This is a genomic window from Nocardioides albertanoniae (assembly GCF_006716315.1).
Lineage (GTDB): Bacteria > Actinomycetota > Actinomycetes > Propionibacteriales > Nocardioidaceae > Nocardioides > Nocardioides albertanoniae.
Genome location: NZ_VFOV01000001.1, coordinates 1 through 113,787, shown reverse-complemented (window position 1 = coordinate 113,787; position 113,787 = coordinate 1). Strand labels below are relative to the sequence as shown.

Here is a 113,787-nt window from a genome sequence, read left to right as displayed (position 1 = left end):
CCAGTTGGCCACGCGGCGTACGTGGGTTTCCCGCTCAATTCTAGAACGCGTTCTGTTTCATGGGTGGCGTCGCGAGGTGATATCGAACACAGCCCGGAGAACATCCGGGTCTCCCCGGAGCTCGCCCGCCGTTGCCGCCTGGTCGGGGCTGATCGTTCCAGCGGCGAACCCGACGACAACGTCCGGGGGAGCGATCAGGAGGGTCTCGGGCTGGTCGTCGGGGCGCACGAACACGTGCGGGCCGTCTTCGTCGATCCGTAAGACCATCCTCAAGCCGTCGGTCTCGATGCCGAGCTCGACCGGGGGTTCTGCAGTCGCGCCCCGGAGCAGAGCAGGAAGGGCAAGGGTCAGCCACCGGGGCTGAAACACGTCGTCGCCGCGCCCCGTTGCCAGCAATGGGGTCCCCCAGCGTCCGAGCGCCTCCATCGGCTCCCGCAGCCCCTCGCCCCACGGGGTGAGCGCGTAGACGACGCCAGCGCCCTCGAGCCGACGATCCCTTCCGCGCCGTCGGCCTCATCGACGCACGTCAGGTGTCCGAGCGGACGCCGGTTTCTGGGGAGCGGGAAGGAATCGCTGGGGCTCTGAGTCTTGGGGGTACGTTCGCGCGGTTGTGCATCGTTGGGTGCTGTTGTTGCGTGGGACTGTTTGCCGCCGACCCGTACGCGGAGGGTGTTTCACGCCGGCACCCGGAGTAAAGGACGGCCTACGGCCGCCGGCTTCGCCGGTCGCCTCCGGCGATCCTTGACACCGGGCACCGGCGAGAATTTTGGCTGTCTATCGGGTCGGCGGCAGGGGTCTGGTACGGCACATTTGAGTTGGGTGCCGGGCTGGGGATGGGCGGCGGTCGGCCGCGCCAGGGGAACGGTCACCGGGCGCTGTACAAGACGATGACGCTTTGTGAATCGTTCACAAGGAGCTCGGTCCGGTCCGGCAGCAGGACCTCCCCACTCGCGCGGACACTGCCCCACCCGGGCGCGGGTTCACCACCCACCGGAGCATGGGGAACCCACGCCCGAGTCGGAGATCTACCTACGGGTGGGGAGAACGCAGCGAGATTGACCAGTGACCGTGGCTAGGGGCGCCGGGTGAACCTGATCGTGCCGTCGGGCAACCGTTCATGTGTGTACGCGGGTGCGTGCGCCAGGCGGTGGTGATGAGGGCAGAGCAGTACGCCGTCTTTGAGGTCGGTCTTCCCGCCGAGTGACCATGGTTCGAGGTGGTGGGCGTCGCACCACTCCGGTGGCATGTCGCAGCCTTCGGCTTGGCAGCATTTCTGCTGCAACCGGAGTGCCTTGCGTTGGGTCGGTTGGAAGAACCTGCTCGAACGACCTGCGTCGAGGACCTGCCCGTCGGTGCCGAGCACCCAGGGGATGATCGTGGCGTTGCAGGCCATCTTGCGGGCCTCGGTGGCACTGATCGTGGTCCCGTTTGTCTCGTCGAACCCCAAGATCGCCGTGCCGAGCTCCTTGCGGAGGTCGTCGAGCGAGATGACCACGTTGATGGTGGTTGCGTCGCCGCCGTGGCGGGGCTGGGTATCAGGGTCGATGGTCTCGAGCAGGCGTGCGAAGCCCTGTCCCATGAGTCGCTCCCACGGGGGCAACGGGGTGTCCTTCTCGACGAGCTGTTGCTTCCTGGGCTGGGCCCAGGCTTCGACGTGGGTCTTGAACCTCATCCCCATCGCCACCGGCAGAACACCGTCGAACCCAATAGTGCCGTCGTGGTTGTCCCAGATGCGGAGCGCGGTCTTCTGCTGAGCACGTTCTTCCTCGGCCAACAGTGCCTTGGCTTCGGCGTCTTCGAACCGGGCCGGGTCGATCTCGACCAGGATCCGGCGTCCGACGATCCGGAGCTCGTTCGCGGTCAGGCGGGTGGCGTAGTCGACCAGCAGTTTCTCCGCCAGCAGTAGATCCTCGGCACTCGCGACGGGGTTGGTCTCGATCGCGTCCAACGCCTTGGTGATCACCCGTGCCTTGTCTCGGGAGACCGAACCGTCAGTGAGGCCGGCTGCGAGCAGCTCGTGCTTGGACACAGCAGCCGCGAGCCTTATCTGGGTGCGGGCTACCGATTTGTCGACAAGGAGATTTGCCCGAACCCAGGCGGAGGCGTCTCGGTCGCCGGTCTCCTCGGCAATATCGCCAGCGGTGGCGAGCACCCGCAGCTCGAGCGCAGCCTGCTGCGCCTTCAAGATCTCGAGCCGCGCGAGGACATCCTTCTTCTGACTCGTACGCCAATAGCCAGGGTCCATCGCGAGCAGGTCACCCAGAGCGGTTTCGATGCCAGCAAGAGCGGTCGCAACCGGGTCACGGGGGCTGGTGCCCCAGTGGTCGACATGATTCTCGACGCTCATCGCTGACCCCCTCTCAAGGTGCCCTTCGGGTACCCCTGATTTTACTCTCTACCAACGAGTAAGGCCAGATATTTCCGCAGGTCAAACCCTATTTTGCGGCAGCGAACCAACGGTCATACCTCCCGGCCACACCCTGGCCGCCGCCCCGATAGTCAGCCAAATCTTTTCTCGATCTGACCCGGAGTCCAGGACCACCGAAGGTGGCCGGCGTAGCCGGCGGCCGAAGGCCGTCCTTGACGCCGGGCCAGATCGAGAAGACCCTCCAAGAAAGGGTCGGCGGCACACACCAGCCCCATGAAGAAACGACCCGGCAGGGAGACCCGACAACCTCGTGACCCAACCACATAGCCACCCCACAGGTTCGACGTACGTCAGGCACAGAGAGCCAGGCGAGCGTGAGAGCCATGACCGAGCTCCTAGACCCACACACACCGACCCGGACCCCAGAGCCAGCCCCACCCAAGACCCGCCGGACCCCACAGCGAATATCCCTGATCGTCCTGCTCGCTCTGACAGCCGCGGCATACCTGTGGACATTGTCCGAGTCCGGCTACGCCAACCAGTATTACTCCGCAGCCGCCCAAGCCGGCGGCGAGAGCTGGAAGGCGTGGTTCTTCGGGGCGCTCGACGCGGGCGGCTCGATCACGGTCGACAAGCCGCCGGCGTCGTTGTGGGTGATGGGCCTGGCTGTACGCATCTTCGGACTGTCGTCGTGGAGCATCCTGGTGCCGCAGGCGCTGATGGGTGTGGGCACGGTCGGCCTGACGTACGGGATCGTCAGGAAGGTCGCGCCGTGGCAGGCGGCGATCGCGGCGGGGGCGTTCACGGCGCTGACGCCGGCGGCGGCGCTGATGTTCCGGTTCAACAACCCCGACGCGCTGCTGCTCCTGCTGCTGGTCGGAGCGGCATTCTCGACGCTGAAGGCGATCGAGACGGGTAGGGCCCGGTGGATGGTGCTGGCCGGGGCGCTGCTCGGCTTCGGGTTCCTCACCAAGATGCTGCAGGCGTTCCTGATCGTCCCGGCGATCGCGGTGGTCTACCTGATCGCGGGCAGGGGCACGCTCCCGAGGCGCATCGTGCACGGCGTCGCCTGCTTCGCCGCGATGGTCGTCTCGGCCGGCTGGTACATCGCGATCGTCGAGCTCGTCCCCGCCTCCGCGAGGCCCTACATCGACGGCTCGACGGGCAACTCGCTCCTCGAGCTGACGCTCGGCTACAACGGCATCGGGCGGCTCAACGGCGGTGACTTCGGTGGCCTCGGCAACGCCGGGTTCTCGAGCGCAGCCGGCGCCCTCCGCCTCTTCCAGGGCGTCTCCGGCGGCATGGTCTCGTGGCTGCTGCCGGCCGCGCTCGTCCTGCTCGCCGCCGGCCTGGTCGCGCTGCGCAGGGCACCGCGCACCGACCTCACCCGTGCCGCGCTGCTGCTCAGCGGCGTCACGATGCTCGTGACCGGCCTGGTCTTCTCGTTCATGGCGGGCATCTACCACGACTACTACGTGGTCGCGCTCGCTCCGTGGGTCGCGATCACCGCGGTCGTCGGCACCGTCGTCGTCTGGCGCCACCGCGACCACCTCGCCGCCCGCATCGCTCTCGCGATCGCCATGGCCGCCAGCGCCATCTGGGCGTGGGTGCTCCTCGGGCAGTCCGACCAGCAGCCGTACGACACGCTGCGCTGGCCCGTGCTGATCATCGGTCTCGGCGCCGCTGCCGGGTTCGTCTTCGCAGACCGGCTCACCCGTCGCGCCGCGGTCGCGCTGCTCGCGACGGCTGCCGTCGCCGCTGGTGTCGGGCCGGCGGCGTACGCCATCTCGACGATCGGCACCCCGCACACGGGATCGATCGTCACCGCTGGGCCCTACGAGGGCGATGGCATGGGCGCACCCGGCGGTCGCCGGGTGCGGATGGCCGGCGGTGGTCCGGGCGGTCAGACCCAGAACGGCGCCCCGCCGGCGGGCCAGATGCCCGACGGTCAGATGCCTGGCGGTCAGATGCCTGGCGGTCAGACGCCCGGCGGCACGAACGGCCAGACCCAGCAGATGCCTGGCGGACAGACGGGCGGCATGCGAGCTGGTGGTCCCGCCGGCGGCCCGATGGGTGGCGGCCAGGTCGACGAGGAGCTCGCCGACGCGGTGAGTACGAACGCCGGCAACTACACCTGGGTGGCGGCGTCGATCGGGTCGCAGACCGCAGCGGGTCTCCAGCTGGAGACCGGTGAGGCGGTGATGGCGATCGGTGGGTTCAACGGCACCTCCAACAGCATCTCGCTCGAGCAGTTCAAGGCGTACGTCGCCGACGGTCAGATCCACTACTTCATCTCCGGCGGCGGGATGGGCGGCATGCGCGGGGGCCCCGGTGGCAGCGGCAACGAGACCTCCAGCGCCTCCGAGATCACCGCGTGGGTGGAGGACAACTTCACCGAGACCACGATCGGAAGCTCGACGGTCTACGACCTGAGCGAGGGTGCCTCATGACCGCCGATCTCGTCTCGACAGCACCGAAGGCCGAGGAGAATCCGCAGGTCAGAACAACGATCGACCTGGTCGTCCCGGTCTACAACGAGGAGCACGGCCTGGAAGCCTCCGTACGCCACCTCGACGGCTATCTCCGCCGGCTCCCCTACCCGGTGACGATCACGATCGCCGACAACGCCAGCACGGACGACACCTGGCGCATCGCCGAACGGCTGGCCTCGGAGATCCCGCGGGTGAGGGCGATCCATCTCGACGAGAAGGGTCGTGGCCGTGCGCTCAGAGCGGCGTGGTCGACCTCGCAGGCGGACGTGGTCGGCTACATGGACGTCGACCTCTCCACCGACCTGCGTGCGCTGCCACCACTGCTCGCCCCGCTGCTCTCGGGTCATTCCGACCTCGCCATCGGCACCCGGCTCGCCCACGGCAGCCGGATCCGGCGCGGCGCCAAGCGCGACCTGCTGTCGAAGGGCTACAACCTGCTGCTCCGGGGCATCCTCTCCGCGGGCTTCACCGACGCCCAGTGCGGCTTCAAGGCGATCCGGCGAGACGTGGCCGAGCAGCTGCTGCCGCTGGTCGAGGACGACAGCTGGTTCTTCGACACCGAGCTGCTCGTGCTCGCCTCCGAGGCCGGCCTGCGCATCCACGAGGTGCCCGTCGACTGGGTCGACGACCCCGACTCGCGCGTCGACATCGCCGCCACGGTCAAGGAGGACCTACGCGGCATCGCCCGGCTCCTCACCGGGGTGGCCTCGGGGCGGATCGATCTGCGCCAGGTGGCCTCGGCCCGGTCCGCCACCGGAGCCGCGGCGGCACCCGAGCGGGCCCTCCCCGAGCAGCTGGTGAGGTTCGCCGCGGTCGGGGTGATCAGCACCCTGGCGTACGTCGTGCTCTACTCCGTGCTCCGCGTCTCGGTCGATGCCCAGGCGGCGAACCTGATCAGCCTGCTGGTGACCGCGGTGGCCAACACCGCCGCCAACCGCCGGCTGACCTTCGGGATCACCGCGCGGCAGGGCGCCGTCAGACATCACGTCGCCGGGCTGACGGCCTTCGGGATCGGGCTCGCCCTGACCTCCGGGTCGCTCGGCCTGCTGCACTGGGCCGCTCCGTACGCCTCCCACATGGCGGAGCTGAGCGTGCTCGTGCTCGCCAACGCGACCGCGACGCTGCTGCGGTTCGTCATCCTCCGGTGGGTGATGCGCCCTCGCGACGGGCAGTGACGTCGAAGTCCTGGGTGCCGATGACGCGGAGGAGCCGGAGCTTCTCGGCGGCATCGGTGCCCTCGGCCGGGAAGTGGGCGAGCAGCATCACGTCGGCGCTCTCGGTGAGGAGCACCTCGCAGCGCACCGTGATCGCGCCGACCTCGGGATGGATGAACGTCTTCACGTCGGCCCGCCGTACGGCCACCTCGTGGCGCTCCCACAAGCCACGGAACTCCTCGCTCGCGTCGAGCAGGTCCGCCACCAGCGAGGTGATGTCCGGGTCCCCCGCACGCCGGGCGTACGTCGCCCGCAGATCCATCACGTGACCGGCCGACATTCGCGCCCAGTCTTCCGGCGGCGCGGGCCGCACGTCCGGCTGCGCGAACCAGCGCCAGATCAGGTTGCGGCCGCGGCCGGGCTGCTCGGGCAGCGGCGGCATCAGCGCGGCGGCGAGCGGGTTGCACCAGGCGATCTCTCCGATGTCGGTGCAGATCAGCACGGGGATGTCGGTCAGTCGCTGGGCGAGCGCGATCAGGCCGGGGCGTACGAAGCTGCCCGCGTGACGTTGCGGCGGGGTCATCCCGGCGAGGTAGAAGAGGTGGTCGCGCTGGTCGAGATCGCACTGCAGAGCCCGCGCGATCGCGGAGAGCACCGTCTCCGACGGCGCCGAGCCGCGGGCCTGCTCCAGCCGGGTGTAGTGGTCGGTCGAGACCCCGGCGAGCGAGGCGGCCTCCTCCCGGCGAAGCCCGGGCGTACGCCGCCGCAACCCGTCGGGGAGGCCGACGTCGGAGGGCCGGAGCAGCTCCCGGCGACGGCGCAGGAAGTCGGCGAGCTCGCGGCGGTTGGTCACCGTTCCATCATCCGTCGACCGCCGCGGGTTATCCAGGGAGAGCCTCTCCCTGGATGCGCTGTGCCTGCCGAGACTCCCAGGAGCGGCGCACCCTGGAGGGCATGACGACTCTCGACAACCTCAGATTCAGCAGCCGGCAGCTCGGCCGGACCGGCCCCACGGTCACCTCGCCCGCGCTGGGTGGCATGAGCCTCTCCGGCGCCTACGGTGCCGTCGACGACGAGGAGGGCGTGCGTGTCATCCACGCCTACCTCGACGCCGGCGGCACCCTGATCGACACCGGCGACTTCTACGGCGCCGGCCACAACGAGATGCTGATCGCCCGCGCCCTGCGCGAGCGCAACCGCGACGACGTGGTGCTCTCGGTGAAGTTCGGAGCCCTGCTGACCCCGGTGGGCCTGCCCGCGGGCTTCGACGGCCGCCCGGAGGCGGTGAAGTCGGCCCTGACCTACTCCCTCCAGCGTCTCGGCACCGACCACGTCGACATCTACCGCCCCGCGCGCCTGGACCCGCAGGTGCCGATCGAGGAGACCGTCGGCGCGGTCAAGGAGATGGTGGAGGCGGGCTACGTACGCCACGTCGGGCTGAGCGAGGTCGGCGCGGACACGATCCGGCGAGCCGCCGCGGTCACCCCGATCAGCGACCTGCAGGTCGAATACTCCCTGCTCAGCCGCGAGATCGAGACCAATGGCATCCTGGAGGCCTGCGACGAGCTGGGCATCGGCATCACGGCCTACAGCGTGCTCGGCCGCGGCCTGATCGGCGGCAGCGGCACCGTGGGCGGCTCGCTCGGGCGCATGCCTCGCTTCCAGGGCGACAACCTCGACCACAACCGAGCCCTGGTCGAGTCGCTGCAGCAGATCGCTGACGAGAAGGGCGTCACCCTGGCCCAGCTCGCGATCGCCTGGGTCGCGGCCCGCGGCGAGCACATCGTGCCCGTGATCGGCTCGCGCCGGGTCAGCCAGGTCGAGTCGATGGCCGGCGCGAACTCCGTCACGATCGATGAGGCCGACCTCGCCCGGATCGACGCCGCGGTGCCTGCCGGCTCCGTGCGTGGCGACCGCTACCCCACCCAGTTCATGGACCAGATCGACACAGAGCGCTGAGGCTCCGCCTAGGCCGCCTGGACGACGCGGGTCCAGCTCTCCTCGCGCAGGAGGTCGAGCAGCGTCGTCTCGGCGGGGCCCGGCGTGGGTCGCAGCACCGCGATCACCGGCTGTGACACGGCGGGAGACACCGGGCGGGCCAGATGGGCGTGCTCGCCCGCGACCGCCGAGGCCGGCACCAGCGCGGCCCCGAGCCCGGAGGCGGCCCACCGTACGGCCGTGGTCGTCTGGGAGACCCGGGCCGCGGTGGTCGGCGCGATCTCGGCCCGCGCGAGGCGGTCACGCAGCACCGCGTCGAGCGCGCTCCCGCTGTCGAACCTGACCCACGGGTCCAGGGCGAGCGACGACAACGACACCCGGCTCTCGGCGAGCGCTGGGTGTCCTTCGCCGAGCACGACGACGAGCCCCTCCTCGCCGAGATGGTGGGCTCGCTCGGGCGTCCGGTCGCACTTGGCCATCAGCGCCAGGTCGAGCACGCCGCGGCGGCACAGCCGGTCGAGCTCGGCCGAGCTCGGCTCCTCGAAGACGGTGATCTCCAGGCGCGGATGTCTGCGGCGCAGCGCAGCGATGGCCCGCGGCAGCTGCCACGCGCCGAAGCCCATCTGCACGGCGACGACCATCTCGCCGGCCACCTCCTCGGCACCGGCCATGGCCGTCGCTCGTGCCCGCCGCGCGGCACCGACCGCGATCTCCGCCTCCCGCAGGAACGCGCGACCGACCGTCGTCGGCACCAGGCCGGACGGCGCCCGCGCGAAGAGCTGCACGCCGAGCTCCCGCTCCAGTGCTCGGATCTGCTGCGACATCGACGGCTGGGCGACATGCATCCGCCGAGCGGCCGCGGTCACCGACCCTTCCTCCGCGACGGCCAGGGCGTACTCGTACTGGCGAAGGCTCATCGCACCCATCCACATCGGTCGTGCCACATCGGTCGTCGTCGGTCCGCAGGGCAAACGCGGACGCCAACCCGTTTACTCCCAGCGACTATAGGAATCGCCTATCCGGTCGGCTCGAAATTGGTCTTTGATCGAGCGTTTCCCCTGGTCATACCGTTAAAGACATGAACTCGACCGCAGACAACGACAAGCACGACCAGCACGACCAGCGGGATCTGGCGGGTAGGCGCGCCGTCGTCACCGGCGGCACCCGTGGCATCGGCGAGGCAGTGGTCCGCCGCCTCCTGGAGGCGGGCGCCGACGTGCTGGCGACCGCTCGCACCGAGCCGGCCACGGTGCCCGACGGCGCCGGCTTCGTGGCCGCCGACGTCACCACACGGGAAGGTGCCGAGGCCATCGCCGCGGCCGCACAGGAGCGGTTCGGCGGCGCCGACATCGTCGTCCACAACGCGGGCGGCGGCACGCCGTCCGAGAGCACGGTCGCCACTCCCGCCGCGGAGTGGCAGAGCGCGCTCGATCTCAACTTCATCTCGGCCGTACGTCTCGACGCACTGCTGGCGCCCGCGATGCGGGAGGCGGGATCCGGGGCGATCGTGCACGTGTCGTCGGCCGCGGTCCTCACCCCGGTCGGGATGTTCCTGCCCTACACCGCGGCCAAGGCCGCGCTGGAGAACTACAGCCGAGGGCTGGCCATCGACCTGGCCCCCTCGGGAGTGCGTGTCAACGTCGTCTCGCCCGGACGGACGGCGACCCCGGGCGGTGAGGCGACCAGGCGGGAGTGGGCGGCGATCGCGGCCGGCTCGGACACGCCGCCGGCCGAGACCAACGCCGACGACGTGCCGCCGCTGGGCCGCGAGGGCCGGCCGGACGACATCGCGGACGCCGTGCACTTCCTGGTCTCCGGGCGGGCCGCCTGGCTGACGGGACGGAACCTGATCGTCGACGGTGGCGAGTTCCCGATGGGGTGACGCCCCGGGGTCTCCGACCCGAGTCAGGCGCTGGGGTCGATCGCCCGCCAGCGCAACGGGTCCTCGCCTGACTCCTCGACGACGTGCGCCGCCAGGCCGACCGTACGGCCGATCTGGAAGAGCACCTCGGCGGCATCGTCGGGCAGGCCGCAGACGGTGACGAGCGCGGCGAGGGCACCGTCGATGTTGGGTCGGTGACCGGTCCTGGCGGCGATCTCCTCGAGGCGTGCCACCGTCGGAGTCGAGCCGTCGACGAGTGCCAGGCGAGCGAGGATCGCGTCGGCTCGGGGGTCACCTCCGGGGTGTCGCCAGTGGCCGAAGCCGGGCACCCGTCGGCTCGGGTCGGACGGCGGGCCGTCCCGCAGCACGGTGAGCGCCGAGCCGCCGATGCCACCGTGGAGCTGCCCGGAGAGCGCCGCGTAGCCGGCGACCAGGCAGTCGTACGCCGAGGCCCGTGCCGAGGCCGCGACCCGGGCCGCGACCACCGAGGCCGCCATGCCGTGGTCGACGAGCGAGACCAGAGCGGTGCTGACGGCTGCGACCTCCTCAGGGCTGCCCTGGCGGCCGGCGATCGCGACGAAGGTCGCCTCAGCGACCGATCCAACTGGTCCAACTGGCCCGACCGGCCCGGCCGGCCCACCGAGGGCGACCGGGGCAGCATCGAGCAGACCCTTGGCGACGCCGGCCGTCCCGGCGGCGTCGACCCGATCGCCGCCGGAGCCCGCCCACTGCGCCAGCGCCGGGAGCCGGCGCGCGAGCGGGAGCGGTGCCAGGTGCGCCGGCACGTCGACGGCCACCTCGGCGACCGGCCCGAGCACGAGGTCGACGACCTCCTCGAAGGGCTCGTCGGCGAGATCGGCCAGCGGCACGCCGCGCAGGAACAGCTCGCCCTCGCGCACCTCGCTCACGCTCGAGCGCACCGAACGCATCCGCAGCACCCCGAGCGGCGACCCAGGGTGGTGGCGCGTGCTGACCAGGGCGTCGATCTCGGCGCGGTCGAACAGGCTCTCGCTGCCCTCGCGGCGCCGCGAGAGCAGGTTGCGGCTGACGTAGGTGTAGAGCGTCGTGCGCTTCACCCCGAGGCGCTGGGCGGCCTCGCGGGCCGCGATCCACTCGGTCACGACGCCACTCTCGCGTACGCCGCGCCCCGGCGCCATGTCGACTCGATCGACGTGGCGACCGCTTCTGGCCCGCGGGCACAGTGCGTTCACACCGTCCTCACCGATCCGAACCCCGCTCGCCTCACCACAGGAGCGCCCATGCTGCCGTTGAACGATCTGACCGGCCCGAACGACATCGAGGAGAGCTACCGCTTCCACGCGGTCGAGATGTCCACCTCGCCCTGCTTCCAGGCCTGGGCCACGGGCGTCGCCGGCGATCCGGAGGTGCTCGAGGTGCTGCGTGGCCTCCCTGCGGGGAAGCGGCAGGCCAACCTCGTCTTCGCGGCCGCCCGCTGGCACGGTCTGCGGCCTGGGCCCTACGCGACCCTGCGGGATCTGCTGCTCGGCCCGCAGTGGCCTGCGGTGCGCGAGACGATCCTGGCGCGGCGTACGCAGACCAACGAGGTGGCCAGGCTGACCGCGCTGACCCCCGCCCTGGCGTCGCTCGGCGACGAGCCGCTCGCGCTCGTCGAGCTCGGGGCCAGCGCGGGTCTCTGTCTCTACCCGGATCGCTACGACTACGTCTGGGAGGGAGCGGGCGCACTGCGCGGGTCGGGCGGCCCGACCCTGCAGACCTCGGCGACCGGAGCGGTGCCGATCCCGGCCCGCCCGCCGCGCATCACCGCCCGCGTCGGGGTCGACCTCGACCCGCTCGACGTCACCGACGAGGACGACATGGCCTGGCTCCTCACCCTGATCTGGCCCGAGCACGCCGAGCGCCGCGACCGTCTGGCCGCGGCGATCGAGGTGACCCGGACCGACCCGCCGCGGCTTCTTGCCGGAGACATGCTCGACCGCTTCGACGAGGCGCTCGACATCGCCGCGGCCTCCGGCGGCGTGCCGGTGGTGCACCACAGCGCCGCCGTGGCCTATCTCGACGAACCCGACCGCCACCGGCTCGAGGAGCGGCTGCGTACGTCGGCCTCTGAAGGTCGCTGCCACTGGATCAGCCTCGAGGGAACCCGCGTGATCCCCTCGCTCGCGGCCACGGCGCCGAGCGTGCCGGACGCGGGTCATCGGCTGTGTCTGGCGGTCGACGGTCAGGCGGTCGGCTGGGTCCAGGGGCACGGTGCGGCGCTCAGCTGGATCTGACGCACCTGGATCCGACCGAGGACCTGTGAGGACGTGAGGCGGACCACAGGTCTTGGACCGATACAACTGGACAGACCTGGTGTCCACCTCGTGATCTGCCCTACCGTTACCGACCGGTAACCAGCACGGTGGGGTTCCGGTCGATGCCGGTCATGATTCGGTCACACGCTGATCGGCAGACCGGGATCCCGCCATGCTGGAGACTGAGAACACCGTTTAGCAGACGAAGGAGTCGAGGATGCTCATCGGAGTGACCCGAGAGTCGAAGCCTGGGGAGACCCGGGTGGCGGCAACGCCGGAGACGGTCAAGAAGCTGACCGGCCTGGGGTATGACGTCGTCATCGAGGGTGGGGCCGGCGAGGCATCCAGCTTCAAGGACGAGGCCTACACCGAGGCCGGTGCACGGCTCGGCAGCTCCGCCGACGCGTGGGGCGCCGACCTGGTCTTCCGGGTCAACGCACCCTCGGTCGGCGAGGTCGAGCAGCTGAAGAGCGGAGCGACCCTGGTCGCGCCGCTGGCGCCCGCGCAGAGCGACGAGCTCCTCGGCGCCCTGGCCGCGCGCAAGGTGGACGCCTTCGCGATGGACGCGGTGCCGCGTATCTCGCGCGCCCAGTCGATGGACATCCTCTCCAGCCAGGCCAACATCGCCGGCTACCGCGCCGTCGTCGAGGCCGCCCACCACTTCGGCCGCTTCTTCACCGGCCAGGTCACCGCCGCGGGCAAGGTGCCGCCGGCGAAGGTGCTCGTCGCCGGTGCCGGTGTCGCCGGCCTGGCCGCGATCGGCGCCGCGAGCTCGCTCGGCGCGATCGTGCGTGCCACCGACCCCCGCCCGGAGGTCGCCGACCAGGTCAAGTCGCTCGGCGGCGAATACCTCAAGGTCGAGGTCGAGGTCGAGAAGTCGACCGACGGCTACGCCAAGGCGACCTCGGAGGACTACGACAAGCGCGCCGCGGAGATCTACTCCGAGCAGGCCGAAGAGGTCGACATCATCGTCACGACCGCACTGATCCCGGGCCGTCCGGCGCCGAAGCTGATCACCGCCGCCGACGTGGCGAGCATGAAGCCCGGCTCGGTCATCGTCGACATGGCTGCCGCGATGGGCGGCAACGTCGAGGGCACCGTCAAGGACGAGGTCGTCACGACCCCCAACGGCGTCACGATCATCGGCTACACCGACCTCCCCGCGCGCCTGCCCGCGCAGTCGAGCCAGCTCTACGGCACCAACCTGGTCAACCTGATGAAGCTGGTCACGCCCGAGAAGGACGGCGTGCTCGCCCTCGATCTCGACGACCAGGTGCAGCGTGGCCTGACCGTCGTGCACGACGGCGACGTGCTCTGGCCGCCCCCGGCCGTACAGGTCTCGGCGGCCCCTGCCGCGGCGGCGCCCGCCGCCGAGGTCGTGGAGAAGGAGGAGAAGAAGCCGCTCTCCGCCGGTGCGAAGCTCGCGCTGGTCGGCGTCGGTGCGCTCGCGCTCTTCCTGCTCAACGCGGTCGCTCCGGCCGAGATCACCCAGCACTTCACCGTGCTGACGCTCTCCACGGTGATCGGCTTCTACGTGATCGGCCACGTCCACCACGCGCTGCACACGCCGCTCATGTCGGTGACCAACGCGATCTCCGGCATCGTCGTGGTCGGCGCCCTGCTTCAGCTCACGGTCGCTGACGACGTGGTCATGGTGCTCGCGGGCATCGCCACGCTGCTGGCGAGCATCAACATCTTCGGTGGCTTCGCCGTGACCCGCCGCATGCTCTCGATGTTCCGGAAGGCCTGATCATGGACATTCTCTCCATCTCCGGTGCGGCCTACCTCGTCGCCGCGCTCCTCTTCATCCTGTCGCTGGCAGGTCTGTCCAAGCACGAGACCGCCTCGCAGGGCTGGCTCTACGGAGTCTCCGGCATGGTGCTGGCGCTGGTCGCCACCGTCATCCAGGTGGCCGACGGTGCCACCTCGGTCGCCGTGATCGTGCTCGTCGCCGCGGTCGTCGTCGGTGCCGTGATCGGGCTCTGGCGAGCCAAGGTCGTCGAGATGACCGGCATGCCCGAGCTGATCGCGCTGCTGCACTCCTTCGTGGGTCTGGCCGCCGTGCTCATCGGCTGGAACGGCCACCTCGAAGCCGCCGCTGGCCACATTCACGGCGGCGCGATCCACTCGGCCGAGGTCTTCATCGGCGTCTTCATCGGTGCGGTGACGTTCACCGGCTCGATCGTCGCCTTCCTCAAGCTCTCCGCGCGGATCAAGTCGGCCCCGCTGATGCTGCCCGGCAAGAACTTCATCAACATCGGCGCCCTGGTCGTCTTCGTGGTCCTGACGGTCGTCTACGTCATCAACCCGACGCTGCCGCTGCTGATCGCGGTCACCGCCGTCGCGCTGGCTCTCGGCTGGCACCTGGTCGCCTCCATCGGCGGCGGCGACATGCCGGTCGTGGTCTCGATGCTCAACAGCTACTCCGGCTGGGCCGCTGCCGCCTCGGGCTTCCTGCTGGGCAACGACCTGCTGATCGTCACCGGTGCCCTGGTCGGCTCCTCGGGTGCGTACCTCTCCTACATCATGTGCCAGGCGATGAACCGCTCGTTCATCTCGGTCATCGCCGGTGGCTTCGGTGTCGAGGCCGGCCCGTCCGGTGACGTCGACTACGGCGAGCACCGCGAGATCAACGCCGAGGACACCGCCGAGCTGCTCGCCGGCGCCTCGTCCGTGGTCATCACCCCCGGCTACGGCATGGCCGTCGCCCAGGCGCAGTACCCGGTCGCCGAGCTCACCCGCATCCTGCGGGACAAGGGCGTCGACGTACGTTTCGGCATCCACCCGGTCGCGGGCCGTCTGCCGGGCCACATGAACGTGCTGCTGGCCGAGGCCAAGGTGCCCTACGACATCGTCCTCGAGATGGACGAGATCAACGACGACCTGGCCGAGACCGACGTCGTCCTGGTCATCGGCGCCAACGACACCGTCAACCCGGCCGCCGCCGAGGACCCGAGCTCGCCGATCGCCGGCATGCCCGTCCTGCGGGTCTGGGAGTCGAAGAACGTCGTCGTCTTCAAGCGGTCGATGGCCGCGGGCTACGCGGGTGTGCAGAACCCGCTCTTCTTCCGCGACAACTCCCAGATGCTCTTCGGTGACGCGAAGGCCAAGGTCGACGAGATCGTCGGCGCGCTCGCTCGAGTGCGTGCGTGATCCTGGGATTACTCACCTGACCAGCGGAAACGTGACGTACGTCTCCGCGTAGCGGATTCTGCTCGGCTCGGGCACGGCACACAGAATGAGTGTCGTGTCCGAGCCGATTGCAGACTCCCTCGAGTCGATCCGAGTCCCCCATACCCGGGTGGAGGACATGCTCGGCTACGTCACGAGCGTGGTCGTCACCTCACTGGGGCTCTACCTGATCAAGTCCGTCGGCGCGGTGACCGGCGGCACCGCCGGGCTCAGCCTGCTGGTGTCCTACTGGACCGGGCTGCCGTTCGAGGTGCTGTTCGTGCTGGTGAACCTGCCGTTCTTCGCCCTCTCGCTCTCCAAGAAGGGCATGGGGTTCACCGTCAGGTCGCTGATCTGCGTCGTCGCGACCTCGGCCCTGACCCGGGTGCACCACGACCTGCTCGACATCAAGGATCTCGACACGGTCTACGGCGTGCTCGCCGGCAACCTGCTGGTCGGGCTCGGGCTGCTGGTCATCTTCCGCCACGGCGCCTCGATGGGCGGGTTCAACGTGCTCGCGCTGATCCTCCAGGAGCGCCTGAACCTGCGCGCCGGCTACGTGCAGATGGGCCTCGACGTCAGCGTCATCCTGCTCGCCCTGCTCGCCGTCTCCCCGCTCACCGTGCTGCTCTCGGCCACCGGCGCGGTGGTCCTCAACATCTTCCTGGCCTTCAACCACCGGCCGGGCCGCTACCTCGCCTGAGACGAGGGTCAGCGGTAGAGGCGTACGGACGTCTTGTCGTTGACGTAGATCCCGTCCTTCGCCGTGCTGACGCGCACGTCCTCGGGGTAGTAGTCGTCGGCCATCGAGTCGACATCTGTGAGATCGAGGGTCCAGGCGGCGTCGTCGCTGTCCCAGGCGCGGTAGCCGATCGTGGAGCCGTCGACAGTGTAGGCGCCCTCGTCGAGGGCTTGGGCGACGTGGTCGTGGTCCGTGTCGATCACCGCGCCGTCGGCATCGAAGAGAGTGCCCGAGGACTCGTGGAAGTTGACCGGCCGGCCGTCGAGCGAGATCACGTCCATGGTGAGGTAGGCACCGCTCGTGGCGAGGTCGATGTCGCCGACCTTCCCCTCGGGTCCGAAGATCGGGAACGGCCCCGACAGCGGCTTCTTCTCGCCGGTCTCCTCGTCGTACTCCGAGGTCGGCACGACCACAAAACGGTCGTCCGCGGCCCGGAGGACCTCGCCACCGGTCGACTCGGACCAGAGCTTCTCGCCGCTCTCCGGCGCGTACGCCAGGAGTGAACCGGAGTCGACGAGGAGCATCTCGTCGGAGGAGTAGAGCTGGGTCCGGCCGTACTCGTCGAGGCCGCTGTCGTAGCTCGCGGGCAGTGTCGTGCGCCACGCCTCCTTGCCGTCGAGGCCGTAGCGGACGACGTCGTCCCCGTCGAGGGCGTAGATCGCTGAGGTGCTCAGCGTGAAGTCGCTGCCCGGGATCGTCCAGCTCTCCTCGTCCGTCTTCGGGTCGAGCCTGGTCATGCCGTCGTCGTCGGAGACGAGATAGCTGCCGTCCTCCTCGATGGAGTAGAGATCGACGCCCTCCGGGGCCTCCCAGGTCGCCTCGCCGTCGAAGTCGAAGAGGATGGTGCCGCTGTCGCTGGTGGATCCGCTGCTGCTCGCCTGTGCGACATACCAGCTGGCCTCGATCAGCTGCTCCTTCTCGTGGACGATGACGATGTTGTACGGGTGCTTCTCGTCCCGCCACTCCTCCTTGCCGTTCTTGTCGAGGGCGACGATGCCGTCGGCCTCGCCGCTGAGGCTGACCAGGGACCCGCCGTTCGGAAGGTCCTGGGCGTACGCCACCTCCTGGTCCGAGCTCCACGACCAGACCTGCTTCGGCTCCGAGGTCACCGGCGCGAAGCCGGTGGCGTCACCGTCGCCTCGCAGCTCGGTGTAGACGAGGTAGCCCGCCACGGCGAGGATCAGGGCGAGGACCAGACCGCCGACCACCCAGGCGGTGGTGTGATCCGGTCGTGCGGCAGGAGAAGGGCTCGCTGGGTGCATGTAGACATGATTGCCACTGTTTGCGTCCGTTAGGACAACATCACGTTGCATTGCACTTATATGACCCAGATGGTCACCGCGCGTCGTGGTGGCGTCGATGGTGCAGAGTGGACGTATGACTGCTGCGAAGCGCGCGCCCCAGCCCGGAGCCGAGGATCTCACCGAGCACCTGCGCGACCGGTGGTCGGTGAGCGTCTTCGACCAGGAGCACGAGCTCGCCGACTCCGAGATCAGGCTGCTGCTCGAGGCGGCGCGGTGGGCACCCAGCGCAGGCAACAGCCAGCCGTGGTCGTTCCTGGTGCTGCCTCGTGGCTCGGCCGGCCACGAGACGTTCGCGAGCCACCTCTCCCGTGGCAACTCCGGCTGGGTGCCGAGGGCGTCGGCCGTGTTCGTCGCGATCGCCCAGGTCGGAGTGGGGCCCGACGGCGACGGCCTGACCTACTCGGACTACGCCTATTACGACCTCGGTCAGGCGGCCGCGCACCTGACCGTCCAGGCCGCCTCGCTCGGGCTGTCATCCCATCAGTTCGCCGGGTTCGACCACGACGCGGTGGCAGCGGCCTTCGGCGTACCGGACTGGTGGCGGGTCATGATCGGGATCGCGGTCGGGCGCCACGGCGACCCCGCGCAGGTCGATCCGCGCGACGCCGAGCGCGAGGAGCGCGATCGCGTCCGGCGTCCGCTCGAGGAGACGGCCTTCACCGACAAGTGGGGCACGCCCTGGTCATGATCGGCTCGTCGTGATCCGCCAGACGTACGGCCCGGGCCCGTCGGAAGAGCCCGAAAAGGTTCTACCCGGCGGGGCATCGGTCTAAGGTTCCCCAGTGAAGAGTGGCAAGGGCGCGGGGCGTCTCCGGCGCGCAGCAGCAGGGCTGTTCGTGCTGGTGCTGACGGGTGGCGGGCTCGTGATGGCGGCGGCGCCAGTCGCCGCGGCGCCCAACGACGGTGTCGCCGAGTCGTCGCGCACTCGCTACGTGCTCGACGAGTCGGCCGGCGTGGTCAAGGTGAAGGCCGAGATCACGGTCACCAACCAGCAGCCGAGCTCGGGGTCGACCTACTACTTCCTGACCGGTCATTCGATCCCGATCCCCGCCGACGCGAAGAGGCTCGAGGCGACCAGCAACGGCGCCGAGCTCGACGCGACCACCGAGCGGGTCAAGGGCACCGGCATCGACGTCGCCACGGTGTCGTTCGCCAACCTCTACTACGGCAAGTCGCGCACCATCACCTGGACCTACGAGCTGCAGGGCGCCCCGATCCGGGCGAAGACGAACAACATCCGGATCGGCAAGGGCTACGCCGTCTTCCCCGTGCTCGGTGTCGGTGACGACCACTCGGTGACGGTCGAGGTCGTGCTGCCGTCGTCGATGGACTTCTCCAGCTCGGCGCCGGGGTTCAAGGCGAAGAAGTCCAAAGGCAAGAAGACCACGTGGAAGGCGACCGGAGGGTTCCTGGAGGGCGGCGTCTCCGCGCGTGACCCGAAGGTCTACGACGAGGAGAAGATGGCCGTCGGCGACACCCAGGTCTCGCTGCAGAGCTTCCCGGGAGACCGCGACTGGCTCGACTTCGCCGAGAAGGAGGTCACCAAGGGCCTTCCCGCGCTCGAGAAGCTGATCGGGAAGTCGTGGCCCGGCGGCCTCGACACGATCCGCGAAGACGTCTCCTCCGAGGCGCTCGGCTACGCCTGGTTCGACGAGAACGCCAAGGAGATCGTCGTCTCCGAAGACCTCGACGCGGCGATCCTCTACCACGAGATGACCCACGCCTGGATCAACCCGAAGACCGTCTCCGGTCGCTGGCTCAGCGAGGGCCTGACCGAGGTGGTCGCCCAGCGGGCGACCAAGGTGACCGGGTCCACCGGGCAGAGCTATCCCAAGGTCAAGCGCGGCAGCGAGGACGCCTTCGCCCTGCTGAGCTGGGACGCTGCCGGACGCGACGTCACCGCGGAGGTCGACGCCTACGGCTACCCCGCGGCCTACACCGCCGTCTTCAAGATGGTCGCCGGACTCTCCGACAAGGAGTTCACCGCCGTCGTCAACGCCGCCTACGAGGGCCGCACCGTCTACGACCGCCCCGGCGACGACGTGCTCCAGGGCACCACCGACTGGCACACCTTCCTCGACCTCGTGCAGCGCTACGACACCGACGCGTCACCGGAGAAGGCCCTGCGCACCTGGGTGCTCACGCCCAAGGCCGAGAAGGAGCTCGCGCGCAGGGCCGAGGCGCGCAAGTCGTACGCCGCGGTCGACCGCGCCGACGGCGACTGGGTGCCGCCCGAGGGGCTGCGCAAGGCGATGGCCTCGTGGAGGTTCGACGACGCGGCGACCGTCACCGGTCTGATCGAGGACGCGGGCGCCGGCGCCACCGAGCTCCAGGCGGCGGCGAAGAAGGCCGGCCTGCCGGCCTCCGCGGCGGCCAAGGAGGCCTACGAGGGCGCCGACATCGCCGACGAGTATGCGTCGCTGGCGACCTGGCTGCCCCAGGCCGCGCAGGTCACCGAGGAGGTCGGTGAGGCCACCTCGAATGTCGACGGCACCCAGAACCCCGTCACCGAGCTCGGCGAGCTGGTGCTGCTCCTCGACGTCGGCGCCGGCAGCGCCCGCGCCGACCTGGACGCCGGGCATCTCGAGGACGCCTCCGCCACCGCTGCCCGGGTGCAGGACCGGGCCGGGTGGGCGTTCGGCACGGGGCTGTTCGTGCTGATGCTGCTCGCCGGTGCGGCGTACGCCGGGTTCCGGGTGCTCCGGAGCCCGTGGGGGCAGCAGCGGGTCGCCGAGGAGCGGCAGCGGATGGCCGACCGGAAGACCTTCCGCGCACAGGTCGAGCAGACGAAGCGGGCCGGGGCGCCGTGGGACCGGGCCGCGCCGCCGGGACCGCCCGCGCCGCCACCGGGACCGCCGCCGCAGCCGCGGCCGCAGGACCCGCGGTCAGTCGGTGGCGAGCTCTTCGGCGTACAACGCCGCCCCGACCGCCCCCGCGGTGTTGAGCAGCTTCGCCGGGATGATCTCCGTGTCCAGCTCGAGAAGCGGGAGGAACTCCGACGCTTCCTTCGAGACACCCCCGCCGACGAGGAATAGGTCGGGCGAGAAGAGCATCTCCAGGTGGCGGTAGTACTTCTGCAGCCGCTTGGCCCAGTGCTTCCAGGAGAGGTCGTCGCGCTTGCGGGCGATGTTGGAGGCCCGCGACTCGGCGTCGTGGCCGTCGAGCTCGAGGTGGCCGAGCTCGGAGTTGGGCACGAGCACGCCGTCGTTGAGCAGGGCCGTGCCGATGCCGGTGCCCAGGGTCGTCATGATCACCAGCCCGCGCCGCCCCTTCGCGGCGCCGTAACGCACCTCGGCCAGGCCGGCCGCGTCGGCGTCGTTGACCACGTGCACGTCGCGCCCGGTGGCCTCGGTGAAGACGGCGTCGGCGTCGGTGCCGATCCACGACTTGTCGATGTTGGCGGCCGAGTGCACCACGCCGTGGCGTACGACTCCGGGCACCGTCACCCCGACCTTCCCGTCGTAGTCGGGGAACTGCGCGAGCAGGTCGACGAAGATCTCCGCGATCGCTGTCGGGGTGGATCTCTCCGGGGTCGAGATGCGTGCGCGTTCCTCGGCGAACTCGCCGGTTGCGAGGTCGATCGGGGCACCCTTGATGCCCGTGCCGCCGAAGTCGATGCCGAAGGGCAGGCTCGTCGTCATGCCTCCATCCTTGCGCACTCGCTCGGCGCGACGGCACCACTTCGTACCGATTTATCTGGGACGAGTGTCTTTACAACGTGCGATGTGACGCGCCACACTTGACATATCGACTCGATCTGTCAAAGGGGTAACGATGGAGATCGCGAACAGCACGGTGCCGGAGGGTTCGACCGAACGGTGGCGCGACAAGAAGCGTTCGCTGTGGCTGCTGGGCCTGGTGGTGCCGATCCTCGGGTTCATCGCGATCGGCGGCTGGCACCTCACCGACATCGGCGTCTTCCTGTGGACGGGCCCGATCATCATCCTGGTCGTCGTGCCGCTGATCGACCTGTTCACCGGGCTCGACAAGTCCAACCCGCCCGAGGACATGATCGAGGCGCTGGAGAACGACAGGTACTACCGCTGGATCGTCTACTCCTACCTCCCGCTGCAGTACACGGTCTTCATCGCCGGCATGGCCGTCGTCGCCAACGGCGCGCTCGACGGCCACACCATGGGCATCGTCGACCGGGTCGGGCTGGCGATCTCGGTCGGCTGCATCGGCGGGATCGGCATCAACACCGCGCACGAGCTCGGCCACAAGCGTGAGGACGTCGAGCGGTGGCTGTCCAAGATCGCGCTCGCGCAGAGCTTCTACGGTCACTTCTACATCGAGCACAACCGTGGCCACCACGTGCGCGTCGCGACGCCGGAGGACCCCGCCTCGGCCAAGCTCGGCGAGTCGTTCTACGCGTTCTGGCCGCGCACGGTCTCCGGGTCGCTGCGCAGCGCGTGGCGCCTGGAGAAGAAGAGGTACGCCCGCCACGACAAGCATCCCTTCCGCATCGGCAACGACGTCTTCAACGCCTGGCTGATGTCGGCGGTGCTGTGGGGCGCGATGATCGTCTGGCTCGGGCCGAGCGTGATCCCGTTCCTGCTGATCCAGGCCGTGGTCGGCTTCTCGCTGCTCGAGGTGATCAACTACATGGAGCACTACGGGATGCTGCGGCAGAAGCGCGGTCGCCGCTACGAGCGGGTCGACCCGAGCCACTCCTGGAACTCCAACAACATCGCGACCAACGTGCTGCTCTACCACCTGCAGCGCCACAGCGACCACCACGCCCACCCGGTGCGCCGCTATCAGACCCTGCGCGACTACCAGGAGTCGCCGGTGCTGCCGACCGGCTACGCCGGGATGATCCTGCTCGCCGTGGTGCCGCCGGTCTGGCGCCGGGTGATGGACCCGCGCGTGCTGGCGCACTTCGACGGAGACCTCTCCCGGGCCAACATCCTCCCGCGCAAGCGGGAGCGGATCCTGGCGAAGTATCCGCCGCCGGTCTCCGACCGGCCCGAGCTGGGCGACGACACTGTCGCGCAGGTCTCCTCGGTGGAGGTGCTCGCCGCCCGCTGCCCGGGCTGTGGCTACACCTACCGTGTCGAGGAGGGCAACGAGGCCGAGGGGTTCGCCGCCGGGACGGCATGGGCCGACGTACCCGACGACTGGTGCTGCCCCGACTGCGGTGTGCGCGAGAAGGTCGACTTCGTGCCGCTGGCCCAGGACTCGGTCTCCTAGCGGGCGGCCCGATGCGGGTGCGCGATGACGTCGCAGACCCCTAGACTTTACCGTCATGGCGGCCGGCGCACCTGATACCACTCGTCAGCGGATCTTGAACGCTGCCGTCGAGATGACCACCGAGGCGGGGTGGGCGAGCGTGACGATGTCGCGCATCGCCGAGCGGTGCGGCATCAGCCGGCAGACCGTCTACAACGACATCGGCGCCAAGCCGGCGCTGGCGAAGGCGCTGATCCTGCGCGAGCTGGAGCAGTTCCTCGCGGTGGTGAGTGCGGCCTTCGACCAGGAGGACGACTTCGTCGCGGCGATCCGCGAGGCGACGTACGGCGTGCTCGACCGCGCCCAGGACAACAAGCTGTTGCACGCGGTGGTCTCCGCCACCCACGGTGCCGACACCGAGCTGCTGCCGTTCCTCTCCAGCCACAGCGAGGGGCTGCTGGGCCACTCGACAGAGATCATCCACAAGCACATCACCAGGTTCGACCACGGCCTGACCCAGCCTCAGGCCGACGCGGCGATCGAGATGATGGTGCGCGTCGTGCTCAGCCATGTCATGCAGCCCACCAGGTCGCCCGACGAGACGGCCGACGACATGGCGTGGTTGATGTCGCGGATCCTGGCCGTCTGAGCCCGCGGTATGGAACGGGGCTACTGGTGAGTTGGGTGGTGACCAGGCCTCGCCTAACCTTCCTGCGGGGAGGTATCGGGATGAGAAAGGTCTCACTGAAGGTGGCCGCGGCGGTCGTGCCGCTGCTGGCGGTGACCCTGAGCGCCTGCGCGGGCGAGCCGTCGAAGCCGGGCTCCGCGAGCAGCAGCCCGAGCCGGAGCGCCGACGGCGGTGGTGAGGCGCCGCAGGAGTCACCCGTCGCCGACCCGTCGCACGCCGTCGACATGCCAGGCAAGCGCAAGGGCACGCTCCACTCCACCGACCTGCTGATCCTCTCCGAAGACACCTTGCCCGCCGCCGACGTCAAGAAGATCGGCGGGCTCGACGGCGTCTCCGGGGTCGAGCAGATCTCGATGGCCCAGGTCAGCGTCGAGGGGCGGCTGCTGAAGGTGGTCGCCGTCGACCCGTCGACCTACCGCAACTTCGCACCCTTCCAGAGCGCCGACTCCGACGAGGTGTGGGAGCGCATCGCCGGCGGCGAGGTCGCGATCGACCCCGAGCGTCAGGACGAGATCCCGGCCGACAAGAAGGGGTTCGTCACCCTGGGCTCCAGCAAGGACGCCACCTCGGTCCACGTCGGCGCCTACGCGCCCCAGCCGCCGGGCCTCGCCTCGGCCGTCGTCAACGACAAGTGGGGCAAGGAGATGGGCATGGAGAAGGGCAACGCGCTCCTCGTCTCCACCGCGGCCATCGCCCCCAACCGGGTCGTCAAGCCGATCCAGAAGATCGTCGGCTCCGAGGCGTCCGTGCAGCGCCTCGACGTCGTCGCGCGCGCCGGCCTAGACCCCAACGCGCCGCAGCAGGCCAACGTCGTCGGCACCGTCGCCGAGGCCGTCGGCAACTACACCTACCGGGCCAACGGCGACGGCACCATCACCCCCGCCTCGAGCTGGGTGAGCTCCCATATCGTGACTGCCCAGGTGCCGATCCTCGGCTCGGTGACCTGCAACAAGGTGATGATCCCGCAGCTGCGCGCGGCGCTCCAGGAGGTCGTCGACCGTGGCCTCGCCAAGACGATCGACCCGAAGCAGTACGCCGGCTGCTACTACCCCCGCTTCATCGCCAACAGCACCCAGCTCTCCAACCACGCCTTCGGCACCGCCCTCGACATGAACACCGCCGGCAACCAGCGCGGCACCGTCGGCGAGATGGACCGCACCGTCGTCGCCATCTTCGAGCGCTGGGGCTTCACCTGGGGCGGCAACTGGAAGTGGACCGACCCCATGCACTTCGAGATGAACCGCATCGTCAAACCCGGCTGATCCGGGTGCAGCTGCACGTTTCATGCATTTGCGGGGAAGTGGTGGACCGGGGCGGTCTGTGGGCGTCAGGACCCCGCACATGCGTGATTCCGTGCAGGTCTATGTCTGGAGGTCGCACCGGTACCACGTGCCTGACTTGCCGCCGAGGTCGGCCGGGCGGGCAGGTCCTACCGGGACGAAACCGGACCTGACCAGCACTTTCTGGGACGCCACGTTGTCCTGGGAAGTGGCCGCGCGCAATGTGCGAAGACCGTGTGTCGCTCTCGCCATGCGGCACAGCTTCCGGACGTTCTCGGTCGCGACGCCGCGGCCGGCGACCCGTTCCGCGACCCGGTAGCCGAGTCTGGCGGTGCCGTCCTCCAGGTCGTACAGGTTGAACCTGCCGAGCACCGAACCGTCTTCGTCGACGAGCAGGTAGAAGGCGCAGATGCCGGCCTCCTGCTCGGCCAGCGCGGCGTTGTAGCGGTCGGTGAATCGGTCGAAGAAGTCGTCGCCACGGTCGGAGATCGAAGCAGCGAAGTAGGTGCGGTCAGCCCGTTCGAAGGCCAGGACCGCCGAGGCATGGTCGACATGCATCCGCTTCAGCTCGGGCATCGCCCGACCTTAGACGGGGGCGCACGCTGAGGTCACCAGAGTTTCCGCCGGCAGCAGGCCACTTACCGTCCACAGGCTCGCTTCGAACCTCAGATATCCACTGGCTGCCCGTTTGAGCGCGACGTCGTGGCGCGAGGCGCACAAGGTAGCTGTATGACTGAGGATCCGGATTCCGTCCCGTTCGATCCGACACGGCCGTTCACCCGAGCGGCGGCCGCTGCGCGGGGGAACATCAGGGACCTGCGTACGCCTTCCTACCAGCGCTTGTTGCACGGCATCTACGTCGCCGCGCCGGTCGAGACGACGCCGGCTCTCATCGCCGAGGCGGCGTTGCTGCCGTTCGGCGAGAAGGCGTGGGCGAGTCACGCGACCGCCGCGAGGGTGCTGGGCCTGCCGATCCCACCGCTTCCGGGCGAGCACGTGACCGTTGTCGAGCGGCGCCGGCGCCGCAGTCGCAGGGAGGTGGCCTGCCACCTGACCAAGAAAGGCTGGGTCAAGGAAGTGTCAGGTGTGCGAGTCTCCGCACCGCAGCAGGTCTTCGTCGAGCTGGCCACGCAGCTCACGCTGGTCGACCTGGTGATCGTCGGCGACCACCTGGTGCGCAAGGGGCTCGTCGATCTGGAGACACTGCGGAAGTTCTGCGCCGACGCCTCCGGCCCCGGTGCCGCGCTCGCGCGTACGGCTGCGGGCTACGTCCGCAACGGTGTGGACTCGCCGATGGAGACCCGTCTTCGGCTGCTGATCGTCCTGGCCGGACTTCCCGAGCCCGAGGTCAACCTGCTGGTGGGCGACGAGATCGAGCGGCGAAAGTACGACCTCTCCTACCGCAGGTCCAGAACGATCCTCGAGTACGACGGCCGCCAGCACGTCGAGCGCGTCGAGCAGTGGGAGGCGGACCTCGAGCGGCGTGAAGCGATCGACGACGACCAGTGGCGCATCATGGTCTTCGTAGCGAAGGACATCTACAAGTCACCTGGCAGGACCCTGGAGCGGATCCACCGAGCTCTGCGGCTTCGCGGCGAGCCCGGCGTACCGTCGACGCTCTCCGACGCCTGGCGCGCCCACTTTCCCGGCTGGTCATGACCTGAGGGCAAGAACCGTGCACGTGCAGTGATCTCGCGCAGGATCCTGCCCAATGTGGTGCAACTTCGCCGCACGTGCGGGGTTGTTGTGAGGCCTCTTGGGGCCCCGCCTCTACGCTGGGGCACGTGACGATCCTTGATGACGCCCGCCCGGGCATGGACGACAGCATCCGGCCTCAGGACGACCTGTTCGGGTTCGTCAACGGCACCTGGCTCCGGGAGGTGGAGATTCCGTCCGACCGGTCGAGCTGGGGGCCGTTCGTGATGCTGGCCGACAAGGCCGAGCAGCAGGTGCGCGCGATCATCGAGGAGCTCGCGTCCTCGGGTGGGGCGCCGGGCAGCGACGCCCAGAAGATCGGCGACCTCTTCGCGAGCTTCATGGACGTCGAGGGGGTCAAGGCCCGCGGCGTACGCCCTCTTGACGGGCTGCGGGCGGCGGTCGACGGGCTCCGCGACACCGACGACCTGGCGGCCTTCCTCGGCGAGATCGAGCGGATCGGTGGCCATGGGCTGTTCGGTGGTTACATCGACAACGACGACAAGCAGTCCGACCGCTACATCTTCAACCTGCTCCAGGGCGGGCTCGGGCTGCCTGACAAGGACTACTACTTCGACGAGAAGTTCGCCGAGGTGCTGGGCAAGTACGCCGACTACCTGACCAAGCTCTACGAGCTCGCCGAGCACCCCGACCCGCGCGCGGCCGCCGAGACTGTCATCCGGATCGACACCCGCCTGGCCGAGGGCCACTGGGCGCGCGAGGAGACCCGCGACAAGCAGAAGACCTACAACCTGCTGAGCCTCGCCGAGCTGCGCGAGCTGGCCCCCAACTTCGACTGGGACGCCTACGTACGCAACCTGTCCGGCTCCAAGCTGGCCACCGAGGCCGTGCTCGGTGAGGTGGTCGTGCGGCAGCCGTCGTTCTTCACGCACCTCTCCACGGTGCTGGGCGAGGTCGACATCGACGACTGGAAGCTGTGGCTCTACTTCCACGTCCTGCGCTGGGCGGCGCCCTACCTGACCGACGACTTCGTCGAGACCAACTTCGACTTCTACGGCCGCACCCTCAACGGCACCCCCGAGCTGCGCGAACGCTGGAAGCGTGGTGTCTCGATCGTGGAGGGCGCGATCGGTGAGGCCGTCGGCAAGGAGTACGCCGCGCGCCACTTCCCGCCCGAGGCGAAAGCGGAGATGGTCGACCTGGTCCGCAACCTCCTGGAGGCCTACCGCAAGTCGATCTCCGAGCTCGACTGGATGGGTGAGGAGACCAAGGAGCGGGCCTACGAGAAGCTCGACAAGTTCACGCCGAAGATCGGCTACCCCGACGAGTGGCGTGACTACTCGGCGTTGCAGATCAGCAAGGACGACCTGATCGGCAACGTCTCGGCAGCCTCGATCTTCGAGACCGACCGGCAGCTCGACAAGCTCGGTGGACCGGTCGACCGCGACGAGTGGTTCATGCTGCCGCAGACGGTCAACGCCTACTACAACCCGGGCACCAACGAGATCTGCTTCCCGGCCGGCATCCTGCAGCGCCCGTTCTTCGCGCTCGACGCCCACCCGGCGGAGAACTACGGCGGCATCGGCGCCGTGATCGGCCACGAGGTCGGTCACGGGTTCGACGACCAGGGTGCGCAGTTCGACGGCGACGGCAACATGCACGACTGGTGGACGCCGCAGGACAAGGCGGCCTTCGAGGTGAAGACGAAGGCGCTGATCGAGCAGTACTCCCAGCTGTCTCCGCGCGACCTGCCGGGCGAGCTCGTCAACGGCGCGCTGACCGTCGGCGAGAACATCGGCGACCTGGGCGGCCTGACGATCGCCCACACCGCCTACATGCTCGCGACCGGCGGTTCGGCCGGGGTCGGCGACCGGCAGCGGCTCTTCCTCAACTGGGCCTACGTGTGGCGTACGGTGCGGCGCAAGGAGCAGGCGCAGCAGTTCCTCACGATCGACCCGCACAGCCCGCCGGAGTTCCGCGCCAACATCGCGCGCAACCTCGACGAGTTCCACGAGGTTTTCGGCACGGCTCCGGGTGACGGACTCTGGCTCGATCAGGAGGATCGCGTGCGCATCTGGTGACATACCCGGGGGCGCGTTTGGTTAATCTTTGATAACGGCGTAACGGAGTTACGCGGGATGCGCGCTTCATAGACCTGCAATGCAGGAAATTGTTCCCTCGCAGATGCGATTCCGGTGGAAGGATCCCGTCCAATCCCGGTCCCCACATCTCGAGGAGAAACCCCCATGCGCAGATTCGTCCGAGTGGCAGGGGCGACCACCGCCGCCGCCGTTGCTGGAACCGCTTTCTTGACCGCTTTCGGGAACCCTGCTGGAGCAGCGTCGCCGGAGAGCATCACGCCGACGTCCCTCTCCGCGCAGAAGGTCGTCAAGGACAAGTCGATCGCCGAGAAGGCCGTCAGCGCATTGACGAGCAAGCCGTCGACGTGGAAGGTCGGCGCCGACCAGGAGCTGGAGCCGGTCGTCACGCTCAAGGACGCCAACGGCGCCACGCACGTCCGGATGAACCGGACGTACAAGGGCCTCGAGGTCGTCGGCGGCGACCTGGTCTCCCACCAGAGCAAGGCCGGCAACGTCACCTCGGTCTCGCAGGGTCTGAGCAAGATGCTCGACCTCTCGGTGAAGCCGGCCGTCACCAACACCGCGGCCACCCAGGCCGCGCTGGTGGTCGACAAGGTCACCGACACGATCTCCGACCTGAAGGCCGACAAGCGCAAGGCCGCCGAGCTCGTCATCGACGCCACCGACGCCACCCCGGCGCTGACCTGGCGCGTCCACACGACCGGCGTCCAGGCCGACGGCACCCCCTCGAGGCTGTCGACCTACGTCGACGCCGCCACCGGCAAGGTGCTGCGCCGCGTCGAGGGCATCCACACGATCGACGGTGAGGGCCAGACCCTCTACTCGGGCACGGTCCCGCTGCAGGTGACGCAGAACGGATCGTCGTACGAGCTGCGCGACGAGACCCGTGGCGGCACCTACACGACCGACATGAACAACGCCGAGGACAGCGTGCTGTGCACGATCCTGAGCGTCGGGTGCATGGCGGGCGACGTGGTCACCAGCCCGACCACCACCTTCGGCAACGGCACCAACGACGACCGGGCGACCGCCGCTGCCGACGCGCAGTTCGGCACCAACGTCACCTGGGACTACTACAAGAACGTCCACGGCCGCGACGGCATCTTCGGTGACGGCTCGGGCTCCTACAACCGCGTCCACTACGGCAACGACTACGTCAACGCCTTCTGGGACGGCGAGAAGATGACGTACGGCGATGGTGACGGTGTCGGCTACGGCCCGCTCGTCTCGCTCGACGTCGCTGGCCACGAGATGACCCACGGCGTCACCGAGCACACCTCGGGCCTGGAGTACTCCGGTGAGTCCGGTGGCCTCAACGAGTCGACCTCGGACATCTTCGGCACGTCGGTCGAGTTCTACGCCGACAACTCCGAGGACCCGGGCGACTACCTGATCGGTGAGGCGTTCATCCTCGACGGCGGCGACCCGCTGCGCCGGATGGACAACCCGTCCTTCGACGGCAACTCGGTCAACTGCTGGGACTCCTCGACCGGTGACCTCGACGTCCACTACTCCAGCGGCGTCGGCAACCACTTCTTCTACCTGCTCTCCGAGGGCTCGGGTTCGAAGACGATCGGTGGCGTCGAGCACAACAGCACCACCTGCGACGACTCCACCATCGAGGGCATCGGTCGTGACAAGGCCGAGCAGATCTGGTTCCGGGCCAACTCCACCTACTTCACCTCGACCACCGACTACGCCGGTGCTCGTGACGCGACGGTGCAGGCGGCCTCCGACCTCTACGGTGCCTCCAGCCCCGAGGTCACGGCCGTCGAGGCGGCGTGGTCCGCGGTCTCGGTGGGCTGACCATCCAGGCATAACTGAACACCCCCACCCGGCGGCGCCCTCACCCACAGTGAGGGCGTCGTCGGTCGTATCTGGTAACTAAAGTACGAATTCGCGCGTGTGGTTATGCGCGCATGGTCGTTGGACGCATACTGGTGAGGTCGAGCCGGTTCTGCGGGTCCCCGTGGGGGAGGACCAACAGCGCCGGCTCGGCACCTTTTATCTCGTGCCCTCCGGTGCTCGTCGCACCCACGACCGGCAGCTGCTCGAGGATCTCTCCGACTGGCCGCGGCTGGGGCTGGGCAATCCTGTGGGTGGTGCCTGATAGACCTGTGGGCATGACTGATCCGGCTGTCGACGTACGTTCTCGTGCCGAGGCGCATCTGCGCGCTCTGGTGGGGCGCTCGGATGCGGCTCTGCGCGAGGACCAGTGGTCGGCGATCTCGGCTCTGGCCGTGGATCGTCGTCGGGCGCTGGTCGTGCAGAAGACCGGGTGGGGCAAGTCGGCGGTCTACTTCGTGGCGACGCTGCTGCTGCGTGAGGCGGGGCTCGGGCCGACGGTGATCGTCTCGCCGCTGCTCGCGCTGATGCGCAACCAGATCGCGGCCGCGCAGCGGGCCGGCATCCGCGCGGTCACGATCAACTCGACCAACCCCGAAGACTGGGCGGCGACAGAGGAAGCCATCCATGCAGGTCAGGTGGACGTTCTGCTGGTCTCCCCGGAGCGGCTCAACAACCCGAAGTTCCGCGACGCGGTGCTGCCGCGGCTCGCCGCCGAGTGCGGTCTGCTGGTCGTCGACGAGGCCCACTGCATCTCCGACTGGGGTCACGACTTCCGGCCCGACTATCGCCGCATCCGTACGCTGCTGGCCGATCTGCCTGCGGGCATCCCGGTGCTCGCGACGACCGCCACCGCCAACGAGCGGGTCACCGCCGACGTCGCCGAGCAGATGGGCGAGGGGGTTCTGGTGCTGCGCGGCTCCTTGGACCGGGAGTCGTTGCGGCTCGGTGTGGTCTCGCTGAAGACGCCCGAGCAGCGGCTCGCCTGGCTCTCCGACCACCTCTCCGAGCAGCCCGGATCGGGCATCGTCTACTGCCTCACCGTGGCCGCCACCGAGGAGATCGCCGACTATCTGCGCTCGCGCGGGCACGACGTGGCCGCTTACTCCGGGCGCACGGAGGCAGCCGAACGGTCCGACCTCGAGGAGTCGCTGGCCGCGGGGAAGATCAAGGCGCTGGTGGCGACCTCGGCGCTCGGCATGGGCTTCGACGCGACGCTCGGGTTCGTGGTCAACATGGGGGCGCCGTCGTCGCCGGTCTCCTACTACCAGCAGGTCGGCCGCGCCGGCCGTGGCACCTCGGACGCGTCCGTGGTGCTGCTCCCCGGCATCGAGGACCGCGACATCTGGGCCTACTTCGCCTCCTTGGCCTTCCCCCGCGAGGAGCAGGTGCGGCAGACCCTCGACGTGCTCGCCTCCTCCGACCGACCGCTGTCCACGCAGGCGCTGGAGACCTACGTCGACCTGTCTCGTTCACGCCTGGAGCAGATGCTCAAGGTGCTCGATGTCGACGGTGCCGCGCGCCGCGTCGGCGGCGGCTGGGAGTCGACCGGGGTGCCCTGGGTCTACGACGCGGAGCGTTATGCGCGGGTCGCCGAGGCCCGGCGCCGCGAGCAGGAGGCCATGCTCGCCTACCTCGCGACCACCGAGTGCCGGATGCGGTTCCTGCGCGAGCAGCTCGACGACCCGGGTGCCGTCGACTGCGGTCGGTGCGACAACTGTGGTGGCTTCGAGGTGACGTCGTCGGTCTCGGAGGTCGCGGTCGAGGAGGCGTCGGCGCGGCTCTCGCGGCCCGGCGTACTCGTCGAGCCGAAGAAGATGTGGCCGACCGGCCTCGATCGGCTCGGCATCGACCTCAAGGGCAAGATCAAGTCCGGCCCGTTCGAGGGGCGCGGGGTCGCGCGGCTCACCGACCTCGGCTACGGCCAGGCGCTGCGTGAGCTCTTCCGAGAACCGCCTCAGGACGGCCCGGTCCCGGTGCCGCTGGTGAAGGCGGTCGTCGAGGTGCTGGGCGACTGGCGCCCGCAGGTGAACGGGATCGTCTACGTCGAGTCGGCGACCCGGCCCACGCTGACCAGCGACTTCGCCGAGGGCCTCTCCCGCTATCTCCGCATCCCCGTCCTCGGCTCCTGGGCGATCGTCGACCCCGACGTCGGCCCCGGCCAGGGTGCCTCCAACTCCGCTCAGCGGGTGGCGTCGATCGGACGCCGTTTCGCCCTCCACGCAGACCTTCCGGCCGGCGCCGACGTGCTCCTCATCGACGACCGCGTCGCCACCGGCTGGACCATCACCCTCGCCGCCCGCGCCCTCCTCGACGCCGGCGCCGCCGCCGTCCACCCCCTCGTCCTCGCCACCACCACCTGAATTCCTCCCCGTCGAGAAGTCATTCCTGCAGGTCGAGGGGTCACGTACGTCCCGCGAGAGGTCACTCCTGCAGACCCAGAGGTCACCCCGGTGCCCACTCGACCTGCAGAACTGACCCTTCGACCTGCAGACGTGACTCCTCGACCTGCACGAGTGACTTCTCGGCGGGAAGGGGTCAGTGTTCGGCGGGGCGGACGATGCCGTGGTCGTAGGCGAAGACGATGGCGGCGGCGCGGTCGCGGAGGTCGAGCTTGGCGAAGATGCGGCCGATGTGGGACTTCACGGTGAGCTCGGAGATGACCAGGCGTTCGGCGATCTCGGAGTTGGTCCAGCCGGAGGCGAGGCCGCGGAGCACCTCGAGCTCACGGTCGGTGAGCTCGGAGACCTCGGGGTGGGTCGGCAACGGGCCGGCGGACGAGCGATAGGTGGCGAGCACCCGGCCGGTGATGGCGGGGTCGAGCCAGGCGTCGCCGAGCGCGACGGAGCGTACGGCCATGACGAGCTCCTCGGCGGGCGAGTCCTTGAGGATGAAGCCGGCCGCGCCGGCACGTAGGGCGCCCGAGACGAGCTCGTCCTCGTCGAACGTGGTGAGCACCAGCACCGGGGGCGCCGAGGGCAGCGCCCGCAGCAGACCGGTCGCGGTGATCCCGTCGACCTCCCGCATCCGCAGATCCATGACCACGACGTCGGCGGGGTGTGCCTCGAGCGCCGCCACGACCTCGGAGCCGTCGCCGCACTCGGCGACGATCTCCAGCCCGTCGCGCCGTCGGAGGATGCGCCGCAGGCCGCTGCGTACGAGCTCTTGGTCGTCGACCACGATCACCCGGATCGTGGAGGCTGCGTTGCTCGTGACGGGGTTGACCGAGGTCATGCGAGAGCCTTGCGTACGAGGCAGTGCGGTGGGATCACCAGGTCAACCTTCCACATCGAGCCGTCGGTGTCGTCGGCGCCGGCGGAGAGACGGCCGCGGAGCTGCTCGGCGCGGGCGGCCATGCCGGCCAGCCCGGACCCCTCGCCGGCGCTCCGACGCGGTCCGACGAGCGGGTTCCGCACGCTGAGGCGTACGCCTTCGTCGACCGCCAGCGAGACCGAGACCGGTGCCCCGGGTGCGTGCCGGATGGCGTTGGCGAGCGACTCCTGCAGGATCCGGTAGACACCCAGACCGATGCTGGTGTCGACCTCGGAGAGATCTCCCGTGGTCGAGAACGTGATCGACTGCCCCGCGCTGCGACCCTCTTCCACGAGCCGGATGACATCGGTGGCGGTGGGCAGCGGTGAGGTTCCGGACCCCGAAGCGGAGAGCACGCCGATCGTACGCCGGATCTCAGCCATCGCACGGCGGCCGACGGTCTCGGCCTCGGTGAGCGCGGCAACGGTCTCGTCCGGGTCGTCGCCTTCGGCGACGGAGCGCCGCGCGGCGGTCAGGTGGAGTAGTGTGATCGACAGCGAGTGTCCGACCAGGTCGTGGATCTCGCGCGCGATCCGGGTGCGCTCGGCCTCGGTGGCCCGCGAGTGCTCCTGCTCCCGCGCGAGCCGTTCGGCACGCAGCGCGCGCATCTGGGCGAGGATCAGCAGTCCGAGGATCCAGGCCACGACGAGCAGCAGCAGGTGCATGCCGATGCCGCTCGGTGAGTCCGCGGCGAACCCCCACATCACCAGCGTCGAGACGATCGCATAGAAGGTGCCGGTGCGGAATCCTTCCCGCACGACCATCTCGAGGGTGAGCGGCACGAGCACTCCCGGCGCGAAGTCGTGCTGACCCCAGAACGCCGTCGCCGGCTCCGACATCAGCCAGGCCGACCCGATCAGCGTCGGCACCAGGTCGATCACCCACATGTGGTACTTGAGCCATTCGCTGTCGTTGGGGATGAAGAACATGCTCACCGACGGGACGACGACGAGCATCCCGGCGAGCACGTACGGCCCGGCCGCCTCCCGCTGCAGCACCGCGACGACCACCACCGCGGCGATCCCGGCGGCCGACAGCAGCGGCGCCCACCAGGGAATGTCGAGGTCCTTGCTGCGTACGCGTCCGTCCATGTAGTCACGCACACCGCGCGCCAGGCTCAGGACACTCATGCTCCTCAGTCTAGGAAGGCGTGATCGGGGTCGCATCCGACCGTGGCAGGCGGGTGCGTTCCTACCAGGGTAGGAACGCGGGTGCCTGCCAGCGTCCGATGTGCGCGGCTGCCGTGAGGCCTAGCGTCGTTCTCACCCAGCAAAGGATGGTGATCACAATGACGTGGACCCAGACCCATGAGCGCTTCCGGCTGCTGAACGAGGCCGAGGCCGAGCTGCGTGCCGGCCTCCCCCGGCGTCTGCCTTGGACGCCTGCGCACGCCGATGCCTTCGGCACTCCCGAGCGCCTCGCCCAGGCTCTCCGCCACCGCTGGCGGATCCGTTTCCAGGCACAGCTCGACCCGGAGCTGTCCCCGGAGGACTACGAGAAGGCCTTCGCCGATCTGACCTCCGAGCTGGCTCCGCTGATGGACTGGATCGACGCTCACGCCTTCGATCAGGCCGTCGATCACGGCGACGAGGAGCTGGCCGATGTCTCGGCGTGAGGCGGCAGTGCTCGAGAAGCCGCGGTCGTACGCTCGCTGGGCTCTCTCCCAGGGCCTCAACCGTGCCGTGCTGAGCGGCATGTCGAGGCGCGGTGACCCGCTGGCCGAGATGATGTGGTCGCGCGAGGAGCCCGACTACGCCCGTCTGCGGGAGCGTGGCCCGATCCACGTCAACCCCTTCATGGCGGGCACGGTCTCCTACACGGTCGCCAACGAGATCCTGCGCAGCAGCGACTTCGGCGTCGGCGACGGCCAGGGCGAGCTGCCCATCGCGCTGCGGTGGCTTCTCGGCAAGGTGAGTGCGCCCGACGCCCTGGGGCCGGTCGACCCGCCGTCGCTGCTCGCGGTCGACCCGCCGCTGCACACGCGCTATCGCAAGCAGGTCTCGAAGGCGTTCACCGCCCGGCGGATCGGCTCGATGGCCGAGATGGTCACCGCGGTGGCCGGCGACCTCCTCGATGATCGCGATCCGCGCAGGGGGCCGGTCGACATCATCGAGGGGTATGCCGCGAGGCTCCCGATCGCCGTGATCGCCGAGCTGCTGGGCGTGCCGGAGTCGGACCGGGCCGACGTCCTGCGTTGGGGCGACCAGGCCGCCGCCATCCTCGACCCCGGCCTCTCCTGGCGTGACTACTCGCAGGTCGAGTCGGGGATGAGATCGCTCCACGAGTGGTTCGAGGGCCACGTACGCCACCTCCGCTCGGCACCCGGCGACGACCTCCTCAGCGATCTGGTGATCGCCGGTGACCTCGACGACCGTGAGCTCCACGCCCTCGGCCTGCTGCTGTTGGCGGCCGGCTTCGAGACCACCGTCAATCTGATCGGCAACGCCGTCGCCGCCCTGGACGCCCACCCGTCTCAACGTGCGCTGTTCCTCGATGACCCGTCGCTCGCCGACGGCGTCGTCGAGGAGACCCTGCGCTGGGCCCCGCCGGTCCTGGCGACCGTCCGGCAGGCCTACGTCGCCACCCGCGTAGCCGGCGCGGACGTCGCTCGAGGCACCGCCGTCGCCGTGCTCCTGGGCGGAGCCAACCGCGACCCGTCGGTCTTCACCGACCCCGATGCGTACGACATCACCCGCCCCAACGCCGACCAGCACCTCTCCTTCTCCGCCGGCGCCCACTTCTGCCTCGGCGCCAGCCTCGCCCGCCTCGAAGCCCGCGTCGGCCTCCGCCTCCTCTACGAGCGCTACCCCACCCTCCGCGTCTCCGGCCCAGGCCTACGCCGCCCCACCCGCATCCTCCGCGGCTACGCCTCTCTGCCGGTCACGGTGTGAGAGGTGGTCGTTGGGCGGCCCGGTGCCAACCCCTTGTCCGCTGACAAACAGTCAGCGGGGGTGATGTACTAGCACCGTGCATCCAACGGGGGTGCCTTCGGACTGTTCGGGAGGATCGTCGTGGGTGACACGAACGAGATCAGGGCTGACTTCGACAAGCTGCGCGACGCCAACCAGAATCTGTTGGCCGAGAAGGAGCTCGTGCAGAGCCTCGATCTGGGGGATTCGCCGGCGGCCGCGGTGTTCGGTGGGTCGGCGTTGGGCCAGTCGATGGCGCAGACGGTCTCTCTGGCTCACGAGAATCTGATCAAGGCGCAGGACGACACCGTGCAGGGCCTCGGAAAGTGGGTCGAGGCCACCGAGAAGGCGCAGACCGAGATCATGGAGACCGATGAGGGCCAGGCCGCGATCGCCAAGACCATGGCCGAGGCACTTCAGGTGATGAGCAACCCGCTGGTGATGTTCAACTCCAAGGGCACCGCGGCCGGAAAGACCATGCCGATCTGAGCCTCGCTCAGCGCCGGGTCAGAGCACCTCGTACGTCGCCATGATCGGCGCGATCAGCGCATCGGCACCCTTCCGGTCGATGTCTGACTTGTTGAACCGCCACGTGACCGTGACCTGTTCGCGAGTCGGGGCAACCGTGCCGTAGTGGTCCTGCCAGGCGTACTCGGTCTCTGCACGAAAGTGGTAGAAGAGCGTTCCGTTGATGGTCTCGTCAGGCAGGCGCTCAAGCTTGGTGAGGCTGGAGTCCTTCTTCAGCTGATGGTTTACCAGCTTTGCGAGACCTTCGGTTGCCTTCTCGAGGTCGCCATCCGCTCCATAGGCATCGGCCATGATCTCGCCGGAACCAGGCGATAGTCCGACCTTGTTCTCGGGCGCGATCATCGTCTGCGCCTGATCTGCGTAGGAGTCGATTCCCCAAGCCGGCGGGACGTGGAGCTGTGCGACCTTGGCAGACGCGGCCTTCCAGTCGGCTGGCACGGTCGGTCTAGTTGGAGTGGGCGACGACTCGGCGGTGCTGCCGCCGGAGGTGGGCTTGGTTTCGGGCCTGTCGTTGGTTCCGCACCCGGCGACGGCGAGTCCCATCGCAGTGGCCAGGGTTGCGATAGCAGCTCTCCGAGAGGTTCTCATGGGTCGAAACTGTAGGGCAGTCGGTCTGAATGCCTGGACGACCCGGGCAGGATGTTAAAGAATCTCAGTATGGGGAGGCGGTGGGCTTCCCCCGAAACTCCCCGGGAGGATCCAAATGTCTGCACGTGGGCCATGGATGGAACGGCTCCGGACGTATGTCGATGGTGCTGACGCAGCGATCCTTGACGACCTCATCCGGAGATGGGAGTCCGGCGAGGGAAGGTTCAGGGGTGCAGGTCGCGCGCTACACGACAACGGCAAGAAGGTCGAGGACGGCTTCTCTTCAGCGTCTCAGACAGGTCCGGCTGCGCGTCGGGGGATGCAAGAGGCGGGCGAGAAGACCACCGACAAGAGCGACGTACTGAAGGAAGCCGTCGCCGCGATGATGCACTTCCGCGGCACGTTGTCGTCGGCGCGGAGTCGCTATGCAGAGTTGGCCGCTGACCTACCGCAGACGCATGGCCCGGCCCCAGACCCGGCGGACTACCCCACGAAAGGCATCGGCGTCGATGGCGAGGCCAATACGGCGCTGTTGAAGGCCAAGCGGGCAGAGCACGCTGCCAACGAGGCGAAGATCGCCCACGCAGAGACCGAAGCCGCCGCGCACGTCGGATACGTCGACGACGCCGTACGTGAAGACGAGCCGAAGGTGCGGGCGCTGTTCGACGACGGCACGAATTCCCAGCCCCTTCCGGCAGGGACCTCGGGATCGCAGCCCGGGTCTTACAGCCAGATCCAGGCGTCAAAGGCACGGATGGCGAAGACCAACTCCGGCACCTTGTATCCCGACGGGATGGGCCACGAGATCCTCGAGCGGGAGCGCGAGAACATCAAGGAATACGAGGCCGAGAACAAGCCCGAGTGGAACGGCTCTCAGTGGATCAACGCTGACGGCAGCGCCGCTCCAGCAACGTCGTACGCGATGGTCGAGACCGCTGACGGCCTCGCACCGCTCGCCGGCGGCGCCGGCGGCATGTCCGCTCTAGCTGTGGCCGGCGGTGGTGCGTTGCTGGGTGCCGGTGTCGCCAAGGCGGTCGCGAGCAAGTTCGGCGGCGGAGCAGCGAGGGCAGCAACCGCCGGAGCCGCATCGAGGTCCGCTGCGTCTCGGTCGGCGGCGGCGAAGGCGGTCGCTGCCGGTGCACGCGCGGGTTCCTCCGGCGCAGCTGGCCGTGCGGCCGGCGCTGGTGCTCGAGGAGCGGGCTCGCGTGCCGCTGGCGCTGGCGCACGTGGTGCTGGAACAGGTGCCGGTGGGCGTGGCGCGCGAGGCGGCCCCGCGGGCGCAGGCAGCCGGGCCGGTCGTGCAGGCGCCGCAGGTGGCCGCGGCGGCCGGAAGAAGGACGACAAGCAGAACGGCCAGAGCCAGGACTGGCAGGCCGACTACACCGACGACTGGACCGACCCCAACTACAAGGCCACTCCCACGGTTATCGGCGACGAATGGAAGCGCCGAGCGAAAGAGAGCGACGAGTAGATAGATCCGCAACTCGAGCTGGGGACTAAAAGTCCGGTTCGCCTACATGGTTTTCATGCTGGGCACTCATACTCAGCGGGACTTGCGGCGTTTCCCTTAAGAGTGATCAGTGAGTCGATGTCGTCGATCTCCCATCCCCTCTCGGTGAAGATCACGGTCACAGAGCCGAACAGAGGCATCGTTCCGTCGCCATACTCGAGAATGCACTCGGACAATCCTTCTCGTGGGCCACCGATATCGTCCGCGTCAAACGGGAGACCCTCGTCCATCATGTGCTCCTGCACCATGGCGCGTACGTCTTCGGCGCAGTTATCAGGCCGGCGACTCTCGGAGATATTCTTGCATGCCGCCGGAAAGTCCGGCTTGCTGAGCAGGAGCTCGGCGGTCTCCAAGATCAGAGTCTCAGCATCGGCCGGAATTGGCTTGGCCGGTGCGGCAGTTTCGCCGCTCGAGTCGTTCTTCTCCTCGCCGCCGCACCCAGTTGTGAGCGCAGTTGCTAGAGCGATGACCACTACGGTCGTTAAGGATTGGGCTGTGCGATTCATGTTCTCGCTTCCACAAGGTCTCGAAGGACACGCTGTCGTCTTGCTGAGTCAGTCGGTTGGGATGTCAAGGTCCGCCTCACGAGTTGTTCCGCCAACGCTCGTCTGTCCGCATGTCGCCGAAATAGTTGGAGCATGAGTCCTAGGTGAATCGGGGTCGACACAAACGTATAGGCCATCGTTTGGGTCCCAATGCTTCTTGTAGAACCACTCGGTTCCGTAATAATTCGTCCCATTGGCGCGAAAACTGTAGACCACGTCGTATCGATCAGCTCGTGGTTTGGCGCTGATAACCTTCGCCGAGTGCTGCTCAGATAGGAAATCCTGGTCTTCGGAGCTAGAAAGAAGGAACCACAAAATTCCTCCGAATAGTGCAATCGCTCCAACGAATATTCCAGCGACGAGCAGGCAGCCCTTCATTCGCTTCCTTTCCAGGGAAAGATCTCCACGGAGGAACTCACCGTATCTGCGACCTTCATTCCTCGGGTTGTGTTCGGGGTCATGATGTGAATCAAGTGCATATAGGTGTGGTCAGTTGCCACAACGACGACGTCGCGCACCTTCACGCCATCGCGTACGCCTGACACTACCCCGGCTGCTTCGGCGGATGCGCCGGGGACAGGGGATGGGTCAACAGTGTGCTGCTCGGTCCCGTGCTCGACGTCGAGGCCGAGCTCGAGTCGGTCCAGCTCGGCCTTTAGGTGTTGTCTGGCCCCGGTTGCAGACCCTAGTCGAGTTCGTCTGACTGCCACGATCAGACTGATCAGGTCATCGCCGCTCCCGATCCACTGCCACATTTCTCCGTGTTCCCCTCGGGTATGACGAACTTCGAGGTGTGGAGCTTGAAGCTTCACAGGACCGACTCGATATGAGGTGAACTGCGCCTCTGTCTCGGACATCTTTGCCTCCAGGTGTAGGTGCGTTGTCACGGTCGATCGGTGGGATCGTAGTGCTCGAAACCGCGCCCGTTTGCTTCGCGAACCCACACATTATCTGCGCTCTCCGCGCTTGCCCCCGCCTCGACTTCGACCTCGGCGACCTTGATGTCGACATTGTGCTCTTCGGATGCGATCTGCTCAGTTGTCGTCTGGCGTACAACGACTTGCCCGTGATCCATAGCGATGTCGGTCGCGCGTCCCATGTCGCCGCTCTTGATAGCCTCCTGCATGTCATTCCACATGAGGTTCTTGTCGTCCATCTTGAGTTCCACGTCGACGCCGGCGCCGGAACTTGTGGCAGGAAGGTCAATACCTAGTTTTTCGTTGGCCACCGTTCCGCTGAGCTTTCCAGCCATGTTGAATTCCTTGATGTTTCCGTGCTCGCCGCCCTTATTGCTTACCTTTACCTCGCCGGCGAATTCTGCACCTGCACCGTACCCGGAATCCTTTGAACCTAGTTCCGCTTCCACCTTCGTGGACACTTTGACCCCGAACTCTTCGTTCTTCCAGTCGTAGTATCCGTCGACTCGTCCCTCGGCCTCTCCTCGTGCCCACGGTGCATCGAACTCAGCACTGGCCTTGCCGTAGATCCCAGTCTTGAAGGACCTGATGTCCTGCTCCTGTATGTAGTCCGCAACGTTCGTCGCGACGGCCGCTGGCGCATTTCCATACTCGTACCACTTGAGATCGAACGCTTTGTCGTCCAGATTGTCGAGAAACTTCTGCGCCTCTTCCGGAGACTTGAACGCCAGATCGAGGTCTGTGGTTCCACCACCCGAAACATCAGCCTCTGCTCCGCCAACGCTGACTTCACGTCCAAGTCCCGCTTCTAGGTGAAGGAGCATCCTGACGGTTCCATCTGCCATCACCTTGTACTCTGCCTTCGCAGCTCCTTCGACCTCCCATGTCGCGAGTTCGACTTCAGCGTTCAAGTAGGCGCTGATCGTCTCGAGTGCGATCTCGCCGCCGAGTTTCTCCGCGATCTCCTTGTCGCTCAGCTTTTCCAACGATGGTGGCAGTTGCACGATGGCGTCGGCCAAGGTGCTTCCTTCCTTGGCCCTTGTGTCGTAGTCCGCCGATGCGTCCATCGCCTTTGCCAGGCCGACGTCCGCCCACTCGGCGCGCTCGAGTGCCTCCTCGATGAGGTTCTTGATGTCGCGCACCTTGCGGTCCTGCTCGCCGTCCGCTTTCGCAACTCGAGCGTTCTCTTTGGTCTGCGCGGCGTCGTCGTCAGGAAATTCCTTGGCCTTGATCTCGGGCGCTGTGATCTCGCCTGTTGCGTGGTTTACGGTGAAGCCTTCGCCACTCGCTTGATTCAACGCATCCTGGAGTTGACGCTTGGCTGCCTTGACCTCATTCTCTGTCTCCTCCACGCTTACGGCGAGGTCAGATACCTGAGCGGCGTAGTCTGCGAGGCGCTGCTTGAGGTCTCCGTAGCTTTTGTTGGCCGATTCGGTTGCGGGGGCCTGCCAGGTGACTGGCGGCTTGCCTGTGTCGATCTCATCTTGTAGACGAACGAGATTGCGGCGAGATGAGAACAATTGATCTGCGAGGTCGCCCAGTGACTCGGGCTTCCAGTCGAGGAGTTCGGCGATGCTGACCATGTCGTGACTCCTAGTTGGTAGACCGGACGCACATCTGCTGCCGTCGGCCCTCTTCTGCTGATGAGTGATCGGTCGTCTCATAGTCGTCGGCGGCGGCGATCAGTGCATCGTGGTAGGCCCGCGCCGACTTCGGCCAGTTCGTAAACCGCCACTCGAGTTTCGCCTTGAGGGCAGGAACCTTGCCCGCGCTCACGCTGCCGCTCATTGCGGTCGAGATCTTCGAGACGTGGTCAGCTGGGTTGGCGCTGGCCACGTCGTCAGCCGCCGAGTCCATGTTGCGAGCCGACTGGCGTAGGTCCTTCGGTATCACTGCGATGTCGCTGGCCATATGTCCCCTCAAGATGTAGCGGCCCGAGATTGGTGGACCGGTCGTTGTGGACCTCATACCCCGCACACTGGGTTTCTAAACATAAAGATTCCACATGCCTGACGCGATCGAGGCACCGACTGCTTCCGGTGCAGGTGGTTGGTCAGCGTGCGAAGAACTTGCCGAGAACTCCCTTGTGCTGCCACCCGTGCGACTGCAGCCAGCCGAACAGCGGCTCCTTGATACGGCTGGTCTCGAAGGAGTAGACGACGGGCCCGGTGCCGACCTCAGGCTCGCTCCCGCCGACGGAGGAGCGATTGAGTCCGCCGAGCTGGAACGTCCAGGACTTCTCGGTGCGCTGGCCGGAGTGCCACTCCATCTCGCCGCCGATCTTGAAGCCATCGCTCGTGGCCCCGGCCTTCCAGTTGGATGACCGGCGGAAGTCGTTGTAGTCGAAGGTTCCGTTGCGCTCGTCGAGGGTGACGGTGAGCCGGTAGGACTCGTCGGCATGTGTGACTTGCGTCGGATACAGGCTGGTGACTTTGGCGATGTCCCACCAGCCGATGATCTGATCGCCCTGGGCGAAGTAGCTGAAGGGCTGATCCGGGACGTTCAGCGTGACGATCTGCGGTAGAAGTTCCGAGAGTGGCGTGGCCATATTGGTCAATCTAGCTGGCCAGCAGCCTGACGCCGAGCACAATCAGGGTGAGCATCGCTCCTAGCCCGCCGAGGAGGGCAAAGCCCAACGCGATGACCGCCGCGGCGGGCATCTTCTCCCTCATGCCGAGTGCTTTGGCTGCGACCTTGATGAACGCGCGGCCCTCTTCGGAGCTGAACTTGTAGTCGGTGATCTGGCCGAGATCTCCGCCCTCGGTGATGCCCCAAGACTTCTCGAAGCCGACGCTGTAGATCCGACCCTGCACGCGGGTGTAGCGGAACTGGGTAGGGATACCTGCGCTCCACGTGAAGGTGACCTTGTCGTCGAGGATTCGGTAGGTGCCGTTCGCGTCCGCAGAGACGTGGTGAACAAACGACGCGGTCACTCCTGATTTGTTGAACAGGCCGTACCACTTCGCGTTGACCAGATCGAGCGAGACGTCGAAACCTCTTGAGGTGGGCGTAACGGTGTATGGCGAGCCTTCGGTAGCCCGCTTCGCCCGGTCGTAGAGCGGGTACGCGGCCGGCGGCGGTCCTTGCTGCGGCGTCACGCCATCACCCAACCTGGTCGTCGACCTCGATGTGGAAGTTGACCGTGGAGTCCTCGACCTCGGTGACAGTGGCTGTGACGCCCAACTCGTCGGCGCCGGCGGTGAGCGTGCACTCCAGCGAGGCTCCGACCTTGGCGGGGAGGTCTCCAGGGCATTCGATCTTGTCGGGGCGCTGCCCAACCTGCTTCTCGAGCATGCCCGAGACCTTCTGCTCGACCTGGGCCTTGTCCAGGGTCGGACCGGACGCTGTCTCATCGTTCGTCGGATCTGCGAGCTCGTAGTGGAAACGGATGTCGAGGCCGTCCACCTTCGTGACCGTCAAGGCGACGTCGTGTTCGCCGGTGTCGCTGGTCAGCGTGCACGTCATCTTGGTGTCGATCTTGCCCTTGAGGTCGCCGGGGCAGTCGATCTTGTCGGGTTTGGTGCCGGTTTCTTTCGTCAGCGCGTCAGAGAGTGTCTTCTCGACATCCTTCTCGTCCATGGACTTGCCTGCGCTTACTGAGGCTGAGCATGCAGTGATGAGAAGAAGAGCCGCGCCCGCGAATGCGCCCGAGATGGCGCGTTTACTTTTCATGGCGCCATGTAACCACGTTTGCAGGTGTTTGCGATCTCTGAATTCGGATGCTTCGCCGTTCAGCACCTGTCGAAGACGTACGCAGCGTCGCCCTGCCCCACGAGGTCTCGATCGCGAAGGACGGTGAGCGGAGCACGAGCGGGGTCGGCGCAGACGTCGGAGAAGGAGAGGCCGGCGTCGTCGAGTGAGTCGGGATACTCGACTTGCAGCACGTGGGAGCCGTAGACGTCGGTGAATGACGAGCACTCGGCGTAGGCGCCGCATTCCTCGACGACGGCGAAGTCGAAGCCGAGGTCGTCGTGGGCGGCCTGCGCGGCTTCGGCGGCGTTCTTCTGGGCGATGGCGAGGCCGAGGTCGTGGGCTGTGGAGACGTACTCCGACGCCAGGGCGAAGGCGCCGTCGCGAGAGATGGCGTCGAAGCGGGTCCAGGTGTCGAGGTTGTCGATCTCGACGGCGTCGAAGCCGTCGTCGGCACATCCTTCGATGATCGGGCCGACGACCTCGAGGATCGTCTCCCGGGCAGACGCGGTCGACGGGTCGAGGACGATCTCGTCGGGCCAGTCGGGGTCGCGTACGGGCTCTCCGGAGGCGTCGTGCAGCAGCGCCGACGACCGGGAGGACCAGTCGGAGCCGGGCTGGGTCTGGAAGCCGTTGACGTAGCAGACGTTGTAGGCGTCCTCGAGGGGTGCGGCGGTGGCGTCGCGTACGACGACGTCGAGAGGCGTGCCATCGGCCAGGCGGTCAGCAGTGGCGCCGAGCTGGTAGTCGAAGGTGCCATCGGTCGGTGGAAGAGCCACCGACGGTGAGCCACAGCCGGCAGCGACGAAGACGAAGGCGAAGACGAGGAGTACGGCAAGGGCCGGGCTGCCAACGGCAGCCCGGCCCTGCGTACTTCTGGAGACTCTCAGTGGAGCACCGTGGGTGCGGCGGCGCCGTGCTCGGCCTTGCTCTTGGGCAGGAACCAGGCGGGGATGAGCGTGACGAGCACGAGGATCGCGGCGACGACGAAGATGGAGGAGAAGGCTTCGGCCATCTCCACCGGGATCGCCTTGAACAGCTCGGGCAGCTTGGCCGGGTCGAGACCCAGCGATGCTGCGGCCTCGCCGACCTTCTGCTGGTTGGCCGGGTCGGACATGAACTTCTGCAGACCGTCCTGGGTGACCCCCAGCTTTCCGGCGAGGTCACCGGCCGCGGAGACCGACTCCTTGCCCGAGAGCGCGTTGGTGAGCAGCACCGAGAAGAGCGCGGTGCCGGCGGAGGCAGCGACCTGCTGGACGATGTTCACCAGCGTCGTGCCGCGCGCGATCGTGTGCTCGCGCAGCGTCGCCTGAGCGGCGGCGAAGGTCGGCATCATCGTGGCGCCCATGCCGAGGCCCATGATGAACAGCGACACGAGGAGATACCAGTAGGGCGTCGCCTCGTCGAGCCGCGAGAACATGAACATGCCGACGGCGATCGTGGTCAGACCGCTGAGCACGATCTTGCCCGGGCCGGTGCGGTCGGCGAGCATGCCGGCCAGCGGCATCGTCACCATCGCGCCGAGGCCCTGCGGAGCCATCAGCAGACCGGCGTGAAGAGCGTCCTGGCCGCGCACCTGCTGGTAGTAGAGCGGGAACAGCAGCGAGGCGCCGAAGAACGCCATCGCGAAGATCGCCAGAGTGATCACGGCGACGGTGAGCTCGCGGTTGCCGAAGAGGCGTACGTCGATCAGCGGGTGGTCGTTGCGAGCCGAGAGCGCCCACGGGATGAAGGCCGCGATCAGCAGAAGCCCCGCGACCATGAACGAGAGCACCTTGGTGTCGAGGATCGTGCCGGCCTCGGGGATCGAGGAGACGCCGTAGAGGAACAGCGCCAGACCCGGCGAGAGCAGCACCATGCCGAGGAAGTCGAAGGACTGCGACGGCTCGACGTGATCCTTCGGCAGCGCCCGCCAGGCGTACGCCAGGGCGATGACGCCGAGCGGGATGTTGATCAGGAAGATCCAGTGCCAGGAGGCGGAGTCGATCAGAGCGCCCCCGATGATGGGGCCGAGGATCGGGCCGAGCAGCATCGGCACGCCCAGGATCGCCATCACGCGGCCGACCCGCTCGGGCCCGGCGGCGCGGGTCAGGATCGTCATGCCGAGCGGCATCAGCATGCCGCCACCGAGGCCCTGGACCACTCGGAAACCGACGAGCATCGGCAGCGTGGTGGCCAGCGCGCACAGCGCCGAGCCGAGCGCGAAGAGCACGATCGCGGTCATGTAGAGACGTTTGGTGCCGAACCGGTCGGCGGCCCAACCGGTCAGCGGGATCACGGTCGCCAGGGCGAGGGTGTAGCCCGTCATCGTCCAGGCGACCTCGGCGGAGGTGGCGCTGAACTCGCGCTGGAAGGTCTCCAGGGCGACGGAGACGACGGTGATATCGAGGATCGACATGATCGATCCGAGCACGACGACACCTGCGACGATCAGCACACTCTTGTCGAGGTGCTCGTCGGGCGCCTTCTCAGGCTTGGCAGAAGTTTCTGTCACGGGTTGACAGCCTACGTGTGAGTTGTTAATGAGCCTAGTTGTTATCTGCAATCGACTGGTGACCTGACTCACTCACCGCGACCGGCCTTGGCGAGCAGGACCGTCTTGATCGCTCGGTAGATCGGACGGACCAGCCGGCCGGGCACGGTGCCGTGGCGTTCCTCTTCCCAGACACGCGCCCGCGGGTGCGACTGCAGCAGTCGTTCGAGCAGCGACGCCGGGCCTGCCGCCGGGGCGCCCGCCAGCGCGTCGACACGGCACACGTGCTTGATGTTGGCGTAGCCGTACTGCGCCGGGTTGACCAGCCGCAGCGGCGCGCCGTGGGTGCCGTCGAGCGGGCGGCCGTCGAGCCGGTCGGCGAGGAACACGTCGTCGGACAGGAGGTCGTCCAGGAGGGCCAAGAAGTGCTCGCCGTCGAGGCCGCGGACCATCAGGTGAGTCACGGTCGTGCCCGGCGGGAGGGCCGGCGCGACGTACCGCCGATAGACGTCGGCGAAGGCGACGCCCTCCCAACGAAGGCCGGTCACCGACCAGCCGGCGACGCAGTGGAAGTCGGCGTCGAGCACGCGACGGTCGGCGCCGACGAGGTCGTCCACGGGCACCTCGATCGGTGGCGCGACAGCTCCGCCGAAGGTCACGGTCGGATGTGCGGGCACGGTCGGCGGGGGCTGGTCGATACGTCTCCCGAAGCGCGGGAAGAAGTCGATGGCGCGCTGTCCGGGAGGCAGAATGGCGCGTGGGCGGGTGGTCTCGGTCATGTCTGCCACCGTCGCAGCGCCGGAGACGCTGCGCCTCAGCCTCTGCGGTCGGCTCCCTCATCCTGCAGGATGAGAGATCTTCGAAGACTCCGATGTCGGTGGCGGCGGCTACGGTCGTGGCATGTCCTTCGTCCCCGTCGCCGGTCGCGCGGTCTTTCGGCTCGCGCAGCCGCCGCGCGAGTCGACGGTGGAGTTCGTCGACTCGCGGCGATCGGTGTCGTTGCCGATGCGGGCGGCGCTGCCGGTGCTCAAGAAGGCGTACGCCGCCACCGAGCTGCATCCCTCGGTCGCTCTGGTCGCGTCGGCAGCGCATCTCGGGCTCCGGTTCGTCGCTGCCGGACAGCTCGAGCCCGACGGCGGCTCGTGGGCGGTGCGCTATGCGCCCGACGACGAGGAGCGGGTGCGGCTGCTGGCGGAGTCGCGTGCCTATGACGACCTCGATGCGGAGGCCGCCGAGCTGCTGGTGCGGGAGATCGTGGCGGCGGTGGCTGACGCGGTGCCGACCTCGGCGCCGAAGGCCGACGGCGCGGGCGCGTTCCGGGAGTCGTTGCAGACCCGGTTGTCGCGCTATCGCACCGACGAGGGGCCGGTCACGGCCGCGCTGCCGTCGCTGGTGCGGCTCTCGCTGCGGGTCGAGGCGCCTGAAGAGGATCTGCTCGCGGGGGCGTTGACGTTGGTGCCGCAGGTGCACGACGAGGCCGATCCGCTGCATGTGGCCGACGCCGACCGGCTGTGGGACGAAGCCGACGACCACGGGTTCGGCCCGCGGGCGCGCACCCACGCGCAGGTGGCCTTGCGTGGTGCTGCCGAGGCGTGGCCGGTGCTCGACCGGCTCCTCGACCTGCCGGTGCCGTCGGGGCTGACCCTCACGAGCGACGAGGTCGTGGGTCTTCTCGAAGACGGCGTCGAGTGGCTCAAGGAGCGTGGCGTCGACGTGCTGTGGCCGCGATCGCTCTCCCGCGACCTGACGACGTCGGTCGCGGTCGACCGGGTGCCGTCGTCGTCGACCGATGCGCGCGAAGACCTGATGCGCGAGTCGCCGCTGGGAGAGAAGGGGCTCTTCGCCTTCCAGTGGCAGATGGCGCTCGGTGGCGAGCCGCTCGATGCCGCCGAGATGGACGCGCTGGCGAGCGCCGCCGGGCCGGTGCTCCGGCTGCGCGGGTCGTGGGCGGTCGTGCATCCCTCGGTGCTGCGCCGGGCGCGCAAGCGGCTGCTCAAGCGGATCAGTGGCGGCGAGGCGCTGGCGGTCGCGCTGACCGGGCAGGTTCCTGCGGAGGTCGCCGAGGCCGCGCCGGGCGAGAAGGTGATCGTCGGTGCGTCGATCGGCAAGCTGCGCGACCAGGTGCTCGAGGCGACCTCGGGGCCGGCCGTCGAGGTGCCGGCCGACCTGCAGGCGACGCTGCGGGGCTATCAGGTCGAGGGCCTGACCTGGCTGGCCGGGATCACCTCGCTCGGCCTCGGCGGGTGCCTGGCCGACGACATGGGCCTCGGCAAGACGTTGATGACGATCGCGCTCCACCTGCATCGCCAGAAGGAGCATTCCGGGCCCACCCTGGTCGTGTGTCCGGCCAGCCTGCTCGGCAACTGGGAGGCCGAGCTGGCGAGGTTCGCGCCCGGGGTCGAGGTGCGGCGCCATCATGGCGCCGAGCGCGACCTCGACGGTGCGAGCGGCATGGTGCTGACGACGTACGGGACGATGCGGCGTGACGCCGGTCTGCTCGGGTCGGTCTCCTGGGGGCTGGTCGTCGCCGACGAGGCACAGCACGTGAAGAACGCCGCGTCGGCGACCGCGAAGGCTCTGCGCGAGATCCCGTCGCACGCCCGGGTGGCCCTGACCGGCACCCCGGTGGAGAACAACCTCACCGAGCTGTGGGCGCTGCTCGACTGGTGCGTGCCGGGTCTGCTGGGCAGCCGGCTGGCGTTCCGCCGGGCCTGGGCGAGCCAGATCGAGGCCGGCGCGGACGTCGACAAGGCGAAGGAGTTCGCGGCGCTGGTCGGTCCGTTCCTGCTGCGGCGGCGCAAGTCGGACCCCGGAGTGGCGCCCGAGCTGCCACCCAAGACCGAGACCGATCATCTGCTGTCGCTCACGCGGGAGCAGACGGTGCTCTACGAGGCGTACGTGCGCGACGCGATGGCGCGGATCGAGCGGCTCGAGGCCGACGACCCGCAGCGCCGCGGGCTCGTGCTCAGCCTGCTCACCGGGCTCAAGCAGATCTGCAACCACCCGGCGCAGTTCTTGAAACAGGGGAGCTTGAAGCAGGACGGCGGCCGGATCGCCGGCCGGTCGCAGAAGATCGACATCCTCGACGAGCTCGTCTCGACCGTGATCGCGGAGTCGGGGGCGGTGCTGATCTTCACGCAGTACGTCGCGATGGCTCGGCTGCTCTCGGAGCACTGGTCGGCGGCCGGCGTCTCCCACCAGCTCCTGCACGGCGGCACCCCGGTGGCCGAGCGCGAGCGGATGGTCTCGCGCTTCCAGGCGGGTGAGGTGCCGGTCTTCCTGCTCTCGCTCAAGGCCGGCGGTGTCGGGCTCAACCTGACCCGCGCCGACCACGTGGTGCATGTCGACCGGTGGTGGAACCCTGCGGTCGAGGACCAGGCCACCGACCGGGCCCACCGCATCGGGCAGACGCAGACGGTGCAGGTGCACCGGTTGATCACCCAGGCCACCGTCGAGGAGCGGGTCGCCGAGCTGCTGGCACGCAAACGGGTGCTCGCCGACGCCGTGCTCGGCGGCGGTGAGGCGGCGTTCACCGAGCTCTCCAACGCCGACCTGCGCGAGCTGGTCAAGCTCGGCCCGCAGAAGCGCAAGAAGCGCCGCCGGATCGCGTCATGAGCGAGCGCCAGCGACCCGCGAGCGCGGTGCTGACCTTCGCCCGCGAGCCGCACCGGCGCGGTCTGGTCCGGGTCGAGTCCTGGTGGGGGCGCGCGCTCCTGCGGGCGATCGAGGAGCGGGCCTTCGACGACAACCAGCTCACCGGCGCCCGCGCGCTCGCGCGCTCGGGGCGCATCGGTGGGCTGGTCGTCGAGTCGGGCAGGTTTGCCGCGGCCGTCGAGGACGAGCGCGGGCTGTGGACGGTGACCGGCGCGGTGCCGGGGCTCGACGCCGACTCGGCCGCGGCGCTGTCCGAGGTGCTCGGTGCCTCCCCGGAGCGCACCGAGGCGCTGCTGGTCGGAGAGCTGCCTCTCGACGTGGCCGAGCATGCCGAAGAGGCCGGGGTCGAGCTCGTGCCCTATGGCGACGAGCTGGCCGTGACCTGCACGTGCGGACACTGGCACGCGGTCTGCGGCCACTCCCTCGCCGTGCTCCACCAGCTGTGCTGGATCGTCGACCGCGATGCCTCGGTGCTGCTTCAGCTGCGCGGTGTCGGGCGAGACGAGCTGCTGGGGCGGCTGCGGAAGCGTCTGCGGCAGCAGCCCGAGCCCGACCGGGCCGGCTCCGGCGAGCCCGCGCGCGAGCAGGTCGACGACGTCGAGATCGCGCTCGATGCCGTGCTTCGCGCACGTCACATGCTCGAGGAGTGAAATCGCGGGTGAATCAGCGCTAACCTCGAGCAATGACCACGGCCCCGACGAAGACCAGGCGCGAACAGATCCTGGACACCGCGGCCGAGCTCTTCGCGGCCCGAGGCTTCCACGGCGTCTCCGTCGCCGAGCTCGGTGCCGCCTGTGGCATCTCCGGGCCGGCGCTCTACAAGCACTTCCCGAGCAAGGACGCGATGCTCGCCGAGATGCTCGTCTCGATCTCCCAGGAGCTGCTCCGCGAGGGACGCACCCGGGTGAAGGCGGCCTCGGGCACCTCCGCGGCCATCGAGGCCCTGATCGACTGGCACGTCGACTTCGCGCTGCGCGACCGGGCGCTGATCGTGGTGCAGGAGCGCGACTGGCAGTCGCTGCCCCACGAGGCGCGCGAGCAGGTGCGCACCCTGCAGCGCAAGTACGTCGACCTGTGGGCCGACCAGCTCCGCGACCGCAACCCGTCGCTCTCCCACGACACCGCCCGCGCGATGGCCCACGGCGTCTTCGGCCTGATCAACTCCACGCCGCACAACCGCGTGCTCCCCGCCGAGTCGACGCGCTCCGTGCTCACCACGATGGCCCGAGCCGCCCTCACCGAGTAGCCGGAGGGCCGGTGCCGAGACCGTTGTTTCGGCCGAGCATCTTGTCAGCCGAGGTTAATGAACGTTAACCTCGCCCTATGGCGGCGAATTTGCGTGACCTGACCCTCGAGCTGCGCGAGCGGCTCGGGCGGGTGCGACAGGGTGGGAGCGAGCGGTCGCGGAAGCGACACACCGACCGCGGGAAGCTGCTCCCGCGTGATCGGATCGATGCGCTCCTCGACCCCGGATCACCGTTCCTCGAGGTGGCTCCGCTGGCGGCGTACGAGATGTACGACGACGGTGACGAGTGGGCGGTGCCCTCGGCGGGCGTCGTCGCCGGCATCGGGCTGGTCAACGGGCGCAAGTGCATGGTCGTGGCGAACGACGCGACGGTGAAGGGTGGCACCTACTACCCGATGACCGTCAAGAAGCACCTCCGCGCGCAGACGATCGCGGCGGAGAACCAGCTGCCGTGCATCTACCTCGTCGACTCCGGCGGGGCGTTCCTGCCGAAACAGGACGAGGTCTTCCCCGACCGTGAGCACTTCGGCCGGATCTTCTTCAACCAGGCCAACATGTCGGCCAAGGGCATCCCGCAGATCGCGAGCGTGATGGGCTCGTGCACGGCCGGCGGAGCATACGTGCCGGCGATGAGCGACGAGACGGTGATCGTGCGCGACCAGGGCACGATCTTCCTCGGTGGGCCGCCGCTGGTGAAGGCGGCCACGGGCGAGGAGGTCACCGCCGAGGAGCTCGGCGGCGGTCTCGTGCATGCGACCAAGTCGGGTGTCGTCGACCACCTCGCCGACGACGACAAGCACGCCCTCGAGATCGTGCGCGGCATCGTCTCGACGCTCCCGGAGCAGGAGACGAAGACGGCGACGTATGACGAGCCGGCGGAGTCGCCGGAGACCCTCGTCGACATCGTGCCCGCCGACACCAGGACCCCCTACGACGTGCGTGAGGTGATCCGCCGCATCGTCGACGGGTCCAAGCTGCAGGAGTTCAAGCAGCTCTACGGCGAGACCCTGGTCTGCGGCTTCGCGCACATCGAGGGCCAGCACGTCGGCATCGTCGCCAACAACGGCATCCTCTTCTCCGAGTCGGCGCTCAAGGGCGCCCACTTCGTCGAGCTGTGCAACCAGCGCGGCATCCCGCTGGTGTTCCTGCAGAACATCACCGGTTTCATGGTCGGCAAGGAGTACGAGAACAAGGGCATCGCCCGCGACGGCGCCAAGCTCGTCACCGCGGTGGCGTGCTCGGTGGTGCCGAAGTTCACCGTCGTCATCGGCGGCTCCTACGGCGCCGGCAACTACGGCATGTGCGGCCGCGCCTACGACCCGCGGTTCCTGTGGATGTGGCCCAACGCGCGCATCTCGGTGATGGGTGGCGAGCAGGCCGCCTCGGTGCTCGCCACCGTCGCCGGCAAGCCCGACGACGAGGAGTTCAAGGCTCCGATCCGGGAGCAGTACGAGGCGCAGGGCTCCCCCTACTACGCCAGTGCGCGCCTGTGGGACGACGGCATCATCGACCCCGCCGACACCCGACGGGTGCTGGCGATGGGGCTCGCCGTCGCGGCGAACGCGCCGACACCCGAGCCCAACTACGGAATCTTCAGGATGTGACTGGGTTGTCTGAAGCAGTGCTGTTCGAGAGTGTGCTGGTCGCCAACCGTGGCGAGATCGCGCGTCGCGTCTTCCGCACGTGCCGCGAGCTGGGCATCCGCACGGTCGCGATCTACACCGCGCTCGACGCGGACGCGCCCCACGTACGCGACGCCGACGAGGCCGTCGAGGTCGCCTCCTACCTCGACGCCGACGCGGTGGTCGCGGCCGCTGCCGCGGTGGGTGCGGAAGCGGTCCATCCCGGCTACGGCTTCCTCTCCGAGCGGGCCGAGTTCGCCCGGGCGGTGGCGAAGGCCGGCCTGGCCTGGGTCGGGCCGACGCCCGAGGTCATCGAGCAGATGGGCCGCAAGGACGCGGCCCGGGAGATCGCGGTCGCTGCCGGCGTACCCGTGGTTCCGCGGGGCGAGGACAGCCCCTATCCGCTGCTGGTCAAGGCCGCCGCTGGCGGCGGTGGCAAGGGCATGCGCATCGTCCGTGCGCCCGACGAGCTCGACGAGGCGCGCGCTGCGGCCGCCCGCGAGGCGCTGAGCTCGTTCGGTGACGAGACCCTCCTGATCGAGAAGTACGTCGAGCGCGGCCGCCACATCGAGGTGCAGGTCTTCGGTGACACCCACGGCAACGTGATCCACCTCTTCGAGCGCGACTGCTCGGTGCAGCGTCGCCACCAGAAGGTGATCGAGGAGGCGCCCGCCCCGACCCTGACCGACGAGCAACGAGACCTGGTGCTGACCAGCGCCGTCGCGCTCGCGCGCGAGTGTGGCTACACCGGCGCGGGCACCGTCGAGTTCCTGCTCGACGAGGCGACCGGCGAGGCCTACTTCCTGGAGATGAACACCCGCCTCCAGGTCGAGCACCCCGTGACCGAGGAGGCCGTGCGGATCGCCGGGTCGAGCGACGCCGCCGATCTCGTCGCGCTCCAGCTCCGCGTCGCCGCCGGCGATCCGCTGGGCATCGCCCAGGACGACGTACGCATCGAGGGCCACGCCATCGAGGTGCGGGTCTATGCCGAGGACGCCTTCGGCGGCTTCCTGCCCCAGGCCGGTGCGACCTCGATCGTGCGCTGGCCGACCGCGGCCCGGGTCGAGCATGCGCTCGAGAGCGAGCAGGTCGTGAGCACCGCCTACGACCCGATGCTCGCCAAGATCATCGTCCGTGGCCCCGACCGCGAGGCCGCCCGTCGTGGCCTGGTCAAGGCGCTCGACGAGACCGCCGTGCTCGGGCTGACCACCAACACCGGCTTCCTGCGGGTGCTCGCCGACTCGGACGCGTTCGGCGATGCCGGGATCGACACCGCCTGGCTCGACCGCAACGAGGTGGCGGCTCCGGATGCCGACGTGCCGCGGGTGCTCGTCGCCTGGGTGAGCGCGATGCTCGCCGCGGCGGCCGACACCACGACGGCGTTCCGCGCCGACGGCTGGCGGGTCGCCGGGCCACCGGCGCCGACCATCGTCGACCTCGACCGCACCATGACCGTCGACCGCCCGAACGGAGTCGTCGACGGTCGTCGCGTGCAGCAGATCAGCGCGGCCGACCACGTGCTCGTGGCAGTCGTCGACGGCGTACGCCACTGGGCGGCCGTCAACGTCCAGCCCGGCCTGGCGGAGATCGTCCACCAGGGTCACCGGTTCGACCTCTCCCCGCCCGACCGCGTCGCCGGTGCCGCCGCGCACCACAGCGATGGCGCGGTGGAGGCCAAGATGCCCGGCACCGTGATCGACGTGCGGGTCCAGGTCGGCGACCGGGTCGAGGAGGGCCAGGTGCTCGGTGTGCTCGAGGCGATGAAGATGGAGGTCGCCCTCAAGGCACCGTTCGCCGGCACCGTCGCCGTGGTCGGCGCCGGTGCCGGCTCTCAGGTGCCGCTCGGGGCGGAGCTCTTCGTGGTGTCGCCCGATGCGGACTGACCGGTCAGTGCCAGCTCTGGTTCTCGCTGCTGTCGCACGCGGCCAGGCCCCCGACGTACGGGTCCTGGATGCACCAGTCGAAGGCCTCGTTCTGGAATCGGATGGTGCCGTCGGACCAGCGCTTGACCCACCAGCTCTGCTGCTCGCTGTCGTTGCACGGGAGGCTGCGCAGGAAGATGACGCCGGTGCCGGTGCCGATCTGGGCGTGCAGGCACTCGCCGGTCTTGGCGTTCTGGAAGCGCTTGGTGCCGTCGTTCCAGCTCTTCACGTTCCACTGCTGGGTGGTGACGCCGACGCAGGCCGACGTACGCGGCTCGCCCCCGCCGACGTCCTCGAGGCATTGTCCGGTGGCCTCGTTGCGGTAGGTCTGGGTGGCCGCCGAGGCCGGCTGCGCGAAGCCGGCCAGCAGCCCGATCGCGGCGATGAGAGCGGCCAGGGCAACGGCCGCGGTGCGCTGAGGACGGTGCGTCCGCAGCATGGTGAGAATCGGGGTCGACATGTGAGGTCCTGCCTATCTACCAGGCTCGGCCCTGGTGGTCCGAGCGTCAGGTCGACGCTGTCAGGGGCCTCTCTCAGATCTCTGCCCGCGATCTGTCAGGTTTCGCACGAGGAAAAGGTTGGCAAGCATGAGTGATCTCCCCGCTGTCGTACGCCAGGACGGCCTGCCGGCGAGCGTGACGATCTACGAGGTCGGCGCGCGCGACGGCCTGCAGAACGAGCAGACGACCATCGACACCGGCATCAAGGCCGACCTGGTCACCCGGCTGCTCGACGCCGGGCTGAGCCCCGTGGAGGCGACCAGCTTCGTGCATCCCAGGTGGGTGCCCCAGCTGGCCGACGCCAAGGAGCTGATGACCGAGCTCGTCGGCCGCCTCGGCGAGCGGGCGCGAGAGCTGCCGGTGCTGGTGCCCAACGAGAAGGGGCTCGACCGCGCCTTCGAGCTGGGTCTGCGCCACGTCGCGATCTTCGGCAGCGCGACCGAGACCTTCGCCAACAAGAACCTCAACCAGAGCTATGACGGCCAGTTCGCGATGTTCGAGCCGACGATGGCGCGCGCGAAGCACGCCGGCATGACCGTGCGCGGCTATCTGTCGATGTGCTTCGGCGACCCGTGGGAGGGCCAGGTCGAGATCGCCAAGGTCGTCGAGGCGGGCAAGCGTCTGCTCGACCTCGGTGCCGACCAGCTCAGCCTCGGAGACACGATCGGCGTCGGCACCGCAGGCCACGTCAAGCAGCTCATCGGGGCCTTCGCGGCCGCCGGTGTCTCGACCGATCAGCTCGCGCTGCACTTCCACGACACCTACGGCCAGGCGCTGGCCAACACCTATGCCGGCCTGGAGGCGGGGGTGACCACCTACGACGCCAGCGCCGGCGGGCTGGGCGGATGCCCCTACGCCAAGAGCGCGACCGGCAACCTCGCCACCGAGGACCTGCTCTGGATGCTCGACGGCCTCGGGATCGAGCACGGCGTCGATCTCGACAAGGTCGCCGACACCAGCCGCTGGCTCGCCGACCATCTCGGCAGGCCGAGTCCCTCGGCCGTCGTACGTGCCCTGCGTTCCTAGGGCACTAGGCTGCATCCAAGAGTGACGGCCCGGTGACAAAGAGCGGACCGCCGCGACAAACTCTATTAACCTGGTGCAGAATAGCGGGATCATGGCGCGCAAAGTCTTCCTCCACGTCGGCGCTCCCAAGACGGGCACGACTTACCTCCAGGACAGGTTGTTCCACAACCGGGTGTCCCTGGAGAGGCATGGCGTCTTCTACCCCGTCGGCAACCAGCCCGACTTCTTCCGGCCCGCGCTCGACCTGATCGACCGCCCCTGGGGCGGCATGCGCAAGACGGTCCACGGCGAGTGGGACGCGCTGGTCAAACGCGTACGCCGCCACGAGTCCGACACCATCGTGATCAGCCACCAGCTCCTCGCCGGTGCCCGGCCCGACCGGGTCGAGAAGGCGATGAGCGACCTCGGTGAGGGCGGCGGCGCCGAGCTGCACATCGTCTACACCGCCCGCGACATCTCCCGCGTCGTCGCCGCCGAGTGGCAGGACCAGATGCAGCGCGAGCGCAAGGTCACCTTCGCGCGCTACCTGGAGCGGATGCAGACGGCCAAGCAGTCGCGCTCCGCCGCCTGGTTCTGGCGTACGCACGGCCTGCCCGACGTGCTCAGCCGGTGGGGTCGCAACCTCCCGCCGGAGCGGGTCCACCTGGTCACCGTGCCCCACGACGGAGCGTCGAGCGAGGTGCTCTGGCGCCGGTTCTGCGACGTCGTCGGGATCGAGGAGTCGTGGGCGCCGGTCGACAGCGACCGTCACAACCGGTCGCTCGGCCGGGCCGAGGCCACTCTGCTGCGCCGGCTCAACGCCCGGATCGAGGCGGAGGAGCTGCCCCGCGAGGACTACCGCCACATGGTCACCGAGGTGATCGCCAAGCGCACCCTCGCCCATCGTGACGGCCGTGAGCGGGTCACCATGCCGCCGTCGGCCTTCGGCTGGGCCGACCAGGTCGCGGACTCGTGGGTCGAGTGGGCCGAGCTGGCCAAGGTCGACGTCGCCGGCGATCTCGACGACCTCCGCCCGCGACACCCCGCCGCCGACGTCGAGTGGGTCGACCCCGACGCGCCGCGCGCCAAGGACGTCGCCGATGCCGCGATCGACGCGCTCGTCGCCGTCGTCGTCGAGGCCTCCCGCAGCCGGCGCCCGGTCGCATCGAGGGCCTCCAACCTCATCCGGCGCGTCAAGGGGCGACGCTCCTGATGCAAGCCGTGCCGACCAGGGGTTGGGGGTGGGCCGCGCACCTGCGCGAGGGCGGCACGACTCCGTGGACGTCATGGTCCGAGCCCGCCGAACCCTTCGCGGAGACGCATCTCCCCGGTGCCGAGGTGCTCGAGCTGCTGCGTCGGGTCAACACGACCGGTCCCTTGCAGCGGCCGCGCGTCGACAGCCTGCTGCGCACCAGCCCGCCGGGCCGCGGTCGCCGCGACCTGCCGCTCGTCGGTGACACCTCGCCCCGGACGTACGGCCCGCAGCCCGTGGATCCGGCCGAGCTGGCCCCGCGCGAGCTGCTGAGGGCGGCCAGCGTGCTGCTCGCCGAAGACCTCCTGGAGACCGGGCCGACAGCACCAGCAGAACCCGCCGCTGAGCAGGAGAAGCTGCCCTATCGCCTGGTCGGTTCCCCGTGGCTGACGATGCCGATCCGGGAGGAGCTCGAGCGACAGGGAAAGCTGCCCGGTGGCAGAGGTTTCACGGTCTACGTGCTCGGCGGTCCGCTCGACGAGGTCGCCGCCGGAGCGTGGCAGTTCCGCACCTTCACCAACCGGGTCAACCCGTGGCCGGTCTGGCTGCGCGACGCCCAGTGGCGCGGCTGGCTCGGCCCCCGCGCCGACCTGCCCCGCATCGCCGCCTGGTGGGCCGCGCGGGTCGGGAGGGAGCGGGTCGAGATCGTCACCGATGCGTCGCTGCTGCCCGACCTGCTCGGCGTCGACAGCGTGCCCGGCCCCTGGTCGGTCTCGGCCGAGGCCAACGAGGTCGCTCGCGTGATCGGGCAGGTCCTCAGCGTACGAACTGATCTCGAGACCCAGCGCACGCTGCTGGTCGACGGTCTGCGGCCACGGCTGGAGAAGCTCGAGCCGCTGCATCCCGGGGCACGGGAGGTCGGCTTCCCTGCGCAAAGTCTGGAATGGGTCGCAACACGAGCGCGGGCCCAACGTGATGCACTGCTCGAAGGCAGATACGCTTTCCACGGAGACCCGGACCGGCTTCTCCCCTCGGGGAGAGCGTCGCAGGGTCCCGACGAGCGCCGGGCCTTGGCGCTCGCGTTGTCACTGCTGGCGGGGCGTTCCTAGAGGAGTAGAGCGTTGGAGACTGGGCGGCGCGTGCTGCTTCACGTCGGCACCCCGAAGACGGGCACCTCCTATCTTCAGGACGTTCTCTTCCACAACCGAGAAGCCCTGGCCGAGCAGGACGTCTACTACTTCGCCGATCGGTTCGACGCCCACTTCCTCGCCGCGCTCGACCTGATGGATCTCCCCTGGGGAGGCATCGAGGAAGAGGCGACCGGCGCCTGGAACGCCCTCGCCGAGAAGGTGCGAGCGGTCGAGCACGGCACCGTGATCATCTCCCACGAGATCCTGGCGAGCGCCTCCTGGCAGCAGGCCAAGCACGCGCTCGAGTCGCTGGGCGACTCGGAGATCCACATCATGCTCTCCGCACGCGACCTGGCCAGGCAGATCCCGGCCGAGTGGCAGGAGAACATCAAGCACCGCTCGGTGGTCTCCTACGCCGAGTTCCTCGACGAGGTCCGTGACCCCGCTCGGGAGGGGCGGATCGGGTCGTGGTTCTGGGGCGTCCAGGAGCTGCCAGACATCCTCGACCGCTGGACCCAGGGCATCCCGCCCGAGCGCGTCCACCTGATCACGGTGCCACCGCCCGGATCCGACTCCGCGCTGCTGTGGCAGCGGTTCTCCCAGGCCTTCTGGCTCGACGACCTGGAGATCGACCTCGCCGAGATCGACCGCGGCAACCCCTCGCTCGGCGTGCCCGAGGCGGCGCTGCTGCGCGAGGTCAACCTGGCGGTCGTGCCGGTGATCGAGCCGGCCGACTACCGACCCTTCGTACGCGAGTTCCTGGCGCACCGCACCCTGGCCAAGCGCCGCGGCTCGGCGCGGCTGGCGCTCTCCCCCTCGATCCTGCCGTGGGTCGATGCGCTCTCCCGGAGCTGGGTCGACGCGCTCTCCGGTCGCGGCTACGACGTGGTCGGTGGCCTCGACGAGCTGCTGGTGCCCGGCGATCTGGCCGGCAAGCCGTTCGTCGACCCCGACACGATCGACTCGCGCGAGGTGCTCGACGCAGGCGTTGCCACCATCGACGCGCTGCTCCAGGAGGCCATCCGGCTGCGCAGCTCGGAGGCGCGCCTCGAAGACGAGGTCACCACCCTGCGGGCCGATCTGGCACACACCCAGTCGCTGGTGCCCAAGGAGCGTGCCCGCAACGGTCTCGAGCGCCGTTGGTGGGGTCGAGCGATCCTGCGGGTCTATCGGGTCTTCAGGCGCTAGCGCCGCGGCCGTCGCTCCGCTTCGGCAGCAGCTCGCGCGACGCGTAGCGGCCGATCTGGTAGGTCATCCAGCCGTCGGCGCCGGCGCCGACGACGCCGCCGACCAGCGGCACCCGCTTCGCGACCATCGACACCATCCGCTTGCCGGCGACGCGGCCGATCAGCTCCTGGGCGACCTCGGCGGCCACGATGTCGTCGATGGCGCGGTCATAGGCCGGTGCGGTCGCGATCGCCATCGGCGGGGCCGGGATCTTCTGGCTCTGGATCTGCTTGCTGACCTTCTCCTCGCTGAGGAGGGTGAGCAGGATGGCGTTGCGTACGCGTGGGTCGGTCAGGTCATAGCCGCGCAGGTGCGCGATCGAGGCCACCATCCGGCACTGGATGATCGCCATGCCGGTGATGTTGGCGGGCAGCGTCACGGCCTGGGTGACCAGCCCGCCGATGTTGGTCGCGAAGCCGCCGACCCCGGCGAGGCGTACGTGGGTGTCGACGATGTGCTTGACCGCGGCCTCGGCGTCGTCGTTGTTGTCCTCGAGGTGCTTCTCGGCGGTCGCCGCGGCGCCGGGCAGCGGTCCGACACCGACGATCGCGTGGTGGAGCGCCTGCCGGATGACGCCGGTGGTGACACCGGGGGCGGACCCGACGACCTTGGGCGCGAGCCGGCCGGCCGCCACGGAGAGCACTGACTTGGGACCGATCATGCTCCGATCGTATCGGGAAGGCGATAACGTTTTGCCGTGGCGAATCTTGGGGGTCCGATCGAACCGGAGCCGTCGCAGTGGGCCTTTGCCGACCTTCGTGACGCGCGGGCGGCGGGCAACGATGCGCATGCTCTGGACGATCTGGTGGGGATGGGCGCGGACGTCGCGCCCGGCACACTGCTGGCCGCCTACCGTCACGGGATCTTCCCCATGCCCGGGGAGTCCTGGCGCGATCCGATGATGTGGTTCTCGCCGGTCGAGCGCGGCGTACTGCCCTTGGACGAGCTCCGCGTCTCGCGATCTCTGCGCAGGTCAGCGCGTGACTTCGAGATCAGGTTCGACACCCGGTTCGAGGAGGTCATGGCGTCGTGTGCCGACCCGCGTCGCCCCCACGGCTGGATCGACAAGCGGATCCGCAAGGCCTATGGCGAGCTGCACGGCCTGGGCTGGGCGCACTCGGTCGAGGCCTGGCAGGACGATCGCCTCGTCGGTGGGCTCTACGGGGTCGCCATCGGTGGTCTCTTCGCCGGGGAGTCGATGTTCCACCGCGTCCGTGACGCGTCGAAGGTGGCGCTGGTCGGGCTGGTGTCCGCGTTGCGTGAGGCGGGTTCGACCGACCAGCGCATCCTGGACGTGCAGTGGCGCACCGACCATCTCGCGTCCCTCGGGGTCGTCGAGGTCGCTCGCAACGACTACCTCGACCGCCTCGAGAAGGCGCTACGGCTGCCGCTCCCGGAAGTCTTCGGCGGCCCTTCGTCGGAGGCTGACTAGAGGACGTATGCCTCGGCGCCGGTCTCGCTGACCATCGGGCGCCCGGCGCCGGCCCAGTCGACCATGCCGCCGGCGAGGTTGACAACCTCGAAGCCCTGCTGGGCGAGGTAGCCGACGGCGTTGGCGCTGCGGCCGCCGACCTTGCAGACCACGAGGGTCTGCCCCTCGGGGAGGTCGCCGAGGCGGGCCGGAAGCTCCTGGAGCGGGATGTGGATCGCACCTTCGATGTGGCCGGCAGCCCACTCGTCGTCCTCGCGCACGTCGAGGACTGCTACGGGCAGCGGGTCGGGTACGCCGGCGATCTCGACGGTGGGGATGCTCACCCCGAAATACTACTTGAGAAGCCTGGACATGCGGCGATCGGCGAGCGGTTTTCCGCCGGTCTGGCAGGTGGGGCAGTACTGCAGGCTCGAGTCGGCGAAGCTGACCTCGAGCACGGTGTCGGCGCAGACCGGGCACTTCTTGCCGGCCTTGCCGTGCACGGCGAGGTTCGACTTCTTCTCGCCCTTGAGCTCGCTCATCGCCAGGCCGGAGTCGCGTGCGACGGCGTCCTGGAGCGTCGAGCGCAGAGCGGCGTAGAGCGTCTCCGACTCCTCGGGTGTCATCTCGGCGGGCTTGAACGGCGACATCTTGGCCGCCCACAGGATCTCGTCGGAGTAGGCGTTGCCGATGCCGGCGATGATCGACTGCATCCGCAGCACGCCCTTGATCTGCTTGCGGCCCTGACCGGCGAGGATGTCGCGGAAACGGTCGAGGGTGAAGTCGTCCTTGAGGGGGTCGGGGCCCAGCGAGGCGACTCCGGGCACGTCGAGCGGGTCGTGGACGACGTAGAGCGCGAGGCTCTTCTTGGTGCCGCCCTCGGTGATGTCGAGCCCGCTGTCGTCGTCGAGCACGATGCGGATCGCCAGGCCCGACTTCGACCCCGGGCGCGGCGGGGCGGCCGGGAGCTCGTCACGCCAGCGGATCCAGCCGCCGCGGGCCAGGTGCATCACCAGGTGGACGCCGCTGGCGTCGATGTCGATGAACTTGCCGTGCCGGGTCACGTCGTCGACGAGGGTGCCCTCGACCGCGGTCAGGGGCGGGTCGTACGTCTTCAGTGCGCTGAACTGGGCGACGTGCACCTTCGTGATCGCGCGGTCCTTCAGGCGTCCGCGCAGATCCTCGGCGAGCGCTTCCACCTCGGGGAGTTCCGGCATGTTCGTGAGTCTAGAACCTTCGCCTTGCATCAGGGGGAGATTGCCCTTAAGATCGAACACACGTTCGAGACTAGGGGTCGATCGTGGAGTCTGCGCCTATCTAGGAATGAACCTAGATAGATGGATATTGGCCTACGTTCGCCGAATGATGTGGCTCGCTAGCGAAATCTAAGACGCGCCCTATATATCTGGATATCGTCTGATCATGGACCCCATCCGCAATCCGTACGCTCCGGGCGCTGGTCAGCGGCCCCCTGAGCTCGCCGGTCGCAACGAGCAGCTCGAGCAGTTCAACGTGGTGCTGGAGCGGGTCGCCCGTGGTCGTCCGGAGCGGTCGCTGGTGCTCACCGGGCTCCGTGGCGTCGGCAAGACGGTGCTGCTCAACACGCTGCGCTCGGCCGCGGTCCGCAAGGGCTGGGGCACCGGGAAGATGGAGGCCCGCCCCGACCAGTCGCTGCGCCGGCCGCTGTCGAGCGCTCTGCACCAGGCGGTGCGCGAGCTCGGTCATCCGAGTGCTGACGACGTCGACCACGTGCTCGGGGTGATCCGTTCGTTCGCTCAACGAGAGGCCGGCCCCAACGCCAAGCTGCGTGAGCAGTGGTCACCGGGCATCGAGGCGCCGGCGGTGCGTGGCCGGGCCGACTCCGGAGATGTGGAGATCGACCTGGTCGAGCTGCTCACCGATGTCGGTGGGCTCGCCGCCGACGTCGGCAAGGGGGTCGGGGTCTTCATCGACGAGATGCAGGATCTCGGGCCCGACGACGTCTCCGCGATGTGCGCCGCCTGCCACGAGATCAGCCAGTCGGGGCTGCCGGTGATCGTCGTCGGCGCCGGCCTGCCACACCTGCCGGCCGTGCTCTCGGCGAGCAAGTCCTACTCCGAGCGGCTCTTCTCCTACCAGCGCATCGACCGCCTCGAGCGCGACGCCGCCGACCGCGCGCTCGCCGCCCCGGCGAGCGAGGAGGAGGCCGAGTTCGAGGCCGCCGCGCTCGACGAGATGTACTCCGCCACAGGCGGTTACCCCTACTTCATCCAGGCCTACGGCAAGACCGTGTGGGACCAGGCGCCCCGCTCCCCGATCACCATCGAGGACGTGAAGGTCGCCGCCCCCGAGGCCGAGCGCGAGCTGGCCGTCGGCTTCTTCGGGTCTCGCTACGAGCGCGCCACCCCGGCCGAGCGCGACTATCTGCGCGCCATGGCCGACGCCGCCGTCGAGCTCGGCGCCGACGACATCGGCACCGTCGCCACCGCCGACGTCGCCACCTTCCTCAACAAGAAGCCGCAGTCGCTCTCCCCCGCGCGTGACGCGCTGATGAAGAAGGGCCTGATCTACTCCGGCGAGCGCGGCCGCATCGCCTTCACCGTCCCCCACTTCGGTCGCTACCTGCGCCAGCAGGGTTAGGTCCGCGCAGTGTGGTCGGCAGGGGCGGCGTGGCCCTCCGTCAAGGTATGCAGCTGAAGGCTCACTTCCCTCGTGGAGCTACGCACGGGATGTGAGCCTTCGCCTGCATACCTTGACGGAGGAACGGTCTACCGGTCACGCCCGGCGGTCTCGAGCAGGCGTAGCCAGATCTCGCTGATGGTCGGGTAGGCCGGCACCGCGTGCCAGAGGCGGTCGAGGGGCACCTCGCCGACGACGGCGATCGTCGCCGCCTGGAGGAGCTCGGCGGTGTCGGGTCCGACGGCCGTGAAGCCGACCAGCACGTTGCGCTGCTCGTCGATGACCATCCGTGCCTGTCCCCGGTAGCCGTCGGCGTGCAGCGAGGAGCCGGCGACGGCACCCAGATCGTGGTCGACGACGCCGACCTCGATGCCGGCAGCCTTCGCCGACTCGGCGGAGTGGCCCACGGCGATGACCTCGGGGTCGGTGAAGATCACCTGGGTGACGGCGCGTTCGTCGGCGGTCGCGGCATGGCGGCCCCAGGTGCTCAGGTCGGGCTCCTCGCCGCGTGCTCGGGCGACGATCAGGTCGCCCAGGGCACGGGCCTGGTACTTGCCGTGGTGGGTCAACAGCGCTCGATGGTTGACGTCGCCTGCTGCGTAGAGCCAGCTGTCTCCGACCGGTGTGCCGTCGGAGACCACGGCGAGCGAATCGTCGACCTCCAGCCAGCTACCGGGGGTCAGGCCGACGTTCTCCAGGCCCAGGTCTTTGGTGTTGGGCGTGCGGCCGGCGGCGACCAGCACCTCGTCGGCGGTCACCGTCGTGTCGTCGGAGAGGGTGAGGCGTACGTCGCCGGAGTCGTCGCGCCGGGCCTCGACCGCGTCGACACCGGTGTGGATCGTGACGCCGTTGGCTTCGAGCGCCTCGGCCACGTGCTTGCCGGCGAACTCCTCGACCCCCGGGAGGACCCGGGTGCGCGAGACGAGGCTCACCTGCGACCCGAGGGCGCTGAACGCGGTGGCCATCTCGGCCCCGACGACCCCGCCGCCGATGATGGCCAGGCGGTCGGGGATCGACGTGGCGCCGGTGGCCTCGCGGTTGGTCCAGGGGTCGACGTCGGCGAGGCCGGTGATGGGCGGGATCAGCGCGGCGCTGCCGGTGGCGACCACGACGGCATGGCGGGCGTGCAGGGTGGTCGTGGTGCCGTCGGCGTCGGTCACCGTGACGGTGCGGGTGTCGGCGATGCGGCCCTGCCCGCGGACCAGGGTGATCCCGGCGCCGGTCAGCCAGTCGACCTGGCCGCCGTCGTCCCATCCGGACGTGAACTGGTCGCGCCTGGCCAGCACGGCGGTCGCGTCGAGATCGCCGGTGACCGCCTTGCCGGCGGCGGGGAGCGCGCGGGCCGCACGCAGTGCGGCGGCGTCGCGGAGGAGAGCCTTCGACGGCATGCACGCCCAGTAGGAGCACTCGCCGCCGACGAGCTCGCTCTCCACGATCGCTGCGCTCAGGCCGCCCTGCACCGCGCGATCGGCGACGTTCTCTCCGGTCGGGCCGGCACCGATGACGACGACATCGACGGTGACCTCGGGGCTGTTGGACGTCATGTCAGTTCACCTTACTCGCGCGCTGACGCAGGCGGAGGGCGGAAATGAGGAAGAAGATGCCGCCCAGGGTCGCGTAGCCGGCCAGGCCGGTGACCGACGGCCTCGGACCTGCGGCCATCACGATGAAGCTGCTCCCGGCCAGGGTCGAGATGCCGCCGCTCAGAATCATCGCCCACTGGCCGCCGAGCCGGTAGCGCCGCACCGCGACGATCAGCTGGACGAGACCAGCAGTGATCGCCCAGGCGCCCCACACCCGCAGGATGTCGGGGATGCCGGAGGCTGCAGCGACCGCGACGCCGATCGCGGTGAGCAGGCTGAGCGCCATGTTGACGTAGAGCAGCGCGCGCGGCCCGGTGGCACCCGAGGTGCGGAAGTCGACCACCGCGGCGGCGACGTCGAAGAGCGGGTAGATCACCAGCAGCGCGACGCTCGCCGGGTTGAGCGTCGATGCGGTGAGTGCGACCAGCACGGCCCAGGCGACGGCGAAGCCGAAGCGTACGAAGTAGAGCTTCGGCAGCCCGCTCGTCGATGTGGTCGGGATGCCGGGGTGGGCGGTTTCTACGGAGGTGGACATGGGTTCTCTTCCTCGGATCTCTTGGGAGACAGAACGATCGTTCTACCTTGGATCCAGAGTCTGCACCGCGCTGACTACAAATGCAAGAACGATCGTTCTGTCTGCTAGCGTCGAGTGCATCGGAACAGGAGGAACCACGGATGTCGGAAGCGCGCGATCGGCTGCTCAGCACGGCGAGCAGGCTGTTCTATCTCGAGGGTCTGCACGCGGTCGGGGTCGACCGCGTGATCGCCGAGGCGCAGGTCACCCGGGCGACGCTCTACCGGCACTTCCGCAGCAAGGACGACCTCGTCGTCGCCTACCTGACCCAAGCCGACGAGGCGATCCGCGCGCGCGTCGATGCGGCGCGGGCGGAGAAGGCGGACCCCGACGACCTCATCCGGGCGGTCGGCCGCTCGATCGCCGCAGACATCGAGAGCGAGGGATTCCGTGGCTGCGCGTTCCTCAACGCGGCCGCCGAATATCCGGATCCTGCCCACGTTGTGCACCGGGCGGTGCTCGTGCACCGTGAATGGTTCCTGGCCGCGATCACCGACCTCTTCGCCGAGACCGGCAAGCCCGACGCCGAGGCCGCCGGCCGTCACTTCGTCATGCTGCGCGACGGTGCGATGGCGGCCGGCTGCCTGACCGACCCGGCACCGGTCTGCCAGACCTTCCTGCGCGGCCTGGAGGGTCTGCTCACCTACCGCAGCAGCCTCGCCGGCTGAAACCCCGCCGAGTCGGCTCGTTCTAACGAGCCGACTCGGCGGGATTTTCGGTCAGGACGAGCCGACTCGACCAGGAATTCGGTCAGGACGAGCCGACTCGGCGGGGGTTTCGTCAGTTGACGCCGTTGTCGGAGAGGAACTCCTTGGCGACGGTGGCGGGGTCGGCCTTGTCGACCTGCACCTTCGCCAGAGCATCGGTGAGGTTGTCGGTGGTCAGGGCCTCGGAGACCGAGTTGAGGGCGGTCTCGGCCTCGTCGCTGAGGGCGTCCGACTGGATCAGCGGGACGATGTTCTGGGCGAGGAAGAGGCTCTTCGGGTCCTCCAGGACGACCCAGTCGTTGGTCGGGATCGCCGAGTCGGTCGTGAAGACGTTGGCGACGTCGACGGAGCCCTTCTTCAGGGCGGCAATGGTCAGCGGACCGCCGGGGTCGGTCGGGGTGAAACCCTTGAAGGTGACGCCGTAGACCTTCTCCAGGCCGGGCACGCCCTGGGGGCGCTCCTTGAACTCCGGGCTGGCACCGAGGGTGAGGTCCTTGGCCACCGGCGCGAGGTCTTCGACGCTGGTCAACGAGTACTTCTCGGCGGTCTCCTTGGTCACCGTCAGCGAGTCCTTGTCCTCCGCGGCCGACTGTGGCAGCGTCTCGCTGCCCTTCGGGAGCACGTCCTGGAGCGCGTCGTAGACGTCGTCGGGCGAGGAGACACCCTCGGGGAGCTCGCCGCCCTTCAGGTAGGACAGCAGGCCGCCGTTGTATTCGGGCAGCAGGTCGATGTCACCGCTCTTGAACGCCTCCATGTAGACCTCGCGCGAGCCGATGTTGGGCTTGGTCTCGACCTTCACGCCCTCGGCCTCGAGGGCCTGGGCGTACATCTCCATGAGCAGCTCGCTCTCGGGGAAGTTGGCCGAGCCGACGACGATCGTGTCGCTGCCGGAGCCCGAGCCGGAGTCCGAGCCGGAGTCGAGCGGGTCGCCGCCGCAGGCGGTCAGGGAGCCTGCCACGGCGATGGCCGCGAGCAGGTACGCGGTGGTGCGGGTTCTGCGGGACATGGAGATACCTCTCGGTGGCTGATGCTGCGTCGGGTTCGTTGTGGGTCAGGCTCTGGATGGGTCAGGTGGCGGCGCTGATCGGCTCGGCGGGCGCCGTCTCGGTCGTCGACGGGCGATCGCCGGCGCTGCGGCCGTCGACCCCGGGAGAGACCAGGAGACGTTGGGCGCCGGCGAGCACCAGGTCGATCGCGACCGCGAGCGCGGCGAGCACGATCGCGCCCGCGACCACCTGGTCGTACTGCAGCGTCGCCAGGCCGTCGAAGAGATAGCGGCCGAGGCCGCCCAGCCCTGCGTACGCAGCGATGGATGCGGTCGAGACGACCTGGAGCGACGCGTTGCGCAGCCCTCCGATGAGGAGCGGCAGCGCGATCGGGACCTCGACGCGCCAGGCGATCTGCACCTCGGTCATGCCCACCCCGCGGGCCGCGTCGACGGTCTCGTCGGCGACCGATCGGATGCCTGCGTACGTCGAGGCGAGCACGGGCGGGATGGCGAGCACGACCAGGGCGATGGTCACCGGCACCAGTCCGATCCCGATCAGGCCGAGCGCGAGCATCAGCACACCGAGCGTCGGCAGCGCGCGGCCGGCGTTGCCGAGGTTGATGGCGACCAGGGCGCCGCGTCCGGTGTGGCCGATGAGCAGGCCGATCGGGAAGGCGATCACAGCGGCGATCAGCAGGGCCAGGGCCGTGTAGCCGAGATGCTCGAGGATGCGCTGCGGGAAGCCGTCGGGGCTCGCGAACGCCCAGTTGGTGGGGTCGAGCAGGTAGTCGAGGCTCATCGGGCACCCGCTCTCGCCCACGGAGTCAGCCCGCGCTGCACCACGACGATGAGCATGTCGGCGACGACCGCGAGCGCGACCGAGAGCACGAGCCCGATCACGATCGGGGGCAGGTAGAAGCCGAGCTGGAAGCCACGGGTGAAGAGCTGGCCGAGGCCGCCGATGCCGATCAGGGCGGCGACGCTGACCATGCTGACGTTGGCGACGGTCGCCACCCGCAGGCCGGTCAGGATGACCGGCATCGCCAGCGGCAGCTGCACAGAGAACCAGCGACGTGCGGGGCGATATCCCATCGCGGTCGCGGCCTGGAGGACGGTGGTGTCGACGGCGTCGAGGCCGTCGGCGGTGGTGCGTACGAGCAGGGCCAGCGAGTAGAGCGTCAGGGCGATGACCACGTTGGTCGGGTCGAGGACGCTGGTGCCGAGAAGGCCCGGGAGGAGCAGGAGCAGCGCGAGCGACGGCACCGTGTAGACCACGCTTCCGGTGGTGAGCGCCAGGTGGCGCGCCGGGCGGTAGCGGTGCACCAGAGCACCCAGCGGTAGTGCCAGGAGGAAGGCGATCGCGACCGGGAGCAGAGCGAGCCAGACGTGCTCGACGAGTGCGGAGAGCACGTCGTCGAGGTTGGTCTCGAGGTAGTGCCAGAGCTCGGTCATTCGGAAGCCTTCGCGGGAGGCGGGTTGTCGGAGTGTGCCGTGGCCGGCGTCGCCACGACGAGGGCGGTCAGCCGCTCACGCTGCCGTGCGCGTACGTCGCCGGCGATGTCCTCGAGCAGGACCAGGCCGTCGGCGCGGCCGTCGGCGTCGACCCGCACGGCGGCGCCGGCGGGCGAGAGGATGACCAGGTCGGTGACGGCTCGCAGGCTCGCTCCGTCGCTGAAGCTGCCCTCGGTGGGCAGGAGCCCCTCGGCGCCGCGCCAGCCGAGCGGGCGACCGTCGGCGTCGGTCTCGAGCCTGAGGCCGTCGACCTCGTGGTCGGTCGGCTTGAGCGCGATCTGGTCGCCGTCGGCGAAGGAGAGGCCCCGGAAGCCGCGGTCGCGACCGACGAGCGAGGCCACGAAGTCGTCGGCCGGGGCGGCAAGGAGGTCGGCGGGCGAGGCGAACTGGGCCAGCCTGGCGCCTTCGGCGAAGACCGCGACCTCGTCGCCCAGACGGATCGCCTCGTCGATGTCGTGGGTGACCAGCACGATCGTCTTGCCGAGCTCGCCCTGGAGTCGGAGCAGCTCCTGCTGGAGGTCGTCGCGCACGACCGGGTCGACGGCAGAGAACGGCTCGTCCATGAGCAGCACCGGCGGGTCGGCCGCGAGCGCACGGGCGACGCCGACGCGCTGCTGCTGCCCGCCCGAGAGCTGAGCCGGGTAGCGCTTGGCCAGGGTGGCCGGCAGCCCGACGCGCTCGAGCAGGCCGAGCGCCGCCTGGCGTGCCTCGCGTCGGGTGGTGCCCTGCAGGACCGGCACGGTTGCGACGTTGTCGAGCACCGTGCGGTGCGGGAACAGTCCTGCGCCCTGGATGACGTAGCCGATCTCTCGGCGCAGCTGGGCCTCCGGTCGGGTGGTGACGTCGTCACCGTCGATCAGGATCCGGCCCGAGGTCGGCTGGATCATCCGGTTGATCATCCGCAGCGCCGTCGTCTTGCCGCAGCCCGAGGGCCCCACGAAGACCGTGATCTGCCCGGTGCCGACCTTCATGGAGAGGTCGTCGACGGCCACGGTGCCGTCGGGATAGCGCTTGGTGACGCCGTCGAACTCGATCACAGCCACCGCTCCCGTCTCTCGTCCGTCACCCGAGGGTGCCGCTGCACAACTTCCGCAGCCTGCCAGATCAGGCCGGAGAACCGGAACATCTTAAGCAGAGCGGACACATCAAGCAGCGTGGCAACGATGACTTTCATTCCTCCAGCGGGCGCAACTCGTCGGCGTAGGAGACCGAGACGCGGCGCATCACGCCGTCGTCGCTGATGGAGTACTGCCCCATCCGCCACAGCGGCGGCGAGTAGGCATGGATCGATACGGAGCCGTCGACCGCGCCGCTCATCCGGTGGATGTGGTCGGGGCCGAACCCGAAGCTGCGCCCCGAGCCGACCTCGCGCCGCACGGGGTCGCCGCCGAACCTCGGCTGCTGCTCGAAGACCGAGCCACGGGTGACGGCGACCGCGCCGGAGGAGATGTCGTGGTCGTGCCAGCCGGTGTCGTCGACGGTGTTCCAGCACAGCAGCCAGACGTCGATGTCCTTGTCCCGGTAGAGCGAGACGTAGTGGCGTCCGCCGGTGTCGTGGCGCACGAGGTGGTGCCAGAGGTCGGGGCGCTCGGCGAGACGGTCGACCCAGTCCCGGAGCTCGCCAGGAGCGAGCGTACGTCCGGCGAGGTCGGGGAGGTCGACGGCGTTCAGCACGGTGTCGACGGTCGGTTCGGTGATGGTCATCGGTCTCCTCCGTTGAGCAGGTGGTGTGGGTTGGCGACGAAGATCGCGTGGCTCAGGGCGGCGCCGAGGTCGGGGTCGGTCGCCTCGGCGTAGGGCCGGTCCGAGCCGTTGACCAGCGGGTCGACGCCGACGACGCGCGAGAGGGCGTCGATCGCCTGGGTGCCGTAGGACGAGGTCTCGTAGTAGACGTGCCGGTCGATCGCGCCGAGGCTCCCGCCTCGTTGGGCGAGCCGCTCGTGGTGCAGCGGAGCGAGCCCGGCCAGGCCCACGAACGCGATCCGGAGGGTCGGCAGCAGCGACCTGCCCGCGACATGCCAGGCGTGCCATGCGGCGCTCTGCTGGGCGACGTACGACGTCAGGGCGGGCCACCACGCCGGCTGCTCCGCCGTGGTGCCGGTGCGGGTGGTCGGGGCCGGTCCGGGGTGCACCAGCACGGGCAGGCCGGCCTGCTCGGCCACAGCGAGCACCGGGGTGAGCGACTCGACGGCGGCCGGTGTCGCCAACGCGGTCGCGGGCACCTGGAGACCATGGATGCGGTCGTGCCCGAGGGTCTCTGCGAGACCGTCGAGGTCGGGCTGGACCAGTGCCGGTGAGGCCCAGAGACCGAAGCCGGCAGGCAGGTCGTCGGCGAGACCGTGCCAGGCGTCGAGCAGGTCCTGCGCATCGTCCGGCGCAAGCGTCTCGATGCCCAGCGGGCTGGAGAGGGAGAGCAGCGTGAGCCCGCTCTCCTGCTCCGCGCGACGGGCGAGGTCGTGGGTGGCCGGGTCGACTGCGAAGGGTGCCTCGCCGTCGGTGTGAAGCGTCCAGCCGTCGAGGTGGGGCGGCTCGCGCCGACGGCGCAGCTCCTCGATCATGGCCGGTGGCCACAGATGCTGATGCAGGTCCACCGTGCCTTTCATGATGTAAGTCAATCTCTTTAGTGCAAATTAAGCAAGATGTGGGTTTCCCGTCCGTGACACGATGGCGAGATGAGCGACCAGAACACCCAGATCCTGCTCCGTGCCCGCCCGGTCGGCGAGCCGACCGCCGACGACTACTCGATCGTCACCACCGAGGTGCCGACGCCCGGAGACGGAGAGGTGCTGCTGCGCACGAGATATCTCTCGCTCGACCCCTACATGCGCGGCCGGATGAGCGATGCGAAGTCGTACGCAGCGCCGACCGAGATCGGCGACGTGATGCCCGGCGCCACGGTGGCCGAGGTCGTCGAGTCGCGCGACCCGTCGCGTGCGGTGGGCGATGTCGTGCTGGCCTACGGCGGCTGGCAGGGCTACTCGGTGGCCCCGGCCAAGCAGACCAGGCCGCTCGACCCGGACGCGGCACCGATCTCCACCGCCCTCGGAGTGCTCGGCATGCCTGGCTTCACCGCGTACGCCGGACTGACCCAGATCGGCCAGCCCAAGCCCGGTGAGACCGTCGTGGTGGCCGCCGCGACCGGGCCGGTCGGAGCGACCGTCGGGCAGATCGCGAAGATCCTCGGTTGCCGCGCGGTCGGCATCGCCGGCGGCCCGGAGAAGGTCGCCCACCTCGACGAGCTCGGCTTCGACGCCGCCCTCGACCACCGTGCGCCCGACTTCAAGGAGCAGCTGAAGGCGGCAGTGCCCGACGGCATCGACGTCTACTTCGAGAACGTCGGCGGGCACGTGTGGGACGCGGTGCTGCCGCTGCTCAACAAGTTCGCCCGAGTGCCGGTCTGCGGTCTCGTCGCGCACTACAACGACACCTCGGCGCCGGAGGGCCCCAACCGCGCACCCGCGCTGATGAGCAACATCCTCACCAGGTCGCTGCTGATCCGGGGGTTCATCCAGGACGAGTTCGCCGCCGACCACCAGCGCAACTTCCTCACCCAGGCCGCCGGCTGGATCGCCGACGGCAAGCTTCGCTATCGCGAGGACGTCACCGAGGGGCTCGAGAACGCTCCCGAGGCGTTCAACCGGATGTTGCGGGGGCAGAACTTCGGGAAGACCGTGATCAAGGTCAGTTGAGTGCTGGTGTCACTCAGCCAGTGACACAGGGTCTGGGAGCTCCGCCCATGCATCATCACCTGCAAGAGCCCGTAGGAACTCGTCAATCTCCTCCGGCAGTGCAGCCGCCGAGTCCGGGAAGCTGTCAACGCACAGGTCGACGATTCGGTCGAACAGCGGTTCCTCCGGGACAGCAGAAGGTGTAGCGCTCGGTTGGCTGGACTCGGGCGTGGTCGTGGGGACGATGGTCGGGTACATGACTCGCACCGCCGCCTCACACTTCTCCTCGACTGTGGGCTCTTCGGGCTCCTCCGTGACCGGCGGATCGGTCGGCGTCGGGGTGGGAGTAGGCGTAGGCGTTGGGGTTGTGCTCCCCTGATCCCCGCCGTTGTTCTCCTCCTCACCCTTCTCCTCATCGCTGACATCCGCCGACTCCGACGGCTCCGGACCCTTGCTGTCCTTGAGCGTCGCCTCCGGCATCTCCGGGGCCGGCGCAGCCTTGGGCGTCTCGCTCGGTGCCGGGGCGGCCGGCTTGTCGGCGCGCACGGTCTTGGGAGGCAGCGGGGAAGCCGTGGGCTCGACCGTCGAGGGCGTTCCACCGTCGACGACCGCCGAGCCGGGGAACTCGCCGTTGCGATACTTCTCGGCGATCTGCAGCACCGTGTCGACGTACGTCTGGCTCTGGTTGTAGCGGAAGACGGCGGTGCGGGCGCCGGCGTCGGTGCTGACGTCTTCGGTGCCGGCGCAGAGGTAGGCGGCGCCCGCGACCGCGGCGTCGTCGATGTCTTGCGGGTCGCGGCGGTTGTCGCCGTCGCCGTCGGCCCCGGCGTAGGTCCAGGTCGAGGGGAGGAACTGCATCGGGCCGACCGCACGGTCGTAGACGGTGTCGTGGTCGTAGAGGCCGCGGTCGGTGTCGCGGATCTCGGCGCGCCCGTCCTTGCCGTCGAGCGCCACGCCGATGATCGCCGGCTCGGCGGTGCCGTTGGGGCCGAGCTCGCTGCCGCCGTGGCGACCGTGGTTGCTCTCGACCATGCCGATCGCGGCGACCAGCGCCCAGTCGATGCGGCACGAGGTATCGGCGTCGTTGAGCACCGTGGACGAGCGCTGGTAGGCGGCCAGGGCGACCGGCGGGATCGACAGCTCCGATGCATCGGCGGCCAGCTTCACGGAGTCGGCCGTGGTCAGGTCTCGCACGCCGCCCATCGAGCCCGCGACGCCGAGCGGGTCCTGCAGCGCGCCCGGGTCGGGCAGACCGGGGTGCCGGCCGGTGTCGAGCCGGCCCTCCTCGGGGGCCATGACGGCGAAGGTGGCGATCAACGCGACAGCGGCGACGACTCGGGGCCCGATGCCCGCGAGCGCCGTCATCCAGACATGCCGCGATGCCTTGCTCACGCCGATTCTCACCTCATCCACCGCGTGGCGTACGTGTGCCGTAGTCCGAGGGTACCCAGGTCGGTCAGTCCACCGCCTGACAATAAGAAATCCGGTGCTTGCCGGAAAGAGACCTCAATAATTGGGCATCTTGCGTTGGGTTGGAGTTATCCAACGCGCTGCCTGGGCTCAGCCCGCACCTGTCACGGTGGTGGGCATGCCTGAACCGATGAGGCCTGAACCGATGAGGCCTGCGCGGGTGCGTCCATGGATGGTGCCGTTGGTCGCGGCCGGCGGGTGGGGCGTCGGTTTCCTCCCGCAGCTCGTCAACCCGCAGCCTCTCCTGCTCGCCCCGATGGTCGCCGAGCTGGTCTCGTTCACGCTGCTCGCCGCCGCGCTCGGCGGTCTCACGGCCGGCCTGCTGCCCGGTCGGCGACTGCTCGGTGCGACGCTGGCGAGCATCGGTGTCGCGGCTGCCGCCCTGGTCGGGATCTCGCTCGGCGCCGGCCCGGGGGCGGGCAACCAGGCGATGCTCCTCAACATGGTCGCGATCGCCGGGGTCACCACTCTCGTCGGCCTCGGGGCGGGGCTCGCCGCGAGCCTGGGGCCCTGCGTGCTGCGTGCTCCGATGCTGGCCGCGCCGGCCGTCTGCACACCTGCCTGGCTCGACGGCGTGCTCCCCGGCGACCTGCCGTCGTCGGTCCTCAACGCCCTGCTGGCGGCCGCGCTGGTGACCGTGCTCGTGACCTCCGTACGCCGCGGTGTCGATGTGGTCGCCTGGCTGCCCGCGTGGATCCTGGGCTGGGCGATGCAGACCCTGCTCACGGTGCTGGTCGCCGTCGGGGTGCTGGTGCAGGAGGGCCGCTCGGTCGACATCGGCCTGCTCTCCTCCCACCTGGTCTACTTCCACGAGCGCTGGAACGAGCCCGCCGTGCACTACCCGGCCGGCTGGGCGCTGGCCGGTGTGCTGGCATCGGTGTTGGTGGCGTGGAAGCTGCGTGACACTCTTCGGGGGTGAAACGCACTCTCGTCACCGGTGGCACCCGCGGCATCGGCGCCGCCATCGCTCGTCGGCTCGCCGCCGACGGCCACTCGCTGGTGCTCGGCTATCTGGCCGACTCCGAGGCGGCCGCGTCGACGCGTGACTCGGTGCGGGAGCTCGGAGCCGCCTGCGAGATCGTGCGCGCCGACATCACCACCGACGCCGGCATCGCCGAGCTGTTCGAGGCCGCCGGCCCGATCACCGGCGTGGTCAACAACGCCGGCGCGACCTACCGCTACGCGCCCCTGGTCGACACGCCTGCCGACGAGATCCGGACGACGTACGCCGTCAACCTGGTCGGCCCGACGCTGGTCGCCCGCGCGGCGGTGGCTGCCATGACCGGTGCGGGAGGCGTGATCGTCAACATCTCCTCGGGCGCCGCCACGCTCGGCTCGCCGGGTGAGTACGTGCACTACGCCGCCGCGAAGGCAGGCATCGACGCTCTTACGAAGGGGCTCGGGCTCGAGGTCGCGAGCCTGGGGATCCGGGTGGTCGCGGTCGCGCCCGGGCTCACCGAGACCGACCTGCACGCCTCCACCGGCGACCCCGACCGGATCGAGCGGATGGCGCCGCAGATCCCGCTCGGTCGCGCGTCCTCACCCGACGAGGTCGCGGAGGCGGTCGCGTGGCTGATGAGCGAGAAGGCCGGCTACGTCACCGCGACGACGCTGCGGGTGGCCGGCGGCCGGTGATGTGCTTGCCCACGGCCGCGGCGAACCGGATCGGGTAGGCGGCGTTGAGCACATGGCCGGCCGTCGCCCACACCTCGACGGTCGCGCCGGGCATCAGCCGGGCGCGCTGAGCTGCCTTGTCCGGGGCGTGGACGCGGCTGCGCCCGCCGATCAGCGCCAGCACCGGCACCGCGACCCCTGCCAGGTCGTCGTCGGTGAGGCCGGACGGAGGCGGCAGCCGCAGCCCGAAGGTGTCGAACGCCGCCATGGCGAGGACGGCGTCCGGATCGTCGGCGTCCGAGGGGCCGAGGCCGATGATGGTGTCGAACATCCAGCGGCGCACGGAGCTCGGCAGGAACCGGATCGAGGAGCCGATGCCGAGCGCCAGGAAGGTCGGGCTGAGCCGGGCGAAGACGCTCGGCGGATCGATGACAGTCAGCGAGCGGAACCGCTCCGGGGAGCGTACGGCCGTCTGCAGGCCCAGCCAGCCACCGAGGCTGGCTCCGATCACGTGCGCGCCCTCCGGGGCGAGGGCTTCGAGCGCCTCCGTGAACCAGCGGGTCGCGTGGTCGGCGTGCTTGATGGGTGCGGTCTGGCGGCTCGCCCCGGCCTGGCCGATCGGCTCGACGGCGACCACCGGATGGCCGAGGCCGGCCAGGTCGTGGAGGTGGTCCCACCACATCGGGGTCGCCGCGCCGCTGCCGGGCAGGAGGACGATCGGGACGTCGTCGGCGTCGCCGAACCAGTAGGCCCGTAGGCGTCCATAGCTCGTCTCCACGTCCTGCACCCGCATCGGCGGCATCTTCTCGAAGGCGGCCGAGTAGGCCTCCGCGAACCGCGCGAACGACTCCTGGTCGCGGAAGTGCCCGACGTCGCGGGGCCCGCCGATGTTGTGGCTTCCGAGATCCATCCGTCTCCTTCGAGCTCTGTCCCTTTCGGGCCGGCCGTGTCCGAGGAGGATGCCAGATCTGTACGCCCCTGGGTAAAGAATTTTCATACTCCGCGATCCGGGACTCCCCGCTCGTGTCGCGTGCGACGGCCTTGGTCGATGACACACAATCGATGTATGAGGCCCCAGGTCGTCGCGCATCGCGGCGCCAGTCATGACATCGCCGAGCACACCCTGGCCGCGTACGTCGCAGCGCTCGACGCGGGCGCCGACGCCCTGGAGTGCGACGTACGTCTGACGATGGACGGACACCTCGTCTGCGTCCACGACCGTCACCTGCGTCGTATCGGCGCCCAGGGGCTGGTCTCGGAGATGACGCTCGCCGAGCTGCAGGCGATCGACTTCGCGGCGTGGAAGGGCGATGTCCGCTCCGGGGTCACGGTCGATCCGGACCCCGACATGCGTGGCGTGCTGACCCTGCACCGGCTGCTGCGGACCGTCCACGACTACGACCGCCACGTCGAGGTGGCCATCGAGACCAAGCACCCGACCCGCTACGGCGGGCTGACCGAGGGCCGGCTCGTCGACGTGCTCGGTGACTTCGGCTGGGCCGGCCCGGGCGGTCCGGTGCGGGTGATGAGCTTCTCGTTCACGGCGCTGCAGCGCGTCGAGAGACTGGCCCCCGGCGTACCTCTCGTGCAGCTCGTCGACCGCGCCGCCAACTGGTCGCTCCTGCGGCATGTGATCGGTGAGGACTGGTGGCTCGGCGCGGGCATCGACATGCTCACCGCGCACCCCAAGCTCGCCCGGAGGCTGGCGCAGAAGGGCCGCAACCTCCACGTCTACACCGTCAACACCGAGGAGCAGCTCAAGCTCTGTCTCGACCTGCAGGTGCAGTCGTTGATCACCGACCGGCCGGGGTTCCTGCTGGGGCTGCTGGGGCGCTGAGCGGGGGTGTAACACGTCGTTCGTAGGACCATCCGGTCGTTTCGATAGGGCGAGTAGTACTACGAACGACGTGTTACCCGGGGCGGGAGCTCGGCAGGTTAGGGTTTGGCCGTGGCCAAGAAGTCCCGAGTGAAGAACCGTCAGGCGGCTGCGGCCCCGGCGGACGGTCCCAACCCGCGCGCGGCGTGCCCGTGCGGGTCCGGCAAGCGTTACAAGGCGTGCCACGGTGCTGCCGGCGGCGCCTTCGTGGGGCGCCCGTTCGAGGGCCTGCCCGGCGAGTGCGACCTGGTCGCGCTGCGCGAGCTGGTGCCCTCGGCGACGGTGTCGCTCCAGGTGAAGGGCCACGAGTCGACGCCGGTGACCCTGGGTACGCTGCTGCCCGGCGCGGCGCCGGCGATGTCGCGTGACTCGGGCGAGGTCTGGGCCGGGCTGCAGGTGCAGCACAACTACGGCGACGTCTCGCGTGACGTCGCGGCCGCGCTGCTCCTCGCTCTGGAGGCGCGTGCCGCGGGCGAGTCCGGCATCTTCGGTCTCACCGCCGCTCCGGGCGACGGCCCCCGGCTGCAGGACCTGGTGGCCGACTCCGAGCTGGCCGTCACCGTCCACGAGGGCTTCGACTGGTGGATCGCCGACGTCGAGGACAAGGCCGACCTGGAGCACGCACTCGAGCACGCCAACGAGTCGGTGCTGCCGACCGCCCGCCTGACCTCCGTCGAGGCCGCCTACTGGACCTCGGTCGGCTCCAAGGAGCACCTGCGCTGGGTGATGCCCGAGCCCGAGGACGCCCTGCTCACCGCCCTCGCGCGACTGCATGTGGCCGGCGACGACGTGATCGTTCCCGACGCCCGTTTCGTCGGCATGTTCCGTGCCCACGGTCTGCTCGCACCCGTCTGGGACCTGCCGGTCGGCACCGGCGCCGAGGCGCTCGAGGAGCCGGCGGTGGCGTTCAAGAAGCTGCTCGACGACGCCCTCGCCGACGACTCCGAGATCACCCCCGAGGTGCGCTCGGCCCGCGCCGGGCTCGCCAACCGTCAGGTCACCATCCGCTGAACCCCGCTGGTCGAAGGCCACTCCGTTCAGACCTCGGAGCCGCTAGGCGGAGGCGTGTCGAGACCAACACATCCCGTGTCGCGCTCGATGGGAACGTGTTGGTCTCGACACGCTCGCTGGCGCTCGCGGCTCGACCAGCGGGTTACTGCTCCACCGGCATCCAGAGCTCACACGACGCGTACGTCTCGGTGAGCTCGAGGTAGCGCAGCACCGACGGGCCCGGGCGGAGTCGCCACGGGTTCGACGGGAACCAGTCGGTGGCGGTCGCGGCCCAGAGCTTCTGCAGCGCCTCCGGGTGCGGCCCTCGGGATGCGAAGACGGCCCAGGATCCGGCCGGCACCGTGATGGTGTCGAGGTCGCCGACCTCGACGGTCGAGCTGACCGCGACGCCGTGGAGATAGGTCAGCATCGACCCTTCGACGGCATCGGGCTCCTGGTCGGCGGTCACCGCGAGGATGCCGCGCGGGTCGGTGTCGTTGAGCGCCTTGAGCCGCTGGTGCTCCTCGGGTGCGATCGAGGCGACGTGAGCCTGGATGTGCGGGTTGGTGCCCTCGTAGATCAGCGGCACCTTCGCGGCGTGGCCGACCAGCCTGAGCTCGGGCATGTCGTTGATGGTGACGTCCATCGGGACGCTCCCTTCGACGCTCAGACGGAACCTGAGCGTGGGTTGTGTGCGTAGCGGACCACCCGAGCGGCGTACGTCGGCGGGAGCCGTTCCGTGCACGGCACGGAACGCGCGCCCGAACGCCTCGGTCGAGCCGTAGCCGTAGCGCACCGCGACCTCGAGGAGGTCGGGCGCACCGGCCACCAGGTCGGCCGCGGCCAGGGTCATCCGGCGGCGGCGCAGGTATTCCGAGAGCGGCATCCCGGCCAGGGCCGAGAACATCCGGCGCAGGTGATACTCGGTGGTGCCGTGCTCGCGAGCGAGCCGGGCCACGTCGACCTCACCGGTCAGCTCGGTCTCGACGAGCTCGACCAGGGTGTTGAGCGTGCCGATCATGTGGTCCTCCTTTCGCCATCAAGCCTCGCCGGTGGCTGCCGGTCGGCGCCCGACCATTCTGGCCGGGTTCGATCGGGTTCGATCGGGTTCGATCGGGTGCGATCCGGGCTGGAGGCCCCACGGGGTCAGTCGGACTTCGCGGCCCGCAGACGGAAGGCGTGCAGGCGCGAGTAGCCCTTGACGCTGGCCCGCCGCATCTTCTGGGTCTCGAAGCCCTCGAGCCCGTCGAGCACGGTGGCGGAGCTCTGGTCGATCACCACCGACGAGGGGCGGGCGAGGGTCGTGAGGCGGGCGGCGATGTTGACCGTCGGGCCGAAGGCGTCGCCGAGCCGGAGCACGACGTCTCCGAACGCGATCCCAGCTCTGACGTTCGGGAACGCGTTCTCGTCGTCGTCGCCGAGCGCGGCCAGCTCGAGCGCGGTCCGGGCGGCCGCCTCGACGTCCTCGAAGGTGAAGAACACTCCGTCGCCGAGGTATTTGATGATCCGGCCGCCGTTCTCGACGACGACACCGGAGCAGGTGTCCTCGAACTCCTCGACCCAGTCGACGAGCTCCTTGTCGCTGAGCCGTTTGGACCGTGCGGTGTAGCCGACGATGTCGACGAAGCCGACCGCCAGCGGCACCGCGGTCGAGTCGGCGACGGTGAGCATCCGGCGGGCCGCACTGACCAGGTGGCGCCGCCACACGTAGTCCTGCAGCGATTCGACCAGCGGCAGCACCTGGCCGGCGAGACCGACCAGATCCTCGACCTCGTCACCGCCACGATCGCGCGCGACCTCTGCCAGCAACGAGGTCTGCCACTCGGCCAGGCGCGCGTAGGAACGCCCCCACGTGCGTACGAGCGCAGCCCGCCGATCCTCGCTGAGCACCCCGAGGCGTACGAGCTCCTCGGTCATCCGCAGCGCCTCGACGTCGGCGTCGGTGAACGCGACCTCGTCCTCGCCGGTGTGCGGGAAGCCGAGGTGGTGCCAGAGGTCTTCGGCGACGTCCATGGGTACGCCGACGGTCGAGGCGACATCGACGCGAGTCAGGTGCGGTGTCTGGCCGAGGACGAACGACTCGACGACGGAGAGGGCCTCGGCCAGCTCGATGTCAGCCTCGCGGCTGCGGAGCTCGTCGGGGCCGTCCTCGGTCTCCTCCGAGCCCGACTCTCCAGCGTGGTCGTCGAGGGTCAGGACTCGAACCTCTCCTTGGCGACCTTCTCCAGGGCCTTGGCGAACGACGGCATCTCGACGGAGAGCTGCTGCAGCGTCGCGGAGCTGAGATGGATCAGGTCGAGCGGGGTGAGGGCGACGATCGAGGCGGTGCGCAGCGAGCCGCGCAGGATCGCCGCCTCGCCGATGATGTCACCGGGACCGCACTGGGCGATCTCTTCCTTCTCGCGGCGCACGGAGACGGTGCCGTCGAGAATGATGTAGGCCTTGTCCGGCGGGGTGTCCTCCCAGATCGGCGACCAGCCTTCCGGCAGGTGCACGCGGGTGCCGGTGGCGCTGATGTGCGCGATCTCCTTGGGGGAGAACATGGAGAAGAACGACTCGCTCACGAGGGTTTCCTTCGGTCGGCTGTGGGGTGGCTGCCGCGATGTGACGGCGGTTACAGGGTTGAACGATGCTGGTCGGCGGGGGTTACCCGCGGGTTACCCCAACTACTAGTGCAGCAACTTAGCGCAACGGTTCCCGGTCGATCGGGCAACTCATGCACCGGGGACCGCCCCGGCCGGATCCCAGCTCGGCGCCGGCGATCGCGATGACCTCGATCCCGGACGCCTCGAGGGCCGAGTTGGTCTGGGTGTTGCGCTCGTAGCCGACGACCACGCCCGGTGCGAGCGCGAGGGTGTTGTTGCCGTCGTCCCACTGCTCGCGCTCGGCGGCGACCGGATCGAGCCCGGTGTCGACGTGATGCAGCTTGTCGATGCCCATCGCCTCCGCCGCGACCTCCAGGAACGGACGAGGGCTGGCGATCTCCAGCCGGTCTCCGTCGCCCGACGCGGTGACGGCGTACGCCACCAGCGAGTCGACCGCGTTGGGGTAGATGACCATCTGGTCGGTGCTCACCAGCGTGGCGATCGTGTCGAGGTGCATGGTCGCGCGCTCCTGCGCGATCGGCACCGCGAGCACGGTGTGGGCCAGGCCCTCGGCGAAGACCTGGCGGGCGAGCCGCTCGGCACCCGCCGGCGTCGTACGCTCCCCGACACCGACGGCGACCACGCCGGGCGCGAGGAGGAGCACGTCGCCGCCCTCGACGTGCTCGAGGTGGGAGCCGTGCAGCCGCGGGCTCTCGCGGAAGCGCGGGTGGAACTCGTAGATCAGCTCGGTGAGCGCCGTCTCGCGCTTGCGGGCGGGCATCGCGAGGCTGGTGACCATGGCGCGGTCGCGGATCCACACCGACGAGTCGCGGGTGAAGAGCAGGTTGGGGAGCGGGTCGATCAGGAAGTCGTCGTGGCCCAGCAGGCTGGTCACCAGGCCGTGGCCGCCGCGCACCTCGTCGTTGCGGATGCCCGCGGTGAGGTGGTCGGTCAGCTCGGCCGGCCCGGCGTCGGCGAGAGCGCCGCTCAGGTAGTCGCGCAGGGTGTCGCCGAGAGTGAGAGCGCCGAGCACGTTGTCGAGAGCGAGCTTGCGAGCCTCCGGCACCTCGAGGGTCTCGGTGAGCAGGTCGGTCAGGTAGAGCACCTCGACGTCACGATCGCGAAGCGCGGCCGCGAAGGCGTCGTGCTCGTCCTGCGCCCGCTTCACCCACGGGATGCCGTCGAAGAGCAGCTTGTCGTTGTTGCGCGGTGTCAGCCGGGTCAGCTCACGACCTGGCCGGTGAAGCATCACCGTTCGCAGTCGTCCGACCTCGCTGTCAGCACCCAGTCTCACCATGGTGCTGAGACTAGCCCGGATGATGGACGGGGCGCGGGCCGGTGCCTGCCTACGCGAAGACTTCGACGAACGTCAGGATTCCGAGGGCCAGGCACACCACGGCACCGACGTAGTGGAGCACGTGCAGCTTGATGAATCGCAGCAGCGTACGCCCCAGCAGCACCGCGAGGCCCGACACGGTGAGCAGCGCCGCCCACGAGCCGACGAAGACCGCGACCGGCTCGTGGTAGCGGGCGACCAGCGAGACGCTCAGCAGCTGGGAGAGGTCGCCCCACTCGGCGGCGAAGAGCACCATGAAGCTCGCCAGCACCTGCCGGAAGCCGCGTACGTCCTTGGCCTTGTCGGCGAACTCGCTGGCGTCCTCCTCGGTCGCGGTGCCGTGGTGGCGACGCCCCTCGATGAACAGGAACACCGCACCGCCGAGGAAGAGCAGCGCCGCGACGACGTGGATCAGGGTGGTCGGCAGGAGCGTCGCCACGCCGCCGACCGCCACCGCGATCAGCGTCTGGACCCCGAACGCCACGCCGACGCCGATCCAGACGAAGAGCGGCCGGTATTTGGTCGAGAGCACCAGCGTCGCCAGGAAGGTCTTGTCGGGCAGCTCCACGACGAAGATCGCCGCGAAGGCGAGCGCGATGACCGTGATGTCCATCAGGTGTTCCGTTCCAGTTCTCTACGTCCGGCCCTCATCCTCGCACCTCCCTGTGGCGGTGAGGGCAGCTGCCTTCGCCTCGGTGAGCACGTCGATCGCCGGGCGCTCGAGCGCGACCGCGGCCGTGGCGACGTCGTCCCACTCCGGCTGGAGGTTGACGATCTCGCCGTCGAGCCGGGCCGCCTTGACCGCGATCGGCTGCCCGCCGACGGTCACGGTCAGCATCTCGCGGGGCAGGGCGTGCTTGACCACCTCGTGCTCGCGTACGCCGATCGTCGAGGTCTCGCGGAAGAACGCCCGCCGGACGGCGTCGGCGGTCGAGGCAGGGGTGAGAGCGTGGAGGGTGTAGGCCGGGCGGCCCTTCTTCATCAGGATCGGTGTCGCCCAGGCGTCGGCCGCGCCGGCGGCGAGGAGCGCGTCGATCGCTCCGGGCACGAGCCGCGGCTCGAGGTCGTCGATGTTGGCCTCGATGACGAGCTCGGTGGTGGGCGGGGGGCGGGATGCTGCCCCCTCACCGGCCAGCAGCCGGAGGACGTTCGACCAGCCCTCCGGATCCCTGCCGCCGGCGCCCACGCCGATCGCCCGGGTCGTCATCGCCGGCTGGTCGCCCCACGACGTGGCGAGGGCGGTGAGCAGCGCGGCACCGGTCGGGGTGCACATCTCCATCGTGGGGTGGCCGGGTGGTCCGGCGAAGGACGGCACGTCGGCGAGTAGCCGTGCCACCGCCGGCGGTGGCACCGGGAGGGTGCCGTGGGCGGCGGTGACCGAGCCGGAGCCGACGGCGACCGGCGAGACGACGACCTCGGTGGCGCCGAGGTGCACGATACCCGCGCACACCCCGACCACGTCGGCGATCGCGTCGAGGGCGCCGACCTCGTGGAACCCGACGTCGTCGGGCGAGATCCCGTGCACCGCTCCCTCGGCGACCGCCAGGCGTTCGAAGACCTGGAGCGCCAGGTCGCGGACCCGTCCGTCGAGCGCGGCCGCCTCCAGGAGCCGGCGCACGTCGGGCCACGTGCGGTGATGGACCGAGTCGGCGATCGAGACATGGCAGCGAGTGGCTGCCAGAGCGCCGCGGCGTACGGGCTCGGCGGTGAGACCCACGGGCTCGGGCGCGACGGCGTCGACCGCGGAGGCGATCACCGGCAGCGGCACGCCCGCCTCGACCAGCGCGCCGAGCAGCATGTCTCCGGACGCCCCCGCCGACGCGTCGACCCAGACGACGCTCATCGGGCTCATCGAGCTCGCCGGGCGATCCGGGCGGCGGCGACCCCGGCGCCGTAGCCGTTGTCGATGTTGACCACGCTCACCCCCGGGGCGCACGAGTTGAGCATCGCCAGCAGCGCGGCCAGGCCGCCGAAGGAGGCGCCGTAGCCGACCGATGTCGGCACCCCGATCATCGGCACACCGACCAGCCCGCCGACCACCGAGGGCAACGCCCCTTCCATCCCGGCGACGACGACCAGGCAGTCGGCGGCGTCGAGCCGGTCGCGTACGGCCATCAGCCGGTGGATCCCGGCGACACCGACGTCGGTGACGGTCTCCACCTCGGCTCCGTGCACTCGGCAGGTGAGCGCCGCCTCGGCCGCGACCGGGAGGTCGGAGGTGCCGGCCGCCACCACGCAGACCCGGCCCCGAGGAGCCGGGAGCGGCCCGAGCGTGACCGCACGCGCCTCTTGGTCGAGAACGGCCTGCGGCAGTGCGGCCGCCACCGCCGCGGCCGCCTCGGCCGAGACCCGGGTGGCCATCACCGCGCGCGACGGGTGGGCGTCGTGGAGCCGGGCGAGGATCTCGACGACCTGCTCGGGCGTCTTGCCGTCGGCGAAGACGACCTCCGGGTCGCCGGTGCGGCTCTCCCGGTCGAGATCGACGCGAGCGAACCCGAGGTCGGCGATCGGCTCCTCAGCCCTGCCGGACATGCCGGGCACGCCGGTCAGAGCCGGGCCGGGTCGGCGGGATAGACCCCGAGCAGCTTCACCTCGGTGGTGAAGAAGGCCAGCTCCTCCAGGGCCCGCTTCAGCGGCGGCTGGTCGGGATGGCCGTCGACCTCGGCGAGGAACTGGGTGGCGATGAACTGCCCGTCGACCATGTAGGACTCGAGCTTGGTCATGTTGACGCCGTTGGTCGCGAAGCCGCCGAGCGCCTTGTAGAGCGCGGAGGGGAGGTTGCGTACGTTGAAGATGAACGAGGTCACCACCGGACCGTCGTCGGCGGGCGCCTGCACGAAGTCGGGCGAGAGCACGACGAAGCGGGTGGTGTTGTGGTCCTCGTCCTCGATGTCGGTGGCGAGCACGTCGAGCCCGTAGATCGAGGCGGCCAGCGGCGGCGAGATCGCGCCCATCGTCGGGTCGCCGGCCTCGACCACCTCGCGCGCGGCACCCGCGGTGTCGCCGGAGACGACCGGGGTGAAGCCGTGCTGACGGATGATGTCGCGGCACTGGCCGAGCGCGTGCACGTGGGAGTGGACCGTACGGATCTCGTCGAGGCGGCTCCCGGGAAGGCCCAGCAGGTGGAAGCGGATCCGGAGGAAGTGCTCGGCGACGATGTGCAGGTTGGAGGCGGGCAGGAAGTGGTGGATGTCGGCGACCCGGCCGGCGAGCGAGTTGTCGATCGGGATCATCGCCAAGCACGCCTCACCTGCCTCGACGGTGGCAAAGACGTCCTCGAACGACGCGCACGGCACCGACTCCAGCTCGGGGTAGTGCCGCTGGCACACCATGTGTGAGTTGGACCCTGGTTCGCCCTGATAGGCGATGCGACGTGGCTCTGACACAGCGACAGTCTAGATTCCCTCGGGTGCTTGCTCTTGGAATTCTCAGTCTGCTGACAGCCATCGCCGCCCTGGTGTTCGCCGGGGTCGGATGGCAGAAGCTGCAGGACGTACGCCGCAGCGGCTCCGCCTCGGTGGAGTCGTTGCCGACCGACGTCGCCGGGCTCCGGGCCGAGGTCGCGGCGTTGCGCGCCGAGACCGCGATGAACATGCGGCACGTCGCCGTGGTGCGGTTCGACGCGTTCGGCGATGCCGGTGGCCACCTGAGCTGGTGCCTGGCGATGCTCGACGACAACGGCGCCGGCGTGGTGCTCACCTCGATCCACGGCCGCACCGAGGCGCGGTCGTACGCGAAGAGCATCACCGACTGGAAGTCCTCGCAGCCGCTGTCGCCGGAGGAGAACGAAGCCGTCCAGCAGGCGAAGCCCGGCCGACGGCGATCGGGTGGAAATTCGGTCGAGAATGAGGTGGCGGAGGCCGAGAAGGTCGACTAAAAGAAGGCCGACACGCTCGGGGGTGGCGGGGGAACCGTGCCCGAGCGTGCCGGTTGATACCCGGGCTGCGGGTGGGACGGCCCGGGAGTCGACCACTGGTCGCGGGGGATATCCGACCAGTGTGTGCCTTGCAACGCCGCCGCCCGGTGTCAGGCTGACCCCGGGACAATGACGCCGACGCAGCTCTCGCCGCGTCGTAGGTCACACCATATGAACATTTACTGAGCGACAGGACATCTCTGTCCGTGGAATCCGCAGGAGGATCCCCGGAAACGGGTTTCAACGCCCGGAATCATCAGGGATCTGGGACCTTAGACCCTGATTTGCGGGACCTTATGCTTCCGGGGGTGTCGCTGGATTCAGGACCGAATCGGGACCACCCCTCGGGCGTGTGGTCAGCGGGGCACGCGCACGAGCAGGCGACCGGGCACGCATTCCATCCGCAGCTCGCGGCCCTCGGAGATGGTGTCGCCGTCGAGCTGGCGCGGCTGGTCGTGGTTGGTGCGGATCACGACGCTTCGACCGGTCATCCGGTTCAGCAGGTCGTCGGTGCGCGGCTGCTTGCTCAGCACCCGGAACGCCAGCGGGAGCCACGACCAGAACCGCTGCGGATAGAGCAGCACCACGTCGACCAGGCCGTCGTCGAGCGACGCCTCGGGCAGCAGCGGCATGTTGGCCTGGAGGTAGCCGACGTTGCCGACCACGACCGTGCGCGCGCGGTGCTTGGTGAACTCGCTGTCGTCGACGGAGATCTCCAGCCGCATCGACGGGAACATCAGGCTCTTGAGGGCCGAGAGCACGTAGGCCATCCAGCCGATGCGCTTCTTGATGTCTTCGTTGACGCCGCTCATGATCGCGGCGTCGAAGCCCATCCCGGCCATGACCAGGAAGTTGGTGTCCTCGAGGTTGTCGCCGGAGACCTCGACGAGGTCGATGGCGCGGTCCTGCCCGGTGAGCGCGACGTCGATCGCGGCGCGGATGTAGAGCGGGATCGACAGGTTGCGGGCGAGCAGGTTGCCGGTGCCGCCGGGCACGATGCCCACGGCGATGCCGGTGCCCGCCAGGGCCGAGCAGACCTCGCGTACGGTGCCGTCGCCGCCACACACGAGCACCAGGTCGGCGCCCTCCTCCTGAGCCGCACGGGCCATCCCCGTGCCGGGGTCGTCGACCGTGGTCAGGTGCCAGGTCGGCGCCTTCCAGCCGGCCTCCGTGGCCATCGTGGTGACCATCGCCTTGAACTGCTCGACCGACTCGACCTTGATCGGGTTGAGGACGACCGCGATCCTGCGGTCGCCGCGCACCGAGTCGACCAGCGGGCGGTGCCTGATCGAGTGGGAGGCGGGCAGCGGGGTGTAGATCGCCATGCCGAGGAAGACCGCCCCGGCGGCGAAGACGATCCCGCCGACCACGTCGGAGGGGAAGTGGCGCCCGAGGAAGACCCGGTCGGCCGCCACGAGCAGGACCAGGAGCGTCAGGCCCGTGTAGGCCAGGCGACGGATGCCGCGGCGACGCACGAACATCGTCACGACCACCGCGATCACACCGGCCAGCACCGCGATCCCGGTCGCGTGGCCGGAGGGGTAGGACGGTGACTCGTGGAGCCAGTCGACCGTCTGCCAGGTGGGCCGCTTGCGGTCGACGAACAGCACCAGCCCGAAACGTACGATCAGGGTGATCACCACGACCACGAGCACGTAGACCGCGGCCCGCGGATATCTGCCGAACAGGCCGGCGGCGACCAGGAGCGCGACCCCGACGACGGCATACCAGTCGGTGCCTACCTCGACCACGCGCCAGAACGTGCGCACCCAGTCGTTCTCGGCCGTCACCGTCGAGGCATCGCGGCCGATCAGGTCGATCGTCGAGACCGGCGGCCAGCCGTTGATCGCCGCGATGCCGATCAGGGCGCACAGCGCGAAGAGCGAGGCCGCCCAGATCAGCAGGGCACGGCGGGAAAGGTCAAGCACGATGAGCCAGTATGCGTGAAACGTCTCCGCCTCGGAGAATGAGCGCGTTCGGCACCGAATACTGAAGTGAGATCTGGTGGGGGCGTCGACTAGCCTTGCCGCATGATCGACCCGCGAATCCTCCGCGAAGACCCCGACCGCGTACGTGCCTCGCAAGAGCGCCGTGGCGCGTCCTCCGACGTGGTCGACCGGGCGCTGTCCGCCGACAGTGCCCGACGGGCGGCGATCGCCGACTTCGAGGGCAAGCGGGCCGAGCAGAAGCAGATGGGCAAGAAGGTCGCCCAGGCCAAGGGCGAGGAGAAGCAGGAGCTGCTCGCCCAGGTGAAGGAGCTCGCGGCCGCAGTCAAGGACGCCGACGCCGCGCAGGGTGTCGCCGAGGAGGAGTGGGCGCAGGCGCTGAGGGCGATCCCCAACCTCGCCGACGACGCTCCGGCCGGTGGCGAGGACGACTTCGTGCTCATCGAGACGGTCGGCGAGCCCCGCGACTTCGAGGCCGAGGGCTTCGAGCCGCGCGACCACGTCGAGCTCGGCAAGATGCTCGGCGCGATCGACCTCGAGCGTGGCGCCAAGGTCTCGGGCAGCCGCTTCTACTTCCTCACCGGTGTCGGCGCCGAGCTGGAGTTCGCGCTGATCAACCTGGCGATGGAGCAGGCCCGCGAGGCCGGTTTCACGCAGGTCATCGCGCCCGCGCTGGTGCGCCCGGAGGCGATGGCCGGCACCGGCTTCCTCGACCAGGTCGACGACGGCGTCTACAAGATCGAGGACGACGACCTCTACCTCGTCGGCACCTCGGAGGTGCCGATGGCGGCCTACCACTCCGACGAGATCCTCGACGCGGAGACGCTGCCGAGGCGCTACGCGGCGTACTCGTCGTGCTTCCGCAAGGAGGCCGGCTCGGCGGGCAAGGACACCAAGGGCATCATCCGGGTCCACCAGTTCGAGAAGGTGGAGATGTTCGTCTACACCACCGTCGAGGAGTCGTACGCCGAGCACCAGCGTCTCCTCGAGTGGGAGAAGTCGTTCCTCGACAAGCTCGAGCTGGCCTACCAGGTCATCGACGTCGCCGCGGGCGACCTCGGTCCGTCGGCGCTGCGCAAGTTCGACTGCGAGGCGTGGATCCCGACCCAGGGCAAGTATCGCGAGCTCACCTCGGCCTCCAACTGCACCACCTTCCAGGCGCGTCGGCTCAACATCCGCTCGCGCGCCGAGGGCGGCACCACCCCGGTCGCCACCCTCAACGGCACGCTGACCGCGATCACCCGCGCCATCGTCGCCGTGCTGGAGACGCACCAGCAGGCCGACGGCTCGGTGCGGGTGCCGAAGGCGCTGCAGAAGTGGCTCGGGCGTGAGGTGCTGGAGCCGATCCAGAAGTGAGCACCACCGAGAGCACCCCCGTGCGGCCGGGCGACGCCGCCTGGGCGCCCAAGCTCGTCGCGCTCGACATCGACGGCACCCTGCTGCAGTGGATCGACGGCACCGGCACCACCTCGGACGCGCTCTCCGGCAAGGTGCGTGACGCGGTCCGCCGGGCCTATGAGTCCGGGGCCCACGTGGTGCTCTCCTCGGGGCGCTCGCCGCACTCGATGACCGGGATCGCCGACCTGCTCGGGCTGCCCGCCGAAGGCGCGGACCGGCTCTGGATCGTGGCCTCCAACGGGGCCGTGGTGCTCCGCTATCCGCCCGTCGACGTCGTGCACGAGGAGACCTTCGACGCGCGTGCGGCGGTGGAGAAGATCCTGGAGCGGCGCCCCAACGTGCTCGTCGCGGTGGAGAACCGTGGCCTCGGCTATCGGATGAACCGCCCGTTCCCCGCGGGTGAGCTCGACGGCGACCGGCAGATCGCGCCGGTCGAGGAGATGGTCGCCGACCCGGTCTCCCGAGTGATCATCCGTGATCCCGACGCGACCCCGGAGGACTTCATCGAGCTCGGCCGCGAGCTGGGTCTGCACGGCATCGACTACGTCGTCGGCTACACCGCCTGGCTCGACCTCACCCCGGTCGGCGTCTCCAAGGCCTCGGGCCTCTCCTACGTCTGCGACCAGCTCGACCTCGAGCCCGCCGACGTGCTCGCGATCGGCGACGGCCGCAACGACGTGGAGATGCTCGAGTGGGCCGGTCGTGGCGTCGCGATGGGCAACGCCCCCGACGAGGTGCAGGACGCGGCCGACGTCGTCACCGCTCACGTCGCCGACGACGGCGCTGCACTGGAGCTCTCCCGCTGGTTCTGAGGCGGGCAGGATCCCGGCGTTTTCCAGTTGGTCGTGACGTACGCGGGTGGAAGAGTGCCTCCTCGTGACTCTTCCCATCACCGTCACCACCGAGCGGCTCACGCTGCCCCTGTGGACCCGCGCCGACGCCGAGGCCATCATCGATCGCCAGCCCGGGCCGAGCACGCGCCTGCCCGGCTGGCATCCCGAGTTCCCGCGCGAGGACGACCGCGACGCGGCGACCATGTGGGTGGAGGGCGACCCGTGGAGCTCGCGCTACATCATGCGCAACACGACGGTGCTCGGCTCGATCGGCTTCTTCGGCCCGCCCGACCTCGCCCCTGACGGCACCCCGGAGGCCGAGGTCGGCTACGGCCTGGTCGCCGAGGCGCGCGGCTGGGGCTTCGCCACAGAGGCGCTCAAGGGTCTGCTCGCGTGTGCGGACGACGAGGGCGTACGCATCCGGGCATCTGTCGAACCCACCAACGCCGCCAGCCTCCGGGTGCTCGCCAAGTGCGGGTTCACCGATCTGCGTGGCGCCGACGAGGACGGGCATCTGGTGATGGCGCGCCCCGGTGGCACAATGGGGAGGTGACTGTGGACCCGACTGCCGCGCCTCGACCCGACGTGCCGAAGCTGGTCGCCACCGACCTCGACGGCACTCTGGTCAAGCTCGACGGTTCGGTCTCCGAGTTCACTCGCGAGGTGCTCGTGAAGCTCGAGGAGATCGGGGTGCCGGTCATCTTCGTGACCGGGCGGCCGCTGCGCTGGACCCGCGAGCTCTTCGAGCACATCGGCAGCGTCGGTCTGGCGATCGTCTCCAACGGTGCGCTGGTATGGGACGTCGCCGCCGACGAGGCGCGGCTGACCCGCCTGATCGAGCCCGCCCTGGCTGCGGAGGTCGCCGGAGCGCTGAAGACCAACCTGCCCGGGCTCGCCTTCGCGACCGAGTCGCTCGGAGGATGGGCGTGCGAGCCGGAGTTCGCGGCGCACATCTCGGACGCCAGGCGGCCCGCGCAGCGCAACGCGGCGATCGAGGAGCTCGCCGAGGAGCCGCTGATCAAGCTGCTCGCCCGTCGCCACGACCACGACGACGCCGACGAGCTGCTCGCCGCCGCGGTGGCCGTCGTGGGTGACCTGGTCAACGTCACCCACTCCTCCTTCCCGCTGCTGGAGATCAGCGCTCCCGGGGTCACCAAGGCGTCCACGCTCGAGCTGGTCTGCACCGAGCTCGGCATCTCCGCCTCGGAGGTGATCGCCTTCGGTGACATGCCCAACGACCTGCCGATGCTGACCTGGGCCGGCACCTCCTACGCGATGGCGGACGCCCACCCGAGCGTGGTCTCGTGCGCCTCCCACCTCGCGCCCGGCCACGAGGATGACGGTGTCGCGAGGGTCTTGGCTGGAGTCTTCGGGCTGTGACTGGTTTGATCTCCGTCATGCGCCGCGTCCCTCAGCTCCTTGCTGCCGTTGCTCTTGCTGCGACAACGCTCACGTTGAGCCCTGCGCCGGCCACGGCGAGCGCTCCGGTGGCGGCGCCCGCGACGGCGCCCGCGAAGTGCCCGGCGTTCAAGCTCAGTGAGGCCGTCAAGGAGCCCCTGGTCTTCCACGCGCGGGTGACCGGCGCTGGTAGGCCGACGAAGAAGGGCGGCCCGGTCGAATACCCGGTGACGGTGGTCAAGGCGCTCAAGGGCGTCACCGCCGGCAGCAGCCTCAAGGTCGCGCTCAACCCCGGCGCCTGCCAGAAGAAGTCGCTGACCACCAACGAGGACTACTACTTCTTCGTGCAGCCGAAGGGCAGCTCGATCATCGCCGCCGGCACCCAGCCGCGGGTTGCGGAATACACCGACCGGCTCCAGGCGGAGATCGCGAAGGAGTTCCCGGAGGAGATCACCCCGGAGCCCCAGCAGGTGAGCTTCACCGAGCCCGATTCGCCGGAGGGGCAGAAGCTCGTCAAGGTCGCCGCTCCCGGCGTCGTGCTCCTCGTGCTCGGCATCCTCGGCCTGGCCGTCGTGCAGGTGCTCGGGCGGCGCAAGGTCGTCTGAGGCGGTCGTAGGTCGCCGGCGGCGCGACCCGAGTAGCCTTCCCGCGTGAGCATCGGCAGAGACCTTCAGTCGGCGATCTTCCGCAAGGGCCTGTTCGGCCGACGCCCCGTGGTGCCGACCGAGCCGTCGGCGCTCGCCGAGGCGGCAGAGAAGGCGATGAGCGACGAGGCGTGGGCCTATGTCGCCGGAGGGGCGGGCCAGCACCGCACCGTCGCCGCCAACACCGCGGCCTTCGACCACTTCAGGCTGGTGCCGAGGATGCTGGCAGACGTCGAGACCCGCGACCTGACCACCACCCTGTTCGGCGTCGACATGCCGGCGCCGGTGATGCTCGGCCCGGTCGGTGTGCTCGAGCTCGCCCATCCCCGCGCCGAGCACGAGGTCGCGGCAGCGGCCCGGGCGACAGGGATCCCGATGGTCATCTCCACCCAGGCCTCGGTGCCGATGGAGGAGGTCGCGACCGACCTCGGTGACACCCCGCGACTCTTCCAGCTCTACTGGTCGAAGGACGAGACGATCGTCGAGTCCTTCGTACGCCGCGCCGAAGCCGTCGGCGCCGACGCGCTGGTCGTCACCCTCGACACCCACATGCTGGGGTGGCGTACGAAGGACCTGGATCTGGGCTACCTGCCGTTCGCGCGGGGCCTCGGGATCGCGCAGTACACCTCCGACCCGGCCTTCCGTGCACTCGTCGAGGCCCGGCTCGCGGACAAGAGCGGCACGAGCGTGCGGCCGGGGCTGCGCGAGATCCCGTCGGCGCTGGCCGCGGTCGCCTCGATGGCCCAGCACCACCCCGGCAACCTCGTCGACAACCTGCGGTCCGGCCACGCCCGCGCGGCGGTGGAGACCTTCCTCGACGTCTTCTCCCGCTCCGACCTGATCTGGGACGACCTCGACCGGCTGCGCGAGATGACCGACCTGCCGATCGTCCTCAAGGGCCTCCAGGCGCCCGACGACGCCCGGCGCGCGCTCGAGCACGGCGTCGACGGGATCATCGTCTCCAACCACGGTGGCCGCCAGGTCGACGGCGCCATCGCCTCCATCGACGCGCTTCCGGGCATCGTCGACGAGGTCGACGGCCGCATCCCGGTGCTGTTCGACTCCGGCATCCGCTCCGGCGCCGACGTGCTCAAGGCGCTCGCGCTGGGTGCCGACGCGGTCCTCCTCGGTCGCCCCTACGTCTACGGCCTCGCCCTCGCCGGCGCCGAAGGGGTCCAGGCGGTGCTGGAGCACATCATCGCCGAGCTCGACCTCTCCCTCGGCCTGGTCGGTGCGCGCTCGATCCACGAGATCGGCCGCGACCTTCTCGGCTGAAAGAACCAGAAACCCCAGGCAGGGCGCGGGAAAACTCATACTTTATGAGGGGGCGCGATCGCGGCGTCCCACCTACGATGCAGGGGATGACGTCTCCCAAACCGCCGGAAATCGTCGTGATCGGCGGCTCCAACATGGATCTCCACGCTCGGGCGCACGAGCCCGTCGTGATGGGTTCGAGCATGTCCGGATCCGCGGGCATCTCGCCTGGAGGCGTCGGCCGCAACGTCGCCGAGAACCTCGCCCGGCTGGGTGACTCGGTCGCGCTCGTCTCCGTGGTCGGCGACGACCCGATCGGTGACGAGGTGATCAGCTACACCGAGGACGTCGGCGTCGACTGCACCCACGTGCGCCGACGGGCCGACGTACGCACCGGCACCTACAACGCCGTGCTCGACTCCTCCGGTGAGCTGGTGGCCGCCGTGGCCGACATGGCCGCGACCGACGAGTTCTCCCCGCTGGTGGTCGAGGCGGCCCGAGACCTGATCAAGGGTGCTCGCGGCGTGCTCGTCGAGGCCAACATCCCGGTGCGCACGGCCGAGATGGCGATCGACCTCGCCGTCGAGTTCGACGTGCCGGTCGGTTTCGACCCGGTCTCGGTGACGAAGGCGAGGCGGGCCCGCGACCTGATCAGGCCCGATCGGGAGCTCTATCTGGTCACGCCCAACCAGGCCGAGCTGGCTGCGCTCACCGACCTGCCGACCGACACCGACACCGAGATCGAGAAGGCGGTGCGGTCGCTGCACGACCGCGGCGTCGGCGTCGTCTGGGTGCGGCTCGGCGCCCGCGGCTCGGTGATCAGCTATCTCGACGTCTACGAAGAGATGCCGGCGGTCAGCGCCGACGTCCTCGACGTGACCGGGGCCGGCGACGCGATGCTGGCGGCCTTCACCCACGAGATCCTGCGCGACGTCGATCTCGTCGAGGCGGCCAGGTTCGGCCACGCGGCCGCGGCGCTCACCTGCGGCACCCACGACACCGTGCGGATGGATCTCAGCGAGAGCCTCGTGCGGGAGCTCGCGTGAAGGTGCGGCTCACCGACGAGGTCGAGGCAGCGCTCGCCGAGGGCCGCCCGGTCGTCGCCCTCGAGTCGACGATCATCAGCCACGGCATGCCCTACCCGGACAACGTGAAGATGGCCACCGAGGTCGAGCAGATCGTGCGAGACAACGGCGCGGTGCCGGCCACCATCGCGGTGCTCGACGGGATCCCGCGCGCGGGTCTGACGACCGACGACCTCGAGCTGCTCGCCTCCGACCCCGACGTCACCAAGGTGAGCGTGCGCGATCTCCCCTACGTCACCGCACGCGGTCTCCACGGCGCGACCACGGTCGCGGCCACCATGCGCCTGGCGGCGATGGCCGGCGTCAGCACCTTCGTGACCGGTGGTCTGGGTGGCGTGCACCGGGGTGCGGCGACGTCCTTCGACATCTCCGCCGACCTCACCGAGCTCGCCCGCACCCAGGTCGCGGTGGTGAGCGCCGGTGTGAAGTCGATCCTCGACATCGGGCTGACGCTGGAGACCCTGGAGACCTACGGCGTGCCGGTGCTGGTCAACGGCAGCGACGAGTTCCCCGCGTTCTACTCCCGCGGGTCGGGTTTTCGGGCCCCGCTGCGCATCGACGGGCCCGACGAGGCCGCGGCGGTGATGAGTGCCAGCCGGGAGATCGGTCTCCCCGGCGGCCTGGTCATCGCCAACCCGGTCCCGGCCGACGACGAGATCCCCGCCGAGGTGATCGGCCGCCACATCGACCGGGCCCTCGCCGACGCGAAGGCCGCAGACATCCACGGCAAGGACATCACCCCGTTCCTGCTCGGCCGGATCGTCGAGCTCACCGGCGGCGACTCGCTGGCGACCAACATCGCGCTGGTGCGCAACAACGCAGCCTTCGGCGCACGGATGGCGGCGTCGTACGCCGACCGTCGTCGTCAGCGCTGATCGCTCATCACTCGTTCACCCCGCAGACACCGTCCGTGGCCTAACGTCTTGTCTACCTATGCGTTGATCCTTCTGTGACTGAAAGCCCCCACTCAGGTCTCCTCGGCTCGGCGCCCACCAGACGCACCCTGCTCAAGGCCGGTCTGGTCGGCGGTGCCGGCGTCGCCGCCGGACCGACGCTGTGGACCCGGGCAGCCAGGTCGGCCGCACCGGCCGCCGGCGTACATCTGTCCTACGGTGCCGACCCGACGAGCGGGATGAACGTCTCCTGGTCGACCGCCGGCTCGGTGCAGGCACCCCGCCTCGACCTGGGGCTCACTCCCGACTACGGCCTGAGGCTCGACGCCGACTCGGTCTCCTCGCTCCGCGTCGACAGCGTCTACCACCACGTCGATCTCAGCGACCTGCGCCCCGGCACCCGCTACTACTACCGGCTCAGCCACGACGGCGGATCGTCGACGCGTGGGTCCTTCACCACCGCCCCCGAGGCCGGGGAGTCGTTCCGCTTCGCCGCCTTCGGTGACATGGGCGTGGCCGACGACGCGGCCCGCAACGTCAACCTGATCCGCCAGCAGCGTGCCGAGTTCGCCTTCGTGGTCGGTGACATCGCCTACGCCGACGAGGGCGGGATGGGCACCAGCCGCGAGTCGCAGCAGCACTTCGGGGTGTGGGACGAGTTCCTGACCCAGATCCAGTCCAGCGCCGCCGCGATCCCGTGGATGACCACGGTCGGCAACCACGAGATGGAGAACGGCAACGGCGAGCTGGGCTACAACGGCTACCGCGCGCGCTTCCGTCACCCCGGCAACGGCGCTGCCGGCGGCCAGGAGACCTACTCGTTCGTGCGCGGCAACGTCGCCTTCATCGCGCTCGACGGCAACGACGCGACCTATGAGTACAAGCGCAACGCGGGCTATCTCGGTGCCGCCGGCGACGCCTGGCTGGAGATGCAGCTGGCGATCTTCCGCTCCCGCAGCGACATCGACTTCATCCTGGTCGGCTTCCACCAGTGCGCCTACTGCACCAACGTCGCGCACGCCTCCGACGGCGGCGTGCGCGACCGCTGGGAGCCGCTCTTCGACCGCTACCAGGTCGACGTGGTGATCAACGGGCACAACCACTGCTACGAGCGCACCCACCTGATGCGTGCCGGCAAGCCGGTGCGAGAGGCGCCGCGCGGCTCCACGGTCGACACCAACGACGGCACGATCTACATCACCGCGGGCGGTGGCGGTGCCTCTGCCTACCCCGACGTGCTGCCGAAGATGTCCTACTACACCAACGCACAGGGGCTGAAGATCCCCGAGCTCACCGACTACCGCGCGGTCGGCGACGCCACCCACTCCGTCGCGTTCTTCGACGCTCATCCTCGCGACGCTCAGGGGCGGGCCACGCTCGACCTGGAGGTCGTCGCCTCCGACGGATCGAAGGTCGACACGCTCACGATCGGGCGGACCCGGTGATGTACGCCACAGCGAACCTCCGCGAGCCCGATGCATCGCGACGCTCTCGCCGCCGAATTGCTGCACACCCTTTAGAGTCAGTGCGCGTGGGGGGATTCAGGAGGACGAAGCCGCGACTGAGCGTGGTCGTGCCCGTCTACAACGTGGCTGAGTACGTCTCCGACAGCCTCGCCAGCATCCTGCGCCAGCCTCTGCGGGAGATCTCCGCCATCGAGGTCGTCGTCGTCGACGACGGCTCGACCGACGGCTCGACCGAGATCGTCGCGGGCATCGCCGCGGCCGACCCGCGGGTCACGCTGATCACCCAGCCCAACTCCGGCGTCTCGATCGCCCGCCACGCCGGCATCGAGGCCGCCACCGGCGACCTGCTCACCTTCGTCGACCCCGACGACATCCTGCCCCAGGACGCCTGGACGTCGATGGTGAAGTCGCTGCGGCGTACGGGATCCGACTTCGCGGTCGGGTCCGCCGAGCGGGTCACCACCCTCGAGGACGGCGAGGAGCGGAGGTACGTCACCCCGCTGATGCGTCGCAACCACACCCGGATGCGGCTCAGGTGCCGCATCGAGGACGCGCCGTTGATGCTCGCCGACGTGTTCGTGTGGAACAAGATCTTCCGGCGCTCCTTCTGGACCGACAACGCGATCACGTTCCCCCAGCGCACCCGCTACCAGGATCAGGTCGCGCTCACCCAGGCCTTCCTGGCTGCCAAGCGGTTCGACGTGCTCACCGACGTCGTCTACGACTGGCGGGTGCGCACCGATCGCTCGTCGGCGACCCAGAAGCGCGCCCAGATCGCCAACCTCGTCGAGCGGGTCAACACCAAGCGGCAGACCATCGAGATGGTCGCCGCGACCGGCTCCGAAGCGCTGATGCACACCCTGCGCACCGAGATCCTCCCGATCGACATGTGGGAGCACTTCCGCGCGTCGGTCGACCCGACCACCGAGGACCCCGACCGCTACTGGTCGCTGCTGCGCGACGCCGTCCACGAGCTCTGGTACGACGCCGGCGTCCCGTTCGAGGAGACCACCGTGCCGCGTGGCCAGCGCCTGATGGCCCGGCTGGTCTCGGAGGACCGCCGTGACGACCTCGCCGACCTGATCGCGATGATCGACGAGCAGGGACCGATCAAGGCGATCGACGCCTTCTGTCAGGAATCGGGCTTTCCCGTCGAGTTCTGAAGGGGTTCGCTGGCTTCAGCCGCAATGTAGGCCACTGCCCTATCGATCGAAGCTAGGGTGTTGCACGCCCAGGCTCTCGGGGGAGGTAGTGATGGCAGATATTGATCTCAACCTGGATGATCTTCAAACCCTCTGGTTCGACCTGTCGAACATCTGCGACCAGTTCGGCCAAGTTGACGGTGTCGGTTCCGACCTGATCGGTGCGATCGGCCACCATGGCTTGACCGACCGTGTGCAGGACTTTGGCAGCTCATGGGATGAGCGCCGCGAAGACATGGTCGAGGATCTCGACACGGTGTGGCGTGGTGTGAAACTGGTCGAGCAGGGATTTCGGGAGATGGACAAACAGCTCGGGCAAGGCTTGGACGGGGCGGTCTCCTGATGTCGGGCGGTCCCGGCGGGGACTTGCTGGACCCGCTGCCTGGCGACCCAGGAGTAGTGCGTTCAGGGGCTCAGCGGTTGCTGGACACGGCCGAGTCGATCCGAAGCTGTGCAAGCACGATGCAGCGACTGGTCGATGGTGAGGGCGGAACGAGCAAAGGGCTCAAGAAGGCTATCCAGCGGGCCGACGAGGTGCTACCGAAGCTCGAGCAGGCCGCTGAGCGCTACCAAGTTGCTGGTGAGGCGCTGGTTGAGTTCGCCTCCGATCAAGAGGCGGCTATTGAGGCCGCTGACCGAGCCATTCTGCGTTATGAAGCCGCGCAGGACGAGGTGGCGAGTGCGTTGGGCGCCGACGTTCCTGAGGGCGGCGAGGATGCGCACGAGGCGAGGATGGGGGACCTGAACGAGGATGTCGAAGCGGCTAAGGCCGCCTACTTCGCGGCCCGAGACGACTGGAATGCCGCGGCAGAACGGGCTGACCGGCTGATCGAGGACGTGGTTGAGGACTCCTCGCTCAACGACGGGATGTTCGACGACATCAAGGGAATCGGCGAAGACATCGTGGATGCGTTCTCGCCGCTTGCAGAAGTACTCGCGGAGGTCTCGAAGTCGTTGTCCGCTCTCGAGAGGGTTGCGCTGGACCTGTTGATTCCGCTGGATGACGAAATGGGAAGCGGTGCGAATGGTGCCGTCTCGGAGGAAGTTCAGGATCGTGCCGACCGTCGGTTCAGCGATCTCGGTCCAGAGGGGAAGGCATATCGCCGGCACGTCAAAGACATGTTCGGCCTTGCCGCGGCGTCGTACGACGATTCGGGAGCCCCCAATCCGTGGCATCGGCTGACGGAGGCAGAGTTGGCTGCCTACGGGGTCGAGGTGACTGGCGATCACGAGTTCGACGCAGCTGTTTACCGCAATTCTGACTCCGGCGAAGTCGCGGTCGCGTATCGAGGCAGTGAACCCATCGCGGAGAATCCTGAGGACTGGAGCCAGAATCTCCAGAACGCAGGGGACGTACCCAGCGCGCAAGGCGAACAGGCGATCGAACTAGCGGCTCAGGTCACTGACGCCTTCGGAGCCGACAATGTCGAGTTCACCGGCCACTCGCTCGGTGGCAGTTTGGCGGCGATCGCGAGCGTTGCCACGGGGTGTGAGGCGACGACGTTCAATGCCGAAGGGATCGGGGCTGGCAGCTACGGAGCGGCCGCAGATCAGTACGGTGCCGGCGCGAGTGCCGACAACGTGACGAACTACCGCACCAGCAACGACCCGCTTACCGCTGGTCAAGAGGGGGTTAACGTGATTCCGCCAGCGGGGGCGCAGTACACGGTTCCAACCCAGACTCCTGGGTTATGGAAGGGGCACGGCATCAAGGCGTTTCCTTGGCACGACGACAACCAGAAGGACGGCTGAGCGATGTTTATATCCGGTGTGGCGCCGATGCCCGACTTCGTTCTGCCAGGCACCTGGATGCAATGCCCGGTGGGGGACATCGAGCGAGAGGAGCATCTCTTAGGTTTGATCAGTAGATCCCGCCAGGGAGGGGAAGGGATCGCTGCTGAGATGCGCAGACGACTCGATCGCCTGCGGGTAGCTGGAGGAGATCAGATCTTCCTGCGCCAGGATCGGCCGACGCTGCTTACCCTGACTTGGCCGCGCACGCTCCCCTCCCCGGCGATCTTCGCTGGCCACAGTGCGGCAATCGAGGCACTGCGCGCCGAGGCTGGTGGTGACGCGACGCAGGTGAGGAGTCAGCAAGGATTCCATATCGTTCGAGCCGCGCGCAGCGATGCGGTGGCCGAGTCGTCAACGTATTGGATTGCGCACCCGGCGAGCGCTCGCACCCTCGTTGTCGATGTCACCGACTATGAGGGTGACCGCCGTCGCCTCGCGATCTACGACTCGATCATAGGTCTGCTTTCCTGGAAGGACACCGACACGAGGTAGGCCTAGCGTCGGCCTTGCTGCGGAACTCAGTCGCTCCTAGCACATCCGCGAATAGCGTCGAACGGATCGGAGTAGGTGATCGAGTCGACCCAACTATCCCACTCGGGGTCGTCCTGGACGGGGTTGGTGAGGGAGAAGCTCTTCTCCGCGAACTCATCGATGGGTGCAACCTCGTCGGTCTCGGAGCTCAGCACAAATGTCGTGACTTGTTCCTTGCCCGGGAGTAGGTCACTGGATTCGGCCTCGGTGAACCATTGCGCGATGGTGATCACCATGATCTGGTCGAAGTCGAACTTCTGCATGTCGTCGGGCAGGCCGATCGTCTTGGCCCGGACGAACTCGATCCGGTCAACCAACTTCTTGTCGGGGTCGGCGGTTTCCATGACCTCGTCGACCACACCTTGGTCCGCGTCTTTGCATCCGGAGGTGATCCGTTCGACGGGGTTGCAGGCCATGAGGGTCGGTATGAGTGCAAGGCAGATAAGTCCGAGGAATCGCCGCATGCAGTGATGCTATCCGGCCGAACCGGGCTTGACGCACCTCCAAGCCGGATCACGATGGCTCTCCGTACGCTTGCGCTTCGCAATCGACGACGCATCCTACGTCGTACGGCCTGGGGCCGCGTCGTCGTTGCCAGGCGAAGCGCCTCTTGTGGCTCGTCGGTGGTATGCCGAATGGCATCCCGGTAGGTCGGATCCAGGGCCTGAACCTGGGAAGTAGAAGGTTGCTACCCATTCCTTGACCGTTTCTGATCCTGGCCATGTGTCGACGGCGCTGTAGCCTGAAGGCTTTCATGAGACCGTCAAACCCACCACTCCTACGGCCTGAGTACGTCGCTCCACGGACTGCCGGCAGTGTCGTCGGTTGGAGCCTGTTCGCGCTGGTCGCCGTTGCTGCCGTGATGGGATCTGTACTGGCGCTGATCGGATATTTTCTTGGACAGTCGCCGGACCCGAAGGTGATGGAACACAAGTTCACCGCAGTCGGTTGGGCCGGTGGCTTGAGTGCGATCTTCGGCCCAGTGACCGTTACCCTCGTCGCCGCCTTCACGATGAACCGCCTCCAGCGCCGCGATTGCGTGATCTGGTGGGTTCCCATTGTTGCCCTGATTGCAGTGGTCGGCCTGTGGTACGGGGGTCTCGAGATCGCGCATCGCCGCTGAATCCAGCAATGCCTTCCAGGACCAAAGACCCGCGTAGGGCCCTGATGCGCGGGCAATCGGGCGATTCTCGTTGCACGGCCCGGGCGCGGGGGGCAAGGTGTGGGACCCCACGTCATTGCTTCGAGGAGCCCCCTGAATGCCCAGCGTCGAGCTGTCGGCCGGTCCGATCGACTACGAGGACACCGGCGGTCCAGGACCCGTCCTGGTGCTCCTGCACGGGCCGCCGATGGATGGGCGACTGTGGCGGCGCGCGATGCCGCACTTGGGCGGCTTCCGGGTGATCCGGCCGACGCTGCCGCTCGGTGGCCATCGTCAGCCGATGCATGCCGACGCCGACCTGAGCCAGCTCGGCATGGCGGCCATCCTCGGCGACTTCATCGACGCCCTCGACCTCCACGACGTCACCCTGGTGCTCAACGACTGGGGCGGCGGGCAGTTCCTCATCAACGCCGGCCGCACCGACCGCATCGCCCGGATGGCGCTGGTCGCGTGCGAGGCCTTCGACAACTACCCGCCCAAGGCAGCCAGGCCGCTCGGGGCGCTCGCGAAGGTGCCGCCGCTGTTCACCGCGGCGCTGCAGACGTTCCGATTCCACCGGGTCCGGCAGGCCGACTTCGGCTACGGCGGGATGTCGGTCGACAAGGACTACCACCTCTACGACGACCTCCTTCTCGGCTGGTTCGCGCCCGCGCTGACCGACCGGGCGATCCGCCGCGACTTCATGAAGTTCGCCCGTGGTGCTCCCTCGAAGAGAGAACTGCTCGAGCTGGCCGAGGCGCAGCAGAAGTTCACCAAGCCCGTGCTGGTGGTCTGGGCCGACCAGGACACGATGATGCCCGCCGAGCACGGACCGCGCCTGGCCGCGCATTATCCCGACGCGCGGCTCGAGACGGTCGAGAACTCCTCGACGCTGGTGCCGATCGACCAGCCAGAGCTGCTCGCCGGGTTGCTGCGCAGCTTCGTCGGCTAGGTGTGATGTCCAGGGACGTTGGTCAATCGGCTGATGGGTGGTTGGTCTCCGATGGCGCTGTGGGCTCGGTGGTGATTGTAGAAGTGAAGCCAGCCTGGGAGGGCTGCTCGACGTTCGGCTTCTGAGTTGTAGAAGCGTGCGTAGGCCCATCCCTCGCCCAGGGTCCGGTGGAAACGCTCGATCTTCCCGTTGGTCTGGGGCCGGTACGGACGGGTCCGTTTGTGCTTGATGTTGAGGTCTGCGCAGGCGTCGCGCCAGGCGAAGGAGCGGTAACAGCTGCCGTTGTCGGAGAGAACGCGTTCGACGGTGACGCCGTGCTCGGTGAACCAAGCCACTGCTCGCTGTAGGACCCCGACGGCGGTGTCGGCCTTCTCGTCGGTGCAGATCTCGACGTAGGCGAGGCGTGAGTGGTCATCGATCACGGTGTGCGCGAATGCTTTGCCGGTACGTGGCTTGTAGTCGGCACCTTTCGGGAGCCCTGTGGTGGCGCGTTTGTTGCGTTCGCCTTGCTGGCGGCCGACGTAGCGGTGGCCGCCGCCGTCGGGGATGTTGCCGAACTTGGTGGCATCGACGTGGATCAGCGAACCCGGGTGCGGATGTTCATAGCGGCGTATCGGTTCACCGGTGGCTCGGTCGATGTGGGAAAGCCGGTTGATCCGGCAGCGCACCAGCACGGCGTGCACGGTCGAAGCCGGCATCGCGAGCCGGCCGGCGATCTGGACCGGGCCGAGGCGGTGTCGCCACCGCAGGCGCACGATCTGGCGGACCAGGTCCGGGCTGGTCTGAGTCGGGCTGGTGCGTGGTCGTGAACTGCGGTCGCGCATGCCGGCCGGACCCTCGGCCCGGTACCGGTCAGCCCACTTCTTCGCGGTACGTGGGGCAACCATGAACATCTTGGCTGCGGCAGCGTAGGTCCACCGGCGCTCGACAACGAGCTGGGCGAGTCGTAAACGAGCGCGTGGGGTCAGGGCAGCGTTAGCGTGGGACACGAAGGCCTCCGGTCGGTGAAGTGTGTGAACTAGACAGCTCCACTTCACAACCGGAGGCCTTCACCTCTCAGCAGACTCACCGTCCCAGGGCGGTACAACCTCCCTGGACATCACAGCTAGGGCGTCACTAGCTCGACCGGCTGACCCGGTAGGCGACGAACGACGGCACCAGCACGGCGCACACGGCGATGCCGAGCAGGTTGAGCACACCACCTCCGGTGGTCGCGATCGCGGTGCCGACCACGGCTGCCGCGCCGCCGTGCAGCACGTCGGCGACGCGGGGTCCACCCGCGACGACGACCGTGAAGACGCCCTGCAGCCGGCCGCGTACGTTGTCGTCGGCTGCCGCCTGGAGCATCGACATCCGGATCGCCGCGGAGGCCACGTCGGCGGCGCCGGCGACCATCATGAAGAGCACCGCCAGGCCGAGCATGAGCGCGGTGGTGCGCTCGCCCGTGGCGAGGTCGGCGAAGAAGATCGTGACTCCGAAGAACGTGATGCCGAGCGCCCACACGGCGATGCACCACATGACCACGCGGCCCTGCGCCTCGGCGCGGGAGACCCAGCCGGAGAAGATGCCGCCGACCACGGCACCGGCCGGGATCGCCGCGAAGAGCAGCGCGAACGCGATCCCGCCCTCCGTGGGCCCACCGAACGACTCGTGGGCGATCTGCGGGAAGAGCGCCCGCGGCATCGCGAAGACCATCGCGATCAGGTCGACGACGAAGCTCATCATCAGCACCGGTTGGTGGCGCAGGTAGGCGAAGCCGTCCCACACCGAGCGCAGCCCCGGCACCTTGTCGCCGGCACCCTCGACGGGGATCTTCGGCAGCAGCACGACCGCGTAGAGCGTCGCGAAGAGGGTGACCGTGTCGATGGCGTACAGCCAGGTGAACCCCGTGAACGGCAGCAGCACCCCGGCGATCAGCGGCCCCGCGATGGCGCCGGCCTGGAAGACCGTCATCTGCAGCGAGTTGGCGGCCGGCAGCAGCTTCAGCGGCAGGATCTTGGGCAGCAGCGAGTTGCGGGTCGGCGAGTTGACCGCGAAGAAGGCCTGCTGCACCGAGAAGAGGCACAGCAGCGCCCATACGTTGGTGTTGCCGACCGCCGACTGGAGCCAGAAGAGCGCGCTCGTGACGATCAGCCCGACCGTGGAGACCAGCAGGATCGTACGCCGGTCGAAGTGGTCGGCGAGCGCGCCGCCGTAGAGACCGAAGACGATCAGCGGGACCAGCCCGAAGACGCCGGTCAGCCCGACGTAGGCGGACGAGCCGGTGTCGGCGTAGATCTGCGCGGGCACCGCGACGACCGTCAGCTGGGCGCCGATCATGGTGACGATGCCGGCGATCCACAGGCGCCGGAAGTGCGGCTCCTGGAGCGGGCGGGTGTCGGCGACGGCGCCCTTGAGCTTGGCGGCGATGCTCACTTCTGCGGGGCCTTCAACATGGTTACTCATGCTAAGCGAATGTCTTTACCCGAAGAAATTCTTATTGCTTGAAGAAATTCGGATGAGAGGTGTCGGATCTGGGTGTAGGCCTTCGTAGCAAGGGTGAGAGGCGGTCACCGAGACCGCCCACCACAAAGGAGTGAGCACCATGGCCAAATACCTGATGTCCGTCTGGGGTCCCGACTCGGACTACGAGCTGGAGAACTACGGCTACTCCTCGCCGGAGGAGATGATGAGCTCGTTCGAGGCGACCGGCAAGTTCAACGACAAGCTCCAGGCAGAGGGCTACTTCGTCTTCGCCGACGGCCTCGACGCCGCGAAGACCGCGACCGTCGTCGACGGTCAGGGCGAGAAGCCGATCATCACCGACGGTCCCTACGCCGAGGCCAAGGAACACATGGCCGGCTTCTGGATCATCGACGTGCCCGACCTCGATGTCGCGCTCAAGCTCGCCGCAGAGGCCTCGGCAGCCTGCCTCGGCAAGGTCGAGGTGCGCCCGATGCAGACCGGCCCCGAGGCGTGATCCGAGGTTGACCGACGTCACCGAGGCGATCACCCGGGTCCACCACGAGGAGTGGGCCCGGGTGGTCGCCAGCCTCACCAAGCGTTTCGGCGACCTCGGCGTCGCCGAGGATGCCGCGGCCGAGGCGTTCATGGTCGCCGTCGAGCGCTGGCCGCTCGACGGGGTGCCGCCCAACCCCGGCGCCTGGCTCACCACCACCGCCAACCGCCGCGCGATCGACCGGATCCGCCGCGAGTCCAAGCGTGACGACAAGCAGAAGGAGGCGGTTGCCTTGGCTGAGATCCAGGGTCCCGACGAGCCTTCGCCTGATCGGCACAGCGCCATCGAGGACGACCGGCTCCGGCTGCTGTTCACCTGCTGCCACCCGGCGCTCGCGCCCGAGGCGCGGATCGCGTTGACGCTGCGCATGGTCGGCGGTCTGACAGTGCCCGAGATCGCGAACGCCTTCCTGGTCCAGGAGACCACCATGGGCCAGCGGATCACCCGGGCGAAGAACAAGATCAAGGCCGCCCACATCCCCTACCGCGTGCCGGAGGCGGCCGACCTGCCCGAGCGCGTCTCGGGGGTCCTGGCTGTCCTCTTCCTGGTCTTCAACGAGGGCTATCTCTCCTCCGGCGACCACGAGAGCTCCGTACGCGGCGACCTGACCCTCGAGGCCATCCGGCTGACCCGCCTGGTCCGTGCCCTGCTCCCCGACGACGGCGAGGTCGCCGGCCTGCTGGCCCTGATGCTGCTGATCGAGGCGCGGCGTACGGCCCGGGTCTCGGCGACCGGCGAGCTGGTCCGGCTCGACGAGCAGGACCGCGGATCGTGGGATCTCGACCTGATCGCCGAGGGGCACAGGCTGGTGCGCGAGCGGCTCGCCGTCGTCGCCGACGGCGGCGCCCGGCCCGGTCGCTACCAGATCCTGGCCGCCATCAACGCGGTCCACACCTCGGTGCGCGACGCCCGCGACACCGACTGGTCCCAGATCGTCGCGCTCTACGACCAGATGATCCGGGTCGACGGCTCGCCCATCGTCCGGCTCAACCGCGCGATCGCGGTCGCCGAGATGGACGGACCCGAGGTCGCGCTCGCCGAGATCGACCGGCACCTCGGGCCCAGCCTGGACGACTACCACGCCTTCCACGCCACCCGGGCCGATCTGCTGCGCCGGCTCGGTCGGAGCGGAGAGTCGCGGGCTGCGTACGACCGGGCCATCGAGCTCGCCGAGAACGCCGCCGAGGTCGCGCTGCTGACCAGGCGCCGCGACCAGCTCGGGCCCAGCTGAAGAAATTTCCTCCGAGGCTGTCGGATCGGCCCGGATGCGTTCGTAGAAGAGATGAACGGCGGCCACCGGGCCGCGAAGAACGACACAGGAGAGAGAGCGACATGCCGGAGTACATCATCGCGTTCAACGACGAGTGGGTCGACGAGCACACCCTGGAGCAGCTGATCCACAAGCGGGACACCTCGACGGCCGTGACCAAGGAGATGAAGGACGCGGGGGTCTTCGTCTACGGCAACGGCGGGATCGACGCCTCGACCGCCCTCTGCAGCGTCGAGCTCGGCGACGACGGGGAGCCCGTGTTCACCGACGGTCCGTACGTGGAGACCAAGGAGCACCTCGGCGGCTTCTTCGTCGTCGACGTGCCCGACGACGAGGCCGCGCGCTACTGGGCGGGCCGGATGGCGGTCGCGCTCGACTGGCCGCAGGAGATCCACCGATTCCCTGGACCGCCCCGCCTCGAGGGGTGAGCCTCCGCCGAGATCCGACGCTTCGCCGGATCTCGGCGGCGAAGCGTTTCAGGTCGTGGCAGGCTTGCCGCATGAACACCCCACGACGTCCTCGCTCCGCTCCGGGCGCCGCGGGGGCCCCGAAGATCACCAGTACGCCTGAGCCGCTCGTCCTGCCCGAGGCCGACGCCGCTGAAGCCTGGATCAAGGAGCGCACGTCGACGACGACGGCGCACGTGCGAGAGCTGGCCGATCAGCTCAGGTCGGCCCCGCCGAGGCAGGCGCTCGACGTGCTGAAGGCCTGGGACGAGCTCTCCCTCGAGCTCGGTTCGCTCGGTGGGCTGGCCGGTCTGCTCGCCAACGTGCACCCCGTCGAGGCGGTCCGTGCCGCGTGCGAGGACACCGAGCTCGAGGTCGACCGCCTCCGCACGGAGCTCACCCAGGACAAGGCGCTCTACAACGTCTTCGCCGACCTGCCGGCTGCCGAGACCGAGGCGCTCGACCCGCTGGCCGCGCGGCTCCTCGAGAAGACGCTGCAGGACTTCAGCCGAGCCGGCGTCGACCGAGACGACGCCACCCGCGCCCGGCTGAGCGAGATCAACGAGCGGCTCACCGAGCTCGACCTGGAGTTCTCCCGCGTTGCCCGCGACGACGTACGCATCACGACGGCCACTCCCGAGCAGCTCGACGGGCTGCCGGCCGACTGGCTGGAGGAGCACCCGGTCAACGACGAGGGGCTCATCGAGATCACCACCGACTATCCCGACGCGCTCCCGGCGCGGATGTTCGTGAAGGACCCCGCGGTCCGGCGCGCCGTCACCGTGGCGGGGCTCGAGCGCGGCTGGCCCCACAACGACGCGGTGCTCAAGGAGATGTTCGCGCTGCGTCACGAGCTGGCCGGGCTGGTCGGCTACGCCGACTGGCCTGCCTACGACGCCGAGGTGAAGATGATCGGCGAGGGCCCGGCGATCCCGGAGTTCATCGACAGGATCGCCGGCGCTGCCGACGGGCGGATGAAGCGCGACCTCGAGGTGCTCCTCGACCGCTACGCCCAGGACGTGCCGGGCGCCAGTGCGGTCTCCTCCGCCGACGCGCTCTACTACGAGGAGCTGGTGCGCCAGGAGAAGTACGACGTCGACAGCCAGGTGGTGCGTACGTTCTTCGACTTCGCCAAGGTTCATCAGGGGCTGCTGGACGTGACCGGGCGGCTCTTCGGGCTGCGCTACGAGCCGGTCTCCGACGTCGTCACCTGGCACGACGACGTGAGCGTCTTCGACGTCTGCCCGGCCGAGAGCGATGCCGACAGTGACGGCGAGCGGTTGGGGCGGATCCACCTCGACCTCCACCCGCGCGAGGGGAAGTACAAGCACGCGGCACAGTTCGACCTGGCCACCGGAGCGAAGGGGCGCCAGCTGCCCGAGGGCGTGCTGGTCTGCAACTTCTCCCGCGGTCTGATGGAGCACGACCACGTGGTCACCCTCTTCCACGAGTTCGGCCACCTGATCCACCACGTGCTCGGCGGGCAGGGCGAGTGGGCGCGGTTCTCCGGGGTCGCGACCGAGTGGGACTTCGTCGAGGCGCCCAGCCAGATGCTCGAGGAGTGGGCCTGGGACGCCGACGTCCTGCAGACCTTCGCCACCGACCAGGCCGGCGAGCCGATCCCGGCCGACCTGGTCGCTAGGATGCGCGCCGCCGACGACTTCGGCAAGGGCTACCAGGCTCGGCAGCAGATGTTCTACGCCGCGATCTCCTACTGGTTCCACAAGGAGCGGCCCGATGACCTGACCAATCGCCTCCAGGAGCTGCAGGCGGCGTACTCGCCCTACCCCTACCTCGACGGCACCCACTTCTTCGCCAGCTTCGGCCACCTCGGCGGCTACTCCTCGGCCTACTACACCTACATGTGGTCGCTGGTCATCGCGAAGGATCTGTTCAGCGCCTTCGACGACGACGACCTGTTCGCGCCGGAGGTGGCGGCACGCTACCGCGACCGCGTGCTCGCCCGCGGCGGTGAGAAGGACGCGGCCGACCTGGTCGCCGACTTCCTCGGCAGGCCCTACTCCTTCGATGCGTACGCCGCATGGTTGGCTTCCTGAGCGCTGTTTTCCTGCGTTCGACGCGGAGGCGTCGGAGTGGCAAATGATCGTCTTATTTGCCTCCGTTGGAGTGCCACGCTTGCGTTCGGGTCACTTGTAGACGAACGTCTGTTGCAGCAGAGGTGCCTGTTGCGTGCATCACTCGGGCTGCTCGTCGACCCAGGCATCTCCTCAACCAACCCTAATGAAGGGGATGTACATGGATGCCGTGAAGGACATCGACTGGGTGGGTCTCGGAGGCAAGGTCGCCGCCGCGATCGTCATCCTCCTGGTCACCTGGATCATCGCGAAGATCGTCAAGTGGGCGTTCACGAAGCTGACCTCGAAGATCAAGGTGCTTCAGAAGGCCGGAAATGACGGAGACAGCATCGGCCAGAGCCTCGGCTCGGTAGCTGGTCTGCTGGTATGGCTGTTCGGTCTGATCGCTCTGCTGGACCTGTTCGGTCTGAGCTCCGTGCTCACGCCGATCCAGGGCCTCCTCGATGGGATCCTGGGCTTCCTGCCCAACCTCATCGGTGCGGCCTTCGTCTTCGTCGTCGGTGCGCTCGTCGCCAAGATCGTCCGTCAGCTCGTCGAGACCGCGCTCGGTGCGGTCCCGTTCGACAAGTGGCTCGGCAGTGGCAGCAAGCTCTCCGGCCAGGTCGACCAGACGGTCGGCGTGGACGCTGCCGGCCAGCCCTACGAGGCCCCGACCGACTCGCCCGGCCCGGCCGCTCAGATCGTCAAGGTCATCGGTCTCGTGCTCTACGCGATGATCATGATCATCGTGGCGATCGCCGCCCTGCAGATCCTCGGGATCAGCTCGATCTCCGACCCCGCCGAGGGCATGCTCAACATGATCATGGCCGCGATCCCGAAGCTCATCGCCGCCGCGATCCTGCTCGGCATCGGCGTGGTCATCGCCAAGTTCGCCGCCGACATCCTCGGTCAGATCATCGACGGGCTCGGTTTCGACAACGCGCTCCGCTCGATGGACGTGCTGCCCGAGGGCCAGAGCGCAACCCCGGTCATCACCAAGATCATTCAGACGGGCATCGTGCTCTTCTTCGCCGTGATGGCGGCGCAGATGCTCGAGTTCCCGCAGATCACCGCGTTCATCACGCAGGTGCTCGAGCTGGGTGGCAAGGTCATCTTCGGTGGTGCGATCATCGCCGCCGGTGTCGTGATCGCCTCGGTGCTCGCCAAGCTGGTGCCCGGCTCGGCCTCGCAGATCCTGAAGTACGCCACGATCGTGCTGTTCGTCGCGATCGGACTGAAGTTCATGGGTCTGGCCGACTCGATCATCAACCTCGGCTTCGGTGCCGTGGTCGTCGGTGGTGCCGCTGCCGCGGCGCTCGCCTTCGGCCTCGGGGGCCGCGACGCTGCTGCCAAGCAGCTGAACAAGCTCCAGGCTGAGGGTGGGGGTGCGCGCGCGGCCGCTCCGTCGGCTCCGACCACTCCGCCGGCCGGCAACAACCCGCCGCAGACGCCTGGCGTCTGAATGCAGTTATGACGCTCCGGGTCTGATTCAGGAGCCCCCGGCCGCACCTCGGTGCAGCCGGGGGCTCCTTCGTTGTCTCAAATGACTTGAACCGTCGGGTTTTACGACGTACGCTCACGATATATCGCGAAGGAACGCGATGCAGTCTTCCGGCCGAGTCGACCGACTCGGCCCCGTGAACAAGGAGAAACTGATGACGTACAACAACAGCAACCCGTGGGGCGAGTGGATCGACCAGATGGGTCGAGAGTTCGGCAAGGGCGGCCCGCGCCGCTCCCATGGCTGGCAGGGCGGTCCCGGTTGGGGCGGACCCGGATGGGGCGGCCCCGGCGGCCCGGGTTGGCAGGGCGGCCACGGTCGCGGTCGTGGACCGGCTGGTCCGCCGCCGTGGATCTCGGCGTTGCTCGGCTTCGACAACCAGCCCCCGCAGCGGCCCGGTCCGCGCGTGCGTCGTGGTGACGTACGCTCCGCGATCATCTACGTGCTCGCCGAAGCGGCCGAGCAGTCCCAGGTGATCAACGGCTACCAGGTGATCCAGCAGATCTCCGAGCGCAGCTCGGGTGAGTGGCGGCCGAGCCCCGGCTCGGTCTACCCGACCATCCAGCAGCTCGAGGACGAGGGTCTCGTGGAGTCCGACGACGAGCACGGTCGCCGTGCCATCCGACTCAGCGCCGCCGGCAAGACCTACGCCGCCGACCACAGCGACGAGCTGGCGGCGGTGTGGAAGCCGTTCGACAAGGCCGCCGACAACGCCCGAGCCCAGGGCCGCGGCGGGCGCGGTGGTCAGGGGGTCGGCGACCTCGCCGGCTTCGGCATCCTCGGCGGCGAGCTCGCCCAGGTGCTCCCTGCGGTGTGGCAGCTCGCCACCTCCGGCACCGACTCGCAGCGCCAGGCCGCCGCCGACATCCTCGCCGACACCCGTCGCAAGCTCTACGGCCTCCTCGCCGCCGGCGACGACGACGCCGTCCACGGCGAGGGAGAGATCACCGCCGAGCAGGTCGACCAGCACGGTGATGAGCACGGCGACGAGCACGGTGATGACCACGGCGAGACCGAGGGCGACAGCCCCAAGGCCTGACGCCTGCCGAGGATCGTCCGACCGTGGATAGGTGCTGCTGATCTGACTGACCAGTCAGTCAGATCAGCAGCCGCGGGTCGACCCGGTCAGAGGGCGTCGAGGTGGTGCGAGACGTGGCGGTGGCCGATGGTCTCGTAGCCGACGATGGTGACCACCGGTGCCAGCGCGAGGACAACGAGACACCATGCCACCGGGACGCTGGCGGCCGCCATGACGACGGCCGCGACGAGCAGCACCGCGGTCAGACCGATGAGGAGCACGTGGAACATGTCGAATGCGTGCACGAAGGCGTTGTAGAGGACGTAGAGGACCAGCGCGTACGCACCGACGGGGATCACGACTGAGACCACCGTGGCGACCTCGCCGAGCTCGGAGTGGTGCTCGAGGAAGTAGGCCGCGACGTGCAGACCTGCGCCGGTGGCGGCGATCGCGGCGTAGAGCACCACGTGGCCGTAGCCGAAGAGGAACGAGCGGTCGCGGCGTCGCTGGAGCACCTCGGCCCAGGGGATCGTGAAGTAGGTCCACCACTGGCCGAAGGTCAGGCCGATCCCAGCGGCGAGCAGGAGGATCGGCTCCAGACTCCAACCGAGCTCGGGCTCCTCGACGATCGCCGAGACCACCGCGACGGTGCCGAGCACGCCCTCGCCGAGGGTGATGATCGTCAGCAGTCCGTAGCGCTCGGCGATGTGGTCGGCGTGCCAGGGCGTGCCGCCGGCGGAGCGTTCGGCGATGAACGGGCCGATGAGCTCGACCACGAGCGGCAGCACCATCGCCGCGAACGCGACCGGAACGGTCAGCGGAAGCACGGCGATGACGCACCAGAGCACCTGCGCGGTGAGGATCGAGACGAGATAGGTGCGGTGGGCCCGGCGCCGGCTCGGATCCTGGCGCCACGCGCGCAGCCAGTGGCCGCAGAGCGCGACCCGCATCACGACGTACCCAGCGATCACGATCTCGTTGTGGAGCCGGTCGCCCGCGTGGACGCTCTCGAACAGC

General features: G+C 69.0%; 107 protein-coding genes. 60 read left to right on the top strand and 47 right to left on the bottom strand.

Annotated features, from left to right (window positions below):
- Positions 1-57 precede the first annotated feature (57 nt).
- Entirely contained in the window at positions 58-426 is a 369-nt protein-coding gene (locus FB381_RS00530; RefSeq protein WP_141778482.1) for an SCP2 sterol-binding domain-containing protein, read from the bottom strand.
- 646 nt (positions 427-1,072) lie between these two features.
- Positions 1,073-2,347, bottom strand: coding sequence for an HNH endonuclease signature motif containing protein (locus tag FB381_RS00525; protein ID WP_141778481.1), 1,275 nt, complete (start codon positions 2,345-2,347; stop codon positions 1,073-1,075).
- A 536-nt stretch (positions 2,348-2,883) separates the two neighbouring features.
- Between FB381_RS00525 and FB381_RS00520 the strand changes: the two genes are divergently transcribed.
- Positions 2,884-4,818 (top strand): ArnT family glycosyltransferase, encoded by a 1,935-nt coding sequence (locus tag FB381_RS00520; RefSeq protein ID WP_246087894.1) that lies wholly within the window; start codon positions 2,884-2,886, stop codon positions 4,816-4,818.
- Positions 4,815-6,035 (top strand): glycosyltransferase, encoded by a 1,221-nt coding sequence (locus tag FB381_RS00515; RefSeq protein WP_141778479.1) that lies wholly within the window; start codon positions 4,815-4,817, stop codon positions 6,033-6,035. Before FB381_RS00520 ends, FB381_RS00515 begins: the two co-directional genes overlap by 4 nt.
- On the opposite strand, the gene FB381_RS00510 is transcribed toward FB381_RS00515, so the two are convergent.
- Positions 5,995-6,867 (bottom strand): helix-turn-helix transcriptional regulator, encoded by an 873-nt coding sequence (locus tag FB381_RS00510; RefSeq protein WP_141778478.1) that lies wholly within the window; start codon positions 6,865-6,867, stop codon positions 5,995-5,997. The two genes, FB381_RS00515 and FB381_RS00510, sit on opposite strands and share 41 nt — an antisense overlap.
- A 101-nt stretch (positions 6,868-6,968) precedes the next feature.
- Here FB381_RS00510 and FB381_RS00505 point away from each other — a divergent pair, with 101 nt between their 5' ends.
- On the top strand, positions 6,969-7,973 hold the full coding sequence (locus FB381_RS00505; protein WP_141778477.1) for an aldo/keto reductase: 1,005 nt from the start codon (positions 6,969-6,971) through the stop codon (positions 7,971-7,973).
- An 8-nt stretch (positions 7,974-7,981) separates the two neighbouring features.
- On the opposite strand, the gene FB381_RS00500 is transcribed toward FB381_RS00505, so the two are convergent.
- A complete protein-coding gene (locus tag FB381_RS00500) occupies positions 7,982-8,869 on the bottom strand; it encodes a LysR family transcriptional regulator (protein ID WP_141778476.1) in 888 nt (295 codons plus the stop codon).
- A 161-nt stretch (positions 8,870-9,030) separates the two neighbouring features.
- On the opposite strand from FB381_RS00500, the gene FB381_RS00495 reads away from it, so the two are divergent.
- Positions 9,031-9,834 (top strand): oxidoreductase, encoded by an 804-nt coding sequence (locus tag FB381_RS00495; protein WP_141778475.1) that lies wholly within the window; start codon positions 9,031-9,033, stop codon positions 9,832-9,834.
- A 23-nt stretch (positions 9,835-9,857) separates the two neighbouring features.
- Here the strand turns inward: FB381_RS00495 and FB381_RS00490 are convergent, their stop codons facing one another.
- Positions 9,858-10,955 (bottom strand): citrate synthase, encoded by a 1,098-nt coding sequence (locus tag FB381_RS00490; protein ID WP_141778474.1) that lies wholly within the window; start codon positions 10,953-10,955, stop codon positions 9,858-9,860.
- Positions 10,956-11,093: 138 nt separating this feature from the next.
- On the opposite strand from FB381_RS00490, the gene FB381_RS00485 reads away from it, so the two are divergent.
- The 4 genes from FB381_RS00485 (at position 11,094) to FB381_RS00470 (ending at position 15,981) form a co-directional block, all read left to right on the top strand.
- Complete coding sequence (locus FB381_RS00485; RefSeq protein ID WP_141778473.1) at positions 11,094-12,086, top strand: DUF2332 domain-containing protein; 993 nt, start codon at positions 11,094-11,096, stop codon at positions 12,084-12,086.
- Positions 12,087-12,324: 238 nt separating this feature from the next.
- A complete protein-coding gene (locus FB381_RS00480) occupies positions 12,325-13,857 on the top strand; it encodes a Re/Si-specific NAD(P)(+) transhydrogenase subunit alpha (RefSeq protein WP_141778472.1) in 1,533 nt (510 codons plus the stop codon).
- Between the two features lie 2 nt (positions 13,858-13,859).
- A complete protein-coding gene (gene pntB, locus FB381_RS00475) occupies positions 13,860-15,260 on the top strand; it encodes a Re/Si-specific NAD(P)(+) transhydrogenase subunit beta (protein ID WP_141778471.1) in 1,401 nt (466 codons plus the stop codon).
- An 85-nt stretch (positions 15,261-15,345) separates the two neighbouring features.
- Positions 15,346-15,981 (top strand): YitT family protein, encoded by a 636-nt coding sequence (locus FB381_RS00470; RefSeq protein ID WP_141778470.1) that lies wholly within the window; start codon positions 15,346-15,348, stop codon positions 15,979-15,981.
- 8 nt (positions 15,982-15,989) lie between these two features.
- Here the strand turns inward: FB381_RS00470 and FB381_RS00465 are convergent, their stop codons facing one another.
- Positions 15,990-17,282, bottom strand: coding sequence for an outer membrane protein assembly factor BamB family protein (locus FB381_RS00465; protein ID WP_170225014.1), 1,293 nt, complete (start codon positions 17,280-17,282; stop codon positions 15,990-15,992).
- A gap of 115 nt (positions 17,283-17,397) precedes the next feature.
- Between FB381_RS00465 and FB381_RS00460 the strand changes: the two genes are divergently transcribed.
- Complete coding sequence (locus FB381_RS00460) at positions 17,398-18,012, top strand: nitroreductase family protein (protein ID WP_141778468.1); 615 nt, start codon at positions 17,398-17,400, stop codon at positions 18,010-18,012.
- Positions 18,013-20,209: 2,197 nt separating this feature from the next.
- Here FB381_RS00460 and ppgK read toward each other — a convergent pair.
- Entirely contained in the window at positions 20,210-20,965 is a 756-nt protein-coding gene (gene ppgK / locus FB381_RS00455; RefSeq protein ID WP_141778467.1) for a polyphosphate--glucose phosphotransferase, read from the bottom strand.
- 133 nt (positions 20,966-21,098) lie between these two features.
- Here ppgK and FB381_RS00450 point away from each other — a divergent pair, with 133 nt between their 5' ends.
- The 3 genes from FB381_RS00450 to FB381_RS00440 all read left to right on the top strand — a co-directional run bounded on the left by FB381_RS00450 (position 21,099) and on the right by FB381_RS00440 (position 24,446).
- Positions 21,099-22,517 carry a fatty acid desaturase gene (locus FB381_RS00450; RefSeq protein ID WP_141778466.1) on the top strand — a complete coding sequence of 473 codons (1,419 nt, stop codon included), beginning with the start codon at positions 21,099-21,101 and terminating at the stop codon, positions 22,515-22,517.
- A 55-nt stretch (positions 22,518-22,572) separates the two neighbouring features.
- Positions 22,573-23,145 carry a TetR/AcrR family transcriptional regulator gene (locus tag FB381_RS00445; protein WP_141778465.1) on the top strand — a complete coding sequence of 191 codons (573 nt, stop codon included), beginning with the start codon at positions 22,573-22,575 and terminating at the stop codon, positions 23,143-23,145.
- A gap of 80 nt (positions 23,146-23,225) precedes the next feature.
- On the top strand, positions 23,226-24,446 hold the full coding sequence (locus FB381_RS00440; RefSeq protein WP_141778464.1) for a M15 family metallopeptidase: 1,221 nt from the start codon (positions 23,226-23,228) through the stop codon (positions 24,444-24,446).
- 99 nt (positions 24,447-24,545) lie between these two features.
- Here FB381_RS00440 and FB381_RS00435 read toward each other — a convergent pair whose 3' ends face one another.
- Entirely contained in the window at positions 24,546-25,040 is a 495-nt protein-coding gene (locus tag FB381_RS00435) for a GNAT family N-acetyltransferase (RefSeq protein ID WP_141778463.1), read from the bottom strand.
- Between the two features lie 153 nt (positions 25,041-25,193).
- On the opposite strand from FB381_RS00435, the gene FB381_RS00430 reads away from it, so the two are divergent.
- From FB381_RS00430 to FB381_RS00415, 5 genes are all read left to right on the top strand, one after another.
- Complete coding sequence (locus tag FB381_RS00430) at positions 25,194-26,123, top strand: DUF559 domain-containing protein (RefSeq protein WP_141778462.1); 930 nt, start codon at positions 25,194-25,196, stop codon at positions 26,121-26,123.
- A gap of 125 nt (positions 26,124-26,248) precedes the next feature.
- Positions 26,249-28,201 (top strand): M13 family metallopeptidase, encoded by a 1,953-nt coding sequence (locus FB381_RS00425; protein WP_141778461.1) that lies wholly within the window; start codon positions 26,249-26,251, stop codon positions 28,199-28,201.
- 165 nt (positions 28,202-28,366) lie between these two features.
- Positions 28,367-30,028, top strand: coding sequence for a M4 family metallopeptidase (locus FB381_RS00420; protein WP_141778460.1), 1,662 nt, complete (start codon positions 28,367-28,369; stop codon positions 30,026-30,028).
- A 163-nt stretch (positions 30,029-30,191) separates the two neighbouring features.
- Entirely contained in the window at positions 30,192-30,332 is a 141-nt protein-coding gene (locus FB381_RS23760) for a hypothetical protein (RefSeq protein ID WP_170225013.1), read from the top strand.
- Positions 30,333-30,345: 13 nt separating this feature from the next.
- Entirely contained in the window at positions 30,346-32,430 is a 2,085-nt protein-coding gene (locus FB381_RS00415) for a RecQ family ATP-dependent DNA helicase (protein WP_141778459.1), read from the top strand.
- Between the two features lie 175 nt (positions 32,431-32,605).
- Here the strand turns inward: FB381_RS00415 and FB381_RS00410 are convergent, their stop codons facing one another.
- Together FB381_RS00410 and FB381_RS00405 are read right to left on the bottom strand one after the other, a co-directional pair.
- On the bottom strand, positions 32,606-33,301 hold the full coding sequence (locus FB381_RS00410) for a response regulator transcription factor (protein ID WP_141778458.1): 696 nt from the start codon (positions 33,299-33,301) through the stop codon (positions 32,606-32,608).
- Complete coding sequence (locus FB381_RS00405) at positions 33,298-34,509, bottom strand: sensor histidine kinase (RefSeq protein ID WP_170225012.1); 1,212 nt, start codon at positions 34,507-34,509, stop codon at positions 33,298-33,300. The genes FB381_RS00410 and FB381_RS00405 overlap by 4 nt, the downstream gene beginning before the upstream one ends.
- Before the next feature lie 158 nt (positions 34,510-34,667).
- Here FB381_RS00405 and FB381_RS00400 point away from each other — a divergent pair, with 158 nt between their 5' ends.
- The 3 genes from FB381_RS00400 to FB381_RS00390 all read left to right on the top strand — a co-directional run bounded on the left by FB381_RS00400 (position 34,668) and on the right by FB381_RS00390 (position 36,777).
- Positions 34,668-34,994 carry a hypothetical protein gene (locus FB381_RS00400; protein WP_141778456.1) on the top strand — a complete coding sequence of 109 codons (327 nt, stop codon included), beginning with the start codon at positions 34,668-34,670 and terminating at the stop codon, positions 34,992-34,994.
- Positions 34,981-36,270, top strand: a complete 1,290-nt coding sequence (locus tag FB381_RS00395) for a cytochrome P450 (RefSeq protein WP_141778455.1) — start codon at positions 34,981-34,983, stop codon at positions 36,268-36,270. Before FB381_RS00400 ends, FB381_RS00395 begins: the two co-directional genes overlap by 14 nt.
- 120 nt (positions 36,271-36,390) lie before the next feature.
- Positions 36,391-36,777, top strand: coding sequence for a hypothetical protein (locus tag FB381_RS00390; RefSeq protein WP_141778454.1), 387 nt, complete (start codon positions 36,391-36,393; stop codon positions 36,775-36,777).
- Between the two features lie 18 nt (positions 36,778-36,795).
- On the opposite strand, the gene FB381_RS00385 is transcribed toward FB381_RS00390, so the two are convergent.
- Positions 36,796-37,359 (bottom strand): RAD23 family protein, encoded by a 564-nt coding sequence (locus FB381_RS00385; RefSeq protein WP_141778453.1) that lies wholly within the window; start codon positions 37,357-37,359, stop codon positions 36,796-36,798.
- A gap of 364 nt (positions 37,360-37,723) precedes the next feature.
- Here FB381_RS00385 and FB381_RS00380 point away from each other — a divergent pair, with 364 nt between their 5' ends.
- The gene (locus FB381_RS00380; RefSeq protein ID WP_141778452.1) at positions 37,724-38,875 is read left to right on the top strand and encodes a hypothetical protein; all 1,152 of its coding nucleotides are present in this window, start codon (positions 37,724-37,726) and stop codon (positions 38,873-38,875) included.
- Positions 38,876-38,928: 53 nt separating this feature from the next.
- Here FB381_RS00380 and FB381_RS00375 read toward each other — a convergent pair whose 3' ends face one another.
- The 9 genes from FB381_RS00375 to FB381_RS00335 all read right to left on the bottom strand — a co-directional run bounded on the left by FB381_RS00375 (position 38,929) and on the right by FB381_RS00335 (position 47,318).
- Complete coding sequence (locus tag FB381_RS00375; RefSeq protein WP_141778451.1) at positions 38,929-39,420, bottom strand: hypothetical protein; 492 nt, start codon at positions 39,418-39,420, stop codon at positions 38,929-38,931.
- Between the two features lie 922 nt (positions 39,421-40,342).
- Positions 40,343-41,959 (bottom strand): hypothetical protein, encoded by a 1,617-nt coding sequence (locus FB381_RS00370; protein ID WP_141778450.1) that lies wholly within the window; start codon positions 41,957-41,959, stop codon positions 40,343-40,345.
- A gap of 10 nt (positions 41,960-41,969) precedes the next feature.
- Positions 41,970-42,287, bottom strand: a complete 318-nt coding sequence (locus FB381_RS00365; RefSeq protein ID WP_170225010.1) for a type VII secretion target — start codon at positions 42,285-42,287, stop codon at positions 41,970-41,972.
- Between the two features lie 142 nt (positions 42,288-42,429).
- Positions 42,430-42,924 carry a hypothetical protein gene (locus tag FB381_RS00360; protein ID WP_141778448.1) on the bottom strand — a complete coding sequence of 165 codons (495 nt, stop codon included), beginning with the start codon at positions 42,922-42,924 and terminating at the stop codon, positions 42,430-42,432.
- A gap of 10 nt (positions 42,925-42,934) precedes the next feature.
- On the bottom strand, positions 42,935-43,474 hold the full coding sequence (locus FB381_RS00355) for a hypothetical protein (RefSeq protein WP_141778447.1): 540 nt from the start codon (positions 43,472-43,474) through the stop codon (positions 42,935-42,937).
- A gap of 4 nt (positions 43,475-43,478) precedes the next feature.
- Positions 43,479-44,114 carry a DUF4333 domain-containing protein gene (locus tag FB381_RS00350; protein ID WP_141778446.1) on the bottom strand — a complete coding sequence of 212 codons (636 nt, stop codon included), beginning with the start codon at positions 44,112-44,114 and terminating at the stop codon, positions 43,479-43,481.
- Positions 44,108-44,845 (bottom strand): endo alpha-1,4 polygalactosaminidase, encoded by a 738-nt coding sequence (locus tag FB381_RS00345; RefSeq protein WP_211352284.1) that lies wholly within the window; start codon positions 44,843-44,845, stop codon positions 44,108-44,110. The genes FB381_RS00350 and FB381_RS00345 overlap by 7 nt, the downstream gene beginning before the upstream one ends.
- A gap of 107 nt (positions 44,846-44,952) precedes the next feature.
- Positions 44,953-46,560 (bottom strand): DHA2 family efflux MFS transporter permease subunit, encoded by a 1,608-nt coding sequence (locus FB381_RS00340; protein ID WP_141778444.1) that lies wholly within the window; start codon positions 46,558-46,560, stop codon positions 44,953-44,955.
- 68 nt (positions 46,561-46,628) lie between these two features.
- Positions 46,629-47,318 (bottom strand): molybdopterin-dependent oxidoreductase, encoded by a 690-nt coding sequence (locus tag FB381_RS00335; RefSeq protein WP_141778443.1) that lies wholly within the window; start codon positions 47,316-47,318, stop codon positions 46,629-46,631.
- 121 nt (positions 47,319-47,439) lie between these two features.
- Between FB381_RS00335 and FB381_RS00330 the strand changes: the two genes are divergently transcribed.
- The 5 genes from FB381_RS00330 to FB381_RS00310 all read left to right on the top strand — a co-directional run bounded on the left by FB381_RS00330 (position 47,440) and on the right by FB381_RS00310 (position 54,944).
- Positions 47,440-50,154 (top strand): DEAD/DEAH box helicase, encoded by a 2,715-nt coding sequence (locus tag FB381_RS00330; RefSeq protein ID WP_141778442.1) that lies wholly within the window; start codon positions 47,440-47,442, stop codon positions 50,152-50,154.
- Complete coding sequence (locus FB381_RS00325) at positions 50,151-50,843, top strand: SWIM zinc finger family protein (RefSeq protein ID WP_141778441.1); 693 nt, start codon at positions 50,151-50,153, stop codon at positions 50,841-50,843. Before FB381_RS00330 ends, FB381_RS00325 begins: the two co-directional genes overlap by 4 nt.
- A gap of 32 nt (positions 50,844-50,875) precedes the next feature.
- Positions 50,876-51,439: an SACE_7040 family transcriptional regulator gene (locus FB381_RS00320; RefSeq protein WP_141778440.1), complete on the top strand. Its 564-nt coding sequence runs from the start codon at positions 50,876-50,878 to the stop codon at positions 51,437-51,439.
- Between the two features lie 77 nt (positions 51,440-51,516).
- Positions 51,517-53,043 carry a carboxyl transferase domain-containing protein gene (locus FB381_RS00315; RefSeq protein ID WP_141778439.1) on the top strand — a complete coding sequence of 509 codons (1,527 nt, stop codon included), beginning with the start codon at positions 51,517-51,519 and terminating at the stop codon, positions 53,041-53,043.
- Positions 53,044-53,060: 17 nt separating this feature from the next.
- Positions 53,061-54,944 (top strand): acetyl/propionyl/methylcrotonyl-CoA carboxylase subunit alpha, encoded by a 1,884-nt coding sequence (locus tag FB381_RS00310; protein WP_246087893.1) that lies wholly within the window; start codon positions 53,061-53,063, stop codon positions 54,942-54,944.
- 4 nt (positions 54,945-54,948) lie between these two features.
- Here the strand turns inward: FB381_RS00310 and FB381_RS00305 are convergent, their stop codons facing one another.
- Entirely contained in the window at positions 54,949-55,443 is a 495-nt protein-coding gene (locus FB381_RS00305; RefSeq protein WP_141778438.1) for an RICIN domain-containing protein, read from the bottom strand.
- A gap of 127 nt (positions 55,444-55,570) precedes the next feature.
- Here FB381_RS00305 and FB381_RS00300 point away from each other — a divergent pair, with 127 nt between their 5' ends.
- The 4 genes from FB381_RS00300 (at position 55,571) to FB381_RS00285 (ending at position 59,998) form a co-directional block, all read left to right on the top strand.
- The gene (locus tag FB381_RS00300) at positions 55,571-56,509 is read left to right on the top strand and encodes a hydroxymethylglutaryl-CoA lyase (RefSeq protein ID WP_141778437.1); all 939 of its coding nucleotides are present in this window, start codon (positions 55,571-55,573) and stop codon (positions 56,507-56,509) included.
- 91 nt (positions 56,510-56,600) lie between these two features.
- Positions 56,601-57,701: a hypothetical protein gene (locus FB381_RS00295; RefSeq protein WP_141778436.1), complete on the top strand. Its 1,101-nt coding sequence runs from the start codon at positions 56,601-56,603 to the stop codon at positions 57,699-57,701.
- Between the two features lie 8 nt (positions 57,702-57,709).
- On the top strand, positions 57,710-58,789 hold the full coding sequence (locus FB381_RS00290) for a hypothetical protein (protein ID WP_141778435.1): 1,080 nt from the start codon (positions 57,710-57,712) through the stop codon (positions 58,787-58,789).
- A gap of 30 nt (positions 58,790-58,819) precedes the next feature.
- Positions 58,820-59,998, top strand: a complete 1,179-nt coding sequence (locus FB381_RS00285; RefSeq protein ID WP_141778434.1) for a hypothetical protein — start codon at positions 58,820-58,822, stop codon at positions 59,996-59,998.
- Here FB381_RS00285 and FB381_RS00280 read toward each other — a convergent pair.
- Positions 59,988-60,698, bottom strand: coding sequence for an EcsC family protein (locus FB381_RS00280; protein WP_246087892.1), 711 nt, complete (start codon positions 60,696-60,698; stop codon positions 59,988-59,990). The two genes, FB381_RS00285 and FB381_RS00280, sit on opposite strands and share 11 nt — an antisense overlap.
- A 36-nt stretch (positions 60,699-60,734) precedes the next feature.
- Here FB381_RS00280 and aat point away from each other — a divergent pair, with 36 nt between their 5' ends.
- Positions 60,735-61,469: a leucyl/phenylalanyl-tRNA--protein transferase gene (gene aat, locus FB381_RS00275; protein WP_141778433.1), complete on the top strand. Its 735-nt coding sequence runs from the start codon at positions 60,735-60,737 to the stop codon at positions 61,467-61,469.
- Here the strand turns inward: aat and FB381_RS00270 are convergent.
- Both FB381_RS00270 and FB381_RS00265 read right to left on the bottom strand, forming a co-directional pair.
- Complete coding sequence (locus tag FB381_RS00270) at positions 61,466-61,792, bottom strand: rhodanese-like domain-containing protein (RefSeq protein ID WP_141778432.1); 327 nt, start codon at positions 61,790-61,792, stop codon at positions 61,466-61,468. The two genes, aat and FB381_RS00270, sit on opposite strands and share 4 nt — an antisense overlap.
- Positions 61,793-61,801: 9 nt before the next feature.
- The gene (locus FB381_RS00265) at positions 61,802-62,665 is read right to left on the bottom strand and encodes an Fpg/Nei family DNA glycosylase (protein WP_141778431.1); all 864 of its coding nucleotides are present in this window, start codon (positions 62,663-62,665) and stop codon (positions 61,802-61,804) included.
- A 205-nt stretch (positions 62,666-62,870) separates the two neighbouring features.
- Here FB381_RS00265 and FB381_RS00260 point away from each other — a divergent pair, with 205 nt between their 5' ends.
- Entirely contained in the window at positions 62,871-64,067 is a 1,197-nt protein-coding gene (locus FB381_RS00260) for an ATP-binding protein (RefSeq protein WP_141778430.1), read from the top strand.
- A 128-nt stretch (positions 64,068-64,195) separates the two neighbouring features.
- Here the strand turns inward: FB381_RS00260 and FB381_RS00255 are convergent, their stop codons facing one another.
- Together FB381_RS00255 and FB381_RS00250 are read right to left on the bottom strand one after the other, a co-directional pair.
- A complete protein-coding gene (locus FB381_RS00255) occupies positions 64,196-65,650 on the bottom strand; it encodes a dihydrolipoyl dehydrogenase family protein (protein WP_141778429.1) in 1,455 nt (484 codons plus the stop codon).
- Between the two features lies 1 nt (position 65,651).
- Positions 65,652-66,224 (bottom strand): hypothetical protein, encoded by a 573-nt coding sequence (locus FB381_RS00250; RefSeq protein ID WP_141778428.1) that lies wholly within the window; start codon positions 66,222-66,224, stop codon positions 65,652-65,654.
- Positions 66,225-66,364: 140 nt separating this feature from the next.
- On the opposite strand from FB381_RS00250, the gene FB381_RS00245 reads away from it, so the two are divergent.
- The gene (locus tag FB381_RS00245) at positions 66,365-66,931 is read left to right on the top strand and encodes a TetR/AcrR family transcriptional regulator (protein ID WP_141778427.1); all 567 of its coding nucleotides are present in this window, start codon (positions 66,365-66,367) and stop codon (positions 66,929-66,931) included.
- A gap of 112 nt (positions 66,932-67,043) precedes the next feature.
- Here FB381_RS00245 and FB381_RS00240 read toward each other — a convergent pair whose 3' ends face one another.
- The 6 genes from FB381_RS00240 to FB381_RS00215 form a co-directional block, all read right to left on the bottom strand.
- A complete protein-coding gene (locus FB381_RS00240) occupies positions 67,044-67,976 on the bottom strand; it encodes an ABC transporter substrate-binding protein (RefSeq protein ID WP_141778426.1) in 933 nt (310 codons plus the stop codon).
- Positions 67,977-68,037: 61 nt separating this feature from the next.
- Positions 68,038-68,757, bottom strand: coding sequence for an ABC transporter permease (locus tag FB381_RS00235; protein ID WP_141778425.1), 720 nt, complete (start codon positions 68,755-68,757; stop codon positions 68,038-68,040).
- Positions 68,754-69,410: an ABC transporter permease gene (locus tag FB381_RS00230; RefSeq protein WP_141778424.1), complete on the bottom strand. Its 657-nt coding sequence runs from the start codon at positions 69,408-69,410 to the stop codon at positions 68,754-68,756. Before FB381_RS00230 ends, FB381_RS00235 begins: the two co-directional genes overlap by 4 nt.
- Positions 69,407-70,513, bottom strand: coding sequence for an ABC transporter ATP-binding protein (locus tag FB381_RS00225; RefSeq protein WP_425465434.1), 1,107 nt, complete (start codon positions 70,511-70,513; stop codon positions 69,407-69,409). Before FB381_RS00225 ends, FB381_RS00230 begins: the two co-directional genes overlap by 4 nt.
- Positions 70,514-70,640: 127 nt before the next feature.
- A complete protein-coding gene (locus FB381_RS00220) occupies positions 70,641-71,174 on the bottom strand; it encodes a cysteine dioxygenase (protein ID WP_141778423.1) in 534 nt (177 codons plus the stop codon).
- Positions 71,171-72,073: an amidohydrolase family protein gene (locus FB381_RS00215; RefSeq protein WP_141778422.1), complete on the bottom strand. Its 903-nt coding sequence runs from the start codon at positions 72,071-72,073 to the stop codon at positions 71,171-71,173. The genes FB381_RS00220 and FB381_RS00215 overlap by 4 nt, the downstream gene beginning before the upstream one ends.
- Before the next feature lie 69 nt (positions 72,074-72,142).
- Here FB381_RS00215 and FB381_RS00210 point away from each other — a divergent pair, with 69 nt between their 5' ends.
- Entirely contained in the window at positions 72,143-73,159 is a 1,017-nt protein-coding gene (locus FB381_RS00210) for an NADP-dependent oxidoreductase (protein ID WP_141778421.1), read from the top strand.
- A gap of 9 nt (positions 73,160-73,168) precedes the next feature.
- Here the strand turns inward: FB381_RS00210 and FB381_RS00205 are convergent, their stop codons facing one another.
- Positions 73,169-74,530 (bottom strand): lytic transglycosylase domain-containing protein, encoded by a 1,362-nt coding sequence (locus tag FB381_RS00205; protein ID WP_246087891.1) that lies wholly within the window; start codon positions 74,528-74,530, stop codon positions 73,169-73,171.
- Positions 74,531-74,768: 238 nt separating this feature from the next.
- On the opposite strand from FB381_RS00205, the gene FB381_RS00200 reads away from it, so the two are divergent.
- Both FB381_RS00200 and FB381_RS00195 read left to right on the top strand, forming a co-directional pair.
- The gene (locus FB381_RS00200) at positions 74,769-75,527 is read left to right on the top strand and encodes a hypothetical protein (RefSeq protein ID WP_141778420.1); all 759 of its coding nucleotides are present in this window, start codon (positions 74,769-74,771) and stop codon (positions 75,525-75,527) included.
- Entirely contained in the window at positions 75,524-76,243 is a 720-nt protein-coding gene (locus FB381_RS00195; protein ID WP_141778419.1) for an SDR family NAD(P)-dependent oxidoreductase, read from the top strand. Before FB381_RS00200 ends, FB381_RS00195 begins: the two co-directional genes overlap by 4 nt.
- On the opposite strand, the gene FB381_RS00190 is transcribed toward FB381_RS00195, so the two are convergent.
- Positions 76,206-77,132 (bottom strand): alpha/beta fold hydrolase, encoded by a 927-nt coding sequence (locus FB381_RS00190; protein WP_170225009.1) that lies wholly within the window; start codon positions 77,130-77,132, stop codon positions 76,206-76,208. The genes FB381_RS00195 and FB381_RS00190 overlap by 38 nt on opposite strands.
- Before the next feature lie 156 nt (positions 77,133-77,288).
- On the opposite strand from FB381_RS00190, the gene FB381_RS00185 reads away from it, so the two are divergent.
- Together FB381_RS00185 and FB381_RS00180 are read left to right on the top strand one after the other, a co-directional pair.
- Positions 77,289-78,059: a glycerophosphodiester phosphodiesterase family protein gene (locus tag FB381_RS00185; protein WP_246087890.1), complete on the top strand. Its 771-nt coding sequence runs from the start codon at positions 77,289-77,291 to the stop codon at positions 78,057-78,059.
- Between the two features lie 111 nt (positions 78,060-78,170).
- Complete coding sequence (locus FB381_RS00180) at positions 78,171-79,109, top strand: DUF5926 family protein (RefSeq protein ID WP_141778416.1); 939 nt, start codon at positions 78,171-78,173, stop codon at positions 79,107-79,109.
- Positions 79,110-79,251: 142 nt separating this feature from the next.
- On the opposite strand, the gene FB381_RS00175 is transcribed toward FB381_RS00180, so the two are convergent.
- The 8 genes from FB381_RS00175 to FB381_RS00140 form a co-directional block, all read right to left on the bottom strand.
- Positions 79,252-80,109: an AraC family transcriptional regulator gene (locus tag FB381_RS00175; RefSeq protein WP_141778415.1), complete on the bottom strand. Its 858-nt coding sequence runs from the start codon at positions 80,107-80,109 to the stop codon at positions 79,252-79,254.
- A 125-nt stretch (positions 80,110-80,234) separates the two neighbouring features.
- Positions 80,235-81,101, bottom strand: a complete 867-nt coding sequence (locus FB381_RS00170) for an adenylate/guanylate cyclase domain-containing protein (protein ID WP_246087889.1) — start codon at positions 81,099-81,101, stop codon at positions 80,235-80,237.
- Between the two features lie 179 nt (positions 81,102-81,280).
- Complete coding sequence (locus tag FB381_RS00165; protein ID WP_141778413.1) at positions 81,281-81,652, bottom strand: cyclic nucleotide-binding domain-containing protein; 372 nt, start codon at positions 81,650-81,652, stop codon at positions 81,281-81,283.
- A 118-nt stretch (positions 81,653-81,770) separates the two neighbouring features.
- Complete coding sequence (locus tag FB381_RS00160) at positions 81,771-82,970, bottom strand: arginine deiminase (RefSeq protein ID WP_141778412.1); 1,200 nt, start codon at positions 82,968-82,970, stop codon at positions 81,771-81,773.
- A 49-nt stretch (positions 82,971-83,019) separates the two neighbouring features.
- On the bottom strand, positions 83,020-83,622 hold the full coding sequence (locus tag FB381_RS00155) for a TMEM165/GDT1 family protein (RefSeq protein WP_141778411.1): 603 nt from the start codon (positions 83,620-83,622) through the stop codon (positions 83,020-83,022).
- Between the two features lie 21 nt (positions 83,623-83,643).
- A complete protein-coding gene (larC, locus tag FB381_RS00150; RefSeq protein ID WP_141778410.1) occupies positions 83,644-84,852 on the bottom strand; it encodes a nickel pincer cofactor biosynthesis protein LarC in 1,209 nt (402 codons plus the stop codon).
- 5 nt (positions 84,853-84,857) lie between these two features.
- Complete coding sequence (gene larB, locus FB381_RS00145) at positions 84,858-85,541, bottom strand: nickel pincer cofactor biosynthesis protein LarB (protein ID WP_141778409.1); 684 nt, start codon at positions 85,539-85,541, stop codon at positions 84,858-84,860.
- 14 nt (positions 85,542-85,555) lie between these two features.
- A complete protein-coding gene (locus FB381_RS00140; protein ID WP_141778408.1) occupies positions 85,556-86,395 on the bottom strand; it encodes a prephenate dehydratase in 840 nt (279 codons plus the stop codon).
- 23 nt (positions 86,396-86,418) lie between these two features.
- Between FB381_RS00140 and FB381_RS00135 the strand changes: the two genes are divergently transcribed.
- Entirely contained in the window at positions 86,419-86,886 is a 468-nt protein-coding gene (locus tag FB381_RS00135; RefSeq protein WP_141778407.1) for a DUF4446 family protein, read from the top strand.
- Between the two features lie 395 nt (positions 86,887-87,281).
- Here the strand turns inward: FB381_RS00135 and FB381_RS00130 are convergent, their stop codons facing one another.
- Positions 87,282-88,853, bottom strand: coding sequence for a bifunctional phosphatase PAP2/diacylglycerol kinase family protein (locus FB381_RS00130; RefSeq protein WP_141778406.1), 1,572 nt, complete (start codon positions 88,851-88,853; stop codon positions 87,282-87,284).
- A 102-nt stretch (positions 88,854-88,955) separates the two neighbouring features.
- Between FB381_RS00130 and serS the strand changes: the two genes are divergently transcribed.
- The 13 genes from serS (at position 88,956) to FB381_RS00065 (ending at position 101,330) form a co-directional block, all read left to right on the top strand.
- Complete coding sequence (gene serS, locus FB381_RS00125) at positions 88,956-90,227, top strand: serine--tRNA ligase (protein WP_141778405.1); 1,272 nt, start codon at positions 88,956-88,958, stop codon at positions 90,225-90,227.
- Positions 90,224-91,081, top strand: a complete 858-nt coding sequence (locus tag FB381_RS00120) for an HAD family hydrolase (RefSeq protein ID WP_141778404.1) — start codon at positions 90,224-90,226, stop codon at positions 91,079-91,081. Before serS ends, FB381_RS00120 begins: the two co-directional genes overlap by 4 nt.
- A gap of 64 nt (positions 91,082-91,145) precedes the next feature.
- The gene (locus tag FB381_RS00115) at positions 91,146-91,655 is read left to right on the top strand and encodes a GNAT family N-acetyltransferase (RefSeq protein ID WP_141778403.1); all 510 of its coding nucleotides are present in this window, start codon (positions 91,146-91,148) and stop codon (positions 91,653-91,655) included.
- Entirely contained in the window at positions 91,652-92,482 is an 831-nt protein-coding gene (locus FB381_RS00110) for an HAD family hydrolase (protein WP_246087888.1), read from the top strand. Before FB381_RS00115 ends, FB381_RS00110 begins: the two co-directional genes overlap by 4 nt.
- A 17-nt stretch (positions 92,483-92,499) precedes the next feature.
- Complete coding sequence (locus tag FB381_RS00105; RefSeq protein ID WP_141778402.1) at positions 92,500-93,105, top strand: hypothetical protein; 606 nt, start codon at positions 92,500-92,502, stop codon at positions 93,103-93,105.
- A gap of 45 nt (positions 93,106-93,150) precedes the next feature.
- Positions 93,151-94,419, top strand: coding sequence for an alpha-hydroxy-acid oxidizing protein (locus FB381_RS00100; RefSeq protein WP_141778401.1), 1,269 nt, complete (start codon positions 93,151-93,153; stop codon positions 94,417-94,419).
- A gap of 86 nt (positions 94,420-94,505) precedes the next feature.
- A complete protein-coding gene (locus tag FB381_RS00095) occupies positions 94,506-95,444 on the top strand; it encodes a carbohydrate kinase family protein (RefSeq protein WP_246087887.1) in 939 nt (312 codons plus the stop codon).
- Positions 95,441-96,358, top strand: coding sequence for a pseudouridine-5'-phosphate glycosidase (locus tag FB381_RS00090; protein ID WP_141778400.1), 918 nt, complete (start codon positions 95,441-95,443; stop codon positions 96,356-96,358). The genes FB381_RS00095 and FB381_RS00090 overlap by 4 nt, the downstream gene beginning before the upstream one ends.
- Before the next feature lie 74 nt (positions 96,359-96,432).
- A complete protein-coding gene (locus tag FB381_RS00085; protein WP_141778399.1) occupies positions 96,433-97,821 on the top strand; it encodes a purple acid phosphatase family protein in 1,389 nt (462 codons plus the stop codon).
- Between the two features lie 86 nt (positions 97,822-97,907).
- Positions 97,908-99,005 (top strand): glycosyltransferase, encoded by a 1,098-nt coding sequence (locus FB381_RS00080; protein WP_246087886.1) that lies wholly within the window; start codon positions 97,908-97,910, stop codon positions 99,003-99,005.
- A gap of 91 nt (positions 99,006-99,096) precedes the next feature.
- Positions 99,097-99,387, top strand: a complete 291-nt coding sequence (locus FB381_RS00075) for a hypothetical protein (protein ID WP_141778397.1) — start codon at positions 99,097-99,099, stop codon at positions 99,385-99,387.
- A 119-nt stretch (positions 99,388-99,506) separates the two neighbouring features.
- Positions 99,507-100,796, top strand: a complete 1,290-nt coding sequence (locus FB381_RS00070; RefSeq protein ID WP_170225008.1) for a Tle-like phospholipase domain-containing protein — start codon at positions 99,507-99,509, stop codon at positions 100,794-100,796.
- A gap of 27 nt (positions 100,797-100,823) precedes the next feature.
- Positions 100,824-101,330: a hypothetical protein gene (locus FB381_RS00065; RefSeq protein WP_141778395.1), complete on the top strand. Its 507-nt coding sequence runs from the start codon at positions 100,824-100,826 to the stop codon at positions 101,328-101,330.
- Positions 101,331-101,356: 26 nt separating this feature from the next.
- On the opposite strand, the gene FB381_RS00060 is transcribed toward FB381_RS00065, so the two are convergent.
- Positions 101,357-101,833, bottom strand: coding sequence for a hypothetical protein (locus FB381_RS00060; RefSeq protein ID WP_141778394.1), 477 nt, complete (start codon positions 101,831-101,833; stop codon positions 101,357-101,359).
- Between the two features lie 398 nt (positions 101,834-102,231).
- On the opposite strand from FB381_RS00060, the gene FB381_RS00055 reads away from it, so the two are divergent.
- Both FB381_RS00055 and FB381_RS00050 read left to right on the top strand, forming a co-directional pair.
- Positions 102,232-102,492 (top strand): hypothetical protein, encoded by a 261-nt coding sequence (locus FB381_RS00055; protein WP_141778393.1) that lies wholly within the window; start codon positions 102,232-102,234, stop codon positions 102,490-102,492.
- Positions 102,493-102,628: 136 nt separating this feature from the next.
- A complete protein-coding gene (locus FB381_RS00050; RefSeq protein ID WP_141778392.1) occupies positions 102,629-103,462 on the top strand; it encodes an alpha/beta fold hydrolase in 834 nt (277 codons plus the stop codon).
- On the opposite strand, the gene FB381_RS00045 is transcribed toward FB381_RS00050, so the two are convergent.
- Both FB381_RS00045 and FB381_RS00040 read right to left on the bottom strand, forming a co-directional pair.
- Complete coding sequence (locus FB381_RS00045) at positions 103,459-104,451, bottom strand: IS481 family transposase (RefSeq protein ID WP_141778391.1); 993 nt, start codon at positions 104,449-104,451, stop codon at positions 103,459-103,461. The two genes, FB381_RS00050 and FB381_RS00045, sit on opposite strands and share 4 nt — an antisense overlap.
- Before the next feature lie 127 nt (positions 104,452-104,578).
- Positions 104,579-105,907 carry an MFS transporter gene (locus FB381_RS00040; RefSeq protein WP_170225006.1) on the bottom strand — a complete coding sequence of 443 codons (1,329 nt, stop codon included), beginning with the start codon at positions 105,905-105,907 and terminating at the stop codon, positions 104,579-104,581.
- A 139-nt stretch (positions 105,908-106,046) separates the two neighbouring features.
- On the opposite strand from FB381_RS00040, the gene FB381_RS00035 reads away from it, so the two are divergent.
- The 6 genes from FB381_RS00035 (at position 106,047) to FB381_RS00010 (ending at position 112,791) form a co-directional block, all read left to right on the top strand.
- Complete coding sequence (locus FB381_RS00035; protein ID WP_141778390.1) at positions 106,047-106,421, top strand: YciI family protein; 375 nt, start codon at positions 106,047-106,049, stop codon at positions 106,419-106,421.
- A 7-nt stretch (positions 106,422-106,428) separates the two neighbouring features.
- Positions 106,429-107,691 carry an RNA polymerase sigma factor gene (locus tag FB381_RS00030; RefSeq protein ID WP_141778389.1) on the top strand — a complete coding sequence of 421 codons (1,263 nt, stop codon included), beginning with the start codon at positions 106,429-106,431 and terminating at the stop codon, positions 107,689-107,691.
- A gap of 101 nt (positions 107,692-107,792) precedes the next feature.
- Positions 107,793-108,158, top strand: coding sequence for a YciI family protein (locus FB381_RS00025; protein WP_141778388.1), 366 nt, complete (start codon positions 107,793-107,795; stop codon positions 108,156-108,158).
- A gap of 71 nt (positions 108,159-108,229) precedes the next feature.
- A complete protein-coding gene (locus FB381_RS00020; protein ID WP_141778387.1) occupies positions 108,230-110,233 on the top strand; it encodes a M3 family metallopeptidase in 2,004 nt (667 codons plus the stop codon).
- 199 nt (positions 110,234-110,432) lie between these two features.
- Positions 110,433-111,713, top strand: a complete 1,281-nt coding sequence (locus FB381_RS00015; RefSeq protein WP_141778386.1) for a mechanosensitive ion channel — start codon at positions 110,433-110,435, stop codon at positions 111,711-111,713.
- Between the two features lie 193 nt (positions 111,714-111,906).
- Positions 111,907-112,791 carry a PadR family transcriptional regulator gene (locus FB381_RS00010; RefSeq protein ID WP_211352283.1) on the top strand — a complete coding sequence of 295 codons (885 nt, stop codon included), beginning with the start codon at positions 111,907-111,909 and terminating at the stop codon, positions 112,789-112,791.
- Between the two features lie 86 nt (positions 112,792-112,877).
- Here the strand turns inward: FB381_RS00010 and FB381_RS00005 are convergent.
- Positions 112,878-113,787: low temperature requirement protein A (locus FB381_RS00005; RefSeq protein WP_141778385.1), on the bottom strand; the 910-nt coding region annotated here is incomplete at its 5' end.

What these genes read in the sequence shown, in the direction of transcription:
- FB381_RS00530 (WP_141778482.1), bottom strand. Translation starts at nt 426, where the DNA reads ATGGAGGCGCTCGGACGCTGGGGGACCCCATTGCTGGCAACGGGGCGC.
- FB381_RS00525 (WP_141778481.1), bottom strand. Translation starts at nt 2,347, where the DNA reads ATGAGCGTCGAGAATCATGTCGACCACTGGGGCACCAGCCCCCGTGAC.
- FB381_RS00515 (WP_141778479.1), top strand. Translation starts at nt 4,815, where the DNA reads ATGACCGCCGATCTCGTCTCGACAGCACCGAAGGCCGAGGAGAATCCG.
- FB381_RS00505 (WP_141778477.1), top strand. Translation starts at nt 6,969, where the DNA reads ATGACGACTCTCGACAACCTCAGATTCAGCAGCCGGCAGCTCGGCCGG.
- FB381_RS00500 (WP_141778476.1), bottom strand. Translation starts at nt 8,869, where the DNA reads ATGAGCCTTCGCCAGTACGAGTACGCCCTGGCCGTCGCGGAGGAAGGG.
- FB381_RS00495 (WP_141778475.1), top strand. Translation starts at nt 9,031, where the DNA reads ATGAACTCGACCGCAGACAACGACAAGCACGACCAGCACGACCAGCGG.
- FB381_RS00485 (WP_141778473.1), top strand. Translation starts at nt 11,094, where the DNA reads ATGCTGCCGTTGAACGATCTGACCGGCCCGAACGACATCGAGGAGAGC.
- FB381_RS00480 (WP_141778472.1), top strand. Translation starts at nt 12,325, where the DNA reads ATGCTCATCGGAGTGACCCGAGAGTCGAAGCCTGGGGAGACCCGGGTG.
- pntB (WP_141778471.1), top strand. Translation starts at nt 13,860, where the DNA reads ATGGACATTCTCTCCATCTCCGGTGCGGCCTACCTCGTCGCCGCGCTC.
- FB381_RS00470 (WP_141778470.1), top strand. Translation starts at nt 15,346, where the DNA reads ATGAGTGTCGTGTCCGAGCCGATTGCAGACTCCCTCGAGTCGATCCGA.
- FB381_RS00465 (WP_170225014.1), bottom strand. Translation starts at nt 17,282, where the DNA reads ATGCACCCAGCGAGCCCTTCTCCTGCCGCACGACCGGATCACACCACC.
- FB381_RS00460 (WP_141778468.1), top strand. Translation starts at nt 17,398, where the DNA reads ATGACTGCTGCGAAGCGCGCGCCCCAGCCCGGAGCCGAGGATCTCACC.
- ppgK (WP_141778467.1), bottom strand. Translation starts at nt 20,965, where the DNA reads ATGACGACGAGCCTGCCCTTCGGCATCGACTTCGGCGGCACGGGCATC.
- FB381_RS00450 (WP_141778466.1), top strand. Translation starts at nt 21,099, where the DNA reads ATGGAGATCGCGAACAGCACGGTGCCGGAGGGTTCGACCGAACGGTGG.
- FB381_RS00445 (WP_141778465.1), top strand. Translation starts at nt 22,573, where the DNA reads ATGGCGGCCGGCGCACCTGATACCACTCGTCAGCGGATCTTGAACGCT.
- FB381_RS00440 (WP_141778464.1), top strand. Translation starts at nt 23,226, where the DNA reads ATGAGAAAGGTCTCACTGAAGGTGGCCGCGGCGGTCGTGCCGCTGCTG.
- FB381_RS00435 (WP_141778463.1), bottom strand. Translation starts at nt 25,040, where the DNA reads ATGCCCGAGCTGAAGCGGATGCATGTCGACCATGCCTCGGCGGTCCTG.
- FB381_RS00430 (WP_141778462.1), top strand. Translation starts at nt 25,194, where the DNA reads ATGACTGAGGATCCGGATTCCGTCCCGTTCGATCCGACACGGCCGTTC.
- FB381_RS00420 (WP_141778460.1), top strand. Translation starts at nt 28,367, where the DNA reads ATGCGCAGATTCGTCCGAGTGGCAGGGGCGACCACCGCCGCCGCCGTT.
- FB381_RS00415 (WP_141778459.1), top strand. Translation starts at nt 30,346, where the DNA reads ATGACTGATCCGGCTGTCGACGTACGTTCTCGTGCCGAGGCGCATCTG.
- FB381_RS00410 (WP_141778458.1), bottom strand. Translation starts at nt 33,301, where the DNA reads ATGACCTCGGTCAACCCCGTCACGAGCAACGCAGCCTCCACGATCCGG.
- FB381_RS00405 (WP_170225012.1), bottom strand. Translation starts at nt 34,509, where the DNA reads ATGAGTGTCCTGAGCCTGGCGCGCGGTGTGCGTGACTACATGGACGGA.
- FB381_RS00400 (WP_141778456.1), top strand. Translation starts at nt 34,668, where the DNA reads ATGACGTGGACCCAGACCCATGAGCGCTTCCGGCTGCTGAACGAGGCC.
- FB381_RS00395 (WP_141778455.1), top strand. Translation starts at nt 34,981, where the DNA reads ATGTCTCGGCGTGAGGCGGCAGTGCTCGAGAAGCCGCGGTCGTACGCT.
- FB381_RS00385 (WP_141778453.1), bottom strand. Translation starts at nt 37,359, where the DNA reads ATGGGACTCGCCGTCGCCGGGTGCGGAACCAACGACAGGCCCGAAACC.
- FB381_RS00380 (WP_141778452.1), top strand. Translation starts at nt 37,724, where the DNA reads ATGCAAGAGGCGGGCGAGAAGACCACCGACAAGAGCGACGTACTGAAG.
- FB381_RS00375 (WP_141778451.1), bottom strand. Translation starts at nt 39,420, where the DNA reads ATGAATCGCACAGCCCAATCCTTAACGACCGTAGTGGTCATCGCTCTA.
- FB381_RS00370 (WP_141778450.1), bottom strand. Translation starts at nt 41,959, where the DNA reads ATGGTCAGCATCGCCGAACTCCTCGACTGGAAGCCCGAGTCACTGGGC.
- FB381_RS00365 (WP_170225010.1), bottom strand. Translation starts at nt 42,287, where the DNA reads ATGGCCAGCGACATCGCAGTGATACCGAAGGACCTACGCCAGTCGGCT.
- FB381_RS00360 (WP_141778448.1), bottom strand. Translation starts at nt 42,924, where the DNA reads ATGGCCACGCCACTCTCGGAACTTCTACCGCAGATCGTCACGCTGAAC.
- FB381_RS00335 (WP_141778443.1), bottom strand. Translation starts at nt 47,318, where the DNA reads ATGACCGAGACCACCCGCCCACGCGCCATTCTGCCTCCCGGACAGCGC.
- FB381_RS00330 (WP_141778442.1), top strand. Translation starts at nt 47,440, where the DNA reads ATGTCCTTCGTCCCCGTCGCCGGTCGCGCGGTCTTTCGGCTCGCGCAG.
- FB381_RS00325 (WP_141778441.1), top strand. Translation starts at nt 50,151, where the DNA reads ATGAGCGAGCGCCAGCGACCCGCGAGCGCGGTGCTGACCTTCGCCCGC.
- FB381_RS00320 (WP_141778440.1), top strand. Translation starts at nt 50,876, where the DNA reads ATGACCACGGCCCCGACGAAGACCAGGCGCGAACAGATCCTGGACACC.
- FB381_RS00315 (WP_141778439.1), top strand. Translation starts at nt 51,517, where the DNA reads ATGGCGGCGAATTTGCGTGACCTGACCCTCGAGCTGCGCGAGCGGCTC.
- FB381_RS00305 (WP_141778438.1), bottom strand. Translation starts at nt 55,443, where the DNA reads ATGTCGACCCCGATTCTCACCATGCTGCGGACGCACCGTCCTCAGCGC.
- FB381_RS00300 (WP_141778437.1), top strand. Translation starts at nt 55,571, where the DNA reads ATGAGTGATCTCCCCGCTGTCGTACGCCAGGACGGCCTGCCGGCGAGC.
- FB381_RS00295 (WP_141778436.1), top strand. Translation starts at nt 56,601, where the DNA reads ATGGCGCGCAAAGTCTTCCTCCACGTCGGCGCTCCCAAGACGGGCACG.
- FB381_RS00280 (WP_246087892.1), bottom strand. Translation starts at nt 60,698, where the DNA reads ATGATCGGTCCCAAGTCAGTGCTCTCCGTGGCGGCCGGCCGGCTCGCG.
- FB381_RS00265 (WP_141778431.1), bottom strand. Translation starts at nt 62,665, where the DNA reads ATGCCGGAACTCCCCGAGGTGGAAGCGCTCGCCGAGGATCTGCGCGGA.
- FB381_RS00260 (WP_141778430.1), top strand. Translation starts at nt 62,871, where the DNA reads ATGGACCCCATCCGCAATCCGTACGCTCCGGGCGCTGGTCAGCGGCCC.
- FB381_RS00255 (WP_141778429.1), bottom strand. Translation starts at nt 65,650, where the DNA reads ATGACGTCCAACAGCCCCGAGGTCACCGTCGATGTCGTCGTCATCGGT.
- FB381_RS00250 (WP_141778428.1), bottom strand. Translation starts at nt 66,224, where the DNA reads ATGTCCACCTCCGTAGAAACCGCCCACCCCGGCATCCCGACCACATCG.
- FB381_RS00245 (WP_141778427.1), top strand. Translation starts at nt 66,365, where the DNA reads ATGTCGGAAGCGCGCGATCGGCTGCTCAGCACGGCGAGCAGGCTGTTC.
- FB381_RS00240 (WP_141778426.1), bottom strand. Translation starts at nt 67,976, where the DNA reads ATGTCCCGCAGAACCCGCACCACCGCGTACCTGCTCGCGGCCATCGCC.
- FB381_RS00235 (WP_141778425.1), bottom strand. Translation starts at nt 68,757, where the DNA reads ATGAGCCTCGACTACCTGCTCGACCCCACCAACTGGGCGTTCGCGAGC.
- FB381_RS00230 (WP_141778424.1), bottom strand. Translation starts at nt 69,410, where the DNA reads ATGACCGAGCTCTGGCACTACCTCGAGACCAACCTCGACGACGTGCTC.
- FB381_RS00220 (WP_141778423.1), bottom strand. Translation starts at nt 71,174, where the DNA reads ATGACCATCACCGAACCGACCGTCGACACCGTGCTGAACGCCGTCGAC.
- FB381_RS00215 (WP_141778422.1), bottom strand. Translation starts at nt 72,073, where the DNA reads ATGAAAGGCACGGTGGACCTGCATCAGCATCTGTGGCCACCGGCCATG.
- FB381_RS00210 (WP_141778421.1), top strand. Translation starts at nt 72,143, where the DNA reads ATGAGCGACCAGAACACCCAGATCCTGCTCCGTGCCCGCCCGGTCGGC.
- FB381_RS00190 (WP_170225009.1), bottom strand. Translation starts at nt 77,132, where the DNA reads ATGGATCTCGGAAGCCACAACATCGGCGGGCCCCGCGACGTCGGGCAC.
- FB381_RS00185 (WP_246087890.1), top strand. Translation starts at nt 77,289, where the DNA reads ATGAGGCCCCAGGTCGTCGCGCATCGCGGCGCCAGTCATGACATCGCC.
- FB381_RS00175 (WP_141778415.1), bottom strand. Translation starts at nt 80,109, where the DNA reads ATGATCGGCACGCTCAACACCCTGGTCGAGCTCGTCGAGACCGAGCTG.
- FB381_RS00170 (WP_246087889.1), bottom strand. Translation starts at nt 81,101, where the DNA reads ATGGACGTCGCCGAAGACCTCTGGCACCACCTCGGCTTCCCGCACACC.
- FB381_RS00160 (WP_141778412.1), bottom strand. Translation starts at nt 82,970, where the DNA reads ATGGTGAGACTGGGTGCTGACAGCGAGGTCGGACGACTGCGAACGGTG.
- FB381_RS00155 (WP_141778411.1), bottom strand. Translation starts at nt 83,622, where the DNA reads ATGGACATCACGGTCATCGCGCTCGCCTTCGCGGCGATCTTCGTCGTG.
- larC (WP_141778410.1), bottom strand. Translation starts at nt 84,852, where the DNA reads ATGAGCGTCGTCTGGGTCGACGCGTCGGCGGGGGCGTCCGGAGACATG.
- larB (WP_141778409.1), bottom strand. Translation starts at nt 85,541, where the DNA reads ATGTCCGGCAGGGCTGAGGAGCCGATCGCCGACCTCGGGTTCGCTCGC.
- serS (WP_141778405.1), top strand. Translation starts at nt 88,956, where the DNA reads ATGATCGACCCGCGAATCCTCCGCGAAGACCCCGACCGCGTACGTGCC.
- FB381_RS00105 (WP_141778402.1), top strand. Translation starts at nt 92,500, where the DNA reads ATGCGCCGCGTCCCTCAGCTCCTTGCTGCCGTTGCTCTTGCTGCGACA.
- FB381_RS00095 (WP_246087887.1), top strand. Translation starts at nt 94,506, where the DNA reads ATGACGTCTCCCAAACCGCCGGAAATCGTCGTGATCGGCGGCTCCAAC.
- FB381_RS00075 (WP_141778397.1), top strand. Translation starts at nt 99,097, where the DNA reads ATGGCAGATATTGATCTCAACCTGGATGATCTTCAAACCCTCTGGTTC.
- FB381_RS00070 (WP_170225008.1), top strand. Translation starts at nt 99,507, where the DNA reads ATGCAGCGACTGGTCGATGGTGAGGGCGGAACGAGCAAAGGGCTCAAG.
- FB381_RS00065 (WP_141778395.1), top strand. Translation starts at nt 100,824, where the DNA reads ATGCCCGACTTCGTTCTGCCAGGCACCTGGATGCAATGCCCGGTGGGG.
- FB381_RS00060 (WP_141778394.1), bottom strand. Translation starts at nt 101,833, where the DNA reads ATGCGGCGATTCCTCGGACTTATCTGCCTTGCACTCATACCGACCCTC.
- FB381_RS00055 (WP_141778393.1), top strand. Translation starts at nt 102,232, where the DNA reads ATGGGATCTGTACTGGCGCTGATCGGATATTTTCTTGGACAGTCGCCG.
- FB381_RS00050 (WP_141778392.1), top strand. Translation starts at nt 102,629, where the DNA reads ATGCCCAGCGTCGAGCTGTCGGCCGGTCCGATCGACTACGAGGACACC.
- FB381_RS00040 (WP_170225006.1), bottom strand. Translation starts at nt 105,907, where the DNA reads ATGAGTAACCATGTTGAAGGCCCCGCAGAAGTGAGCATCGCCGCCAAG.
- FB381_RS00035 (WP_141778390.1), top strand. Translation starts at nt 106,047, where the DNA reads ATGGCCAAATACCTGATGTCCGTCTGGGGTCCCGACTCGGACTACGAG.
- FB381_RS00025 (WP_141778388.1), top strand. Translation starts at nt 107,793, where the DNA reads ATGCCGGAGTACATCATCGCGTTCAACGACGAGTGGGTCGACGAGCAC.
- FB381_RS00020 (WP_141778387.1), top strand. Translation starts at nt 108,230, where the DNA reads ATGAACACCCCACGACGTCCTCGCTCCGCTCCGGGCGCCGCGGGGGCC.
- FB381_RS00015 (WP_141778386.1), top strand. Translation starts at nt 110,433, where the DNA reads ATGGATGCCGTGAAGGACATCGACTGGGTGGGTCTCGGAGGCAAGGTC.
- FB381_RS00010 (WP_211352283.1), top strand. Translation starts at nt 111,907, where the DNA reads ATGACGTACAACAACAGCAACCCGTGGGGCGAGTGGATCGACCAGATG.